Here is a 114,431-nt window from a genome sequence, read left to right as displayed (position 1 = left end):
GCAAGAAGTACCGTGATGGTCAATACACGCCTGCCGTGCTTTTGGATCACGTTCGTAGGAGTTTACTGTAACTTGCTTTTTTGCACCTTCAGCGTAGTTTTCAGGTGAGGTAATTTCATCAGGAAACGGATTAGGTAAGAAGTCTGCATACCAGACAGAACCTTCTTTTCGAAGGTAACGCTTTTCAAGTTTAGGGGTAAAACGTTTGATAACAGCTACATCTCTATCCTCATCGTTTCGCCCCTGCTCCATATCAAACGTGAAAAGATCATAACCTTCAGCTATCAACTGGATGTGTTCAATAGCTTGAATGTATCCCAGATTTTTTCTTGTCCTACCATCAACTACTTTGGTTTTCCACCGCTCCCTTAGTATAACTGATCTTTCTTGCTCTTTCTGAACATCCCAAGCACCAAAGATCACCATTTTCTTGTCGTGATTAACAAATGACCAACTCCAATTCCAGTTACTACAAGTAGCACCATGCGACTGGATAAATTGTTTTCTGTTCATGTTATCCCTCTCTTAAGTACCTATTTGTACACAAAAATTGCACACTTGATCCAGTACTTTATGTAGTTATCAAATGGCATCATAGTAAGGGGAAATGACCGGAGCGAGAGGTGTGAAACTGGCGGGGCATTTCGTACTTACCAATTCATTTTAGGTACTTCACTTGCTGTACTAACACCTATCGAGCAAAGCGAGAAGAAACGTCTTCCGCCTTTTCGAGTACAGCGAGAAAAAAGGAACGTTTCTAACCAATACTACGAGGAGTTCACGACGCGTAGGTAACGCTGTACCTTAGCATCTTTGAATTACACTTTTCATCTTTAGTACGTTGTCTATAGCAACGTAACCCCCCATTAGACATACTCTGAACGATCATAGGACTACCGCACTCATAGCATTTAGTTAGGCCGTTAAATAAATTCCGTTGTTTTGTTGTAGTGCTTCTTTGCTTTTTATTTGAAACATTCCTATCCATCAATGATTGGACTTTTAGAAAAAGATCATCATCAACAACTACCGGATAGATACGCTTAGCATTATCGTGTGCTTCTTTCTTGATCTTTAAATTCTCTAAAATTCGTTTTTCGGTTTCATTAGTACTTTCATTTATTTTTTTTGGTATGGTTTTGTACTTACCCACAAGAAAGCCATTAAGACGACGATCACGTAATTTGTTATATACAGTGACAGTGTTCCAACCTATGCCGTTGTACCTGTTACCTTCATCATTGAGTACCTTGACGATATGAGTCACCCCGTACCCATCACGATACATCTGAAAGATTCGTTTAATAGTTTCTACTCTGTGATAGTCAATCTCATATGACAGTTTATCAGTACTGAGTGACAACCAATCTGGTGTGTTGTTGTTTAAAGCTCCCCCATTTGCTAAAGATGCTTCTTTGCGATGCTTCCATGACTTCATACTAATACGGGCTTTTCGCTTCGATTCCTGGTGAGCACGTTCAATACTTGTGGATAATGCAGATAACTTGTGATCGAGCTTATAGCTGTAGATTTGCCCCGTTTCAACTTCAACAATATCAATGTTACGTTTGATCAGAAAAGTACACTCATCCATTGCATCATAGCCCTGCTTCCTGGAAAACCTGTCAACACTCTCGATCAGCAAACAACCTTCAGTAATTTCTCCTGATCTTACACGTTCCTTGAACCGCCCCAATGAGCCCTTCGTGAAGTTGTGTCCGGCGTAGCCTGACAAGCCTTTATCACTTTCCAGTACTTCATGATTGCTTGGATCAAGCTGATACCCTAATTCAGCGGGTAATTTAGCGTTTTCGAGGAAGTCTAATACTGTACTAATCTGGCGCTCTAAGCCAAAAGCATCAACCTGCTGCAAACTCGATACCCTACTATAGATGTAGGCTTTGACAGTTCGCATTCATGCACCTATACATTTGATAAACATAATCATTGAGGAACTCATTATGTCCGATAAAGAATATGTATTCTATAGTACGCTGGAAGAAGCAATTGATGCCGCTCGCGAAGAGTTCCTCGCCGATAATCCCGGCATTGAGGAAGAAGATGCTGACGTGCAACAACTCAATATCCAAAAATACGTCCTACAGGACGGCGATATTATGTGGCAGGCCGAATTCTTTGCTGATGAAGGTGAAGATGGTGAATGTCTGCCGATACTGAGTGGTGAAGGTGCGCAGGCGGTATTCGACGGCGACTATGACGAAATTGAGTTACGTCAGGAGTGGCTGGAAGAAAATACGCTGCACGAATGGGACGAAGGTGAGTTTCAGCTCGAACCGCCGCTGGATACCGAAGAGGGTCAGGCCGCAGCGGACGAATGGGACGAGCGATAAGTCACCGCTACTCGTAGGGGCCGTGGCTGGCATCGATGGGCAGCAGTAGCGTGTCGAAAATCAGCGAAAACGGCAGATCGAGCACGGTGAGATAGCGCCATGCGGAATCACGGACATCCCACTGTACGCCGGGGTAGTACTGATTCCCGTGGCCCTGCCCGGGGATGGTGCGGCTGATAATGCTGCCGCAACCGCTGAGCAGGCATGCCATCATGACGACAATGATTACTTTCATGTCTGACCTCTAAAAAAATACCGGCGATTAAGCCGGTATTTTATTTGGCGGGTGGCGCTTCGCTTACCCGCCCTACTTAACAACTTACTTCGCCTTCAGTGCGAGTGGATTCAGCTGCACGTCCTTATAGTAGTTCACCCACGAAGAGTATCTCTCCGGAGAGGACCACACGCGGTAGTGAAGCCGTGCCATCGTCACCGGATCGCTCAACAACACCAGACGACGGTCGCGGTTAAGCTTTTCTGGCGTCTCGTTCAGCGCCTGCTCAACGTGGCGATCGCGGGCGATCTCCAGCACCTGGCTGGCGCGGTGACGCGCCGTCGCCATCGCGGTTGCCAGCGCGTTGAATGACGGATTAAACACGGCGTGCATAAAGCCATCATCCAGCGTGCGTTTGCGGTTCTGCTCCAGATAGGTATCGGTATCCACCAGCACCTGCGGCGGAGAATACTCTTCCGGGATCAGGAACAGCTTCCAGCGTTTGGTACGCAGGCCCACCGTGGAGCGGCTGGAGATCACCGACACAAACGGCGACAGGATCAGCGAGAAGACGATTGGCGCCAGCCAGAACAGGAAACGCAGATCCAGCCAGGCCATACCAACGGCCCACACCAGGCCCAGCAGCAGCTGAGAGCCGTGGCGCATAAAGGCTTCACTCCACGGCGTAGAGTCATCGTCACGCTGCGGTGAATTCCACACCACTTCCCATCCCAGGAACGCGCTCACCACAAACACCGTATGGAACAGCATACGCACCGGCGCCAGCAGGACCGAGAACAGCACTTCCAGCAGCAGTGAAAGGGTCACGCGACAGAAACCACCGTACTCCTTCGAACCTTTACACCAGATCAGAATGATACTGAGCAGCTTAGGCAGGAACAGCAGCACCATGGTCGACGCGAACAGCGCAATCGCCAGCTCCGGACGCCACTGCGGCCACACCGGGAACAGCTGGCGCGGTTGCAGGAAGTACTGCGGCTCCGTCAGAGCATGCACAACCTGCAACGCGGTCGAGAGCGCCAGGAACATAAACCACAGCGGCGCAGACAGATAGGACATAACGCCCGTCAGGAACACCGCACGGTGAACAGGGTGCATCCCCTTCACCAGGAACAGGCGGAAGTTCATCAGGTTACCGTGACACCAGCGGCGGTCGCGTTTGAGCTCATCCAGCAGGTTCGGCGGTAGCTCTTCATACGAGCCAGGCAGATCGTAGGCAATCCAGACGCCCCACCCTGCGCGACGCATCAGCGCGGCTTCCACAAAGTCATGCGACAGAATGGACCCGGCAAACGACCCTTCACCCGGCAGCGGCGCCAGGGCGCAGTGCTCGATGAATGGCTTCACGCGGATAATGGCGTTGTGGCCCCAGTAGTGAGATTCACCCAGCTGCCAGAAGTGCAGACCGGCAGTAAACAGCGGGCCGTAGACGCGGGTCGCAAACTGCTGACAGCGCGCATACAGCGTGTCCATACCGGACGCTTTTGGCGAGGACTGAATAATACCCGCGTTCGGGTTGGCTTCCATCAGACGGACCAGCCCGCTCAGGCAGTCGCCGCTCATCACGGAGTCTGCATCCAGTACCACCATGTAGCTGTACTGGTTACCCCAGCGACGACAGAAGTCATCGATGTTCCCGCTCTTACGCTTAACACGACGACGACGACGGCGGTAGAAGATCTGCCCTTCGCCCTGCACCTCGGCAATCAGCTCCATCCAGGCTTTTTGCTCCGCCACGCAGATATCCGGATTGTAGCTGTCGCTCAGAATATAGACGTCGAAATGCGCTGCGTTACCGGTCGCCTTCACGGACTCCCAGGTAGCACGCAGCCCGGCGAATACGCGGTCAACGTCTTCGTTACAGATAGGCATGATCAGCGCGGTACGGTGCTCAGGATTGAGGGGTTCATCCCCGACCGTCGACGCGGAAATGCTGTATTTGTCACGCCCCATCAACAGTTGCAGGAAGCCCATCAGCGCCGTCCAGAACCCGGCGGAGACCCAACAGAACAGCACGGCGAACAGCAGAAGAATGCCGCTCTGTAAAATATACGGCAGCAGCTGCATGAAGGAGACCCAGATATCCTGGCCAATCATGTCAGCAGGGTTAATCAACGCCCAGCCCTGGTACGGCAGAATGGTTTTCATGTACCAGGTGGCGACAACCGTCTGCGCCAGCGTCAGCAGCAGCAGAATGTAACGACGAATCGTTCCCACGGTACGCCATTTCTGCTCGGATGCCTGCTGTTCTTTGGTCAGACGTGACAGATAGCGCGGCGTCACGTCACGCCCACGCAGGCGATCCCAGAAGCGGCCCACCGGGTTGGTGCGCCACGGATCGGGGAACATGGAGGAACGCGTGGCCTTCGGCATCGCCTGTAGCTGGTCACGCCCTTCGTCATCCTTGATTAGCTGCCCTTCTGCCAGCGAGTCCGGCCATGCCTGCTCCAGACGTGCCTTCACTGACCCCAGCGGCGTATCATCATCACGGGAAAAGTGACGATGTTCACCATCCAGCGCGGTGTGAACCGCGCGGATGTCGCTCGCAGGGAGTGCCGCTTTTTCAATGTCCGTCAGCGGCATGGCATCAATATATTCAGATGTATTATTCATTGGCAGGTAGCTGATAGCTCCAGGTTTCACTCAGCGGCTTATCGTTACTGACCAGCGCGGCGCGCATTTCAGTGGTCTGTTTCGGATCTTTCACCTTCACGCGCAGGGTCAAACGCCACCCTTTGGTGACCGGGTTGTAACGCACGGCGTTCTCAACGATTTCACCGTTATCGCCAATGCTGGCCTGTGCCGTCACGGCAGTATCCGGGGCCAGTTTTTTCATATCCTGCCCGGTGAAGTCCACGATAAATGCCAGCGTGCCATCCGGCTGACGAATCAGGTTGGACTGCTTCACGTCACCCGTCGAACGACGCGTCTGCATAACATACGCGTTATCCGGTGCGTGCAGTTTGTCTTCGTCACGGCTGAAGGTGATCGCATACTTGAAGTTCATCTCTTTACCGGCTTCCGGCAGCTGATCCGGTGTCCAGTACGCCACAATGTTATCGTTGGTTTCATCGTTAGTTGGAATTTCAACCAGCTCAACCTTGCCTTTACCCCAGTCGCCTTTCGGCGTAACCCAGGCGCTTGGACGCAGATCGTAGCGGTCATCCAGATCTTCAAAGCGGGAGAACTGACGGCCACGTTGCAGCAGACCAAAGCCCTGCGGGTTTTCCATCGCAAAGCTGCTGACGGCGAGGTGTTTCGGGTTGTTCAGCGGACGCCAGATCCACTCGCCGTTACCCGCATGAATGGAGAGGCCATTGGAATCATGCAGTTCAGGACGGAAGTTGGTCGCCGGAGACGGCTGGTTCGGCCCGAACAGGAACATGCTGGTCAGCGGCGCGACGCCCAGTTTGCCCACTTTATCGCGCAGGTAAACTTTAGACTGTACGTCAACCATCGTGTCACGCCCTGGCATGATCACGAAGCGATAAGCGCCTGTCGCACGAGGGGAGTCCAGCAGCGCATAAATTGTCAGACGTTTGTCGGTTGGTTTTGGACGTTCGATCCAGAACTCGCGAAAACGTGGAAATTCTTCACCTGATGGCAGCGCGGTATCAATTGCCAGACCGCGCGCAGAAAGCCCGTACACCTGCCCCGCGCCAATCACGCGGAAGTAGCTGGCGCCAAGCATGCTGACGATTTCGTCGTTTTTATCTTTGCTGTTAATCGGATAAAGCACCTTGAAGCCTGCGAAGCCGAGGTCTTTTACCGTGTCTTTATCGTGTTGCACATCGCCAAAATTGAAATAATCCGGGCTGTACTTGATTTTGCGTACCGCGGTCGCCGTCACTTCGTTGATGGCAACCGGCGTGTCGAAGTACATACCCTGGTGGTAAAATTCAAGCTTGAACGGGGTTTTAATATTGTTCCAGTACGCTTTATCGTGATTGAACTGGATCTGCTGATAGTCCGCGTATTTCATGTCGCGGAAAACGGAGGGCAGGTTACTTTTTGGCGCTTCGTAGCTCTTGCCCGCCATCGATTTAGCCTGTTTTGCGACATCATCGATGTTAAAGGCCAGTGCAGATGAGGTATACAGTGACAACAGCACTGCTACACCCAACCAACGCATTTTCATCATTTGTGGTTTATGTTTCATAATAAGTAAGCACTTCCCCCTTTGTGTGCTTATATCGATCCGATCCATTTTAATGGAAACTCAGGCAATCCGACAACATTATCACTGCTTTGTTCAGCTCGCTGGCTCATGGATTAAGCAAATGAAAGAACCCGCTTTTCACTTTGCGTGCTTATCCTGGAGACAGGGTGTCGGTCTTGGTGTAGGGTTGGCTCCGAATGTAACCATTATGAGCCTTAGGGATAAGGCGAAAAGTCTGAGAATGCGCAAAGTTATATGAGCACAACCCCTGTACAACGTGAATATTTCCTCGACTCGATCCGCGCATGGCTCATGCTATTGGGGATCCCTTTTCATATTTCACTGATCTATTCCAGCCACACCTGGCACGTGAACAGCCAGATGCCCTCCTGGTGGCTGACGCTGTTTAATGATTTTATCCATGCCTTCCGCATGCAGGTGTTTTTTGTCATTTCCGGTTATTTCTCTTACATGCTCTTCTTGCGCTATCCCCTCAAACGATGGTGGAAAGTGCGCGTGGAGCGCGTGGGCATACCGATGTTGACGGCCATTCCGCTGCTGACGCTGCCGCAGTTCATCATGTTGCAGCATGTTAAAGGCAAGGCGGAAAACTGGCCGAATCTCTCCTTCTATGAGAAATACAATACCCTGGTCTGGGAGCTGATTTCCCACCTCTGGTTCCTGCTGGTACTGGTGGTGCTAACCACGGTGAGTTTGTTGATCTTCAGCCAGCTGCGCCAGCGCGCGAGCACCGCATCCTCGACCTTCTTCGCCAACATCACCCTGGGCAAGCTGTCTCTGCTGTTTCTTGCGCTGGGGGTCGCGTATGCCGCCGTCAGGCGTACCCTGCTCATTGTCTACCCTCCCATTCTGAGCGATGGGCTGTTTAATTTCGTGGTGATGCAGACCCTGTTCTACATTCCCTTCTTCCTGATTGGGGCGCTGGCATTTATTCATCCCCGGCTTAAAGCGCTGTTTACCACCCCCTCCCCCTGGTGTGCGGTGGGTGCTGCGCTGGCCTTTGCCGCCTATCTTCTCAATCAGCGCTATGGCAGCGGGGACGCGTGGATGTATGAGACAGAGAGCGTGATAACGATGCTGATGGGCCTGTGGATGGTTAACGTGGTGTTCGCCCTTGGCCATCGTCTGCTGAATTTTAAATCCAGTCGCGTCACCTATTTCGTTAATGCTTCGCTGTTTATCTACCTGGTTCACCATCCGCTGACGCTGTTTTTCGGGGCGTACATAACGCCGCATATCGCCTCGAATGCGCTGGGCTTCTTCACCGGCCTGGTCTTTGTGGTTGGCATTGCCATCGTGTTGTATGAAATCCATCTGCGGATCCCGCTTTTGCGTTTCCTGTTCTCAGGCAAACCTCAGGTTAAAGCGGGATAACAAAACGGCGCCTCCAGGGCGCCGTTTTTGCACTTCAGACATCAAAATGCCTGGCTGCGCGCGGTCAAAATCCGCTGATACAGGTCGGCGGTGTGCTCATCGAAACAGACAAAAATGACTTTTTCCGGCATGGGTTTGAGGGAAAGGTAGTGATAAACGGTATTCACGGCGATTGTAGCTGCCGCTTCCTTTGGATAACCGTACACGCCGGTGCTAATGGCGGGGAACGCCATGGTCTTATACCCGTTATCCGCCGCAAGCCGCAGGCAGTTCCGATACGCCTGCTCCAGAATCTCAGCCTCATGGCGGTCGCCACCGTGCCAGACGGGTCCAACGGTATGGATCACCGCTTTGGCCGGGAGATCGCCTGCAAGCGTAATAACAGCATGCCCCGGCGGGCACTCTCCCTGCTGCTGACGCACGGTTTTGCATGCTTCAAGGAGTTGAGGGCCTGCGGCCCGGTGAATTGCACCGTCCACCCCGCCCCCACCCATCAGGGAGGAATTGGCTGCGTTGACGATCACGTCAACGTGTACCGTCGTGATATCGCCATGAATAACGTCGATTTGCGGTCTCATAAACACCCTCTGCAACCCGCCTTTTTCATCAGTGTATCGCAGAGGGAGAAGGAGAAAAACTGCCGTGAAAAAAACGTCGGTTAGCGGTAATCCACCTGAACGACCGCAAGCGTTTTCTGTTCATTCAGGTATTTCATGCTGACAGCGGCCAGAGCTGAATGAGGATGATGGCCCCGGAGCGCCTCGTCATAACTGATGGTATGCGTTTTCATACGGTTATTTTCCGGACAGGAGATCGCAAACTGCTGATGCCGGGGCGTGACTTCGCACGGGTCAGCGACCACCGCGCCACGAAAATGAATCACCCCACCATTTTCTATAGTTGCTGAATAAGCCGGAGATAAAAAAGAGGACAGGATCAGTCCCAGACCAGAAATAATACACGCTGCGGATTTGAACATTATTTGTACTCCTCAATGAAATTCGTCCTTGAGGGGTAAAAACGCTCCGTTATGACGTATCAATTTAAGCAACCCGATGACTAGGTTCTTGATATCAGCATAGCTTACCTGTGCAGCGCCGCTGCTTTATTAAATCATTGATTTCATGAATTATTAAAGCGTACTTGCCGGTGCGTTCCACTGCTGTGATAAATGAAGCGATTTTCCATCGGAAACGGTGACGATTATTTTTACCGCATCCCCTGAACGAATATTTAAACTGATTCGCGTTAAATCAATCGGCTGATTAGCGGGTATAAAAAGAGTATTTTTCTGCCGCGATGTACTTTGTCCCGCTTGCCCCTGTCGGACAGATAACACCTCAACCTGACATTCGCAGGCGTCTGCCAGCGTGACCTGAGGAATAATGGTTGTCATATTTGCCTGCTGTGAGGTGCTGAACGTTATCTGGCTGGCAAGCGCGGCAAGGAGAATGAAGGTGCTCATGAGATCCTCCCGAAAAAAAACAGGGCACATGCCCTGTTTTTTGGTACAGAAATGAATCAGTACTGATGTGCGGTCGCGTTGTTGCCAAAGCCAACCTGGTGCACAGTCACCGTTGAGCCGGACGCTGTCTGGTCTACCGCCGCGCCGTTGCCGCCGCCGAACTGTTTCACGTTGATAACAGAGTCTTTGCTATTCCACTGGTCGATGGTGGCGCTGTTACCAAAGCCTTTTTGCAGCAGATCGATAGAACTGTCATCAGAGCCCTGACCAACATCTGCGCCGTTACCGCCACCGTGCTGGGTAATGGTCAATTCAGAATCTCGGGCGTCCGTCTGCAAAGCAAGCGCGGAGTTACCGCCGCCGTACTGGTAAATGCTCAGGGTTGAGTCAGGGCCGTTATTGCCGCCACCCCAGCCACCTCCGTGGCCGCCGCCAAATTGTGGTACCGCACCTGCGAAAGCACTGCCAGAAACTACGATTGCTGCAATAACTGCCACTTTGAAAAGTTTCATGGTAAACCCCCATCGGATTGATTAAGGCGTCACACATCGCTAGCGTTGAATAACGCGAATAGCCATTTGCGACTGTCTCTGTACTACAACTGCTGTTTTCTGCGTACCATACTGCGTTATATTCGCCCTGTTACCCGAGCCTTTCTGGATAATCATGGCGGTGTTGCCAAAAGCGCCCTGCTTAATACTCGCATCGTTGCCGTTACCGGTCTGATCGATATAAGCAAGGTTATACGTCCCTGACTGATCAACATGCGCGCGGTTATTCCCGCCCTCCTGGGAAATAATGGACAGCAATTTAGAACCGCCCTGGCGTACATCAGCATTATTACCTGAGCCCTGTTGACCAATAATGGCTGCCTGATTGTATGAAGCTTTACTTAATTCATTTATCGCAAAATTATATTCAGAACTGGCTAAATCTGAATCACCTGCGATTACAAACCCAGGCGCACCCAGTAATGTAAACATCATAAACAACATTTTGTTTTTCATGCTGTCACCCTGGACCTGGCTATAAAATAGGTATGTCTTTACCCGTTAACGCGATTCGTTTTGTTAACGCCGCGTTACGGAAAAGAGTATGTCTGCCGAAACATATTTAATATCTCACCCGTGTGCCTTATTTTTATATGCTCATTCACCTCAAAGTCGTAAATCTCGCCTGAAACGACGCGACACACCACTAATGCAGAAATAAATTCTTGTCTGAGCGTCTGGACAACAGCGAGACAGGCTGTCCAACCTGTACCGGCTTCTACAGACAAACATGGCAATGTCTTTTGCCCGGTGCGTGACACGAAGCAAGTTTTCTTAAGAAAAATTTCCAGCTTAGAGAAGTCTTAACTTTTTAGCTGAGTTCATACTTTTTACCGGCTGGCTTACAATAATTAAAAGCTCAATAATTCAATTCGTTATAATATATTGTATGACTTTCAAAATCTGTGCACGTTTATACACCTGTACAACTTTCCCCTTACCTTAAAATCTATTAGCCCTGCAAAATACACAACTTAATATCGAATTTTACATTCTGTTACAGGATTAACACTTGCTTTAAAGTTTGCAATAGCTAGATTGAAAACAGCAGTATGTTATTTGTTTTTAATTTTACCGCCTCCTTTGGAGGAAGGTTTTTTAACTACACACAGCAGTGCCACACCTGTCAGTACTTCTGGTGCCCTTTTCAATAATACGAGGGCAGCTGCCGGGTGTCATAAATAACGTGGGGTTTCATCATGTTTAATGAAGTCCATAGCTTACCCGGTCATACATTATTGTTGATCACAAAACCTTCCTTACAAGCGACAGCGTTATTGCAGCATTTAAAACAATGCCTCTCGCTTAACGGGAAACTGCATAATATTCAACGTTCTTTTGATGATATCGCTCCTGGCAGCATCATTCTTCTCGATATGATGGAAGCGGATAAAAAACTGGTCCATTACTGGCAGGATAATTTAAGCAGGAAAAACAATAATATCCGCGTATTGTTATTAAATACGCCTGATGAGTATCCTTTCCGCGATATTGAGAGCTGGCCGCATATTAACGGCGTGTTTTACGTCACTGAAGAAGAAAACCGTGTCGTGGAGGGTTTGCAGGGCATATTGCGGGGGGAGTGTTATTTCTCGCAAAAACTGGCCAGCTACCTCATTACCCACTCCGGAAATTATCGCTATAACAGTTCAGAATCTGCACTTCTGACGCACCGTGAGAAAGAGATCCTGAACAAACTGCGTATTGGTGCTTCAAATATTGAAATCGCCCGTTCGTTATTTATCAGCGAAAATACGGTTAAGACGCATCTTTATAATCTTTTCAAAAAGATAGCTGTTAAAAATCGCACGCAGGCGGTGTCGTGGGCAAACGATAACCTCAGGCGTTAATAGCATGAAACGCACCCTAAGTTGGATTGCCGCCGCAGGCATTATGCTTGCTGCCGGAAACCTTCAGGCTGTTGAGGTGGAAGTTCCCGGACTGTTGACCGACCACACCGTCACCTCTGTCGGACACGATTTTTATCGTGCCTTCAGCGATAAGTGGGAAAGCGATTATCCGGGTAACTTAACCATCAACGAACGGCCCAGTGCGCGGTGGGGAAGCTGGATCACAATAACCGCTAATCAGGACGTTATTTACCAGACTTTTTTATTCCCAACGAAAAGAGACTTCGATCAGAACGTCGCTTTCGCGCTGGCACAAACAGAAGAAGCTATTAACCGCCTACAGTTAGACAAAGCCCTTTTGAGCACAGGCGATTTAGCAAAAGATGAGTTCTAGCAACGACACCTATTTCGGAGGCTGTAATGCGTCTCGCACACACAGTGATTTCGTTAATGCTCATTGCGCCGTTGAGCTGGGCCGGAAATATGACATTCCAGTTCCGCAACCCTAATTTTGGCGGCAACCCGAATAACGGAGCCTTTATGCTTAACCAGGCTCAGGCTCAAAACTCCTATAAAGACCCCAGCTATGACGATGATTTCGGTATCGAGACCCCGTCGGCCCTGGATAATTTCACTCAGGCCATCCAGTCGCAAATATTAGGTGGCTTATTAACCAACATTAATACCGGAAAACCCGGCCGGATGGTCACTAACGACTTTATCGTCGATATTGCCAATAAAGACGGGCAGCTTCAGTTAAATGTGACAGACCGAAAAACCGGTAAAACGTCGACAATCCAGGTTTCCGGTTTGCAGACCAGTTCAACTGATTTCTAAACAACCCCGAAATAAGGACAATTATTATGCAGCGCTTTTTTATTTTAGTTGCAGTGTGCTTATTAAGCGGTTGTTTAACTGCCCCGCCAAAAGAAGCCGCTAAACCCACCCTGATGCCTCGTGCCCAGAGCTACCGGGATCTGACGCATCTGCCGGTCCCTACCGGGAAGATATTCGTCTCGGTCTATAACATTCAGGATGAGACGGGCCAGTTCAAACCGTATCCGGCCAGTAACTTCTCGACGGCCGTACCGCAGAGCGCCACCGCGATGCTGGTCACCGCCCTGAAAGATTCTCGCTGGTTTATTCCGCTGGAACGTCAGGGGCTGCAAAACCTGCTTAACGAACGAAAAATCATTCGTGCCGCGCAGGAGAATGGTACCGTTGGCGTCAATAACCGCATGCCGCTACAGTCTCTCACCGCAGCCAATATCATGGTGGAAGGCTCGATTATCGGCTACGAAAGTAACGTGAAATCGGGCGGCGCGGGTGCGCGTTACTTTGGCATCGGGGCCGACACGCAGTATCAGCTGGATCAGATTGCCGTCAACCTGCGCGTGGTTAACGTGAGCACGGGTGAGATATTATCCTCCGTGACCACCAGCAAAACGATTCTCTCTTATGAAGTGCAGGCCGGGGTGTTCCGCTTTATCGATTACCAGCGTCTGCTGGAGGGTGAAATTGGCTATACCTCTAACGAGCCGGTCATGCTGTGTCTGATGTCGGCCATCGAAACCGGCGTGATTTTCCTGATTAATGACGGTATCGATCGCGGCTTGTGGGATCTTCAGAATAAAAGTGACGTGAGTAATGCGGTGCTGGTGAAATACCGTGAGATGTCGGTGCCGCCGGAGTCATAATCGGCGGCGCATAAAAAAGGCGAGATTTCCGTCTCGCCTTTTTTTATTTACTTACCGCAGGAACGCTCTGGCTCTTCTCGCGTCGGGCCGCAAGCCAGAGGCCGCTGTTCTTCATGGCGTAGCCAACCAGTAACCCCAGCATGAGCGAAGGGACCACCAGCTTCCAGTCCCCCTGCCCCGCAAAGGTCGCGCAGGCACCCATGAACGTGCCGGGCACAAAGGACAACAGCAGATGTTTTGCCTGAACGCACATCAGGAAGGCCACAATGCCGGTGATGGCGTACCCCAGGATTTCCACATGCGGCGCCAGCGCGCTGCCTTTCATAATGACCAGCGCCCAAATCACACCGCTCATCAGAGTACAGCCGGAGATGAAGAGCCCTTTGAGACCACCCTGCGGGCAGGCGAAATAGGCCGTGCAGCCAAGAAAACCAGCCCAGCTCAACAAGCCGAGAGAGACAGCCACCCAACCCCAGAGGCCGGAGAGGATGCCAGTCGTGATTGCAATACAAAGTAGTATGTTCATGGTGCGCATCTTAGCAGATGCGCACCTTAGAAATGAGATCAGAAGCACATTACGTGCAAGTTGAAATGTATCGTTGCAGGATTTTTGTGATTCAAATCACTCTTCGTTATCTTCTTCCAGCTCGTCCCACATGGCAGCGATGGCGTCACGCGTCAGCGGAGCCAGCGTTCTCCAGAACGGCGAGGTGGCGTGGGCTTCAAGTTTACCCAGGAAGGTGCCAACCCACGGAAGCAAATACGTTTCGAACAGGGTTTCAATCGCCTCGTTCTCATCATCACCTGCATTATCTTCAATCCAGGAGGCCGCCAGCAGCAGGGTACCGATATGATCGGCAGGCATATCCGTCAGGGGCATGCCGCGTTCTGAAAGAAACGCCCGAACTTCCGCTTCGGTCGTACCTTCCTGCCAGGCAGAACGATACGGCGACACGCGACACTCTTCCCCCACAAACAGCGCGTTGTAATCCGTTGAAATCTGCTGCATATCGCAGCTTTTTTGCAAGCGTTCCAGCAACTCATCCTGTTCCAGCGGCCAGCTCTGCGCCAGTTTACCTTCACGAATCAGGGTAAACAGCGGAACCAGCAGCGGATCCTGCGGCTGGCGGTAATATAAGGTGCCCAGCACGCGGCAAAGGATGGAAAACTCATTCATGTTTTTATTCCGTTATTAATTAAAGATCGGCAAATTCATCAATCGGCGCCATGCCGCGCGACTCAAGGAAGTCGAGCATACGACGCGGCGTGACGTTCAGGATCTGTTCTTCCGGGAAATTCACGTCCCGCAATATTTTCAGGCACTCGCTAAAATCACCCAGCGTGAAGGCCGTGTGTGAATCAGAGCCCAGCGCCACCATGCCGCCCGCGTCACGCACGGCCGCCGCCACTTCGCGGCAGTTGGCTTCACTGCCCTTACGCGAGTGAACAAAGGAGGAGTTGTTAATCTCCAGCGCCACACGGTGCTTCGCTGCCGCCTGCGCCACGGCCTGAATATCAATCGGGTATTTCGGATTTCCCGGGTGGCTGATAATGTGCACGTTGCCGCTGGCAATAGTGGCAATCATCGCTGCGGTGTTGGTCTCTTTATCCTGGGGCGCAAAGACCGGCTCGTGGAAGCCGGCGAGGATCAGATCTAACGAGGTCAGCATCGGGCCGGTGCAGTCAATCTCACCGTCAGTATTTTTGATGTTCGCTTCGATGCCGCGCAGTATCCCGATACCGTCCACCAGGCGTGGCCAGATACGCATATTCACAAAATGCCAGTAGTGCGGCGCATCCGCCATATCCGGACCGTGATCGGTTATCGCAAACAGTTTAATGCCTTTCAGCTTCGCCTGAGCGATATAATCATGGAGGTTACTGTAAGCGTGGGTACTGGCGACGGTGTGCATATGCAGGTCAACGGGATACATCTTTCTCTCCTCTGCGGTTTTTCCAAAGGATAGCAGTTATCAGCGGCGAATATTAGCAAAAACCCGGCGAACGCCGGGTTTCTCTCAGTAGCCTCGCTGTCTGTCGACCTGTCCGGTCACCGCGTTGCCCTTCTCTATTTCGCTGATGGTATGCGAGATGTACGCCACGGCCTCCGCCGGTCGCGTCACGGCCGCAATATGAGGCGTCATCGCCACGCGCGGATGTGCCCAGAGCGGGCTGTCTGTCGGCAGCGGTTCGCGGCTATAGACATCCAGCATTGCGCCTTTCAGTTTACCGCTATCCAGCGCTTTCAGCAGATCGTCTTCCACAACGTGTACCCCGCGCGCCAGGTTCATTAAGTAGCTGTCTTCTGCCAACTGGTTGAGGAGCGTGCCATTGATAATGCCGACCGTTTCCGCCGTATTCGGCAGCAGGTTAATGAGGACGCGAGTCCCTTTCAGGAACGCCGGGAGTTCGTCCGTTCCGGCAAAGCTCTCGACGCCTGGATAATCCTTACGGCTCCGGCTCCAGCAGCGCAGTGGGAAGCCCCACGGCGCGAGCGCTTCGGCGACTTTCGAACCCAGTACACCCGCGCCGAGGATGCCGATGGTGAAATCTTCATGCTGATAATCCGGAAGCGGTTCCCAGTGGGATTGCTGTTTAAACGCCTGATAATCGTCGAAACGTCGGAACCAGTGCAGCACCTGGCTCACGGCATATTCCTGCATCTGCTGCCCCATACCGGTATCTTCCAGACGAAACAGGGGAATATCCTCCGGCAGCATTTCAGGGTGTGCCTTCAGCTTACTGAGAATGGAATCCACACCCGCACCAAGAGCAAACACCGCCTTCAAACGGCGTCCCTGAAGCATTTCGACCGGGGGATGCCAGACCAGCGCGTAGTCGGCATGTTCATTATCGCCCTGTTTCCATTCGCGAACGCGTGCGCCAGGCAGTGCCGCCGTGAGCGCGTTAATCCAGTTAGCCGTATCAAAAGTGGGGTGATAGAAGATAATATCCATAGTCATTGCCTTTTATTGCGCTGTTTTATTTTCATTTTCAACTGGCTTGCCAGCATAACAAATTTATCGCTAAACCGCGTTGCTGATAAAAGAGGCGCATTTCGCACATTTCGGAATCAGGTTGCCTGAAGTTTGTCTAAACACGCTAAATTACTGAAAAAGTGGGTTGACGGCAGTACGGCTTTTCCTTACATTAGCGCCCGTCCCGACAACAACGGGAAGACAATATGGTGAGGTGTCCGAGTGGCTGAAGGAGCACGCCTGGAAAGTGTGTATACGGCAACGTATCGGGGGTTCGAATCCCCCCCTCACCGCCATATTCAAGACAAGAGCTCGTACGAAAGTACGGGCTTTTTTCTTTTATATTCTCTGCAAGGGGGGGATGAGAACCCCCGACCGGGGTTCGACAACTGGCGCAGCCAGTTGGACAGACTGAGAGCGTAGCGAACAGGCTGCCCGAAGGGCGAGCGAAGCGAATCAATCCCCCCCTCACCGCCATATTCAAGACAAGAGCTCGTACGAAAGTACGGGCTTTTTTCTTTTATATTCTCCGCAAGGAGATTCGCTCCCTGCGTTCTTTATGTCGGGTGGCGCTACGCTTACCCGACCTACAAAAAGCTAGTCTTCAACCATCTTTGCATACTCTTCGGTGAGAAAATCCACCAGCGTCCTGACCGATGGCAGCAGGCCGCGCCGGGATGGATACACCGCGTGGATCACTTCCCGTCTGGGTTCCCAGGCATTCAGCACCCGAACAAGTTCACCTGAAGCCAGCTGATCCTTCACCATCAAAATGGGCAGCTGTACCACGCCCACGCCCGCCATCGCCGCCTCCCGCAGCGCCAGCATGTCGGTAGTCACCAGGCGCGGCGTGAAGTGAATTTCTGCCTTTGCGCCCTCCGGCCCGCTCAATTCCCACTTATGCAGGTGCTTGCCCGCCCCCATACTTAACCCCGGCCACTCGCTGAGTTCAGAGGGCATCGCCGGGTTGCCCATCCGTTCAATCAGTGCCGGCCCGGCAACCAGACAGTGCCCCCTGTCCGCCAGCACCCTTAATACCAGATCGCTGTCATCAAACGGGCGCGGACGAACGCGGATCGCCACATCCACCCCCTCCGCCACCAGATCGACCCGGCGGTTGGTGGCTTCGAGCTGGAGGTTGATCCCTGGATAGCGCGCCATAAACCGCGCCAGCATGGGCCCCACGTGAACGTGCAGCAATGTGACAGGACAGGTGATCCGGACCATACCGCGCGGCTCAGCCTGTAAAGCAGCCACCGCCTCCTCCGCAGCTTCAGCTTCCACCAGCATGGCTTTACAGTGCTGATAGAATGTCTGCCCCACCTCCGTCACCGCAAACTGCCGCGTGGTACGTTGTATCAACCGAACGCCCAGGCGTTCTTCCAGCTGCGCAATCCGACGGCTCAGTTTCGACTTAGGCTGATCGAGCGCCCGCCCCGCCGCCGCAAAGCCGCCATGCTCCACCACCTTCACAAACCATACGAAATCATTGAGATCCTGCATACGCCTCCATTGTTCCATTTAAGGAACAGTTAATGTCATTTTTGCTATCTACCGGGATATTAGCCCTGAATATAAGCTAATTCCATCAACAGGACATCAGGAGTTAATCATGAAAAACGTAACAGGCGTGTATACCGCACCTCGTCCGCACTGGGTCGGTGACGGTTTTCCGGTTCGTTCGATGTTTTCTTACCAGACGCACGGCGAGCCCCTGAGCCCGTTCCTGCTGCTGGACTACGCCGGACCGCATACCTTCCCGGCGGACGGCGCGAAACGCGGCGTGGGCGAGCATCCTCATCGCGGTTTTGAAACGGTGACCATCGTCTACTCAGGCGAAGTGGAGCACCGTGATTCCACTGGCAGAGGCGGCGTTATTGGCCCAGGCGATGTGCAGTGGATGACGGCAGGCGCAGGCATTTTGCACGAGGAGTTCCACTCCAGCGCGTTTTCGCAGAAAGGCGGTGAACTGAAAATGATGCAGCTGTGGGTCAACCTGCCCGCTAAAGACAAAATGGCGACGCCTGGCTACCAGAGCATCACTCAGTCGGATATCCCGGTGGTCACCCTGCCGGATAACAGCGGAACATTGCGCGTGATTGCTGGCCGTTTTGGAGAGGTAACCGGCCCGGCGCATACCTTCTCACCGCTGAACGTGTGGGATCTCGCGCTGCGCCAGGGTAGCCATCTGACGCTCAATCAGCCCGAAGGCTGGAGCACGGCGCTGGTTGTCGTTGAAGGCAGCGTGACGGTGAACGGCACCACGCCTGCCGGTGAGGCGCAACTGGTCGTGCTGAGTCAGAGCGGTGACAAACTGCATCTCGAAGCCAGCAGCGATGCCAAAGTGCTGCTGATGGCCGGGGAGCCGCTGAATGAACCCATCGTGGGCTATGGCCCGTTTGTGATGAACAGTAAAACCGAAATTGCCGAGGCTATTCGCGATTTCAACTCCGGCCGCTTTGGCCAAATCTAAACGTAATAAGGAGCGCATTATGTCTACCCCTGCAAACTTCAACGGTGCACGTCCCGTTATTGACGTAAACGATGCCGTTATGCTGCTTATCGATCACCAGAGCGGGCTGTTCCAGACCGTAGGAGACATGCCAATGCCTGAGCTGCGCGCCCGTGCAGCAGCGCTGGCAAAAATCGCCTCGCTGGCGAAGATCCCGGTGATCACCACGGCGTCGGTTCCACAGGGACCGAACGGCCCGCTTATCCCGGAGATCCACGCCAACGCGCCGCACGCACAGTATGTGGCACGCAAGGGTGAGATCAACGCCTGGGATAACCCGGAGTTCGTGGCGGCGGTGAAAGCCACCGGGCGCAAAACGCTGATTATCGCGGGGACGATCACCAGCGTCTGCATGGCCTTCCCGTCCATCAGCGCGGTGGCGGACGGATATAAAGTGTTTGCGGTGATTGATGCCTCCGGCACCTACAGCAAAATGGCGCAGGAGATCACCCTGGCGCGCGTGGTGCAGGCAGGCGTGGTGCCGATGGACACGGCTGCTGTTGCTTCCGAAATTCAGCGCACGTGGAACCGTGAAGATGCGGGTGAATGGGCTGAGGTGTACACACACATCTTCCCGGCCTACCAGCTGCTGATCGAAAGCTACAGCAAAGCGCAGGACGTGGTGAAAAATAGCGAAGTGCTCGATTCGCAGCGTTAATCCTGCGCGCTGCGACATAAGCTGATTAAGGCTTAACCGAACAAGCACGAATGCTGAAAATCTGCTTGACCGTTTTAGCGCAACTCCCTATAGTAGCGCCCCGTTGCCCCCCAAGCGGTCAGGCAGCAAAACAATATGGTGAGGTGTCCGAGTGGCTGAAGGAGCACGCCTGGAAAGTGTGTATACGGCAACGTATCGGGGGTTCGAATCCCCCCCTCACCGCCATATTTAAGATGAGAGCTCGTACGAAAGTACGGGCTTTTTTCTTTTATATTCTCCGAAAAGGGGGGATGAGAACCCCCGACTGGGGTTCGACAACTGGCGGCAGCCAGTTGGACAGACTGAGAGCATAGCGAACAGGCTGCCCGCAGGGCGAGCGAAGCGAGTCAATCCCCCCCGGTGCGACACGAGCTGCCTCACCTACAAAAAAAAGCCCGTACAAAAGCACGGGCCTGTCTCAACCATTCCTCAGCTATTCAGCTTTCCAGCCGGTTGCTTTCCCTCGGGAGCAAGTCTCTGGCCAATATTCAAACCCGCTTCATCCTTACGCTCCTCCAGCCAGTAATCCGCATTTTTAATCCCCAGCCGAACCGGGTCAAAGTGTGGATCCAACCCCTGTGCATTCTGGATTTCATAATCCTTCAGGCTGGCAAACGCTTTTTTATGCAACAGAACGATGGCAATAATGTTGAGCCATGCCATCAGCCCTACGCCGATATCCCCTAATCCCCAGGCCAGATCCGCGGTGCGTACCGTGCCATATACCGTCGAAGCCATCAGACACAGCTTGAGCAGGAACGTCAGCCACGGGCGATGAATCTTACGGTTGATGTAGGCGATATTCGTTTCAGCGATGTAGTAGTAAGCAATGATCGTGGTGAAGGCAAAGAAGAACAGCGCGATGGCAACAAAGTAATTACCGAAGCCCGGCATCATACTTTCCATTGCCGTCTGGACATATCCCGGTCCTGCGGCCACGCCCGCTATTCCGGTATAGAGCGCTGCGCCGTCGACGCCCTGCACGTTATACAGCCCGGTGATCAACAGCATAAACCCGGTCGCGGAGCAGACAAACAGCGTGTCGATGTACACGGAGAACGCCTGAACCAGCCCCTGTTTCACCGGATGGCTTACGGCCGCCGCCGAGGAGGCATGTGGCCCGGTACCCTGCGCCGCCTCGTTGGAATAGACGCCACGCTTCACGCCCCACATGATGGCCTGGCCCAGAATAGCGCCAAACCCAGCTTCAAGGCCAAAAGCACTTTTCCAGATCAGCAATATAACTGAAGGAAGCTGATCAATATTGATAGCGATAATCACGCACGCGACAATAATATAGCCGAGCGCCATAAACGGAACCACCATACTGCTAAAGCTGGCAATCCTTTTTACGCCACCAAAAATAATAAAACTCAACAGCACAGCAAGTAACGCCGCCGTGACATTTGGGCTCAGACCAAAGGCAATATCCAGGCTCGCACCAATAGAGTTTGCCTGCACACCTGGCAGTAATAATCCGCAGGAGAAAATCGTTACGATGGCAAATAACCATGCGTACCACTTCACGCCTAACCCTTTCTCAATATAAAAGGCAGGACCACCACGATATTCGCCGTTAATTTTCTCTTTATAAACCTGACCTAACGTGGATTCGACAAAAGCAGAGCTTGCCCCCAAAAATGCCACGATCCACATCCAGAAAAGCGCACCGGGTCCACCAAAGGTAATGGCGGTCGCTACACCGGCAATATTCCCTGTCCCCACGCGGCCCGCCAGCGTCATCGTCAGCGCCTGAAACGACGACACGCCTGCCTCGGTAGGACGCCCCTGAAACATCAGGGTAATCATAAGTTTTATATGCCGTAATTGCAGAAAGCGACTACGCAGCGAGAAATAGAGGCCGACACCCAGACATAAAAATATTAACGCCGGGCTCCAGATAACACCATTAATTGCACTAACCAGTTCGTTCATGTATGACCCTTAGCGTGATGTTCCAGAGGAAACGATCCCCTGGCGAGTTTCTTTTTAGAATTTTGTCTGAACAAGTACGAAACATAGATAATTACCCAAAAGACACCAACTTAATTTTTACTGCTTAGTCATGTTCTGTGACAACATTCACGTTTAATTTTAAACCAACAATTAGCATGATCATTATATTCATAGATATTTTGTGGGTATTATAAATACATATCACATTTCCGTGACCTGTATAAAAAGCGTTCGCAGCAAATTAACAGTAATATTATTATTACCGCAAAACGGGGCGTAAATCCCGTTGAATGCTATAGGAAATAAATATGATTTAAAAAAGCCACGCGTGCAGAGGGAATAAAGGAAGCTTCCCGGCATAACGCCGGGAAGAAATGACTTAAAATGTGAAATGATCTTAGTCGGAGTACACTTCCAGCGTTCGTTGGCACAGCGCTGAGCGGACGCAGTCCTCTTTTGTGAAGCGGACCACCCCTATCATCTCATCTTCATCAAAACGTGACATGGCATCGCTCAGGCCGGACTTCACGCCCGACGGCAGGTCACACTGGGTAATATCGCCGTTGACGATAACCGTCACGTTCTCCCCGAGGCGCGTTAAAAACATCTTCATTTGCGCAGCGGTCACGTTCTGAGCCTCGTCAAGAATAACGACCGCATTTTCAAATGTACGTCCGCGCATATAGGCGAACGGCGCGATTTCCACCTTGCCAATCTCTGGTCGCAGGCAGTACTGCATAAAGGAAGCGCCCAACCGCTTCACCAGCACGTCATAGACGGGCCTGAAGTACGGGGCAAACTTCTCGGAAATATCGCCGGGCAGGAAGCCCAGATCTTCATCCGCTTGCAGTACCGGACGGGTAACGATGATCCTTTCCACGTCCTTATGAATCAGCGCCTCCGCCGCTTTGGCGGCGCTGATCCAGGTTTTCCCGCATCCGGCTTCCCCGGTTGCAAAGATGAGCTGTTTACTCTCGATAGCATTCAGGTAGTGCGCCTGAGCTTCATTCCGCGCCACAATTGGCGATGCATCGCGGCTGTCCCGCGCCATGCCAATGGTTTCTACGCCGCTCATCTGCACAAGCGAGGTGACCGATTCTTCTTCACGCTGCTTATGGCTACGTGAATCCCGTCTCAGCACACGTTTTGCTTCACGACGAGCTTTGATCACTGCTTTCTGTCTTCCCATGGATAGCACCTTGAGTTGTTGGTATTCATCACACGCGCCAGCATCGGCACGATTATGCGCACGAACATCAGAGGGTTGGCTTCCTTGTAAGCCATTGCTTGCATTACCGGATGACGATATACAACGGCTACGCGCACCGTTATGCACGTCGGTAGAAAAAGGTTCTTGAGGTGAAGGAGAGAATTTGGTGGTGAAGAAATCGCTGCCGGAGTCTGAGCCTCCGCGCCGGGTACTGCGGTTGATGTGTTTACCTTGTCCAGTACAGGACGCAACCATTCGCGATCTCCATAGTGAGTTAGCATCACTGCCGGGAACTACCGCTGTCTTCTCTTAAGTACATCAGGAATTATCATAAATGCAACATTTATTTTACCTGAATGCAACTTTAGGACTACCCCTACATGGAAAATCAGTCTTATATAGAAATATTACAGAAATATAACATTAAGATAGTCCTTCGAAAAAATAATGTCCCCGCGAACTGTCGCAGGGACGATTATCAGGCTTCTATCAGACCCTGAGCGAGCCAGGCGTTCGCGTCACGCGCGCCGGGCAGGGCAAAGAAATAGCCGCCGCCGATGGGCTTAATATATTCCTCCAGCGCTTCGCCGTTGAGCCGCTTCTGCACGGTGAGGAATCCCTTCTCCAGATCGTGCTGATAGCAGACAAACAGCAGTCCCATATCAAGCTGACCGGAGTTGGTCACCCCCAGCGAGTAGCTGTAGCCCCTGCGCATCATCAGGCTGGATTGCGTCTCTTTGGTGCGAGGATTGGCGAGGCGAATATGGCTGTCCAGCGCGATGACATCCCCGTTCGGATCGCGGGCGTAGTCGGGTTCATCGTGCTCGTGCTTCATGCCGAGCGGTGCGCCGGTTTGCTTATCGCGACCGAAGATAGTTTGCTGCTCTTTCAGCGGCGTGCGGTCCCAGAACTCCACGTGGAACTGAATGATACGCACCGCCTGATAGGTGCCTCCGACCGCCCAGGCCGGTTCGCCCTGATCCGCCGTCACCCATACCACGTTCTTCATCAACGCGGTATTGCTGCTGTCCGGGTTGGCGGTGCCGTCTTTGAAGCCCAGCAGGTTGACCGGCGTCTCTTTCCCTTTACTGCGCGCGGCGTGGTCAGAGATAAAACCTTCCCGCTTCCAGCGCACGCTCAGCAGATCCGGGGTGTGCTTGATAATATCGCGCAGGGCATGGATCACCGTATCCTGGGTATTAGCGCAGATCTGCAACAGCAGATCGCCGTGGCACAGCGCCGCGTCAAGAGAATCATTCGGGAATCGCGTCATTTTTTGCAGCGCTTTCGGCTTCTGCTTCGCCAGTCCGTAGCGATCATCAAACAGCGATTCCCCCACCGACACGGTAATGGTCAGATTATCGGGAGCGATAAACGCGCCGAGGATGCCGGAATCCATCGGCGGCAGGCGCGGATTCGGTGTTTCCGGTGCGGGACCGCCGGCGGTGAGAAAGGCAATACGCGTGGTCAACAGCCTGAACAGACGCTCAAGGTCGGCTTTATCACTCGCCAGCGAATCGAAAGCCACCAGCATCATCGAGGCCTGCTGCGGCGTCAGGATCCCCGCCTGGTGCTCACCATAAAACGGCTGCGTTTCCATACGCGCATCCGGGGAGAGCGTGCCAGGGGCGCTTTGCGGTTTTGCCGCATGCGCCACCGGACAGCCTCCCGCCAGGGCAAACGCGCCGCCCAGCGCCCCTACCCCTTTTAACAACCGACGTCGGGAAGGTTCCGCCACGTCGTATTCGTCATGCTTGTTCATCGCTTAATCCAGACCCAGTACGCCACGCAGCAGGGAGAGATCTTCCGCCAGGGTGGTTATCGGGCCTTTCAGCGCGTTACGGTCAGCATCGGTCAGCTTGTCGTAGGTTTCGAACCCGTCTTTGGTGCGGTATTTCGCCAGGATAGCGTCAACTTTCTTAAAGTTGGCATCCACTTTCGCCAGCAGCTCGCCGTTCTCTTTTTGCAGCTGAGGCCGCAGCAGATCGACAATTTTCTGTGCGCCGTCGACGTTCGCCTGGAAGTCCCACAGGTCGGTGTGGCTGTAACGATCTTCTTCACCGCTGATTTTGCTGGCGGCCACTTCTTCAATCAGGCCCGCTGCGCCACCCACCACTTTCGACGGTGGGAATGCCAGCTCGCTGATGCGTTTTTGCAGCTCCAGCACGTCGCTGTTGAGCTGCTCGGCGTATTTCTCCATCCCACTGGTGGAGTTATCGCCAAACAGGGCTTTTTCCAGACGGTGGAAGCCGGTGAATTTCGGATCGGCGGCCTTCTGCTCGTAGTCGTCTTCACGGGCGTCAATGCTGCCATCGAGGTCAGAGAACAGTTCGGCAATCGGCTCAATGCGCTCGTAGTGCTGACGGGTAGGCGCATACAGGGATTTCGCTTTTTCGATGTCGCCCGCTTTCACCGCGTCGGTAAAGGCTTTGGTGCCTGCCACCAGGTCCGCTGTCTCTTTGGTGACGTAGGCTTTATAGGCGGTAATGGCGTCGCCGAGGCTCAGCAGCGCCGTGCCTTTGGCCGCATCCGCCGTCGCTGCGCCTTTGACGATCAGCTTACCTTTCGGGTTAGTCAGCAGGCCGCAGGTCATGTCATATTCCCCGGGCTGAAGATTTGCGGTCATCTTCTGGCTGAAGCCCGGCGCGATATTCTCGCGCTCTTCCACCACCATCACGCCTTTCAGAATTTCCCACTCCAGCGCCTTCTGGCTGTGGTTCTGAATAATAAACTGCGTTTTACCGCTGTTAACCGTGATGGTCATCGGCTCGCACTGTTTATCGTTGACGGTGACTTTTACCTGCGGAATATCTGCCGCCTGAGCGGTGAAGGCAGACACGAACAGCGCGGCAATGCCTGCGCATAACGCACTACGACGGAACTGAATGGCCATGACTCTTCCCTTTAAAAGTATGTTGTAACTAAAACAGCACTTACGGCGCTACGCGCGACGTCTGCGAGCCGGTACGCGGCGGCATAGCGAACAGGATCAGCGCCGGAACCAGATAGATAAAGTACATCGCCACTTCGCTGACGCTCGGCGTTTCCTGGTAGCCGAAGATCCCTTCGAGCAGGGTACCGGTCAGTGAATGGGTCGACAGGACGTTGCTGAGATCGAACGCCACGTCCTGGAAGTGGTTCCACAGACCCGCTTCGTGGAAGGCGCGGATCGCCCCTGCCGCCAGCCCTGCGGCCACCAGCAGAATAAACAGGCTGGTCCACTTGAAGAACACCCCCAGGTTAAGACGAATGCCGCCCCAGTAGAGCAGGAAGCCAAGCACAACCGCCGTGGCCAGCCCGAGCACCGCGCCCAGTGGGGGCCAGATGCCCACGTCCTGCTGAAAAGCCGCGAGCAGGAAGAACACAGACTCCAGGCCTTCACGCGCCACGGCGAAAAAGACCATCATGATCAGCGCCCAGCCGTGGTGGTTGCCTTTTTGCAGGGCGTTATCCACCGCCTGCTCAAGCTGTACCTTCACGTTACGGGAGACCTTGCGCATCCAGAACACCATCCAGGTGAGGATCACCACCGCAATCACGGCGACGATCCCTTCAAACAGCTCCTGCTCTTTCTGCGGGAACTCCCCGGTGGTTTCGTTGATGAGGATACCGAGGCCCAGGCAGAGCGCCGCAGCAAGGAAAACCCCAACCCACATCACGCCAATCCAGCGTCCGCGCTGGGTACGCTTCAGATAACTGGCGATAAGGCTAACAATCAGGGCCGCTTCAAGGCCTTCACGTAACATAATGAGAAAAGGAACAAACATGCCGACACCTTAAATGTTTATCGCGGTCAACTGATGCAAAGAAAAGTAAATTCTTGTGATAGTGATTATCATTACGGCAACAAGAAAAACAAGCGAAATGTGTTGCGTTTTGATGACCAGATGTAAACGCATTGCGGAGTAATAATTGCCTGAGTAACCGTTACGTTTATAAGGTATAACGAAAATGCCCATTTACGGTTAACCGGGGCTGTGGCTAAATGTCCGCCTCGAAAACCAACTGAAAATAAGCCATGTTTAAAATTGTCCATTTCCTGCTGGCGCTGGTGATTATTCTTGCGCTCGCCTGGCTGGTGAGTTTCGACCGCCGAAAAATTCGTATTCGTTTCGTTTTACAGCTGATCGTGATCGAAATCGCGCTGGCGTTCTTTTTCCTCCACGCAGAAAGCGGCCTGTTTATTATTAAATACGTTTCCGGTTTCTTTGAGTCGCTGCTTAAATTCGCTGCCGAAGGGACGAATTTTGTCTTTGGCGGGATGGGTGAAAAAGGGCTGGCGTTCATTTTCCTTGGCGTGCTCTGCCCCATTATTTTTATCTCGGCGCTGATTGGTATTCTTCAGCACTGGCGTATTCTGCCGATCTTTATTCGGGTGATCGGGACGCTGCTGTCAAAACTGAACGGCATGGGCAAGCTGGAATCCTTTAACGCGGTGAGTTCGCTGATCCTCGGTCAGTCGGAAAACTTCATTGCCTACAAAGGCGTGCTGGGCGATCTCTCCTCGCGTCGTCTGTTTACGATGGCTGCCACGGCCATGTCGACGGTTTCGCTGTCGATTGTCGGGGCCTATATGACTATGCTCGACGCCAGGTTTGTCGTCGCGGCGCTGATCCTGAACATGTTCAGCACCTTTATTATTCTTTCGGTCATTAACCCGGCCCGCCCGGAAGCGGAGCCGGATATCAGGCTGGAAAAACTGCACGAATCCCAGAGCTTCTTTGAAATGCTGGGCGAGTATATTCTGGCCGGTTTTAAGGTGGCGATGATTATTCTGGCGATGCTGATTGGCTTTATCGCCCTTATTAGCGCCATTAACGCCCTCTTCTCCGGCATATTTGGCATGAGCTTCCAGCAGATTCTGGGTTATGTGTTTTATCCGCTGGCGTGGCTTATTGGTATTCCGCTGAGCGATGCCTTAAGCGCGGGGAGCATTATGGCAACTAAACTGGTGGCGAATGAATTTGTGGCGATGATCGAGCTGCAAAAAATAGCCCATCAAATGTCACCGCGCGGGCTGGGGATTTTGTCCGTGTTCCTGGTATCGTTCGCTAACTTCGCTTCCATTGGCATTGTGGCGGGGGCAATAAAAGGTCTGAATGAGCAACAGGGTAACGTGGTGTCGCGGTTTGGTTTACGCCTTGTATACGGGGCAACGCTGGTAAGCCTGCTGTCGGCGAGCTTTGCGGGGTTGGTGCTGTAAGTTTTGTGCCCGGCGGCGCTTCGCTTGCACGGGCCTACGATACAACAACGGCGGGTTATCCCGCCGTTTTCATTAAAACTGCACGCACACCGGCTGGTCGACCCGCATCACCGACTCCTGCGCGAAGCTTGACTTATAGATCCCGCGCAACGCTTCGATATTCTTCTCACTCTGCGCGTCTTTAGCGTGGATCAGCATCAATGCCTTGCTCGGCTCGCGCGCCACTTTTCCATCATTCCCCAGCCACTGACCGCGCGCATCAAATACCGTTAAACCATCGCGAAAGCGTGGCGTCACGTCCTGGTCGACAAACTGCTGCCATTCGTTGCCTGTAATTTGCGCCCCGGCAGGACGGTTTAAGCCGAAATAGAGCGTGGTCTGCTGCATCTGATTTTCTGCTTTGCAGGTTTCTACCGCTGCGTGCTGTGCGGGTGCGGTACAGCCCGCCAGCATCACGAATGCCGCCGCCATCAACCCTGTTTTAATCATCATTTATTATTACTCACACTGGTGAACGGTCTGTTCCCTCTCCCCACCGGGGAGAGGGTTAGGGTGAGGGGAAATTACTCAGCCTGGAGCTTAGACGGCGGCGCTGAGTGATAGTGCGCGTCCGCCTCCGCAAAGCGTTTCTGCATAGACGCAGACGGCGCTTTACCCAGCAGGCTAAACACCACGATACCGAGGCTGCCGAAGAAGAAGCCCGGAATGATTTCGTACAGCCCCAGCCACGCGAACTGTTTCCAGACGATAACGGTAACCGCACCGATAATCATCCCTGCCAGCGCGCCGTTACGGGTCATGCGTGACCACAGTACAGAGAACAGCACCACCGGGCCAAACGCGGCGCCGAAGCCCGCCCAGGCGTAGCTCACCAGCCCCAGGACGCGGTTTTCCGGGTTTGCCGCCAGCGCAATGGCAATCAAGGCGACCACCAGCACCATAAAGCGCCCTACCCACACCAGCTCTTTCTGGCTCGCGCCCTTACGCAGGAACGCTTTGTAGAGGTCTTCGGTGATGGCGCTGGAGCACACCAGCAGCTGACAGCTCAGGGTGGACATCACCGCCGCCAGGATCGCGGAGAGCAGAATACCGGCAATCCACGGGTTGAACAGGATCTGCGCCAGCTCGATGAATACGCGCTCGGCGTTCTGGTTCACCGCGCCCGCCTGCGCCGGGTTGTTGTTGAAGTACGCGATACCGAAGAAGCCGACCGCACACGCCCCCGCCAGACACAGGATCATCCACGTCATGCTGATGCGACGCGCGTGAACGATGGTGTGGTGAGAATCCGCCGCCATGAAGCGCGCCAGAATGTGCGGCTGGCCGAAGTAGCCCAGGCCCCAGCCCATCAGAGAGACAATGGCGACGAAGTTCAGCCCTTTCAGCATATCGACGTTTTCGATGCTCTTCTGCTTGATCACTTCCAGCGATTCGCCAAAGCCGCCGACGGTGAAAATGACAATCACCGGAGTCAGGATCAGGGCGAAGATCATCAGGCTCGCCTGCACGGTATCGGTCCAGCTTACCGCCAGGAATCCGCCCACGAAGGTATAGAGGATGGTTGCTGCGGCGCCGGCCCACAGGGCGGTTTCATAGCTCATGCCGAAGGTGCTTTCGAACAGGCGCGCGCCCGCCACGATGCCGGAGGCACAGTAGATGGTGAAGAACAGCAGGATCACCACCGCGGAGATAATGCGCAGGATACGGCTGTTATCTTCAAAGCGTCCGGTGAAGTAGTCCGGCAGCGTCAGGGCGTTGTTGTTGGCTTCGGTGTGCACGCGCAGACGGCCTGCCACCAGCTTCCAGTTGATCCACGCGCCGACGGTCAGACCGATGGCGATCCAGCTTTCGGAGATACCGGAGATGAAAATCGCGCCCGGCAGCCCCATCAGCAGCCAGCCGCTCATGTCGGAAGCGCCCGCAGAGAGTGCGGTGACCATCGGGCCTAAGCTGCGCCCGCCGAGGATATAGTCGTCAAAGTTTTTCGTTGAACGCCATGCCAAAAACCCTATCAGGATCATGCCAAAAATATAAACGAGAAATGTCACCAGCATCGGTGTGCTAATAGCCATTCAAATTCTCCAAAATGTCGAGCGACAACCGTCCGGGTTGCCTTGTTATGTCATCACCGGAACGTAGTGATGTGTGTATGTGTTTCCGTTGGGCGCGCTATCCTGCCGTATACGCATCCCACTGACAAACGATTTAACACTGCATTTACATGAATTTCATCCCTGGTTTTATACGTCTTTCCTATAGGTTGCACTCGCTCACGCTTTTACGGGTTGCACCTTTAAAAAGTGTTAAGCACCGCATAAAAACTGGGCTCAGAAACGGCCGCACGTTCTTTTTCACAGCTAACTAATCGTTAACAATCCATTCATTTTCCAGCTTGCAGACCAGGTCACATTTAACACGGTTGCACAAAGTTGCAACATGGTGGATATTTCACGCTATCAACAGAACGCTACTACAGAACAACAGGAGTTTTGGCATGGGGATGACCACCATGGGGGTTAAGCTGGATGACGCTACCCGCGAACGGATTAAAACCGCTGCGACCCGCATCGACCGCACACCGCACTGGTTAATCAAGCAGGCGATTTTTAACTATCTGGAAAGACTGGAGAGTGAAGAAGGTCTGCCGGAGCTGCCTGCTCTGCTGGCGGGCGCAGCGAACGAAAGCGAAGAGGCCGCGACGGCCGTTGAAGAGAACCACCAGCCGTTCCTCGAATTTGCCGAGCAGATCCTGCCGCAGTCCGTCAGCCGCGCCGCCATTACCGGCGCCTACCGCCGTGCCGAAACCGACGCCGTGCCGATGCTGCTGGAGCAGGCGCGCCTGCCGGAAGCCGTTGCCGCCCAGGCGCACAGCCTCGCGTATCAGCTCGCCGACAAGCTGCGTAACCAGAAAACCGCCAGCGGACGCGCCGGTATGGTGCAGGGTCTGTTGCAGGAGTTCTCCCTCTCCTCGCAGGAAGGCGTGGCGCTGATGTGTCTGGCGGAAGCGCTGCTGCGTATTCCGGATAAAGCCACCCGCGATGCCCTGATCCGCGACAAAATCAGCAACGGCAACTGGCACTCCCACATTGGCCGCAGTCCGTCCCTGTTCGTTAACGCCGCCACCTGGGGCCTGCTGTTTACCGGCAAGCTGGTCTCCACCCATAACGAAGCCAACCTGTCGCGCTCTCTGAACCGCATCATCGGCAAGAGCGGCGAGCCGCTGATCCGCAAGGGCGTGGACATGGCGATGCGCCTGATGGGCGAGCAGTTCGTCACCGGGGAAACCATTGCCGAAGCGCTGGCGAACGCCCGCAAGCTGGAAGACAAAGGCTTCCGCTACTCCTACGACATGCTGGGTGAAGCGGCGCTGACCGCCGCCGACGCGCAGGCCTACATGGTCTCTTACCAGCAGGCGATCCACGCCATCGGTAAAGCGTCCAACGGTCGCGGTATTTATGAAGGTCCGGGCATCTCTATCAAGCTTTCCGCCCTGCACCCGCGCTACAGCCGTGCGCAGTACGACCGGGTGATGGAAGAACTCTACCCGCGCCTGAAGTCCCTGACCCTGCTGGCGCGCCAGTATGACATCGGCATCAACATCGACGCCGAAGAGGCGGACCGTCTGGAGATCTCCCTCGACCTGCTGGAAAAACTGTGCTTCGAGCCGGAGCTGGCGGGCTGGAACGGGATTGGTTTCGTTATCCAGGCCTACCAGAAACGCTGTCCGTTCGTCATTGACTACCTGATTGACCTGGCCAGCCGCAGCCGTCGCCGCCTGATGATCCGTCTGGTGAAGGGCGCCTACTGGGACAGCGAAATCAAACGCGCCCAGATGGAAGGTCTGGAAGGTTATCCGGTCTATACCCGCAAGGTCTATACCGACGTCTCTTACCTCGCCTGCGCGAAAAAACTGCTCGGCGTGCCGAACCTGATTTATCCTCAGTTCGCCACCCACAACGCCCACACCCTGGCGGCGATCTACAGCCTGGCCGGGCAAAACTACTATCCGGGCCAGTACGAGTTCCAGTGCCTGCACGGCATGGGTGAACCGCTGTACGAGCAAGTGACCGGTAAAGTGGCCGACGGCAAGCTGAACCGTCCGTGCCGAATCTATGCCCCGGTAGGTACCCACGAAACCCTGCTGGCCTACCTGGTGCGTCGTCTGCTGGAGAACGGGGCGAACACCTCCTTCGTTAACCGCATCGCCGATACCACCCTGCAGCTGGACGAACTGGTGGCCGATCCGGTGCAGGCCGTTGAGAAGCTGGCAGCGCAGGAAGGCCAGATTGGTCTGCCGCATCCGAAAATTGCCCTGCCGCGCGAGCTGTACGGCGCGGGCCGCGTCAACTCGGCGGGTCTGGATCTGGCGAACGAACACCGTCTGGCGTCGCTCTCTTCTGCCCTGCTAAACAGCGCATTGCAGAAGTGGCAGGCCAGGCCGATCCTTGAGCAGTCCGTTGAGGACGGTGAAATGCAGCCGGTGATCAACCCGGCAGAGCCGAAGGACATCGTCGGCTACGTGCGCGAGGCCACGGAAGCGGAAGTGGAGCAGGCCCTGGAGAGCGCGGTGAACAACGCGCCAATCTGGTTTGCCACCCCGCCGCAGGAGCGTGCCGCCATTCTGGAACGCGCGGCGGTGCTGATGGAAGGTCAGATGCAGCAGCTTATCGGCATTCTGGTGCGTGAAGCGGGTAAAACCTTCAGCAACGCCATCGCCGAAGTGCGCGAGGCGGTCGACTTCCTGCACTACTACGCCGGTCAGGTGCGCGATGATTTCGACAACGAAACCCACCGTCCGCTTGGCCCGGTGGTGTGTATCAGCCCGTGGAACTTCCCGCTGGCGATCTTCACCGGCCAGATTGCCGCGGCGCTGGCCGCAGGCAACAGCGTGCTGGCAAAACCGGCAGAGCAGACCCCGCTGATTGCCGCCCAGGGCATTAGCATTCTGCTGGAAGCGGGCGTACCGGCGGGCGTGGTGCAGCTGCTGCCAGGGCGCGGTGAAACGGTCGGGGCCAAACTGACCTCCGATAACCGCGTACGCGGCGTGATGTTTACCGGTTCGACCGAAGTGGCCTCCCTGCTGCAACGCAACATCGCCACCCGTCTGGATGCGCAGGGCCGTCCTACCCCGCTGATCGCTGAAACCGGCGGCATGAACGCCATGATCGTGGACTCCTCCGCGCTCACCGAGCAGGTCGTCGTTGACGTGCTGGCCTCTGCCTTCGACAGCGCGGGCCAACGCTGTTCCGCCCTGCGCGTACTGTGCTTACAGGATGACGTGGCTGACCACACGCTGAAGATGCTGCGCGGTGCGATGGCGGAATGCCGCATGGGCAACCCGGGCCGTCTCACCACCGACATCGGGCCGGTCATCGACGCGGAAGCCAAAGCCAACATTGAAAACCACATTCAGACCATGCGTGCCAAAGGCCGTCCGGTGTTCCAGGCGGTGCGCGAGAACAGCGAAGATGCCCGCGAGTGGCAGACCGGCACCTTCGTGCCGCCAACGCTGATTGAGCTGGCAAGCTTCGACGAGCTGAAAAAAGAGGTCTTCGGTCCGGTACTGCACGTGGTGCGCTACAACCGTAACAACCTCAACGAGCTGATCGATCAGATCAACGCTTCGGGTTACGGCCTGACGCTTGGCGTGCATACCCGTATCGACGAAACCATTGCCCAGGTGACCGGCAATGCTAAAGTCGGCAACCTGTACGTCAACCGCAACATGGTTGGCGCGGTCGTGGGCGTGCAGCCGTTCGGCGGTGAAGGTCTCTCCGGCACCGGCCCGAAAGCGGGCGGTCCGCTCTATCTGTACCGCCTGCTAGCAAACCGTCCGGAAAATGCGCTGGGCGTGACGCTGGCGCGTCAGGACGCGGAATATCCGGTGGATGCGCAGGTGAAAGCCGTGCTGATCCAGCCGCTGGACGCGCTGATTAAGTGGGCTGAAAATCGTCCCGAGCTGCATGCGATTGCACAGCAGTACGGCGAGCTGGCGCAGGCGGGAACACAGCGTCTGCTGCCGGGTCCAACCGGTGAGCGCAACACCTGGACGCTGATGCCGCGCGAGCGTGTGCTGTGCGTGGCGGATAACGAGGAGGATGCACTGGTGCAGCTGGCAGCCGCAACGGCAACGGGCTGTGAGGTGCTGTGGCCGGAAGATGCCCTGCATCGCGACCTCGCCAAACAGTTGCCAAAAGCGGTCTCGGCCCGCATTCGCTTTGCGAAGGCCGATGCCCTGCTGACCCAGCCGTTTGACGCGGTGATCTACCACGGTGATTCCGACCAGCTACGCGAACTGTGCGAGCAGGTGGCGGCCCGCAGCGGCGCGATTGTCTCGGTGCAGGGCTTCGCCCGCGGGGAGACCAACCTGCTGCTGGAGCGCCTGTACGTTGAGCGCTCGCTCAGCGTTAACACCGCGGCGGCGGGCGGTAACGCCAGCCTGATGACAATCGGTTAATCGTGTAAACTCTCCCCGGTGACGCTACGCTTACCGGGGCTACAAAATAGCCCAGGCCGGATAAGCACAGCGTATCCGGCTTTTTTACATGGAGGGGATGATGAAAAGAGTATTTCTCGCAGGTGCAGCCCTGCTCATGAGCGCCAGCGCGCTGGCCGACGAGTGCGATAACGCGACCACCCAGCTTGAACTGAACACCTGTAGCGCGCAGCAGTACCAGGCCGCCGATAAAAAGCTCAACGAGACGTATCAGGCCGCCATCAAACGTGCGGCAGCGCCTCAGCGCGATCTCCTGAAAAAGGCGCAGCAGGCGTGGATTAGCCTGCGCGACGCGGACTGTGCGTTTATCGGTTCGGGTACGGAAGGCGGGAGCGTTCAGCCAATGATTGTGAACCAGTGTCTGGCGGAGAAAACCGCGGAGCGCGAAGCGTTTCTGGCCACGCTGATGCAGTGTGAAGAGGGCGACTTAAGCTGTCCTCTTCCGCCGGGAAACTAGCGCACGCGGATCCCTTCGATAATCATCCGTTGTACGTTTTCCAGGGTGCTCTGGAAAAACGCCTCGTCCTGGAGCGTTTTACCGGTCACCGCCTCGACCTGGGCCGCGAAGTCAGCGTAGTGCTGGGTTGAGGCCCAAATCATGAAGATCAGATGATGCGGATCGACGGGCGCCAGTTTTCCGCTGGCGACCCATCCGGCAATAATGGCTGATTTATCGTCCACCAGCTGCTTTAAATCGCCGGTCAGCTCCGCCTGCAACAGCGGCGCGCCCTGCAACATCTCCAGGCAGAACAGCCTTGATGCCTGCGGGTAATCACGCGATACCTCCAGCTTCAGGCGTATGTACTCCTCTATCGCCACCAGCGGGGCCAGCTCTTCGCGAAACGCCTTGAGAGGTCCCAGCCAGATATCGAGGATCTGCTGCATCACCGCGATATAGAGCGCCTCTTTTGACGGGTAGTAGTAGAGCAGATTGGTTTTGGACACCCCGGCCTGCTCGGCCACCTGCTCAAGGCGCGTGCCGTGAATACCAAACTGCGAAAATGTCTCCAGCGCAGCGCTGAGGATCGCCTGTTTCTTGGCGCTCACCGCCTGCGAACGTTTACCGGGTGTTTTCACTGCGCCTTGTGTCATTTTCGCTCTCCATTTTCTGTCCTGCGCTCAGCATAGCAAAACCCCCGTCTCGCCACGACCTTCTGCACCCTCAGCGCGCATGAGTGCCTGTTTTCTGTGCAATGATTTTGACCATCCAGTCCACATTTTCGCTGTTAATTTTAACAACCATCATTTAACACATTAATAACAAAGTGATTTTCAAAACTGGCACTGCCTTTGCAAAAACATCGTGACACCTGCGACGTAATGAAGAGAGGTTCGTGATGAAAATTGGCGTATTTGTACCGATCGGCAACAACGGCTGGCTTATCTCAACCACTGCCCCGCAATACATGCCGACCTTTGAGCTGAATAAAGCCATCGTGCAGAAAGCGGAGCACTACCACTTCGACTTTGCGCTCTCGATGATCAAGCTGCGCGGTTTCGGCGGTAAGACCGAATTCTGGGACCACAACCTGGAGTCCTTCACCCTGATGGCGGGCCTGGCGGCGGTAACCTCGCGCATCCAGATTTACGCCACCGCCGCCACCCTTACCCTTCCCCCGGCAATCGTGGCGCGGATGGCCTCCACCATCGACTCCATCTCCGGGGGGCGCTTTGGCGTTAACCTGGTCACCGGTTGGCAAAAGCCGGAGTACGAGCAGATGGGGATCTGGCCGGGGGACGATTACTTCTCCCGTCGCTACGACTACCTGACCGAATATGTGCAGGTGCTGCGCGATCTGTGGGGCACCGGCAAAAGCGATTTCAAAGGCGACTTCTTCACCATGAACGACTGCCGCGTCAGCCCACAGCCGTCGGTGCCGATGAAGGTTATCTGCGCCGGGCAGAGCGACGCGGGAATGGAATTCTCGGCGAAATACGCCGACTTTAACTTCTGCTTCGGCAAAGGCGTTAACACCCCTGCCGCCTTCGCGCCCACCGCGGCACGCATGAAAGCGGCGGCCGACAAAACCGGGCGCGACGTGGGTTCCTACGTGCTGTTTATGGTGATTGCCGACGAAACCGATGACGCCGCGCGCGCCAAATGGGAACGATACAAGGACGGCGCGGATGACGAAGCGCTGAGCTGGCTTACCGAGCAGAGCCAGAAGGATACCCGCTCCGGCGCGGACACCAACGTTCGCCAGATGGCCGACCCGACGTCTGCCGTCAATATCAACATGGGCACCCTGGTTGGCTCGTATGCCAGCGTCGCCAGAATGCTCGACGAAGTGGCTGCCGTGCCCGGCGCCGAAGGCGTGCTGCTGACCTTCGATGATTTTCTCACCGGCGTGGAAACTTTCGGCGAGCGCATTCAGCCGCTGATGCAGTGCCGCGCCCACATCCCTGCCGTGACGAAGGAGGTGGCGTAATGACGACCCTCAACGCTCGCCCGGAAGCCATTACCTTTAACGCGCAGCGCAGCGCGCTGATCGTGGTGGATATGCAAAACGCCTATGCCAGTAAAGGCGGGTATCTGGATCTGGCCGGGTTTGACGTCTCCACCACGCAGCCGGTGATTGAGAACATCAAAACCGCCGTGAGCGCCGCACGTGCTGCGGGCATGCTGATCGTCTGGTTCCAGAACGGCTGGGACGACCAGTACGTCGAGGCTGGCGGTCCCGGCTCACCCAACTTTCACAAATCCAACGCCCTGAAAACCATGCGCCAACGGCCCGAACTCCAGGGCACGCTGCTGGCGAAAGGCGGCTGGGATTATCAGCTGGTGGATGAGCTGGTACCGGAATCCGGCGATATCGTGCTGCCGAAACCGCGCTACAGCGGCTTTTTCAATACCCCGCTCGACAGCCTGCTGCGCAGCCGGGGCATTCGCCATCTGGTCTTTACGGGCATTGCCACCAACGTGTGCGTGGAGTCGACCCTGCGCGACGGCTTTTTCCTCGAGTATTTTGGGGTGGTGCTGGAGGATGCCACCCATCAGGCCGGGCCGGATTTTGCCCAGAAAGCCGCCCTGTTCAATATCGAAACCTTTTTTGGCTGGGTCAGTAACGTCAATGATTTCTGCGACGCGCTGGATCCCCCGCTCGCCCGCATCGCCTGAGGAGAACCGCTATGCCGAAATCCGTGATTATTCCGCCGGGCACCAGCACCCCGATTGCCCCGTTTGTCCCCGGCACCCTCGCCGACGGCGTGGTGTATGTCTCGGGCACGCTGCCGTTTGATAAAGACAACAACGTGGTGTTTATCGATGACCCAAAGGCGCAAACCCGCCACGTGCTGGAGACAATCAAAACCGTGATCGAAACGGCGGGTGGGACGATGGAGGACGTGACCTTCAACAGCATCTTTATCACCGACTGGAAAAACTACGCCGCGATTAACGAGATTTACGCGGAGTTTTTCCCCGGCGATAAACCGGCGCGGTTTTGCATCCAGTGCGGGCTGGTAAAGCCCGAAGCGCTGGTTGAAATTGCCACCGTTGCGCACATCGCGAAGTGAGGCGGCCATGATACTGTCCATTTCACCGCCCCCCTTTGCGGGCGCGCCCGTGGTGGTACTGATTGCCGGGCTCGGCGGCAGCGGCAGCTACTGGCTGCCCCAGCTCGCCGTGCTGGGGCAGGAGTATCAGGTGGTGTGCTACGACCAGCGGGGCACGGGGAACAACCCGGATACCCTGCCGGAAGACTACACCCTCGCACACATGGCCGACGAGCTTGCGCTGGCGTTAGCCGGGGCCGGGATCGCCCGTTACTGCGTGGTCGGCCACGCGCTGGGGGCGCTGGTCGGTCTGCGGCTGGCTATCGATAAGCCCGACGCCCTCACCGCGCTGGTCTGCGTCAACGGCTGGCTGACCCTCAATGCCCATACCCGCCGCTGTTTTGACATTCGCGAACGTCTGCTGCATGCGGGCGGGGCGCAGGCGTGGGTAGAGGCACAGCCGTTGTTCCTCTACCCGGCAGACTGGATGGCCGCCCGCGCCCCGCGGCTGGAGGCCGAGGACGCGCTGGCGCTGGCCCATTTTCAGGGCAAAGCCAATCTGCTGCGCAGGCTGGATGCCCTGAAACAGGCCGATTTCAGCCGCCACGCTGCACGCGTTCGCTGCCCCGTGCAGATTATCTGTTCCACCGACGATCTGCTGGTGCCGTCCGTCTGCTCCGCTGAACTGCACGCCGCTCTCCCGCACGCCCGCAAAACGGTCATACGCCAGGGCGGGCATGCCTGCAATGTGACCGTGCCGGACATCTTTAACACTCTGCTGCTGAACGGGCTTGCCAGCCTGCTGCACAGCCCAGAACCCGCTTTGTAAGGAGCTTGAATGAGCGAAGCCATCACGCCCGCCGCGCTGGAAACGCTGTTTACCGGCGCACGTACCCATAACGGCTGGCTGGATATACCGGTCAGTGACGAGACGCTGCGCGAGATTTATGACCTGATGAAATGGGGGCCGACGTCCGCCAACTGCTCCCCGGCGCGCATTGTGTTTGTGCGAAGCCCGGAAGGAAAAGAGAAGCTGCGCCCGGCGCTCTCCAGCGGCAACCTTGAGAAAACGCTCACTGCCCCGGTCACGGCGATTGTCGCCTGGGACAGCGAGTTTTATGAGCGCCTGCCTGAACTGTTCCCACACGGCGATGCCAGAAGCTGGTTTACCGCAAGCCCCGCGCTGGCGGAAGAGACCGCCTTTCGCAACAGCTCAATGCAGGCCGCGTACCTGATTTTCGCCTGCCGCGCGCTCGGGCTGGACACCGGGCCGATGTCGGGTTTTGACCGGGAAAAAGTGGACGCGGCCTTTTTCACGGGCACGCTACTCAAAAGCAATCTGCTGATTAACATCGGCTATGGCGATACGACCAAACTGTACGGACGCCTGCCGCGTCTGGCCTTTGACGATGCCTGCGGGCTGGCGTAAGGAGCGAACGTGATGACACCGGATAAACAAACCTTTCGCGACGCCATGGCCTGCGTCGGCGCAGCGGTCAATATCATCACCACCGACGGCCCCGCGGGAATGGCGGGCTTCACCGCCAGCGCGGTATGCAGCGTCACGGATTCCCCGCCTACCCTGCTGGTGTGCCTGAACCGCGGCGCGTCGGTCTGGCCGATTTTCAGCGAGAACCGCACCCTGTGCGTTAACACGCTGAGTGCCGGACAGGAGCCTTTATCCAACCTGTTTGGCGGGAAAACGCCGATGGCGGACCGCTTTGCCGCTGCCCGCTGGCAGACAGGCGACACGGGCTGCCCGCGTCTGGAAAATGCGCTGGCCTCGTTCGACTGCCGTATCAGCCAGGTGGTGAGCGTTGGCACTCACGACATTCTGTTTTGCGACATTGTATCCATCGTACGCCACCCGGCGCCGCAAGGGCTGGTGTGGTTCGACCGCGGCTATCACGCGCTTATGCGACCCGCCTGTTAATCCGCATTCAGGAGACAGATCATGTTCGGACTTCCCCACTGGCAGTTGAAATCGACCTCCACAGAAGAAGGCGTGGTCGCGCCGGATGAAAGGCTCCCGCTCGGGCAGACCATGGTGATGGGCGTGCAGCATGCGGTCGCGATGTTTGGTGCGACGGTGCTGATGCCCATGCTGATGGGGCTGGATCCTAACCTCGCCATTTTGATGTCGGGTATGGGTACCCTGCTGTTCTTTTTTGTCACCGGCGGGCGTGTGCCCAGCTATCTGGGCTCCAGCGCCGCCTTCGTGGGGGTGGTCATTGCAGCGACCGGGTTTAACGGTCAGGGTATTAACCCCAACCTGAGCGTGGCTCTCGGCGGCATTATCGCCTGTGGGCTGGTCTACACCCTGACCGGTCTGGTGGTGATGAAAGTCGGCACGCGCTGGATCGAGCGGATGATGCCCCCCGTCGTCACCGGGGCGGTGGTGATGGCGATAGGCCTGAACCTCGCGCCGATTGCGGTGAAGAGCGTTTCCGGCTCACCATTTGAAAGCTGGATGGCGGTGATAACGGTGCTGTGCATCGGCGTGGTGGCGGTCTTTACGCGCGGCATGATCCAACGGCTGCTGATCCTGGTCGGGCTGATTGCGGCCTGTCTGGTCTACGCGCTGCTGGCGAACGTGTTCGGTCTCGGCAAACCGGTTGATTTCACACTGATTCACCAGGCCGCCTGGTTCGGCCTGCCGCAGATAACCTCACCCACCTTTAACGCTCAGGCGATGATGCTCATCGCGCCTGTCGCGGTGATTCTGGTGGCTGAAAACCTGGGCCACCTGAAAGCCGTAGCGGGAATGACCGGGCGCAATATGGATCCGTATATGGGGCGGGCGTTTGTGGGAGACGGTCTGGCGACCATGCTCTCCGGCTCGGTCGGCGGCAGCGGCGTGACCACCTACGCGGAAAACATCGGCGTGATGGCAGTGACCAAAGTCTATTCGACGCTGGTCTTCGTGGCGGCGGCGGTGATGGCGATGCTGCTCGGTTTTTCCCCAAAATTCGGCGCATTGATCCACACCATCCCGGCCCCCGTGATTGGCGGCGCCTCGATTGTGGTATTTGGTCTGATTGCCGTCGCGGGGGCACGCATCTGGGTGCAGAACCATGTTGATCTGAGCCAGAACGGTAACCTGATCATGGTGGCGGTAACGCTGGTGCTGGGGGCGGGTGATTTCGCCCTGACGCTGGGCGGGTTTACGGTGGGCGGGATTGGCACGGCGACCTTCGGCGCGATCCTGCTCAACGCCCTGCTGAGCCGCCGGAAAAGGGATGTACCGCAAGGAAAAGCCATCACCCGCTCCACCTGAAATACGTGCCGCTTTCTTGCCGGGTGACGCTACGCTTACCCGGCCTACAATTGGCAAGTAGGCCCGCGCAAGCGAAGCGCCGCCGGGCTAAACGAGCAGGCTGCGCGTTATTAGCTATCTGCCCCTTGTTCAGCGCTCAATCCGGCAGTCGCCTTACGTCGTTTTTTTAACTTCAACTCGCTCACCAGCACCCCGGCGATAATAAACGCCGCGCCCACCAGCGCCAGCAGGGGCAGACGCTCCCCGGCGAGTCGCCCGAAAATACCCGCCCACACCGGTTCACCGGTATAAATGACCGTCGCCCGTGTCGGGGATACGCTGCGCTGCGCCCAGTTCATGGTGACCTGGATAATGGCGCTGAAAATGCCCAGCCCCAGCGCCACGACGATAAGCCCGGTAGACATCGGCGGGACGGACTCCCCTGCCGGCACCATCGTCGCGAACGCCACCAGCGACGCGGTGGTAAGCTGCACCACCGTCACCCGCTTGACGTCCACTTTTCCTGCCCAGGCGCTAATCAGGATAATTTCTGCCGCAATGGCGACGGCCCCCACCAGAGTGATGATCTCCCCCGGCCCCAGCGCCAGCAGATTATTTTCCGGCCCGGCTAATAAAATAAGGCCGATGAACGCCAGCACGATGCCAATGCACGACATCAAGCCCGGCATTCTGCCGAGGCACAACCACTGCAACAGCGGCACCAGCGGTACGTACATGGCGGTGATGAAGGCGGATTTACTGCTGGAGATAGACTGGAGCCCCCACGTTTGCAGGCTGTAGCCCATGGCAATCGCCACGCCAATGGCGACACCCGCTTTAAGCTCTCTCAGGGTCAACCCGCGCAGGGTTTTCAGCGAAATAAGCGCCACGGCAATCGCCGCGGTTGCAAAGCGCAGCCCCACGAAGAAAAACGGATCGCTCATCGTGACCGCGTACTGAACGGCAAGAAAGGTTCCGCCCCAGAACATGGTGATCAAAATCAGGATGGCTTCCTGAGGCTTAATGGAGAAGGTAAAACGGGAAACGGACATGGGACACCAGCACGAAGAATCAATCCTGTAGTGTGCGATGCCTTTGATGACAGTTCAATGTAGCAGACATAAAAAAACCGCCGGGAAACCCGGCGGCAGGGAGTTAACCCGGCGTACTACTTGTTGCTGCCGTGGCTATTTTTACCCCCTTTTTTACCAGCCTCTGATGCGCGCTGAGGGTCGTTTTTAAAGTTGCCCCCGCTAGACTGGCCACCTTTACGACCTGCTTCTGATGCTCTTTCACGGTCTTCAGCGAAATTACCTGAACCACCACGATGGTTTGCCATCTCTAACCTCCAGAGTGTGAAACATTAGACATCATATTGCATTCAGTAAAAGAGGATTCTTTCACCTCGCGGCTCAAGGACAGTGCCTTTATCTGTGCCGCGTGAAACTAAGCTTAGTGTAATGCGGCTATCCGGCAAGCGAGAGGTAATATTCTGCAACATGATCTCAGCCTTTCGTATGAAATGTCGGGGAAGTCATTCATAAGCCGTTCTTATATTTTGAAAAATCCGCGCCGCGAAAGTTGTTTCATTTTGCTACAAGGCGCATAACCAAAAGATATTGTTATATATCAAAGAAATGCCGTTCATTTTTGCAGTCTGGCTGTGATGTCATATCTTTAAAGGAACGCAGCGATCCGCTGTAAGAAAAACCAACGAGGAGTGATGCAAAATGGCAAAAGTTCTGGTGCTCTATTATTCCATGTATGGACACATTGAAACCATGGCTCACGCAGTAGCAGAAGGCGCAAACAGAGTAGACGGCGTTGAGGTCGTGGTTAAACGCGTACCGGAAACCATGCAGGCGGAAGCCTTCGCCAAAGCCGGGGGGAAAACACAAAACGCCCCGGTCGCCACCCCGCAGGAGCTCGCGGACTATGATGCCATTATCTTCGGCACCCCGACCCGCTTCGGCAATATGTCCGGCCAGATGCGCACCTTCCTCGACCAGACGGGCGGGCTCTGGGCCTCCGGCGCGTTATACGGCAAGCTGGCCAGCGTGTTCAGCTCTACCGGCACGGGCGGCGGCCAGGAGCAGACGATCACCTCCACCTGGACTACCCTTGCCCATCATGGGATGGTGATTGTGCCGATTGGCTACGGCGCGCAGGAACTGTTCGATGTTTCCCAGGTTCGTGGCGGGACACCGTATGGCGCGACAACCATTGCCGGTGGGGATGGGTCACGTCAGCCAAGCAATGAAGAACTTTCAATCGCCCGCTATCAGGGTGAATACGTCGCGGGTCTTGCAAAAAAACTGAACGGCTAACCCAACAGGAGGACAAGTATGCCAACTCAAGAATCCAAAGCTCACCACGTGGGCGAATGGGCAAGTTTACGCAATACCTCTCCGGAGATTGCCGAAGCCATCTTTGAAGTCGCCAATTATGACGAAAAGCTGGCTGAGCAGATTTGGGAAGAAGGCAACGATGAAGTGCTGGTTCGCGCCTTCGAAAAAACCGACAAAGACTCGCTGTTCTGGGGCGAGCAAACCATCGAACGTAAAAACGTCTGAACGTTCCCCCCGCCCACGCGGGGGGTTATCTTCTATTTCGCCGCGTTGTTCATCACCGCATTGAATTTATCGACAGGACAGAAGCCGTTGCCATCCACCGGACAGCCCTTCAGCTCCAGCGTCACGCGCTGCGCAGGGGATTGCAGCGACAGTACGCTGGCGTTACGCAGTTGCTCTGAACTCTGGTAGACATACTCAATTTTCATCAGCTCCTGATTAGTGTTTTTGTCATGCCAGCGCTGGAAGACAATTTTACCGCCAATCGGGGTTCTTTCCTGCTGGTCGTGCAGCTGATAAGGCCTGAAGTCCAGCGCGGTCAGCAGCGAGGCGATGTTAGAGTCGTGCCCCACCAGCAGGGTGATTTTTGGCGCTTTTGCCTGGTCGGTCACCAGCGCTTTATCAATGTACTTCACCAGCGGTTTAGCCACGTTCTGCGCCACCTCCGTCGACGTAAACAGCGAGTCCTGATAGCCGTTTTTCAGCTTCGACAGCACGCGCCACTGCTGATCGGTTTTGATTTCCCCCCAGGCCACCTGGTCTGTCGGGAAGCCTTCGTAATACTGTAGCGTGAACGCATCCACCAGCGAGTTACCCACCTTCAGCGGCCCGGAGACGCCCGGTTCTTTTTCATAATCGGCGCTGAACGTATCTTTCGCCTCCGTCAGGGAGCAGACTTTTTTCTCCTTGCAGGACGGCGAGTCGCTGTAGTTTGTCAGCTGTTCCAGCAGTTTGTAGCTTTCATCCAGCTGCATTTTCTGCCGTTCCGTCTCCATCGCTTTCAGCGCTTTCTCGCGAAACTCAGGGGAGTTATCGGTAATGACCGGATTGAAGGTGGGGTCCATGGTGCCCATTTTTTCCTGGTGATGCACAGGAACATCGCACCCGGGGAACGCGCCGGTGATAAAGAACTGTGCGGTCGCCACGGTGCGCTGGAGGCTGTTGGCGTAGGCATAGACGGTATCCGCTGGCGGGCATTCACCCGTCTTCACCATCCCCTGCTCTGCCAGCCACTCGCGCATATAGTGACCCATATACACTTCCAGTACGCCACCTTTGGTGGTGAGCTGTCCACCCGGGACGTCCCACTCCGGCCACTGCTTCGGCGTGGACTGCTCCAGCACGCTGCCGTTATTGGCAAGCGGCGCGCGCAGGTTGTGGCGGCTCATGATGAGCACCTGTTCCAGCTGATAGCCGTCCGGCGTGTCCTGCGCCTGTGCGCCAAAGGTCACGGAAAGGGTACATGCCACGGCAACTGCGAGTAGTGCTTTTCTCATCCCTAATTCCTCACACGTTTTTAATGTCGCCCTGAGTGTGACAGATCCGTGACAGGTTTTTCGGGAAGCATTTCTCAAACTGATGATTAACGTGCTTACGGCGTGTGCCGATGAGTTTTATAAAAAAACCATACCCCACCGGAGAATTCGCTGTGAAACGTACCCGCCTTGAAGAGAGCACCTGCCCCGTCGCCCGTTCGCTGGATATTATCGGCGACTGGTGGTCGCTGCTGATTGTTCGCGACGCGCGCTACGGGGTCGCAGTCGATATTCTGGTGGCCTATCTCACCGATGAAGCGGGGATCCGCGCTACGTAAAACAGTAGCCTAACGCTGAAGCTGGTCACCGTATTCGCTCATCCAGGCGGCCAGCGGCGAGAGTGCGTCCTGAAGGGTTAGCCCCAGCTCGGTGATCTGATACTCCACGCGCGGCGGGATCTCCGGGTAGACCGTTCGCGTCACCAGACCGCGCTGCTCAAACAGGCGCAGCTGCTTCGTCAGCTCTTTCTGGGTGATGGGGGCAGCGGCACGCAGCAGATCGCCAAAGCGAACGGGCGTATTGAACACAATCAGGCGATAGAGAATGGGGATCGCCCACTTACCGGAAATCAGATTCACAAACTGCGTCATCGGGCAGGTATACGCCTCAGATTTTTTTTCGCAGCACGCTTCCAGCAGCTCTGCCATTTCACACCTCTTGCCTCGTTAGTATCCAGTTGGTACCTGGTTTCCTTTCGATACTAACGTTTCTATAGTGCTTTCTCCAGAGACATTTCAGGAGAAGAACATGGGTCGTTTAACCGATAAGTATACGTTGATTACCGGCGGCACCAGCGGTATCGGTCTCGCCACCGCGCAGGCGTTTATCGCTGAAGGGGCGCGCGTCGCCGTGACCGGACGCAACCCGGATACCCTCGCCGAAGCAGAGCGCATTCTGGGCGATAAGGCCTGGGTGATCCCAACCGACGCAGGCGATATTTCGTCGCAAAAAGCGCTGGCGGAGACCCTCACCGCCCGCTGGCCACGCCTGGATGCGGTCTTTCTCAACGCCGGTGACGTAACGCACGCGCCGCTGGAAGTCTGGCAGGAAGAGGCCTGGGACCGTCTGATGAACATCAACCTGAAGGGACCGTTCTTTTTAATTCAGGCGCTGCTGCCGCTGCTGAATAACCCATCCTCGGTGATCCTCTGCGGCTCCGTGAGCGCGCGCATCGGCCTGCCCACCAGCAGCGCGTATGCCGCGAGCAAGGCCGCCCTGCTGTCGCTGGCGCGTACACTCTCGGCGGAGCTGCTGCCGCGCGGGATCCGCGTCAACGGTCTGAGTCCCGGTCCGGTGGAAACCCCGGCGTTTACGAAAACGGGCTTAAGCGACGAGGCGCTTAACGCGATGATGGCAGAGGTCATTAAGCTGGTGCCGCTGGGCAGAATGGGCTCGACGACCGAGCTGGCAAAAGCCGCACTCTATCTGGCCTCCGACGAGTCGAGCTACACGGTGGGAACGGAACTGCTGGTGGACGGCGGAATGGGGAGCCTGTAATTCAAAAGGCGCTGATGCCGGTGACCGCGCCGACATACAGCGCCGCCCACGCACAGGCGGAAAGCAGGCTGACGGCGTAGACCTTGACGGCATTCAGCCTGAGCATCCCGGCCGCCAGCGGGACGATGTAACGCAACACCGCCAGGAAGCGCGACGTAAAAAGCACGATGACCCCGTTCTTTTGCAGCTGATGCTGGACCCGCAGGAACTTATTGGCATGCTTTGAGGTGAAGCGCGTGACCATCCGGGTATGCCCCATCAGTTGGCCGATATGGTAATTCAGCACCGAACCCGCCGTTGCCCCCATCACCACGGCGAGCCACATCAGCGCAGGATGCATGCTCCCCTGGCTGACGGTAATGCCCGCCAGCAGCATCACCGACGCGGGCGGCAGCACGGAGGAGATCAGCACCGTCGATTTGCTCAGCGCCATCACGAATAACAGCACAAACAGATGTGCCGGATACAGCGCAAAATGATTCAGCAGGTTATCAAACCATGTCATTTTCCCCTCCCCCGTTAATAATTTAATTGTCCATTTAAAATGAATAACCTTAAATAAACCCTCAACATTTTATTAATAAGATTTACCTAAACCGTTCTTAAACATTATTTAATTTTCTGAGCACTAAATTTAAACAGGCGTATTATCCCTCTCGTTTTACAACGATCTCGTTATGGCGAGGCTCCTGTACAAATACACGTTATCGCTCTGGTGGGTTCGAGAGAACCGGCACAGGGTAAAACAGGCACTGTCGAATCAAGGCTTTGTCAGTATAACTTCCCTTGTGGGATACGGTGTACAGTGCTGAACCCAGGACGTGGGGATCTCCTTTCCGACATGCCCTGTCTTGCTCGCCCCTGAGAGATTTTATTATTCAAAGGGAATTTACTATGTCTTACGCTATTCACAACCAAAACCTGGCTTTTAATGACAGCGCCATCGCGCAATATATGAATACCGATTTTATCGTTATCGATATTTCATTATGCGTAGCTCTGGCACGCGAGCAGTTCTTTGAAAAATTAAAAGATGATGATATTCCGTCGCATATTTTTATCGAAGATAACGGTCGCCTCGCGGGTTTAATCGCCGTACGCAAATTATTGCAGGCCACGGACACCGTGCAGCCTGTTAAGGGGTTGATGATATCGGATTTTATTCAGCTCAAACCGGAAGATGAGCGGGCGGATGTCGCCGGGCTGCTGGCGCACGCGGGTGCGGATGTGGTGCCGGTGGTGACCCACGGCAAGCTGGTGGGCTGCCTTACCGAGCGTGAAATCGCCCATCTGCTGGAAGATGACGTTACTGAAGATGCCCAGCTTCAGGGGGCGACGCTGCCGCTGGAGAAGCCCTATCTGGAAACCAGCGCCTTCAGCCTGTGGAAGAAACGCTCCGTCTGGCTGCTGCTGCTGTTTGTTGCGGAAGCGTATACCAGTTCGGTGATCCAGCATTTTGAAGAGGCGCTGGAATCTGCCATCGCGCTGGCGTTCTTTATTCCGCTGCTGATTGGCACCGGCGGAAACAGCGGGACGCAGATCACCTCGACGCTGGTGCGCGCCATGGCGCTGGGTGAAGTCCACCTTCGCGATGTGGGTCGCGTGCTGCGCAAAGAGATCAGCACCTCGTTAATGATTGCCGCCACGCTGGGTCTGGCGGGCTGCGTTCGCGCCTGGATGATGGGTATTGGGATGGAAATCACGCTCATCGTCAGCCTGACGCTGGTCTGCATTACGCTGTGGAGCGCCATCGTCTCGTCGGTGATCCCGATGGTACTGAAAAGCTGCAAAATCGATCCGGCGGTGGTCTCCGCACCGTTTATCGCCACACTCATCGACGGGACCGGGCTGATTATCTACTTCAAAATCGCGCAGTATACGCTGGGGCTGGAATAACGAAAAAACCCTGCGATATTGCTATCGCAGGGTTTTCGAATTTGGCGGAAGCGTAGAGATTCGAACTCTAGAACCCTTTCGGGTCGCCGGTTTTCAAGACCGGTGCCTTCAACCGCTCGGCCACGCTTCCAAAGTGAGGCGCACTATAAACATCTCTGAGCATGATGTAAAGCACGAAATTGCATAACATTACACGTCTTCCGTCCTCCCCTTCCGCCCCGCTGATTTCTTCGTCATCGGCTGGCTAAAATGTAAACATTTATTTTTACATTCATAACGTTTATTAGATTCGCAGGTGGTCATTTAGACTCTTTTTCGTACAACACCCATTAACCGTGGATCACTGCGATAAGAGATTAGCCATGACTTTATTTAACGACGATTATGAATTTTTTATTTATCAGTGATAACTACTACCTTTGCCAGGGTGTATCAAGCTCCCTGACATCAACCCATTTGATTCGCGATGACGCGGATATTCACGATCTTGATGGGGTCGATCAGGCGATGGATTTTATCATTGCGATTGAACAGGATAAGTTACGCAATAAAACCATTCGGCAGGTCAAAAAAGTTAAGCGTGATTACATTGTCCTGATGCATGAGATAGAAGCCAACCGCGCAGTGAGAATCGATAATATTATCTATTCGTCGATGCATTTTACTGCTCACCCTTTTCAGCAGCTGATGCGCTTTTACCGGGCGCTCAGAACACACTCCTTTACGCGACGCGAATATGACGTGCTGAAGCTGTTTCATTTGGAAAACCATGAGATCGCGAAAAAGCTGCAATTGTCACAAAAAACGACCAGCACCTACCGCGTGAGGATCCTCGAGAAATTAAATATGCGCTCAAAAAACATTCTGGCGATGACCCGTGTAAAATCGGCGATCGTCGATTAAAAGCTGTAACATTTTGCCTTGCCACGGAAAAACCGGGCCGTCACGTTTCGCCCTGAGGGGGTTTGGCTGGCGCGGTATACCAGTTCTCTTTGGCAACCATTACGCTGCCCTCTGGCTGCATAACAAAATTCGGGGACATGATCTGCACGTTAAATTCGTTAAACACATCCTGTATCTGGCTATGCAGTTCATTGCGGGCAACCGCGAGGGACTGTTCGGGCAGCAGACGGACCTGCAATTCGTAAGCGATATACCAGTCCATTAACCCCAACTGGCGTACCAGCGGCGGCTCGGAAAGGTCAATCCCTTTTGCCCGTTTCGCGGCCAGCTCCAGCATGGCATGCACCTGACGCCATGGGGTGTCATAACCGATCGTGACGCTGACCGTCAGATTGAGGCTGCCATCGGGCTGTAGCGCGCTCAGATTGGTGATCTTACCGCTCACCACCACCGCGTTGGGCACGGTAACGACATAATTTTCCCGGGTAATAATTTTGGTCGCCAGCATGCCAATTTCACTGACCTTGCCTTCGTTATCCGCCACCCGAATGACATCGCCTTTGCGCAGTGCGCGGGAGTAAATCAGGACCAGACCGCTCATGGCATGGTTCATCACCCCTGCCGAGCCCAGCGTTAACATCAGGCCAAAGAAGACGCTAATACCTTTAAACGCCAGCGAGTTTGCACCGGGAAGAAACGGCCAGGCGGCGGAGAGAGCAAATAGCCAGACGGCAACGGAAATGAGCTTACGGGTAGCCCCCACGGTTTCCGGATGTACGCCGGGAAGTTGCAGACGACCAGCCTCCACCTGATTGAGCACCATCCTGAGAAGCTTCAGAATAAATGCGGTAATGAGGAAAATGATCAGCACAATCGTCAGCCCCGGCAAGGCCGAGACAATCGCCAGGGCGATTTGCTGCACCACGCGAAGCGTCCAGTCTCCCAGCGACGTGCCCCACACCCGCGTCCACGGAAACAGACTGAATGCCCAGCTCAGCCAGACGTAAAAGCCGATCAACCCCAGCAGGAACATCAGCAAGGCGTAAAGCCGAATCTCAATTGCGCCAATGTACCGCCGCCAGCTTTGCGGCACCCGGCTGCGATTCTCCACAATACGCCGACGGTAGACGCGCCGGAACCAGCGCCAGGATCGCCACGCGCCGTAGCAGAGCAGCAACAGCGCCAGCAGGCCAGCGGCTGTTTTTACCGTCGACAGCGCCAGCCAGCCGGTATCGTATTGATCGCGCAGCGCCATCCTTTGCGCTTCCATGCGCGCCAGCACGCGCTGTGCGGCCTGATTGAGGGTAAGATCGTCCCCTTCGTCCAAATCCCCTTCCGTCAGCAGCATCACAGGTTTCCCGTTCATCACTATTAGCCGTCCCTGCTGGTTATAGCGGGTCACGGGGACGATGCTGAGCGGCTCACGCACATCCGCCTCGGTAAAATTGCGCAGGGTGTTGCGGATGCGTAAAACGCGTTCTTCCGGCGTGGTCAGGCCAAATTTCGCCTGGAGCATGACGATGGGCTGATGGAAGATGTAGACCGTTCGGGCGCGCTCCTGCTCCGTAGGCGCCTGGCGGGGCTCTGCGGCATACGATGAGAAGGCGCTCAGGGCGGCAAAACAGAACGCAAACGCGAGCAGGATCTTTTTCATCCTTACTACCCCAGGTCAGAAATCTTGTTATTTTTCAGGCAACCCGCGAATGCCAGGTGGGTATGTTGAGAATAGTCCAGCCTTTCGTTTCTGCAACAAGCGACGGTGAGCGTGTTGCTCTCAGTCACAATATATGTATTATGTTATAACATAACAATTTTGGATTGCGTTCTATGTTACTTAAAAATGGGTTATTTCTGGCTTCACTGCTCTTCATGGCGCCTGCCACTTTCGCCGCAACCACCTGGCCCCTCACGATTGAAAATTGCGGCGTTAAGCAGACCTTTACGCAGGCTCCTCAGCGCGTCGTGACCGTGGGTCAGCATGAAACAGAATTACTGCTCGCACTGGGGCTGGAGAAAACGATCGCCGCGACGTCAGTCTGGTTCGGCAAGCTCCCGGCCCCGCTGGAGGATGCCGGAAAAAACCTCCCCCGGCTTGCAGATAATTCCCCCTCCTTTGAAGCCGTGGCAGGGCAGAAACCTGAACTCGTTCTCGCACAGTATCACTGGCATATTGGTCCGCAGGGAGAAGTGGGAACCCGTGAGCAGTTTGCGTCGCTGGGGATTAATACGTGGATCTCCCCTGCCGACTGCACGGATAAAACGGTAACGGAAACCTCAAACGCAGACGGAGCACGTAGCGCGCCGTTTTCACTGGCGGAAATTACACGGGAAGTGACAGATCTGGCGACGATTTTTGATGTTTCCGCGCGAGGTGAGCAGCTCAATCGTGCGCTGGCGGAGCGTATTAAAAAGGCCCAGGCGCGCGCCTCCGCGAAACCGCTTAGCGTTGTATTCTGGTTCTCCAGCAGCCGTCTGAATGGCGATCCCTGGGTGGCCGGGAATTACGGCGCGCCTGGCTGGATCAGCCGCACGCTGGGGTTGAAGAACATTATTGACTCTCACGACGAATGGCCCGCTGTAACATGGGAACATATAGCCCGATCGCAGCCGGACGTGATTGTTATCGCCGGGATGTCCCGCAGGCTCTACCCTGCCGATGACGTTGAGGTAAAAAAAGCGTTCTTGCGCAGTGACCCGGTGACAAAGAACATGCCTGCGGTCAGGAACAACCACATCATCGTGGTGCCAGCGATGTCGTTAAACCCTTCATTGCGTAACGTCGATGCGGTTGAGCTTATCAGCGATCGGCTGGCTTCTTTCCAGGATGAACAATGAGTCATTTCGCTTTTGACCGCCGCCAGCAGGGTTTACTGGCAGCAGGTGCCATGGCGCTGCCGCTGATGCTGGTCTTTGCCGCCAGTATCGGTGATATGCCGGTGTCGTATGCCAGTACCGGGAAAGCGATCCTCAACGGACTGGGTTTGACCTCTTATGCGTTGCCGCAAACGGAGGAAGGTATCGTCTGGCAATATCGCATGAGCCGGGCAGTAATGGCCGCGTGCAACGGCGGCGGCCTGGCGTTGTGCGGGCTGGTGTTACAGTCGATCCTGCGTAACCCTCTGGCTGAGCCTTATCTGCTGGGGATTTCCGCGGGCGCATCGCTGGGGGCCGTCTGCGTGATGCTTCTCGGCATCGGGGGGAGCGTGATTGGCGTAAGCAGCGGTGCGTTTGTCGGCTCGTGCGCCGCCTTTGCGCTCATCATGGTGATTACGAACGGGATGAGTGAAAGCCCGTCGCGCATTTTGCTGGCTGGCATTGCGGGCACCCAGCTCTTCAACGCCATGACCGCGTACGTCGTCAGTACGTCCGCCAATGCCGAGCAGTCCCGTAGCGTCATGTTCTGGCTGCTGGGAAGTCTGAGCGGCGTGCGCTGGCCTGACGCGCTGCTGGCGCTGGCCGTTACGCTTGCGGGTTTACTGGTGGTATTGCTCTTTTCACGGGCGCTGGACACCTTCACCTTCGGGGATGAGGTCTCCACCACGCTGGGGATCCCGGTTACCGCCGTGCGTATTGTCTTATTGCTGACCTGTGCCATTGTTACCGCAACGCTGGTGAGCGCCACGGGCGCAGTGGGGTTTGTCGGGCTGGTCATTCCCCATGTAACGCGCATGCTATGTGGGCCGGGCCATCGTCTATCTATCCCGCTGACGTTTCTTATCGGCGCCCACTTTATGATCCTCGCCGATATCGTCTCACGCACGCTGATTGTGCACCAGGTTCTGCCCATCGGGGTGGTGACTGCGCTGGTGGGCGCCCCCGTCTTTGTGGCGTTGCTTTATCAAAACCGAAAGGAGCATCCATGAATATTACCGTGGCCGGGTTGACCGTAACCCGACAAGCGCAGACGGTGCTTAAGGATATCGATCTCGACCTGCCATCCGGGCAGATTATCGGCCTGTTAGGGCCAAACGGCTCGGGCAAGTCGACGCTGCTGCGCTGTCTCGCCGGGCTGTTTCCACGACTCAGCGAACGCGTGGCGCTTAATGGCACAACGCTCGGCATGATGCCGCTGAAAAAACGCGCGCAGCACATGGCGTTTGTCCCGCAACATGCTGAGGTCGACGGAGAACTGACCGTTGAGGACATTGTCAGACTGGGGCGTACGCCCTACCGGAAAACATTCCAGAAAACCTCGCGCGACGATGAGGCTGCGGTTGAGCAGGCGATTGGCCTGATGCAGTTATGCCGCTTACGCCAGCGGCGATGGCACTCTTTGTCTGGCGGAGAGCGCCAGCGAAGCCAGATAGCCCGCGCGCTGGCCCAGCAGCCGCAGGTGCTGTTGCTCGATGAACCGACAAACCACCTGGACATTCAGCACCAGCTGGAGCTGATGCGGCTCGTTTCACAGCTGCCGCTTACGGTGGTGGTTGCACTGCACGATCTCAATCTTGCGGCCAATTATTGCCAGCGTCTGATCCTCCTGAAGGCCGGGCAGATCGCCGCCACGGGCGCGCCAGAAACGGTTCTGACGCCGGCAAACATCGAGGACACCTGGTGCGTAAAAGCTCAGGTCTGCAAGGCCGACGCCGGGATCACGATAAGCTATAACATGGTGGCATGACGGAAGCCTGGCGCAAAAGCAAAAACCCCTGCGATATTGCTATCGCAGGGGTTTCGAATTTGGCGGAAGCGTAGAGATTCGAACTCTAGAACCCTTTCGGGTCGCCGGTTTTCAAGACCGGTGCCTTCAACCGCTCGGCCACGCTTCCTAAGTGAGGCGAACTATAAACACCTCACCGCGCGCTGTAAAGAGTGCGCGCATTCGTTCGCTTTAAAAATAGCCAAAATGCGTTTAATCGGTTGAATAGACGACAGATTGGCCGTTTTGGCAGCATAATATCCACTGCGGATCGTTAGTGCTTTTTGATGTACATATCTTTGGTGTAGTAGTACCCGAGCTTGTCTGGCGTGAAGCCCCCTACCCACGGTTTCACCAGGTGCGTGCGCACGTAATGATAGACCGGGATCGCCGGTACATCCCGTCCCAGCAGATCTTCTGCCTGCTGGTAGAATTTACCGCGCTCCTCCGCCGTTTTCGATTTCGCCGCGTTCACCAGTGCCCGATCGTAGTCCGGATTGCTGTACTGAGTGGTGTTTTGGCTGTCCCCGGTACGGAAGTTGTTCAGGAAGGTTGCCGCATCGTCGTAATCGGCAATCCAGGCGTAGCGTACCGCGTCAAAGTTATGGGTGTGCATGGTATCAAGCATGGTTTTCCACTCCTGATTTTGCAGCTTCGCCTCCACGCCGAGGTTCTTCTTCCACATTGAGCTGGCGGCAATGGCAATACGCTGGTGCGATTCCGAGGTGTTATAGAGGAGATTAAAGCTGAGCGGATGGCTGTCGTTAAATCCGGCTTCGGCCAGCAGCTTTTTCGCCTCGGCAATGCGTTTATCCATCGGCCAGCTGGCGTAATCCGGGTTCTGGAGCTTGACGCCGCCAATATCCGGCTGGCTGATCAGCCATGCCGGGCGCTGGCCCTGCCCTAATACTTTCCCGGCGATGATGTCTTTATCCAGCGCCAGGTTCAGCGCCTTGCGCACGCGGGCGTCGTTGAACGGCGGCCGGGTGGTGTTGAACTGATAATAATAGGTGGCAAGCTGCGGTGAAACGTCCAGCTCGCTCCCCAGCGTTTTCTTCAGCTGAGCAAACTGGTTGATCGGCACCGTGTAAACAATGTCGATTTCGCCCGCTTTGTAGCGGTTGACGTCAGCAGCTTCAGAGGAAATGGGCAGATAGGTCACCTTGTTGATGACGGTATGTTCGTTATCCCAATATTTCGGGTTACGCACCGCCACAATGCGTTCGTTAACCACCCACTGTGACAGTTTATAGGCCCCGCTGCTGACGAAGTGCTCCGGTTTGGTCCACTTATCACCGAAACGGCCTACCAGGACTTTATCAATTGGCACCAGAGACGGGTGAGCCAGCATCGCCAGGAAAGCGGCGTTAGGTTGCGTGAGCGTAACTTCCAGCGTGGTGTCATTGATGGCTTTCACCCCCAGCGACTCGGGCGCTTTTTTGCCTTCTGCGATATCAGTGCCGTTGACGATACGCATACTACCGGGATAGCTGGCATACGGAGAGGCGGTTTTCGGGTCGACCAGCCGCTGCCAGCTCCAGACAATATCTTCCGCGGTGATGGGGGTTCCATCGCTCCAGGTAATGCCCGGACGCAGATGGAACGTCCAGACGGTGTTGTCTTTATTTTCCCATTTCTCCGCCAGGCGCGGCTGGATTTCACCTGCCGGAGAGACGCTGACCAGCCCGTCGAATAAATCGCTGATAATATTGAATTCGACATCGCTTTCGACTTTATGCGGGTCGAGCGAGGCGGGTTCACTGCCGTTGTTCCTGACCAGTTCCTGCTTATCTGCCAGCTGGGTTCCTGCCGGCACGTTAGCCGCCCAGGTTGCCGTGCTGGCGCACAGGATCCCTGCGGTTAACAAAGAGAGTGTAAAGTGCGTGCGTGTTTGTGGTTTCATTTCCTTCGCCTTATTGTCTGTTTTTATGACGATCCGGAAATAACTCTTAGCGGCCTTAGGGAAATAACGCAATATTTTTCAGTGACCTATAAGAGGTTGATCTGAATACGCCCTACAAACCGCACTTCATTCTGAGTACAAAGGCTTTGCCAGAATAAAAAACCAGTATAATCCCTAAGGGGCTGAGTAAAGATGGGTAAAACCACTTTGCGTCTGCCGCGCCGTTTCCTATTCTTTGCGCTAATTACATCTGTCATAAGAGAGTGACTCATGGATCGTATAATTACTTCTTCACGCGACCGCACATCGCTACTCAGCACCCATAAGGTGCTGCGCAATACCTATTTCATGCTCAGCCTGACGCTGGCGTTTTCGGCGATCACCGCGACGGCCAGCACCGTACTGATGCTGCCTTCTCCGGGCCTGATCCTCACGCTGGTAGGTATGTACGGTCTGATGTTCCTGACCTACAAAACCGCGGATAAACCGGTGGGGATTCTCTCCGCGTTCGCCTTTACCGGCTTCCTGGGCTACATTCTGGGGCCAATCCTGAATGCCTATCTGTCTGCCGGAATGGGCGACGTAATTGGTATGGCGCTGGGCGGTACCGCGCTGGTGTTCTTCTGCTGCTCGGCCTACGTGCTGACCACCCGTAAGGACATGTCCTTCCTTGGCGGTATGCTGATGGCAGGTATCGTGATTGTGCTGGTCGGTATGCTGGCGAACATCTTCCTGCAATTGCCTGCGCTGCATCTGGCAATCAGCGCGGTGTTTATCCTGATTTCATCCGGCGCAATCCTGTATGAAACCAGCAACATCATTCACGGCGGTGAGACGAACTATATCCGCGCCACCGTGAGCCTGTATGTGTCGCTGTACAACATTTTTGTCAGCCTGCTGAGCATCCTGGGCTTCGCCAGCCGCGATTAACTCACCGTGCTGTGAACAGGGCCCCGCTTATGCGGGGCTTTGTTTTTTTGGTAGACTGAGGCGGTTTTTGACTAACGCGTGAATGAATATGTTGAGTTTTGAAGGCAAAGAGATCGAAACCGATAACGACGGTTATCTGAAAGAGAGCAGCCAGTGGAGCGAAGCGCTGGCGGAGAAAATTGCGGAAAACGAAGGAATTACCCTCTCCCCGGAACACTGGGAAGTGGTGCGCTTCGTGCGAGAATTTTACCTTGAATTCAACACCTCGCCGGCTATCCGCATGCTGGTCAAAGCCATGGCGAATAAATTTGGCGAAGAGAAAGGCAACAGCCGTTATCTGTATCGCCTGTTTCCGAAAGGCCCGGCTAAACAGGCGACAAAAATCGCCGGCCTGCCAAAGCCGGTAAAATGCATTTAATAGCGAATACTGAAGTCAGCGTATTCCCGGCCGGGTTGATGCGGTTCCGTTAGCACCTTATCAACCCGCGCGCTGCGCGGTCCGCCCGCTTTCAGCCACGCCACCAGCTTCTCTACCCGATCCGCCTCACCGCAGGCCACAACCTCCACGCTGCCATCATCCATGTTACGCGCATACCCCGTCAGCCCGAGCTGAAGGGCTTCGCGCTGGGTGCTGTAGCGGAATCCGACGCCCTGTACAAGGCCATGGACCCAGGCAATGGTGCAAACATTTGACATCATCCTTCTCCTTATCCGACTGGCGCGTTGCATTTCCTCACTGAAGTCGGGAAAATGGCGGCCATTTCATTGGAATCGACAGAATAGCAAATTATGAGTGTACGTTTAGTGTTAGCCAAAGGGCGCGAGAAGTCATTACTGCGCCGTCATCCCTGGGTCTTTTCCGGCGCGGTTGCCCGCATGGAAGGTAAAGCCAGCCTCGGTGAAACCATCGATATTGTTGACCATCAGGGGAAATGGTTAGCACGCGGCGCATACTCGCCAGCATCTCAGATCCGCGCGCGCGTCTGGACGTTCGATAAAGACGAAACCATCGATATCGACTTCTTTGTCCGTCGTCTGCAACAGGCGCAGCAGTGGCGCGAGTGGCTGGCAAAGCGTGACGGGCTGGACAGCTATCGTCTGATTGCCGGAGAGTCCGACGGGCTGCCGGGCGTGACCATTGACCGCTTCGGCAATTTCCTGGTGTTGCAGCTGCTGAGCGCCGGGGCGGAATACCAGCGTGCCGCGCTGATTAGCGCCTTGCAAACCCTGTTCCCGGAATGTGCCATTTACGACCGCAGCGACGTGGCGGTACGTAAAAAAGAGGGCATGGAGCTGACGCAAGGCCCGGTCACCGGCGAACTGCCGCCTGCCCTGCTGCCTATCGAAGAACATGGCATGAAGCTGCTGGTGGATATCCAGGGCGGCCATAAGACCGGTTATTACCTCGACCAGCGTGACAGCCGTCTGGCAACGCGCCAGTACGTTGCCGATAAACGCGTGCTGAACTGCTTCTCTTATACCGGCGGCTTTGCGGTCTCTGCCCTGATGGGCGGCTGTGCTCAGGTAGTGAGCGTCGACACCTCACAGGAAGCGCTGGACGTGGCGAAGCAGAACGTTGAGCTGAATAAGCTGGATCTGAGCAAAGCGGAGTTTGTGCGCGACGACGTATTCAAACTGCTGCGTAAATACCGCGACCAGGGCGAGAAATTTGACGTCATCGTGATGGACCCGCCGAAGTTTGTGGAAAACAAAAGCCAGCTGATGGGCGCCTGCCGTGGCTATAAAGACATCAACATGCTGGCGATCCAGCTGCTGAACCCGGGCGGCGTGCTGCTGACGTTCTCCTGCTCTGGCCTGATGACGACAGATTTATTCCAAAAAATCATCGCCGATGCCGCAATAGATGCGGGTCGTGATGTACAATTTATAGAGCAGTTCCGTCAGGCCGCCGATCACCCGGTGATCGCTACCTACCCGGAAGGGCTGTATCTGAAAGGGTTTGCCTGTCGCGTCATGTAACTTGAAAAGAGAAATATTGCCCGCACATAGTGTGTATGTAATGTTTCCCGGGAGGTGACTATGATTGCCAGCAAATTCGGTATCGGCCAGCAGGTCCGCCACACCTTGCTTGGATATTTGGGTGTGGTCGTGGATATCGACCCGGAGTATTCCCTTGATGAACCGTCAGCAGACGATCTGGCCGTTGACGCAGAGCTTCGCGCCGCGCCCTGGTATCATGTGGTTATGGAGGGCGACGATGGTCAGCCTGTCCATACCTATCTTGCCGAAGCGCAGCTGAGTGGTGAACTACAGGATGAGCATCCGGAACAACCCACTATGGACGAGCTTGCTCAGACCATCCGCAAACAGTTACAGGCACCAAGACTGCGCAACTGAAGGTGTAAAAAAGCCCGTCAAACGGGCTTTTTTTATTTTGCCAGCCCCAGACGGGGAATATCGATTGCCGGACAGCGATCCATCACCACCTTCAGCCCGGCATCGCGCGCCAGCACGGCCGCCTGCTCATTAATCACGCCCAGCTGCATCCACAGCGTTTTCGCGCCGATGGCAATCGCCTCCTGCGCCACGCCCCAGGCCGCCTCTGAATTGCGAAAAACGTCCACCATATCCACCTTTTCCGGCACGTCCGCGAGCGTCGCATAGCCCTGCTGGCCCAGCAGCGTTTTCCCCGCCACCTTCGGCGAGACCGGGATCACGTGATAACCCTGATCCAGAAGGTATTTCATGACCCGATAGCTTGGGCGATCCGGTTTATCGCTCGCGCCGACCAGCGCAATAGTGCGCGTGGACGTCAGAATCTCGACAATGTCGTTCTCTTTCATGCTCTTCCTCCTGGCTTTTTTCAAAGTGTACGTCAAAGCGGACATCTCAACCACGCATCCCATACAGAAGTATGAGGGCAAAACGGCAGAATATGTCTATATGTTAGTAAACGTGTTTGTCGAAAACTTTTGATACATTCTTACCGGGTAGTTTGTCTACAGGAGTCTGCTATGAAAACCGGCATTGCCTGGGCTGTGGTTGCGTTAATCATGCCGGTTTGTGTTTTCGCAACCACCCTCAGACTCTCAACCGACATTGACCTGCTGGTGCTGGACGGGAAAAAAGTCTCCAGCTCCCTGCTGCGGGGTGCAGACAGTATCGAGCTGGATAACGGCCCTCATCAGGTGGTTTTTCGGGTGGAAAAAACCATTCGCCTCGCCGACAACGAACAGCAGGTGTACATTTCGCCTCCGCTGGTGGTCAGCTTTAATACCCAGCGTATCAGCCAGGTCAATTTTCGTCTCCCGCGCCTTGAGACAGAAAAGGAGTCACTGGCATTTGATGCCTCGCCGCGCATTGAACTGGTGGACGGGGACTCCATGCCCATCCCGGTAAAACTGGATATTCTGGCGCTGACAAAAAGGCCAAAGGGAACAGACTATGAAGCGGACACCGAGACCTACAACAGGGCCAGCAGGCGCGCCTCGCTGCCCCAGTTCGCCACCATGATGGCGGATGACAGTACCCTGCTTTCGGGCGTATCGGAGCTGGATGTACTCCCCCCTCAGTCGCAGACCCTTACTGAGCAACGCCTCAAGTTCTGGTTCCAGAATGCCGATCCGGACACGCGCGCCCGTTTTCTGCAATGGGCGAAGCAACAACCTTCGTCGTAAGCCACATTTTTTCGTCCTTTCTCTTGCAGCATCAGCCAGTTCCCGTCATCGTGTAGCGAGGTAACCTCACGGATAAGATTATGGAACTGACAACACGCACACTTCCGGCGCGCAAGCACATTGCTCTGGTTGCGCACGATCACTGTAAACAAATGCTGCTTAACTGGGTTCGTCGCCATCAGCCTCTTTTACAGCATCATGCCCTTTCTGCCACGGGAACAACCGGCAACCTGATCCACCGCGAAACCGGTCTGGAAGTGAATGCCATGCTGAGCGGCCCGATGGGGGGTGACCAGCAGGTAGGTGCTCAGATTTCAGAAGGTAAAATTGACGTTCTGATTTTCTTCTGGGATCCGCTGAACGCGGTTCCGCATGATCCGGACGTTAAAGCGCTGCTGCGTCTGGCGACGGTGTGGAACATTCCGGTAGCCACCAATCTTTCAACGGCAGATTTCATCATTGAATCGCCGCAGTTTAACGATCCGGTGGAGATTTTGATCCCGGATTATCAGCGTTATCTTGCGGAGAGACTGAAGTAGTTTTTTGCCCGGTGGCGCTGCGCTTACCGGGCCTACAGAATTTGCCCGGCGCGTTACGGCTTTCTCGCCACCGGCACGTCAATACTTTTCAAAATATCGACAAACACCGACGGCTCCTCTTTGTTGAACAAGAGCCACACGCGATGGCGCGCGCGGGTTATCGCCACGTACAGTAAACGCCGCTCCTCTGCATCCGGGAAATCTTCCGGAACAGGTAATAACGCCTCTTCCATCACGGATTCCCGCGCCGGTGCAGGGAAACCGTCGCTCCCCTCTTTTAGCCCCACCACAATCACGTAGTCGGCCTGCTGCCCTTTACTGGCGTGAATGGTCATAAAATCGAGCTGAAGTTTTGGCCAGCGCGTCGCCGCTTTTTCCAGCGCCGTCGGCTTGAGGTGGTGATAACGCGCCAGCACCAGAATCCGTTCATCCGGTTTCGCATAGCCACTCAGTTTATCCAGCAGCGGTTCCAGCTGATCGTCCGCCAGCAGCGTGACGGCCTTTTTATCCCCCGACGTCAGGCTGTTAAGCGGTTTCGACAGCTGATGCGGGTTCTGCTGAATAAAACGGTTGGCTATTTCGCCAATCCGCGCGTTGAAGCGGTAGGTGGTGTCCAGATCGCTGCGATCGCCTTCCCCAAAATAGTGGTGGAAGGCCGTCGTGAGGGATAGTTGCGCCCCGCTGAAACGGTAGATAGCCTGCCAGTCATCGCCCACGGCAAACAGCGACGTGTGTTTATTCTGCGCCCGCAGCGCCGAAAGCAGCGCAGCGCGCTGCGGCGAGATATCCTGAAACTCATCCACCAGAATGTGTTTCCACGGGCTGACGAAGCGCCCTTTCTCCAGAATGATGATGGCCTGATGGATCAGCCCCGAAAAATCGACCGCGTTTTCGTCTTTCAGCGCGGTTTTCCACGCTTTCAGCATCGGCGCCATCAGCTTAACCCGTTTAGAAAACACAGCGCGGATCGACTCCGGTGCGCTTTCTATCATCTCCGCCTGAGAGCCGCCGTGCATGCGCATCAGGCTTACCCACCGGTCGAGACGAGAGCCCAGCCGGCGCGCCAGCTTTTCATCCTGCCAGAAGCTGCCCTCCGGCACCTCCCAGCTGAGTTCCTCTTCAAGCCACTGACGCCAGCCTTTCGCCTGCGCCTTTTTTTCACTGCACTGCTGACGCCATGCCTTGATAAACAGCGCCTGGCGAGCCTGAGCGTCGTTCTCCAGCTTGCTGACAACAGGAACTTTTTTGCTGCCCTGTTGAATGATGTGTAAAGCGAGGGAGTGGAACGTGCGCGCCGAGATATCCTGGGTATGCAAACGCGCCTGAATGCGCTCATCCATCTCCTGCGCAGCCTTGCGACCAAAGGCCAGCAGCAAAATCTGGTCTGCAACCGCCTCGCCCGTTGTCAGAAGCCAACCCGCGCGCGCCACCAGCACCGACGTTTTGCCGCTCCCGGCACCTGCCAGCACCAATAAAGACTGTTCGCCATTCACCACGGCGCGCGCCTGGGCAGGATTGAGGGGCGATGACTCCACTGTACTGAAGAAGTCGGCATATTGCGTAAGCATCGCCTCAGTCCAGGCCTGGTTATGCGCCAGACGGCTTTTCTCGATATCGCTCAGCCAGGCCTGGCACTTCCGCCACGCGTCGCGGCAGTTCTCAAATTCCTCAAGCCGCGCCACCGGTAAAGGCAATGCCGTCAGCGCCTGGGCGATTTTTTGCTGAAGCCCGGCGGTTTGCTGGCGCGTCAGCCACTTCTGCTGCGTATTGCTTAGCGCGATATCGTCCAGCACCTGTTGCAGAACCTGTGCGGCAATCACGCTCATCTCCTGGCTCCACTGCTGCCAGCGCGTGTTCAGATGATGGTGGAAGCGTTGGGTTTCCGCCCACTCGGTCCCGTGGAGTCGCACCACTTTGTCTGCCGGCAGGACGAACTCCAGCTCCCCCCATACCAGCCCTCGTTTACAATGAATGGCCAGTAGCTGATTAAACGGAATAAGGTATTCGTGGCGTTCACCGGAGACTTTCACTCCTGCATTGAGCAGGACAATCTTGTCGTAAGGGTGCTGCGCCAGGCGTTTGCCCATTGAAGTTGCTTTCAGTTCCATATCCTGCCGGATCCACGAGGTCATAATTTGTCAGACAGTTTAACTGCCAGTTTTAAGGTGCTCCAGCCCAAAAAAACGTTACAATCACCGGGCGTTAATCATATCGAAGGAAATGAGGGTTTATGCGTACCGTTCTGAATGTGTTGAATTTTGTCCTTGGCGGTTTTGCCACCACCCTTTCCTGGCTTTTTGCCACCCTGGTGAGCATCGTGCTCATCTTCACCCTTCCGCTGACGCGCTCCTGCTGGGAAATCACCAAACTGTCCCTCGTTCCTTATGGAAATGAAGCCGTACACGTGGATGAGCTGGAGCCGGAAAGAAAAAATGCCCTGATGAATACCGGCGGCACGCTGCTGAATATTTTATGGCTGATCTTCTTTGGCTGGTGGTTGTGTCTGATGCATATCTTCGCCGGTATCGCCCAGTGCATCACGATTATAGGCATTCCGGTTGGCATCGCTAATTTCAAAATTGCTACCATCGCCCTGTGGCCGGTAGGACGCCGTGTTGTCCCGGTCGAAGTCGCGCAAGCCGCGCGTGAAGCCAACGCCCGTCGCCGTTTTCAGTAATAAGGACTGGCCGCACTCATGCTAAGCCCCCTGCTTCGTCGCTATACGTGGAACAGTAACTGGCTGTATAACGTCAGGATCTTTATCGCCCTCTGCGGCACCGTCGCTCTGCCGTGGTGGCTAAATGACGTGAAGCTCACCATCCCCCTCACGCTTGGGGTGGTGGCCGGTGCGCTGGCGGATCTCGACGACCGCCTGGCCGGTCGTTTGCGTAATCTGGTCATCACGCTGGTCTGCTTCTTTATTGCTTCCGCCTCCGTTGAGCTGCTTTTCCCCTGGCCCTGGCTGTTTGCCTTAGGGCTGACGGTGTCTACCAGCGGCTTCATTTTGCTCGGCGGCCTCGGGCAACGCTACGCCACTATCGCGTTTGGCGCCCTGCTGATTGCCATTTACACCATGCTGGGCGTCTCTCTTTACGATCAGTGGTATCAGCAGCCGGTCCTGCTGCTGTTGGGCGCTATCTGGTATAACCTGCTGACCTTAACCGGACATCTTATTTTTCCGGTTCGTGCCTTACAGGACAACATTGCCCGCAGTTACGAACAGCTGGCCCACTATCTGGAGCTGAAATCCCGGCTGTTTGATCCGGATATTGAAGAGGACAGCCAGGCGCCCCTGTACGATCTGGCGCTGGCAAATGGCCAGCTGGTCGCCACGCTAAATCAGACCAAAGCGTCTCTGCTCACCCGTCTGCGCGGCGATCGCGGTCAGCGCGGTACCCGGCGCACACTGCACTACTACTTTGTCGCCCAGGATATTCACGAGCGCGCCAGCTCCTCGCATGTGCAGTACGCTGACCTGCGCGAGAAATTCCGCTACAGCGACGTGATGTTCCGTTTCCAGCGCCTGCTGTCAATGCAGTCTCAGGCCTGCCAGCAACTTGCGCGCTCAATACTGCTGCGCACGCCCTATCAGCACGATCCTCGCTTTGAACGCGCATTCAGTCATCTGGATGCGGCCCTCGATCGCGTTCAGGCCAGTGGGACATCGCCGGAACAGTTCAAAGCCCTGGGATTCTTGCTCAACAACCTGAGAGCCATCGATGCTCAGCTCGCCACCATTGAGTCTGAACAGGCGATGGCAATGCCGGGCAATGACGCCGACAACCAGCTTGCCGACGACAGTCTCAACGGTTTCAGCGATATGTGGCTGCGCCTGAGCCGTCATTTTACGCCGGAATCCGCCCTCTTTCGCCATGCGGTAAGGATGTCGCTGGTTCTGTGCGTCGGCTATGCATTTATCCAGATAACAGGGTTGCACCACGGTTACTGGATCCTGCTGACCAGCCTGTTTGTCTGCCAGCCGAACTATAACGCTACCCGCCATCGGCTCGCGCTGCGTATTGTCGGGACATTAGTCGGGGTCGCCATCGGGCTGCCGGTGCTCTACTTTGTGCCATCCGTAGAAGGGCAACTGATCCTGATCGTGATTACCGGTGTACTGTTTTTCGCCTTCCGCAATGTGCAGTACGCCCACGCCACGATGTTCATCACGCTGCTGGTGCTGCTCTGCTTCAATCTGCTGGGTGAAGGCTTTGAAGTGGCCCTCCCCCGCGTGATCGACACGCTAATCGGCTGCGCCATTGCCTGGGCGGCGGTGAGCTTTATCTGGCCGGACTGGCGTTTTCGTAACTTACCGCGCGTGTCCGACAGAGCAATGAACGCCAACTGCCGCTATCTGGATGCTATTCTTGAGCAATACCATCAGGGTCGCGATAACCGTCTGGCCTATCGGATTGCCCGTCGCGATGCGCATAACACGGACGCAGAGCTGGCTTCCGTTGTCTCGAATATGTCAACTGAGCCGCGCGCCACGGCAGAAATCCGGGAGACAGCCTTCCGCCTGCTGTGTCTGAACCACACGTTCACCAGCTATATCTCTACCCTTGGCGCCCACCGTGAGAAACTGACAAATCCGGGCATCCTGGCGCTGCTGGACGACGCCGTTTGCTACGTTGATGATGCGCTTCATCATCAACCTGCGGATGAGCCACGGGTTCACCAGGCACTGGATGAACTGGTGCAACGTATCGCACACCTTGATCCTGGCACCGACAACAAAGCTCCGCTGGTCCTACAGCAAATTGGCCTGCTTATCGCTTTGCTGCCGGAAATTTGTCGGCTGCGACAGAAGATCGCTACCTGGCGGAATGATGGCCCTGCGACTCAGGCAGCGCATTAAACCACTCCATAAGCTCCCGGCGAATATCCGCCGGGAGTGCCGCTTCATGTAACCCTTCGATGGCGCCTTCAAGCGCGAACAATACCCGGATACTCAGCGCTTTATTCTTAGAGCGCATTTTCAGCCAGCTCGTCTTCGCCCCCAACTGTCGTAGCGTCTCTTCATTGGTAATGCCCGCCTCCATAAGCAGGACCTCAATCTGAAAGGTCAGGTTCGGCAGATCCTTAAGCCGATTACGCTGATGGCGCTGGTAGCGCTCTTTCCTGGCGGCATCGAGCGCAAACGAGGAGAGCTGAAGCAGCTTTTCCCTGTTTTGCCACAGACCTTCATCCACACGGTAGTAATTAAGCAGCACTGGCCGTCCTCGTTTCATCAGTGTCAGAAAAGAGGAGGCGTTTTTTACACAGTATTTTGCACTTTGCTCACAGGCGCGAAGGTACAGCTCGCCGTCAGACACCATCGCGAACACCGCTTCATCCACGGCCAGGGTATAACCGCCAAACAGGGCGCGATGATGAATTTCGCCCAGCGGAGAGAGGTATTCTTGAGATTGATAAATCCGATCATAAGATATCTTTTTCATGATAATTCCATTAAAAATCATACAGTAAACACGATATTTCTTACTAACGGATCCGTTAGCAGGAAAATAGGCAACTTATTGCCGTTGGGCAAGATGATTTTTTCAGGTTCACCAGGAATGGATGAAATTTGCGAGTCGCTTTCCGAAAATGAGGTTGATCTTTATGCACACAGGGGTTACTGTATATCCATACAGTAACTACAGGGCTGGAATGAATATGTACACTTCAGGCTATGCAAATCACTTAACACCTTCCACTTCTGCCGCAGGCAATGCTGCGCAGAATTCTATCGGGCGTGTATCGACAGGGCTTATCAGTGAAGTGGTTTACCGTGAAGACCAGCCGCTGTTAACACAACTCTTACTCCTGCCGCTTTTGCAGCAGCTCGGGCAACAGTCTCGCTGGCAGCTCTGGCTGACGCCACAGCAAAAATTAAGTCGTGAATGGGTTCAGTCGGCTGGCCTGCCGTTAGCGAAGGTGATGCAGATTAATCAACTCTCCCCTTGCGATACGGTCGAGTCGATGGTCCGGGCATTACGTACCGGGAACTATAGCGTCGTGATTGGGTGGTTGCCTGAGGATCTGTCGCAAGAGGAACATTTGCGTCTGTCTGAAGCGGCTGAAGAAGGTAATGCGATGGGTTTCATCATGCGGCCGGTTCGTGGAGATTCCTATCGCAGAGGACAACATCCCGGGCTAAAAATTCACTCAAATGTGTACCATTGAGTCATTTTAAGAGTTTTCCTGGAATTTTTTTCGACCACGGTATGCAAAAAAAGTTCAACGCGTCAAAACTGCGGCAAGGCTTGTCTGACGCGGTTCTCGTTAATTTTACTGCACAAAATTCGTTCAAAAATTGTTAAATATTAGGTATACGGAACTTTTTTTTTCATATGCCTGACGGACTTCACACTTGTAAGTTTTCAGCTACGTTGTAGACTTTACATCGCCAGGGGTGCTCGGCCTAAGCCGAAGATATCGGTAGGTTTATATTTGACCACGCCCCCCGGTGAAGGATTTAACCGTGATTCCTCCGATGGAGATATTCATGGCAAATTTTGGATGATAACGAGGCGCAAAAAATGAAAAAGACAGCTATCGCGATTGCAGTGGCACTGGCTGGCTTCGCTACCGTAGCGCAGGCCGCTCCGAAAGATAATACCTGGTATGCAGGTGGTAAACTGGGCTGGTCTCAGTTCCATGACACCGGTTGGTACAACAGCAGCCTGAACAACGATGGCCCTACTCACGAGAGCCAGCTGGGTGCAGGTGCGTTCGGTGGCTATCAGGTTAACCCGTATGTTGGCTTTGAAATGGGCTACGACTGGTTAGGTCGTATGCCTTACAAAGGCGACAACGTAAATGGCGCTTTCAAAGCTCAAGGCGTACAGCTGACCGCTAAACTGGGTTACCCAGTGACTGACGATCTGGACGTGTACACCCGTCTGGGCGGCATGGTATGGCGTGCAGACTCCAGCAACAGCATCGCTGGTGACGACCACGACACTGGTGTTTCCCCAGTATTCGCTGGTGGCGTTGAGTGGGCAATGACCCGTGACATCGCTACCCGTCTGGAATACCAGTGGGTTAACAACATCGGTGACGGTGCTACCGTTGGCGTTCGTCCAGACAACGGCATGCTGAGCGTTGGTGTTTCTTACCGTTTCGGTCAGCAGGAAGATGCGCCAGTCGTAGCTCCAGCTCCGGCTCCAGCTCCAGAAGTACAGACCAAGCACTTCACTCTGAAGTCTGACGTTCTGTTCAACTTCAACAAAGCTACCCTGAAACCAGAAGGTCAGCAGGCACTGGATCAGCTGTACACCCAGCTGAGCAACCTGGATCCTAAAGACGGTTCTGTAGTGGTTCTGGGCTTCACCGACCGTATCGGTTCTGACGCTTACAACCAGGGTCTGTCTGAGAAACGTGCTCAGTCTGTAGTTGATTACCTGGTATCTAAAGGTATCCCAGCTAACAAGATCTCCCCACGTGGTATGGGCGAATCTAACCCAGTTACCGGTTCTACCTGTGACAACGTGAAACCACGCGCTGCACTGATCGACTGCCTGGCACCAGATCGTCGCGTAGAGATCGAAGTTAAAGGTATCAAAGACGTTGTAACTCAGCCTGCGGCATAAGTTATCGTCTTATAAAAAAACCCCGCGATGCGGGGTTTTTTATTATCTGAAGAAAAGTAAAAAGCTTATTTTTTACCTAACAGTGCCTGTAGATCGTTCTTCAGCGTCGACATCTGGCTGGCATACTTCTCTTTGTGCTCGGCATCTTCAATCAGCTGCACCACCGTTTCCGACAGGGTTTTTCCGCGCCGCTGCGCAAGCCCGGCCAGACGCTGCCAGACCATGAACTCCAGGTCGATCGATTTCTTACGGGTGTGCTGATGCTCGGCATTGAAATGCCGTTTACGACGAGCACGGATAGTTTGCTTCATCCGGTTTAACAAGGCCGGATTAATGTGTTTCTCAATCCAGCCGTTGACCTGTACCGGTTCGTTTTCGAGGGTCAGCAACATATCCACAGCTTCTTGTGCCGCGCTGGCTTCGATGTAGCAGGTGATCAGCTCCCCTTCACGGTGCTTTTTGACCAGGTACTTCCATTTCCAGCCGCTTTCGAGGTTTTCCAGTTGTTGATATTTCATTGCGATCTCAGTGTTACCGTGTAACTCTGTTCAGAATATCAGTTTTTTGGCAATCTGCTGAAAAGAAATCATATCCTGTGAAACGCCGCAGGCGATCCGCATGACGAAAACCCGAATCCTGATTGGGCAGAGTGCGCCGCTTACGGTATACTCCACGGTTTTACTTCTGACTAAAAAACATCAACTTTGACCATTACGAAACTTGCATGGCGTGACCTGGTTCCGGATACCGAGAGCTATCAGGAGCTGTTTGCACAGCCAGACCTCACAAAAGAACACGAATTCATACTTAGCGATACACAACCGCGTTTGCATTACGCGCTGGAGCAGATGTCATCCCCATGGGCTACATCTCCTTTTATGCTGCTCAAAGCCCCGGAAGAAGCCGAGTATCTGACGCTTCTCGGTGATGCCATGCGCCAGTTGCATCCAAAAACGAATGCCGTTTTTGGTGGTCAGTACCATATTGCCGGACGTGACGTGACCTTCGAACCTGCCACGCAGGCAGACGGACAATTCGCTGCAAAAGGCGAAGTGATCACCGCCAACTGGGTGGAAGCAGAACAGCTGTTCGGCTGCCTTCGTCAGTTCAATGGCGATGTGTCACTGCAACCCGGTCTGGTACACCGCGCGAACGGTGGTGTGTTGCTCATCTCCCTTCGCACCCTGCTCGCACAGCCTCTGCTGTGGATGCGCCTGAAAACGGTGGTGATGCAGCAACGTTTTGACTGGATAGGCTACGACGATTCACGTCCGCTGCCTGTTTCCATTCCGTCTATGCCGCTGTCGCTGACCGTCGTGCTGACGGGTGACCGTGAATCTCTGGCTGATTTCCAGGAAATGGAGCCAGAACTCGCGGAGCAGGCGGTTTACAGTGAATTTGAAGACAATATTCAGATCGCCGATGCCGATGACATGGCGCAGTGGTGTCAGTGGGTTATGGCCGTGGCGGAACGTTTCGCGCTGCCCTCGCCTGCCGAGGATGCGTGGCCGGGCTTAATCCGCGAGGCCGTACGCTACACTGGCGATCAGGAAACCCTGCCGCTCTGCCCGCTCTGGATCGGTAAACAGCTGCGTGAAGTGGGCGTTATCAGCGGCAACGGTCCGTTTACTGGTGAGCAGCTTAGCCAGATGCTGGCCCAGCGTGAATGGCGTGAAGGTTATCTTGCTGACCGTATGCAGGATGAAATTCTGCTGGAACAGATTCTGGTGGAGACCGAAGGCGAACGTATCGGGCAAATCAACGCCTTGTCCGTCATCGAGTTCCCCGGACACCCGCGCGCCTTTGGCGAGCCTTCCCGTATCAGCTGTGTCGTGCACATTGGTGACGGCGAATTTACCGATATCGAACGCAAGGCCGAACTGGGCGGAAACATTCATGCCAAAGGCATGATGATCATGCAGGCATTCCTGATGTCTGAACTTCAGCTGGAGCAGCAGATCCCCTTCTCTGCCTCGTTGACCTTTGAGCAGTCCTACAGTGAAGTCGACGGCGACAGCGCCTCGATGGCAGAGCTGTGCGCCGTGATCAGCGCGCTTGCAGACGTACCGATTAATCAGAATATTGCGATTACCGGTTCCGTAGATCAGTTTGGTCGTGCTCAACCGGTGGGTGGACTGAATGAGAAAATCGAAGGCTTCTTTGCTATCTGCCAGCAGCGCGGTTTAAACGGCAAACAGGGCGTGATTATTCCGGCGCCTAACGCTCGCCATTTGAGCCTGAGCCAGGCGATTCTGGATGCGGTAGAGCAGGAACAATTCGCCGTCTGGGCCATCGAAGGGGTTGAGGATGCTCTACCCTTACTGACAAACCTGGTCTGGGACGGCGAAGGCCAGACAACCCTGATGCAGACCATTCAGGAACGTATAGCTCAGGCGACACAGCAGGATGCTCGTCATCGTTATCCGTGGCCGTTACGCTGGTTAAGTTGGTTTAGTGCTAACTGATCGGACTTGTTCAGCGTACACGTGTTAGCTATCCTGCGTCCTTCACTAAAATAAGGCTTACTGAGAACATGGTAGATAAACGCGAATCCTATACTAAAGAAGACCTTCTTGCCTCTGGTCGCGGTGAACTGTTTGGTGCGAAAGGCCCGCAGTTACCGGCCCCAAATATGCTGATGATGGACCGTGTCGTGAAAATGACCGAAACCGGCGGCAACTTTGATAAGGGTTACGTAGAAGCAGAACTCGATATCAACTCGGACCTGTGGTTCTTCGGTTGCCACTTTATTGGCGATCCGGTAATGCCTGGCTGCCTGGGCCTCGATGCCATGTGGCAGCTGGTTGGCTTCTATCTGGGCTGGCTTGGCGGTGAAGGTAAAGGCCGTGCGCTGGGCGTAGGCGAAGTGAAATTCACCGGTCAGGTTCTGCCTACCGCGAAGAAAGTCACCTACCGTATCCATTTCAAACGCATCGTTAACCGCCGCCTGATTATGGGCCTGGCGGACGGTGAAGTGCTGGTAGATGGTCGTCTTATCTATACTGCGAACGACCTGAAAGTGGGTCTGTTCCAGGATACCTCCGCTTTCTGATAACGGCATTTAGCCCCTTCCAGAAAGGCGAAACCTCCGCATTGCGGAGGTTTCTTTTTAAAGAGACGGTATCAAGCAAGTACTGCCCTGTCTCCGATGGCTTCTCGCCAGCCCCCTAGCCATTGGGACCTTTGATTCAGGGCCTGATAGGGACACATTTCTTTTGAACGTCCGGCGATGCCAGCCTGATAACCACGTTGATGAGCCCTTTCCAGGCGATCTCGTTTCTGTCTCTTCATGCCTCGTTTCCCTCATTCTTTTGTCTGGTGGAAAGAAAATAGTGATTGCAATATGTGCAAGCACAGTTAACGAATACCCCGAATCGGCGTCAGCGTCAACGTTCAAAATTCATACGGGTGTCATATTTGTGAGCTACATGGAAGATCGTTTGTACAAAAAATGTGACGCGGGACAAGTAACAAACTGAACATAAAACGAAAAAAAAGCCGCAATCAGCAAGAAGCTGAGTGCGGCTTTCGTCGATGAATTTTACTTATGGCAGCCGGGAAATCTCTCTTGCGATAGCAGCCGACTCCTGTGCCCACCCCTGCGCAAGCACTTTCACCATTTCGTCATAGCCATCTTTCTGCTGCTTCAGTTCCAGATGGAAAGGACGCTTAATCAGCTGGCCCTGATGATTCAAGAGCCACTCCCCGCTGATAACAACCGCACCATCATAGCGGCCATGGAATCCCGTCACGTTAACATTTAGAGTGTCCTGATCGCTTCCCAGAGGCTGCGAGGCGACTACCCAACCAGGAAGCTGGCTGCTCAGATTCGCCACCAGCGTATTGCGTAGCTGCTGATCCAGAGGGCTGGCCCACAGGTTATTGTTGGCGATAACGTACTGCACATCGCTGGTCTGGTAGACCACCCCGTTGCCCGCAAGATAATCTGGCACGGCAACCTGTTCAACCCACAGCAGACGGCTGCCCTGCGAGGTGCTACTCTGCGCACCGGATTGCGCGCTTAACGGCAGCTGGTAGTAGCTTTTGTTATCGCTTCCAGAGCTACAGGCCGTTAATACCAGTGCGCCTGCGATGATTAGCCATTTTTTCATTGTTTCGCCCTCTTAGGCTCAGGATCCTTTTTGTCTTTCGCTTCAAACACCAGCGCGTTGCTCTTTTCATTGAGCGTTTTCAGAACGGGCTGTAGCTCGCGTAAAACCTGATCAAGACGTTGCATATCCGCCACCATCTTGTTGTAAGCCGCTGAGCCCGGCTGGAAGCCCTGCATACTGCGATTCAGTTCGCGCAACGTTTTCTGCATATCCTGCGGCAGTTGCTGCATGGACTGGTTGGCGGTGATCTTGTTGATATTATCCAGCGTGGTTTGCAGACGTTGCATCGTCGCCTGGCTCTGATGCAGTGATCCCGTCGCGGCCTCAAGCATTGGATTCAGCGGCAGATTGTTGATCTTATCCAGTGTTTCCATCAGGCGCTGTTGGATCTGCGCCAGGCCACTGCTGACCGTAGGAATGATTTTGTAGCCGCCAAATTCACGGATCCCCGTCATTGGTGGCGCTTTTGGATAGAAGTCCATATCGACATATAACGCCCCTGTGACCAGGTTGCCAGTTTTCAGCGAGCCACGCAGACCGCGATTCATCAGATCGCTGATATGCTCCCCAATATCCTGGTCCTCGCCTATCTGGTTAATCAAACGCTCAGGCTCAATGCGGATCAGCACCGGAATACGATAATCATCATCAAGCATCTGCTTGAGTCCCGGAACAAAGTAAGGCACTTGTCCCACGGTCCCCAGACGGATACCGCGGAACTCAACTGGCGCCCCAGGCTGCAAGCCGCGTACAGAGTCCTTAAAGAACATCAGGTAGTCGATGTGATCGGTATAGAGCGCATCCTGAATGCTTTTTTGATCGTCAAACAGCCTGAAGGCGGTTTTCTCCGCCACCGGTTGTCCCAGATCTATACCTTCCGGCACATCAAAACTGACGCCCCCACCAAACAGCGTGGTGAGTGAACCCATCTCAACGCGCATCCCCGCAGAGGTCAGATCCACCGCGATCCCGCTGTCTTTCCAGAAGCGAACGTTGCTGGTCACCAGGCGATCATTAGGCGCATTGATAAAAAGCTGATAGCTGATGGTCCGTTTTTGCGGATCGAAGGTGCTTGTTTCAACCGAACCGACGCGATATCCACGGAACAGTACCGGATCGCCCGGCGAGAGCTGGCCCGCTTTTTTGCTGTCCAGAATAACGCGGATCCCTTTTGCATCCGGTGGCGCAAGCGGCGGTGAATCCAGCAGCTGATAGTTTGCTGGCTGGGCGCCTTTGTTGCCGGGCTGGAGTTCGATGTAGGCCCCTGACAATAGCGTTCCTAAGCCGCTGATCCCTTCTCTCCCGACCTGCGGTTTCACTACCCAAAAAACAGAATCTTCATGGAGCAGTTTTTCCATGCCGGCATTCAGGCGGGCCTTGATTTCAACATGGGTTAAATCATCCGTCAGGGTCGCGCTTTCCACGACACCCACATCCACGCTGCGGCTCTTGATGGTGGTTTTTCCGCCCTCAATCCCCTCTGCATTGGTGGTAATTAGCGTGACTTCCGGTCCCTGATGGCTGTAATGATAAAACAGGATCCATGCACCGATCAGCGCGGTCACGATAGGGAAAATCCACACCGGCGACCAGTTTCTGACCTTCTGCACTTTAGCCTCTCCACTCTTATTTTCCATGCTCTTACTCTTCCTCATGGCTTGAATCGGGCTCACGATCCCACGATAAACGAGGGTCGAAGGTCATGGCCGCAAACATGGTCATAATGACGACCAACGCAAACATCAGCGCTCCCATAGCGGGATAAATACTCATCAGCCCCCCCATACGCACCAGCGCTGAGAGAACCGCAATCACGAACACGTCAATCATCGACCAGCGGCCAACAAATTCCACGACCTCATAAATCAGATGCATACGCTCGCTGTCTCGCTTACCGTGCCCTTTTGCATCCCAGCAAAGCCAGGCAATGGCAATCATCTTTAAGGTCGGAACCATAATACTGGCGAGGAATATGACGCCTGCAACAGGGTATGACCCCTCGCTCCACAGCAAAATCACCCCGGCCAGTATGGTCGAGGGCATTCTGTCGCCGAGCAGATCGGTGATCATGATCGGCAAGATATTGGCGGGCAGATAGAGCATGACAGAGGTCACCAGCAGCGCCATGGTCCATTGCAGGCTATTTTTACGCCGAACGTGACCTTTTGTTTCACAGCGCGGACACACCTCGACATCCGCAGGCAGCACGGCGGTGCAGCACGAGCAGGAGCGAAGCCCCTGACGGATACCCGGTACGCCCACCTTTACCGTCTGCGAGAGCGTCGGCGCCGGGGCAATATCGTCCCAGGCCCAGCGTCGGTCCACGCACTGGAACGCGCGCAGTTGTAGCACGCAGTACAGACACCACGGAATAAAGCTGCTGCCAATCCCCACATCGCCGTAGGCCATCAGCTTCACGAAACTGACCAGGATACCCGCGAGAAAAATTTCCGCCATCCCCCAGCTTTTCAACTGGAACAGGATCCGCGCGAGTTTGATTTTAAGGACAGTGGGCATCCTGACGCGGTTGACCAGCAGCAGAATGACGACCAGGCAAAAAGCCGGGACGATCTGCACGAAAAGAAGAAAGAAGGTGCCAAGGCTGGCGTAATCTTCCGAGAACATCACGCCTGGTATTTCCAGTAAATCCACCTGGCTGGTCATCCCGCCCACTTTCATATAGATGAAAGGGAAGAGATTGGAGAGCAGTAACATGAATAAGGCTGCCAGCGCATAAGCCGTAGGACGCTGCCTTGGCGCGTCCCACTCGGTCGTCAGCGTAGCGCCGCAGCGCGGGCAGGCAGCCTTATGTCCGTGACCAAGCTCTGGCAACGCCACGAGCATATCGCATTGCGAGCATAATATATGCCGATCGGCATGGTGCTGGTCACACATAGATTATCCCTGTTTATGCGCCGTTTTTCAGAGACTCAAGGTACTCCCAGCGCTCAAATGCCTCTTCCAGCGTCTGTTCAGCCTGGGAGAGTTCAGCCAATACTTTCTGAGTATAGTCGTGAGGCTGCGTAAAGAATGACGCATCAGCGACCTGGATTTGCAGTGCTTCCAGTGCAGCTTCCAGCTCTTCCAGACGCTGCGGCAGCCCTTCCAGCTCGCGCTGCAAGTTATAACTCATTTTAGCAGGAGACTTTTTGACAGTTTCTGCCTTTGCAACAACAGGTTCAGCGACATTTTTGGTCTTCGCCTGTTTTTGCGCCAGCGACTGCGATTGCTGTCCACGCGCGTCATGATAGCCGCCCACATATTGCCCGATGCGCCCTTTGCCTTCGAAGATCCAGCACTCGGTCACGGTGTTATCGACAAACTGACGATCGTGGCTGACCAGCATTACGGTTCCCTGATAACCATCAATCAACTCTTCCAGCAGTTCCAGCGTTTCGACATCCAGATCGTTAGTCGGTTCATCGAGAATCAATAAGTTACTGGGTTTCAGGAACAGACGCGCCAGCAAAAGACGGTTACGTTCTCCCCCGGACAGCGCGCGCACCGGCGTCATAGCGCGTTTCGGGTGGAACAGGAAGTCCTGAAGGTAGCCCAGCACGTGACGCGGCTTGCCATTAACCATGACCTCCTGTTTACCCTCGGCGAGGTTATCCATCACCGTACGGTCTGGATCCAGCTCGGCGCGGTGCTGGTCGAAGTACGCCACTTCCAGTTTGGTACCGCAGTGGATACGACCGCTGTCGGCCTGGAGCTGACCGAGCATCAGTTTCAGCAGTGTGGTTTTACCGCACCCGTTCGGGCCGATCAGCGCAATTTTGTCGCCGCGCTGAACCTGAGCGGAGAAATCGCTCACCAGCACTTTGCCGTCAACCGAATAATTCACGTTCTCCATTTCGAAGACAATCTTGCCCGAGCGGGACGCCTCTTCCACCTGCATTTTGGCGCTACCCATGACTTCGCGGCGTTCGTTACGTTCGCGGCGCATCGCCTTCAGGGCGCGAACGCGGCCTTCGTTACGGGTACGACGCGCTTTAATGCCCTGACGGATCCATACCTCTTCCTGGGCCAGCTTGCGGTCGAACTCGGCGTTTTGCAGCTCTTCCACGCGCAGGTTTTCTTCTTTCTCCAGCAGATAGGTATCGTAATCGCCCGGATAGGTCACCAGCTTGCCGCGATCGAGATCGACAATGCGCGTGGCCATGTTGCGGATGAACGAACGGTCGTGGGAGATGAAGATAATGGTACCGTTAAAGGTTTTCAGGAACCCTTCCAGCCAGTCAATCGCTTCGATATCCAGGTGGTTCGTCGGTTCGTCCAGCAGCAGCACCTTAGGCCCGCTCACCAGGGCACGACCCAGCGCCGCTTTACGCAGCCAGCCGCCGGAGAGCGCCGACAGCTCCATATCCGCTTCCAGGCCAAGCTGGGCCAGCACTTCGTTAATGCGGTTTTCCAGCTGCCACAGACCGTGGTGATCGAGCATCTCCTGCACTTTTGCCAGCTCGTTGAGATTCTTCTCGCTCGGGTCCGTCATCACCAGATGCGAAATCTCGTGGTAACGCTTGAGGTATTCCGCCTGCTCTGAAATCCCTTCGGCCACAAAATCGTACACGCTGCCGGTGACGTTACGCGGCGGATCCTGTTGCAGACGAGAGACGATCAGATCCTGCTCGTAAACAATACGGCCGTCATCCAGCCCCTGCTCACGGTTGAGGATTTTCATCAGCGTCGATTTACCTGCGCCGTTACGGCCCACCAGACAGACGCGCTCGTTATCTTCGATATGCAGCTCTGCATTATCGAGAAGCGGTGAGTCGCTGAAAGAGAGCCACGCGCCGTGCATACTAATTAAAGACATTTATTTTTCCTTTCAGACCGCGGAGATCAGCCAGCAGTTGTGGATTTGACGGTTACGGGCAAAGTCCTGAGACAGCGTTTTTTGGCTGATTTCTTGTGCTTTCAGTCCCAGTTCGGCCAGGCCGTCGTGATCCATGCGGAATCCGCGCTTGTTATTCGAGAACATAATGGTGCCGCCTTTACGCAGCAGACGCTTCAGGTCAGTCATCAGGCGCAGGTGATCGCGTTGAACATCAAAGCTATCCTCCATACGCTTGGAGTTAGAGAAGGTCGGCGGATCGATAAAGATCAGGTCAAACTGCTCGTCGGTATCGCGCAGCCAGCCCAGCACGTCGGCCTGTAACAGGCGATGCTGACGGCCGGTTAAGCCGTTAAGACGCAGGTTGCGCTCTGCCCACTCCAGATAAGTCCGGGACATATCTACCGTGGTGGTGCTACGCGCGCCGCCAAGCCCCGCATGAACGCTGGCGCTGCCGGTATAGGAGAACAGGTTCAGGAAGTCTTTCCCCTTGCTCATCTGGCCCAGCATGCGGCGGGCGATACGGTGATCGAGGAACAGGCCGGTATCAAGGTAGTCGGTCAGGTTAACCCACAGGCGCGCGTTATATTCGCCCACTTCGATGAAGTCACCCTTCTCGCCCATCTTCTGATACTGATTTTTACCTTTCTGACGCTCACGGGTTTTCAGCACCAGCTTGTTTGGCGAAATGCCAAGTACGGCGATGGTGGCCGCAATCACATCCAGCATACGCTGACGCGCTTTTTGCGCATCGATAGTTTTCGGCGGGGCGTATTCCTGAACCACCACCCAGTCCGCATAGCGGTCAACCGCCACGTTGTACTCGGGCAGGTCAGCGTCGTACAGGCGATAACATTCGATGCCTTCTTGCTTCGCCCACTTCTCAAATTTCTTCAGGTTTTTGCGCAGGCGGTTGGCGTAATCTTCCGCCACGCCTGACGGTTTGCTATCCGCCGCTACCTCTGCCAGATGGTAGTTTTTCTGCACGCAGTCCAGCGGGCCGTTTTTCGCTTTGAACTGGCGATCGGCACGCAATTGCAGGCAGCTCAGCAGCTCCGGCGAGGCGCTAAACAGGGAGAGGTTCCAGCCGCCGAAATGCGCTTTCATGTTGCGGCCCAGCAGGCTGTGCAGTGCAATCAGCGCCGGCTCGCTGTCCAGACGCTCACCATACGGCGGGTTGCTGATCACCGTACCGTACGGGCCTTTTGGCAGAGGATTGGTCAGGTTCGCCACGTCCTTCACCTCGAAGGTCACCAGCTCGCCGATACCGGCACGACGGGCGTTGCTGCGCGCGCGTTCAATCACCCGTGCGTCGCTGTCCGAACCGTAAAAGTGAGAGGTGTACTCCGCCAGCCCTTTACGGGCGCGGGTCTGCGCATCGTCTTTGACCTCTTTCCAGATGGCTTCATCGTGCTGCGCCCAGCCTTTGAAGCCCCAGTGGCCGCGGTGCAGCCCTGGCGCACGGTCGGTGGCCAGCATCGCGGCTTCAATCAGCAGCGTACCGGAACCGCACATCGGATCGAGCAGCGGCGTACCTGGCTGCCATCCGGAGCGCATCACGATAGCGGCAGCCAGCGTTTCTTTGATCGGCGCCATCCCGGTGCGATCGCGATAGCCGCGCAGATGCAGGCCTGCGCCACTCAGATCCAGGGAAATACTGGCCGTATCGCCGTTCAGCCAGACGTTGATACGCAGATCCGGGTTTTCACGGTCAACGTTCGGACGTTCTTTATTGCGACGCGTGAAGCAGTCCACAATGGCATCCTTAACGCGCAGGGCACCGTACTGGCTGTTGCGGATCTCATCGTTGACGCCGTTGAAATGCACCGCAAAGGTAGCGTCCGGGGTGAAGATCTCTGTCCAGTCGATCATCTGTACACCGGTGTAGAGATCAAGATCGCTGTAGACCTTGCACTCTTTCATCGGCAGCATGATGCGCGACGCCAGACGGCTCCACATCAGGCTCTGGTAAATAAGCCGCGTGTCGCCCTCAAAATGGACACCACCCTGAACCACCCGGCACTCTTTCGCGCCCAGGGCTTCCAGTTCAGTTTTTAACAGCTCTTCCAGCCCACGGGCCGTACTGGCAAACAGAGAATTCATATCGTCACTTTTACTCATAGAAAATTGTCGCGCATTATAGCTAATATGGCGTGTATGTCATAAAGTTGAAGGCTTATTTTCTTTAGCGGGAGTGTGCAGTGGCGACGTTATCCAGGCTTTTTATTCATCCGGTGAAATCCATGCGCGGCATCGGCGTCTCTCACGCGCTGGCCGATATGAGCGGATTCGCCTTCGATCGTATTTTTATGGTCACCGAGCCTGACGGTACGTTTATCACCGCACGTCAGTTCCCGCAGATGGTTCGCTTTACCCCTTCCCCGCTTCATGACGGGCTGCATTTGACCGCGCCGGACGGTTCAAGCGTCGTGATCCGCTTTGCTGATTTTGCGCCGCTTGATGCGCCAACGGAAGTGTGGGGCAATCATTTTACCGCGCGTATCGCGCCGGATAACATTAACCAGTGGCTGAGCGGCTTTTTCTCCCGTGACGTTCAGCTGCGCTGGGTTGGGCCTGCGCTGACCCGTCGCGTGAAGCGCCACGATGCGGTTCCTCTCTCCTTCGCGGATGGTTTTCCCTTCCTGCTGACCAGCGAGGCCTCGCTGCGTGATTTACAAAATCGTTGCAAAGCCAGCGTGCAGATGGAGCAGTTTCGCCCGAATCTGGTGGTGACCGGAGCGAATGCCTGGGATGAAGATACCTGGAAAGTGATCCGCATCGGCAGCGTTATTTTTGATGTCGTGAAGCCGTGCAGCCGCTGTATTTTTACCACCGTCAGCCCGGAGAAAGGCCAGAAACACCCTTCCGGCGAACCGCTGAAAACCTTGCAGTCATTTCGTACCGCGCAGGATAACGGTGATGTCGACTTCGGCCAGAACCTGATCCCCCGCTCCAGCGGCGTGATCCGCGTGGGCGACGAGGTCGAAATTCTCACCCGCGGGCCTGCCAGGGTGTACGGCGCAGGTCAGGAAGAAGAGATGGTTGACGTTGTCACCAACGTCGCTTCCGCGGTGGATATTCACTGGGAAGGCAAAGTTATCCGTGGTAACAATCAGCAGGTGCTACTGGAACAGCTGGAACAGGCAGGTATCCGCGTACCGTATTCCTGTCGCGCGGGGGTTTGCGGATGCTGTCGCATTAAACTGGTCGATGGTGAAGTAAGTGCCCTGAAGAAATCTGCGATTGGCAGTGACGGCACGATCCTGTGCTGTAGCTGTGTCCCGAAAACATCCGTACAGCTGGAAGCTTAAACTGCCTGTTCAAGGCTGAAGGAATCAACGCGCAGCTGTGGCTTCAGCCTGTCATTCATCACTTTGATGGCATCACCTAACTGCATAACTCGCCCGGCAATGGTCACGCCGGGTTGGGCCAGCAAACAGAGCGCAGCGTTTTCACCGGGTTCAACCACCAGCAAATTCACCTCTTCTTCGGTATCGCTCAGATTGACGCTCGCCGCATCGCCGATAGCCGGGGTCCAGCACATGCCGTGGGCGAGAAAATGCCAGCTTTTCGGCATTTGCGGTTTCAGGAAACGGATCGCCACCAGCGCATTTAGTACCAGTTCAGCGCGCTGTTCTTTGGAGAGATCGAACTCGCGGCATTTTTCTTCAAAAGAGAAATAGAGTGCAGCGTCGTCAACGCAAAAGCCTGAGGGAGCAAACGCGTCTGGCGTTAACATTCGGCGCGCAAAACGAGAGCGAAACAACATGCCATTGGCTAAGTCGAGCATCATACGGTCATGCTCGTCACAAAAATACCAGCGCCAGTTATCGTCAGGTTTAATTCGCATGTTTCTCTCCCGTCCCCTAAACGTCCTGTACTAAAAATGTCCTGTTTGCCGCTTCGCTTATAACACTAGTAATAAAAGACTATAATGTTTAAATAAGCAACAATGACGGAATATAAAACAACCAGGGCTGGAAATAAAGCCCTGGTTGTCTGATTAAGAGAAAAGATTAGATATGCGTGACGATTTCTTTAATCAGCGGCGGCCCTTTAAAAATAAAGCCGGAATAAATTTGCACCAGCGATGCACCTGCCGCCATCTTCTCACGTGCAGCGATGACAGAGTCAATGCCACCCACGCCAATAATCGGCAGCTGACCTTTTAATTCTGCGGAGAGTGCGCGAATAATTTCGGTGCTTTTTAATTGTACCGGACGGCCACTTAATCCACCCGCTTCGTCACAGTTTTTCATTCCCTGAACGAGAGAGCGATCGAGTGTTGTATTGGTTGCAATCACACCATCAATATTATGGCGAACTAAACTGTCGGCAACCTGGATCAATTCTTCTGCCGAAAGATCCGGGGCGATCTTAACCGCGACCGGAACATATTTATGGTGGATCGCCTGTAGCGCCGTTTGTTTATTTTTAATGGCGCTAAGAAGATCGTCGAGCGCTTCGCCATATTGTAATGAACGCAGCCCTGGGGTGTTAGGCGAAGATATATTCACCGCAATATAACCGGCATAGGCATAGACTTTTTCCATACAAATCAGATAGTCATCTTTACCCTGCTCGACCGGCGTGTCTTTATTTTTGCCAATATTAATACCCAGCACGCCATCAAAATGGGCTTTCTTAACGTTCTCAACCAGATGATCGACGCCAAGGTTATTAAAGCCCATGCGGTTGATCAGCCCCTCGGCTTCAACCAGGCGAAACAGACGTGGCTTGTCATTTCCCGGCTGCGGACGCGGCGTCACCGTCCCGATTTCGATCGAGCCAAAGCCCATCGCACCGAGTGCATCAATGCATTCGCCATTTTTGTCCAGACCGGCCGCCAGGCCCAGTGGATTTTTGAAAGTCAGGCCCATGCACTGAACTGGTTTTTCCGGCACGTTTTGACGCACCAGCGCGGCCAGAGGCGTTCCTGTAATACGGCGTAACTGCTGAAATGTAAATTCATGAGCGCGCTCAGGATCGAGCTGGAAAAGGGCTTTACGAACGAAGGGGTAGTACATGAACTCTCCTGGATTCCCGGTGTGCAAACCGGGAGGGGATTATGTGCGATTCCGCCCGGAAAGGGAATTGACCTGTGGCAAAAAAAGCCACGTAAAACGCAATCGTTTACTTATCGGTTCGCTTCTTATGCATTTTTCTGCATTCATCCTGAGGATAAATCATTTAGTGGAATAACCACGCAATGTCACACTCCTGAAAATTGTTATGAATGTTAGATAAAAGCAAACAATTAGTTATAAGGAGCAACCATGCGCGTCATTACCCTGGCCGGAAGCCCCCGCTTCCCCTCTCGCTCCAGCGCACTGCTGGAATACGCTCGCGAAAAGCTTAATGCTCTGGATGTCGAAGTGTGTCACTGGAATTTGCACAATTTCGCGCCTGAAGATCTGCTCTACGCCCGTTTCGACAGCCCGGCGCTGAAAACCCTGATCGAACAACTTAAGAGTGCTGACGGGCTGGTCGTCGCGACACCGATTTATAAAGCCTCTTTTTCCGGCGCACTGAAAACGCTGCTCGATCTGCTGCCCGAACGCGCGCTGGACGGTAAGGTCGTCCTGCCGCTGGCCACAGGCGGTACGGTAGCTCATTTACTGGCGGTGGATTATGCCCTCAAGCCGGTTCTGAACGCGCTGAAAGCGCAGGAGATCCTGCATGGCGTCTTCGCTGACGACTCACAGGTAATCGACTACCAGCATAAACCCCATTTCACGCCGAATCTGCAAACCCGCCTCGACAGTGCGCTCGACACCTTCTGGCACGCCCTAAACCGTCGGGATCGCCACGCGGCAGCATTTCATCAATCACAAGGAGTGGCGCATGTTTAAAACAGTTACCCGTATCGGGCTGGCAGGTCTGCTGGCAGTGGCGTCGCTGGCTCAGGCGGCGGAGAAAGCGCCGGAGAGCCTGCGTATCGGTTATCAGAAAGGCAGCGTCAGCATGGTGTTGGCGAAAAGCCATGCGTTGCTTGAGAAGCGTTTCCCGGAGACCAAATTCTCATGGGTCGAGTTCCCTGCCGGACCACAGATGCTGGAGGCGCTGAACGTCGGGAGTATTGATTTAGGCAGCACCGGCGATATCCCGCCGATCTTTGCGCAGGCTGCCGGGGCGGATCTGGTTTACGTTGGCGTTGAGCCCGCCAAGCCGAAGGCAGAGGTTATTTTGGTGCCCGAAAACAGCGAGATCAAAAGCGTCGCCGGCCTCAAAGGCCATAAGGTTGCTTTCCAGAAAGGTTCAAGCTCGCACAACCTGCTGCTGCGCGCGTTGCAGGAGGCCGGCCTAAAATTCACCGATATCCAGCCCGTTTACCTGACGCCTGCCGATGCGCGCGCGGCGTTTCAGCAAAAAAATGTTGATGCCTGGGCTATCTGGGATCCGTACTACTCCGCCGCACTGTTGCATGGCGGTGTGCGGGTGCTGAAAGACGGCACCACCCTGAAGCAGACCGGTTCGTTCTACCTGGCGGCACGTCCTTACGCTGAGAAAAATGGCGCATTTATTCAGCAGGTGCTGGATACCTTCTCTCAGGCCGATGCGCTGACCCAAAGCCAGCGTCAGCAGAGCATCACGCTGCTGGCAAAAACCATGGGCCTGCCTGAACCGGTGATCGCCACCTATCTTGACCACCGTCCTCCCACCACCATAGCACCGATTGACGCCCACGTTGCCGCTCTCCAGCAGCAAACGGCAGACCTCTTTTATCAAAACCGCCTGGTTCCAAAGCAGGTGAATATTCGCGAACGCATCTGGCAACCCGCTGGCATTGAAGGAAAAAAATCATGAGTCTGAATCTTTTCTGGTTTTTACCCACCCACGGTGATGGACACTATCTTGGCACAGAAGAAGGCGCCCGCCCGGTCGATCACGGCTATCTACAGCAGATCGCCCAGGCGGCAGACCGCATCGGTTTTACCGGGGTACTGATCCCGACGGGCCGCTCGTGTGAGGATGCGTGGCTGGTTGCCGCGTCAATGATCCCCGTCACCCAGCGCCTGAAATTCCTGGTAGCCTTGCGCCCGAGCGTGGTGTCGCCAACCGTCGCGGCGCGTCAGGCGGCAACGCTGGACAGGCTTTCCAACGGCCGTGCGCTGTTCAACCTGGTGACGGGCAGCGATCCGCAGGAGCTGGCGGGCGATGGCGTCTTTCTCGATCATACCGAGCGCTATGAAGCCTCCGCAGAGTTCACCCGCGTCTGGCGACGTCTGCTGGAAGGGGAAACCGTCACCTTCGAAGGGAAACATATCCACGTTCGCGATGCGCAGCTCTACTTCCCGCCGGTACAGCAGCCGCGCCCTCCCCTCTATTTCGGCGGATCGTCGGACGTGGCGCAGGAGCTGGCGGCTGAGCAGGTCGATCTCTATCTGACCTGGGGCGAGCCACCGGAGCTGGTGAAAGAGAAAATTGCTCAGGTACGCGCTAAAGCCGCAGAACATGGCCGTACGGTACGCTTTGGTATTCGCCTGCACGTGATCGTACGTGAAACCAACGACGAGGCCTGGCAAGCCGCCGACCGTCTGATCGCTCATCTGGACGACGACACTATCGCTAAAGCACAGGCGGCGTTTGCCAAAACCGACTCCGTGGGCCAGCATCGGATGGCTTCCCTGCACAACGGCAAGCGTGAAAATCTTGAGATCAGCCCGAACCTGTGGGCCGGGGTAGGTCTGGTGCGCGGCGGTGCCGGCACGGCACTGGTCGGCGACGGTCCAACCGTAGCGGCACGCATTAATGAATACGCGGCGCTGGGGATCGACAGCTTTATCCTGTCTGGCTACCCACATCTGGAGGAGGCGTACAAGGTGGGTGAACTGCTGTTCCCGCATCTGGATGTCGCTATCCCGGAAATTCCGCAGCCACGTCAGCTTCAGTTGCAGGGCGAAGCCGTGGCGAACGCGTTTATCCCGAGAAAAGTCGCGCAAAGCTAAGGAGCCACCATGTCTGCAACCGCACAAAAATGGCTGCTGCGCGCCGCGCCGTGGTTTCTGCCCGTCGGCATTGTCCTCGTCTGGCAACTGGCGTCTTCAACTGGCTGGCTGTCGAGCCGCATTTTGCCCTCTCCGGAGGGCGTTGTGGAAGCGTTCTGGTCGCTAAGCGCCAGCGGTGAGCTGTGGCAACATCTTGCCATCAGCTCCTGGCGCGCGGTAATTGGCTTTTCGATTGGCGGAAGCATCGGCCTGACGCTGGGGCTGATCAGCGGCCTGTCACGCTGGGGTGAGCGGCTACTGGATACCTCCGTTCAGATGCTGCGCAACGTGCCGCATCTGGCGCTTATTCCGCTGGTTATCCTGTGGTTTGGCATTGATGAGAGCGCCAAAATTTTCCTCGTGGCGCTGGGAACGTTATTCCCGATTTATATCAATACCTGGCATGGGATCCGTAATATCGATCGCGGTCTGGTGGAGATGGCCCGCAGCTATGGCCTGTCAGGTTTTGCCCTGTTTACCCATGTGATCCTGCCGGGCGCCCTGCCCTCCATTATGGTTGGGGTGCGTTTTGCGCTCGGCCTGATGTGGCTAACCCTGATCGTGGCGGAAACCATTTCGGCTAACTCCGGCATTGGTTATCTGGCGATGAACGCCCGCGAGTTCCTGCAAACGGACGTGGTGGTGGTTGCCATTATCCTTTATGCCCTGCTCGGCAAACTTGCGGACGTCAGCGCCCAGTGGCTGGAACGTAGCTGGCTGCGCTGGAACCCGGCCTACACCGCTCAGGAGGCGAAAGCATGAATACTGCACGACTGAACCAGGGAACACCGTTACTGCTGAACGGCGTGACCAAACGCTACGGCGACAACACCATTCTGAATGCACTGGATCTGCATATTCCTGCCGGACAGTTTGTGGCCGTTGTCGGCCGCAGCGGTGGCGGCAAGAGTACCCTGCTGCGTCTTTTAGCCGGGCTGGAAGCGCCAAACAGCGGTGACATTCTGGCAGGCACTACGCCGCTGGCCACGATTCAGGATGATACGCGCATGATGTTTCAGGACGCGCGTCTGCTGCCGTGGAAAACGGTGATGGATAACGTCGGGCTGGGCCTGAAGGGCAGCTGGCGGGAGGACGCCCGGCAGGCACTCGCTGCGGTAGGGCTGGAGAATCGCGCGGGAGAGTGGCCTGCGGCCCTGTCGGGTGGACAAAAGCAGCGCGTAGCGCTGGCACGCGCGCTGATTCACCGTCCCGGCCTGTTGCTGCTCGATGAACCGCTCGGCGCGCTTGATGCCCTGACGCGGATCGAGATGCAGGATCTGATTGAAACCCTCTGGCAGACGCACGGCTTTACGGTACTGCTGGTGACGCATGATGTCAGTGAAGCCGTGGCAATGGCAGACAGGGTGCTGTTAATAGAAGAGGGCAAAATTGGTCTGGATCTGACGGTAGATATTCCACGTCCTCGCCGCGTGGGATCGGCCAGACTGGCGGAGCTGGAAGCCGAAGTACTGGATCGGGTGATGAAACGTGGGGAAGCGGAGATTCAGCGGATAAAGGCTAATGCCTGATGCCCTCACCCCGGCCCTCTCCCACAGGGAGAGGGAGAAAACCGATGCCCCGCGACCCCACGTAGGCCCGGTAAGCGTAGCGCCACCGGGCTTTTTTACATCAGGCCAGCGCCTTAGCAATCTTCTCGTACAGATCGCCAGACAGATTTTCCAGCCCTTTCAGCTGCTCAAGCGCGGCGCGCATTTTCGCCTGACGCTGCGCATCGTAACGTTTCAGGCGGATCAGCGGCTCAATCAGACGAGACGCCACCTGCGGGTTACGGCTGTTCAGCTCGGTCAGCATTTCAACCATGAACTGATAACCGCTGCCGTCTTCGGCATGGAACGCGGCCGGGTTGCTGCTGGCGAAGGCACCAATCAGAGAGCGGACGCGGTTCGGGTTGCTCATGGTGAACGAACGGTGCTTCAGCAGGCTGCGTACTTTGCTGAGTACATCGGCTGCCGGGCTGGTGGCCTGAAGGATGAACCACTTGTCCATCACCAGACCATCCTGATGCCACTTGTCGTCGTACTCCTGCATCAGCGCATCGCGGCACGGTAGCTCGGCGGCAACGCTTGCGGCCAGCGCGGCCAGGGCATCCGTCATGTTATCGGCTTCGTGGTACTGCTTGCTGACCAGCGTGTTCGCCAGCTCTGCCTCACCAAACGCCAGATAGCGCAGGCAGGTATTGCGCAGGGAACGTTTACCGATATCCGCATGTTCCACCCGATACGCGTCCAGCTTGTTGGCGTTGTAAATGGCGAGGAACTCATCTGCCAGTTCGGTCGCCAGCGTGCGGGTCAGCGCTTCACGCACGGCGACGATGGCAATCGGGTCGATGATGTCAAACAGCTCGGCGATTTCAGTCGCAGAAGGCAGCGTTAAAATTTCAGCCGCCAGCGCCGGATCAATGTTCTCATCCAGCAGGATGGCACGGAACGCGTCTGCCACATGAACCGGCAGCGTCAGCGGCTGGCCCTGCTGGTAACGGTTGACGTTCAGCTTGATGTAGGTCGCCAGCAGACTTTGTGCGGCATCCCAGCGCGAGAAATCGTTGCGCGCGTGACGCATCAGGAACGTCAGCTGCTGATCGCTCCACTTGTATTCGAGTTTCACCGGCGCGGAGAACTCGCACAGCAGGGCAGGAACGGGCTGGAAATAGACGTTATCGAAGATAAAGGTCTGCTCTGTCTGGGTCACGTTCAGCACGTTATGCACCGGGTGGCCGCCCTTCTGTAACGGGATCACGTTGCCTTCGTTGTCGTATAGCTCAACGCTGAACGGAATGTGCAGCGGATGTTTCTCTTCCTGCTCGGCCGTTGGCGGCGTGCGCTGGCTGATGGTCAGCGTGTACTGCTCGGTTTCCGGGTTGTAGTCGTCTTTGACCGTCACGATCGGCGTACCGGCCTGGCTGTACCAGCGGCGGAAATGAGACAAATCGACGTTAGAGGCGTCCTCCATCGCCTGGACGAAATCGTCGCAGGTGGCCGCACTGCCGTCGTGACGCTCAAAGTAAAGCTGCATCCCTTTCTGGAAATTCTCTTCGCCCAGCAGGGTGTGGATCATACGGATAATTTCAGCGCCTTTTTCATACACCGTCAGGGTGTAGAAGTTATTCATCTCAATGACTTTATCCGGGCGGATCGGGTGCGCCATTGGGCTGGCATCTTCTGCAAATTGCAGACCACGCATGGTGCGCACGTTGTTGATGCGGTTCACCGCCCGCGATCCCAGATCGGAGCTGAACTCCTGATCGCGGAAGACGGTTAAGCCCTCTTTCAGGCTCAGCTGGAACCAGTCGCGACAGGTGACGCGGTTCCCGGTCCAGTTATGGAAATATTCGTGGCCGATAACGCGTTCGATATCGAGGTAATCTTTATCCGTGGCGGTATCGGTACGCGCCAGCACGTATTTAGAGTTAAAGATGTTAAGACCTTTATTCTCCATCGCGCCCATGTTGAAGAAATCGACCGCAACGATCATATAGATGTCGAGGTCATATTCGAGGCCAAAGCGCGTTTCATCCCACTTCATGGAGTTGATGAGGGAGGTCATTGCCCACGGTGCGCGGTCAAGGTTGCCACGGTCCACGAACAGCTCCAGCGCGACTTCACGGCCAGAGCGCGTTTTAAAGGTGTCGCGCAGGACATCGAAATCTCCCGCCACCAGCGCAAACAGATAGCAGGGTTTCGGGAACGGATCCTGCCACTGTACCCAGTGACGGCCATTCTCCAGTTCCCCTTCACCAATCCGGTTGCCGTTGGAAAGCAGGTACGGGTACAGCGTTTTGTCGGCAATAATTTTGGTGGTAAAGCGCGCCAGGACGTCCGGGCGATCCAGATACCAGGTAATGTGGCGGAAACCTTCGGCTTCACACTGGGTACACAGGGCTACGCCTGACTGGTAAAGTCCTTCCAGCGCGGTATTGGCGGCAGGGCTAATTTCATTCACGATGCGCAGGGTAAAGCGTTCCGGCAGGTTGTCGATGACCAGCTGGTTGCCTTCTTCTTTATAGTCTGACCAGGCTTCATCGTTAATATGCAGGGAAACCAGCGTCAGGTCTTCACCATCCAGACGCAGCGGCACGGCTGTCGCGCTCTGGCGCGTCACCTGGCTTACCGCCGTCACCACGGTTTTTGTGGCATCCAGGTCGAAAGTCAGATCGATATCGCTTATCAGGTATTCCGGCGCACGATAGTCGTGGCGGTATTTAGCTTGTGGCTGTTGTGTCATAGAAAACCTTATGCATCGTTTGTCGAGTAACGATTCAATATATTCCTGTTGTGTAAAACGCGCTATGCAGAATGTTCATCTTTTCAGGCACAACGCCCTTTTTAGCTACATTTTTATAACACGGGGCACGAAATGCTCTCGACCATAAAGTGTGCTTATGTTGTGATCGGGGTTCAATAAATCACTAAACAGGGTATACTCCGGAGTTGTTTATTGTACTAAACGCTCCCGTGAGAGGATGCTACAGCGCACCTATGACTCAATTCGCTTCTCCGGTTCTGCATACGTTGCTGGATACCGACGCGTACAAGCTGCATATGCAGCAAGCCGTGTTTCACCACTATCATGATGTCCATGTTGCGGCGGAATTTCGCTGCCGGGGTGACGACTTGCTGGGTATCTACGCAGATTCCATTCGTGAACAGGTCGAGGCCATGCAGCATCTGGCGCTCACCGATGACGAATATCAGTGGCTTTCAGGCCTGCCTTTCTTTAAAGCGGATTATCTGAACTGGCTGCGTGAGTTCCGCTATAACCCGGAACAGGTCACCGTCACCAATGATAACGGCAAGCTGGACATTCGTCTGACCGGCCCGTGGCGTGAGGTGATCATGTGGGAAGTGCCGCTTCTGGCCGTGATCAGCGAGCTGGCCCACCGCTATCGCTCCCCTGAAACCGGTGTGACGCAGGCGGTTGCCGCTCTGGAGAATAAACTCGTTGAGTTTTCCAGACTGACCGAAGGGCTGGATATGTCCCGATTCCGTCTGATGGACTTTGGCACGCGCCGCCGCTTCTCTCGCGAGGTTCAGGAAGCCATTGTCAGACGTCTGCAACAGGAGCCGTGGTTCGTTGGCACCAGTAACTACGATCTGGCACGTCGCCTTGATTTAACGCCTATGGGCACCCAGGCGCACGAATGGTTCCAGGCGCACCAGCAGATCAGCCCTGACCTTGCCAACAGCCAGCGCGCCGCCCTCGCCGCGTGGCTAGAGGAATACCCGGATCGGCTGGGTATTGCCCTTACCGACTGCATTACCATGGACGCGTTCCTGCGCGACTTTGGCCCTGAGTTTGCCGAACGCTACCAGGGTTTGCGCCATGATTCCGGGGACCCGGTTGAATGGGGTGAGAAAGCCATCGCCCATTACGAAAAACTGGGCATCGACCCCATGAGTAAGGTGCTGGTCTTCTCCGATAACCTTGACCTGGCGAAAGCCGTCGACCTTTATCGCCATTTCTCATCGCGGGTGAACCTGAGTTTCGGGATTGGTACGCGGTTAACCTGTGATATTCCTCAGGTGAAACCGCTGAACATCGTCATAAAACTGGTGGAATGTAACGGTAAGCCGGTCGCGAAGCTCTCCGACAGTCCGGGCAAAACCATCTGCCATGACAAAGCGTTTGTCCGCGCATTACGTAAAGCCTTCGATCTGCCTCAGGTTAAAAAAGCCAGCTAACGGCTTCGGGGGAGCCTTCATGGCTCCCCTTCTCTTATTAATTTCTTATTTCTTCTCTTAAGACGGTGAAATTTACTTGTCTGATAGCGGATGGCAGGTAACATAGATATTCCCCCTATAAGGGCGGACAAGTGTTTATTTTTTCCGACTATTAACAGAGAGAATATTATGAGCGTTGTGCCTGTAGCCGACGTACTCCAGGGCCGTGTCGCCGTTGACCAGGAGGTCACCGTGCGCGGATGGGTGCGTACTCGCCGAGATTCTAAAGCTGGCATCTCCTTCCTCGCCGTCTATGACGGTTCCTGCTTTGATCCTGTACAGGCCGTCATTAATAATTCTCTGCCCAATTACAATGATGACGTTCTGCACCTGACAACCGGCTGTTCCGTGATCGTCACCGGTGTTGTGGTGGCCTCTCCGGGCCAGGGTCAGAGCTACGAAATTCAGGCGACCTCGGTGGAAGTGACCGGCTGGGTTGAAGATCCGGACACCTACCCGATGGCTGCGAAGCGTCACAGCATCGAATATCTGCGTGAAGTCGCGCACCTGCGTCCGCGCACCAACCTGATTGGTGCGGTTGCCCGCGTGCGTCATACGCTGGCGCAGGCGCTGCATCGTTTCTTTGACGAGCAGGGTTACTTCTGGGTTTCTACTCCGCTGATCACGGCTTCCGATACCGAAGGCGCAGGTGAAATGTTCCGCGTTTCAACGCTGGATATGGAAAACCTGCCGCGTACGCCGGAAGGTAAAGTCGATTACGACAAAGACTTCTTTGGTAAAGAAGCCTTCCTGACGGTTTCCGGCCAGCTCAACGGTGAAACCTACGCCTGTGCGCTGTCTAAGATCTACACCTTCGGCCCAACCTTCCGTGCGGAAAACTCCAACACCAGCCGTCACCTGGCGGAATTCTGGATGCTGGAGCCGGAAGTGGCCTTTGCCGATCTAAATGACGCGGCAGCCCTGGCAGAAGCGATGCTGAAATACGTGTTTAAAGCCGTTCTCGAAGAGCGTGCAGACGACATGAAATTCTTCGCTGAGCGTGTCGATAACGACGCCATCGCCCGTCTTGAGCGCTTCGTCTCCGCAGACTTCGCGCAGGTGGATTACACCGACGCGGTCGCTATCCTGGAAAAATGCGGCGAGAAATTCGAAAACCCGGTTTACTGGGGCGTGGATCTCTCCTCCGAGCACGAACGTTATCTGGCAGAGAAGCACTTTAAAGCACCGGTTGTGGTAAAAAACTATCCGAAAGACATTAAGGCGTTCTATATGCGCCTTAACGAAGACGGTAAAACCGTTGCCGCGATGGATGTCCTCGCGCCGGGCATCGGTGAGATCATCGGTGGCTCCCAGCGTGAAGAGCGCCTGGATGTGCTGGACGCGCGTATGCAGGAGATGGGCCTTAACCCGGCGGACTACAGCTGGTATCGCGATCTCCGTCGCTACGGCACCGTTCCACACTCCGGCTTTGGCCTGGGCTTCGAACGTCTGATTGCTTACGTAACAGGTGTTCAGAACGTACGTGATGTGATTCCGTTCCCACGCACACCGCGTAACGCAAGTTTCTAACCGACCAAATCATTAATGGCCAGCAAATGCTGGCCATTATTTTATCCTGCAATGTCAGTTTTCGTCAGTCAGAAGTAAGCGTCTTTAAACCACAACCCCGCTATTACCTCTACCTGTTACGTTTTGTTTCCACGAAATATCCTGAGACAAAAAAATATCCCCATTCTTATTGCGCTTAAAACAATTCTTACGCATTAGCATAAAAAACAATCAATTTCACAGCCATCTGGATGGCTTTTGTCGATCATAAGAAAAAATGAGCCGTTTAACTTCTGTTTATACGAAAGGCCTTTAGCTAAATTAAACATAAGGAAATCATATATATAAGAATAAAGCGGATGTTTAATTCGCCAGGCGGCACTGAAATTTGAGGTGCTTCACAAAGTTCCCAAAAATACATATTTAGTTACACATATTTTCTTTTGGTAACTTAATCTTGAAGATTGTAGCACTTTCAGTGTAGCGAAACGGTTCTATGAATGGAAAGATGCCTGTCAGACACATAAAGACACCTAACTCTCATCAATAGTTCCGGAAATATTTATTGACAGAATTTATTGGCGGCAGTGGCGAGTGTCATAAAAAAACCAATGAGGGTAATAAATAATGATGAAGCGCAATATCCTGGCAGTGGTAGTCCCTGCCCTGCTGGTAGCCGGTGCAGCAAACGCTGCTGAAATCTATAACAAAGACGGCAACAAATTAGATCTTTACGGGAAAGCAGTTGGCCTGCATTACTTCTCTGATTACGCGGGCAACGATGGCGACAACACTTACGCGCGTCTGGGCTTCAAAGGTGAAACTCAGATCAACGATCAGCTGACTGGCTACGGTCAGTGGGAATACAACTTCCAGGGTAACAACTCTGAAGGTGGCGATGCACAGAACGGCAACAAAACCCGTCTGGCATTCGCAGGTCTGAAATTTGGTGACGCAGGCTCCTTCGACTACGGTCGTAACTACGGTCTGGTCTATGACGCAATCGGCATCACCGATATGCTGCCTGAGTTCGGCGGCGACACCGGCGCGAGCGATAACTTCTTCGCAGGCCGTACGGGTGGTCTGGCGACTTACCGTAACAGCAACTTCTTCGGCCTGGTTGACGGTCTGAACTTTGGTGTTCAGTACCTGGGCAAAAATGAACGTGATGATGCAGTACGTTCCAACGGTGACGGCTGGGCAACCTCTCTGAGCTATGATTTCGACGGTTTCGGCATTGTGGGTGCTTATGGTGCAGCTGACCGTACCAACAACCAGCAGACGCTGGAATGGGGTAAAGGTGACAAAGCTGAACAGTGGGCAACCGGCCTGAAATATGACGCGAACAACATCTACCTGGCAGCTATTTATGGCGAGATGCGTAACGCAGCGCGTCTGGGCAGCCGTGGTTTCGCTAACAAGTCTCAGGACTTCTCTGTCGTCGCTCAGTACCAGTTCGACTTCGGTCTGCGTCCATCCATCGCTTACTACAAATCTAAAGCGAAAGACGTAGAAGGTATCGGTGACGAAGACTACATCAACTACATCGACGTTGGTGCGACATACTACTTCAACAAAAACATGTCTACCTATGTTGACTATCAGATCAACCAGCTGAAAGACGACAACAAGCTGGGCATCAACAACGACGATATCGTGGCTCTGGGTCTGGTTTACCAGTTCTAATCAGCACACCTCGTTGTTATATGCTTAATGAACAGGGCTTCGGCCCTGTTTTTTTATTCCTGAGAGAAAATAATAGCGACTTTTGAAAAGCCGCACGCTTTTCGTCGCAAACGGTTGGCATTTTGTAAATCTACCGTTAACCTGATAGCGGATTTCACTTCTGTAATCACAATGGAACTTCGTCATGTTTGAGAACATTACTGCCGCTCCTGCCGACCCAATTCTGGGCCTGGCCGATCTGTTTCGTGCCGACGACCGCCCTGGCAAAATCAACCTGGGTATTGGTGTATATAAAGATGAAACCGGCAAAACTCCGGTACTGACCAGCGTCAAAAAAGCTGAGCAGTATCTGCTGGAAAACGAAACCACCAAAAACTACCTCGGTATTGATGGTATCCCTGAATTTGGTCGCTGCACCCAGGAGCTGCTGTTCGGCAAAGGCAGCACCATTGTGAGCGAAAAACGCGCCCGCACGGCGCAGACCCCAGGCGGTACCGGCGCACTGCGCGTGGCGGCAGATTTCCTGGCGAAAAACACCTCTGTGAAGCGTGTGTGGGTAAGCAATCCAAGCTGGCCGAACCACAAGAGCGTTTTTAATTCTGCGGGTCTGGAAGTGCGTGAATACGCCTACTACGACGCGGCAAACCACGCGCTGGATTTCGACGGTCTACTGGCCAGCCTGAGCGAAGCCCAGGCGGGCGATGTGGTGCTGTTCCACGGCTGCTGCCATAACCCAACCGGTATCGATCCTACGCTTGAGCAGTGGGAACAGCTGGCTAAGCTGTCCGTTGAAAAAGGCTGGCTGCCGCTGTTCGACTTCGCTTACCAGGGCTTTGCCCGTGGTCTGGAAGAAGATGCAGAAGGTCTGCGCGCATTCGCCGCCGTGCATCAGGAGCTGATTGTCGCAAGCTCCTATTCCAAGAACTTTGGTCTGTATAACGAGCGTGTCGGCGCCTGTACGCTGGTGGCTGCTGACGAAGCAACCGTCGATCGCGCATTCAGCCAGATGAAGTCCGTGATCCGCGCTAACTACTCTAACCCACCGGCACACGGTGCGTCTGTGGTCGCGACGATCCTGAGCAACGATGCGCTGCGCGCAATCTGGGAACAAGAGCTGAACGATATGCGTCAGCGCATTCAGCGCATGCGTCTGCTGTTTGTGAACACGCTGGCTGAGAAAGGCGCTGACCGTGACTTCAGCTTCATCATCAAGCAGAACGGCATGTTCTCCTTCAGCGGCCTGACCAAAGAGCAGGTGCTGCGCCTGCGTGAAGAGTTTGGCGTGTATGCCGTTGCCTCTGGCCGCGTGAACGTTGCAGGTATGACGCCTGACAACATGGCGCCGCTGTGCGAAGCCATTGTCGCGGTGCTGTAACCTGCACCCATAAAAAAAGCCTGCATCGCGCAGGCTTTTTTATTTTACCGGGTTTACCAGACAGGCATTTCATCCTGAAGGAACGGGTTATGCAACCGCTCATCGCCCAGCGTCGACATCGGTCCGTGTCCAGGGATAAACGTCACATCATCACCTAACGGCAATAACTTCTGCTTAATCGACTGAATCAGCTGACCGTGATCGCCGCGTGGGAAATCACTGCGTCCTACGCCCCCTTTGAAAATCACGTCACCGGAAATCAGCAGGCGCGACACGTCATCAAAGAAGACAATATGGCCGGGCGTATGCCCGGGGCAATGCAACACCTGTAAAGTTACATTCCCTACGTTAACGCGATCGCCTTCGTTCAGCCAGCGGTCCGGTGTCAGTGGCTGACACTCATCCAGACCAAACATACGGCTTTGGGCAGGTAGCCCCTGAAGCCAGAACTCATCTTCTTTTTCCGGGCCGATAATCGGCACACCGTAGTGTTCAGCCAGTTCTGCCGCTGCACCCACATGGTCGAGATGGCCATGGGTGAGTAAAATCTGCATCAGCGTTACACCGCTGGCAGCGACTTCCTGCTTGATTGTCTCAGCGTCGCCACCGGGATCAACAAGCGCGGCCAGTTTAGTTTGTTCACACCAGATCAATGAACAGTTCTGTGAGAACGCGGTAACCGGAATAATACGATAGTTCATACTGCTCCTGTGTTTCGTTATTACCAGTGCCGAACCGGCCCGGTATCAATATGCACAAAGTTGCTACGTGGGTAGTATCCTACACCACCTGCGCGCATAGATAACGCCGCTTTGCGAATATTGGCTAACGAAACGCCTTCAATATGGAAATCCATCGCCTGCCCTTTGGTGTGATAGCTTTTTTTCGCTACCCCACGGCTGTGGGCGCGCAGTTCATTGTTGGTATCCAGAGAGCGATAGCCAGAAATGAGTTGCACCGGCCTTTTGGTTCCCAGCAGTCCCTGCAAGCGGTAAAGCTGATCGAATAATCCAGGGTCGATGGCTTTGATTTTATTCGCGCGGAAATCACGGAAAAAATGGTTGAGTCTTGCTAATTCATCCTGAATATAGCCTCTGCCATCGAAAAATTCCGCTTTAAGCGTCTCACCAGTATGCAGATTGTTGAGCGTTAAAATACGCGGACGAGGTGTCGAGAGGGTGGCAAATGCTGGCGTCGGAAGGATGGCTGCTGCGCCCAGCGCAACGCCACCTAACGCCAGCAATTTGCGGCGATTAGCGTCAAATTTGTCCATGATAATCAGGTCTACAGGTAAAAGAAATTGTCAATATGCTTAGCGCACGAAGGGCACCATAACTGGCAAAGCCTGCTACGTCAAGGCGCCCAACCCCAGTGAATACGCGGCTTGCAGCCAGATCGCCTCATATTCACCATAACTTACGACAATCATTTTTACCGAACTACTTCATTTACCTGATTAATTGTTCCGCTTTTGGCAAAATTTGTGCGCCGGATCGCGCTGTCAGATCATAATTGTAAATATCTGTACGATACTGGGTGCGTCCGTCCGCGCCTACAAACGCCGTCAGATAGTAAAGATTGACCGGGATATTGTGACGGATATTGACGTAACGCGTATCCCCCTGCTTCAGGGCATCTGATATCCGCGTATCGTTCCAGCCTGCATCCTGCAACAGCATATTCGCCAGCTCCGAGGCCTTATTCACGCGAACGCAGCCCGAGCTGAGCGCGCGAGCGTCTTTCTGGAACAGATTATGGTTCGGGGTATCATGCAGGTAGATAGCGTCCGAACTTGGCATATTGAATTTGTAACGTCCCAGCGAGTTATGTGCGCCCGGTGCCTGCTGGAAACGGAACGGCAGGTTCGAAGGCGTAATCGTTGACCAGTCGACCATCCAGGGATCAATCGCTTCTTTGCTGTTCCAGCCCCGCATCACCGTATAGTTGTGTCGCTCCAGATAACCCGGGTCATTCCAGACCTTAGGCAGGATATCTTTGCGCGCCAGCGTCGGCGGCACGTTCCACGGCGGGTTAACCACCACGTTATTCAGCGCGCTGCTCATCATTGGCGTTTTACGGTCAGGTCGGCCGACAATCACGCGGGACGCCAGCACTTCGCTACCGTCCTGATAGTAGACCAGGGAGTACGCCGGAATGTTGACCATAATGCCGGTGGATAACGTGCCCGGCAGCAAGCGCAAGCGCTGGATATTCAACGCCAGCACCCCTGCCCGCTGGGCCGGAGAGACGTTCAGCCAGTCGCGAGTAGATGGACCAATCACGCCGTCAGCGCCAAGCCCCTGCGCGGCCTGGAACTGCTTCACTGCGGCGACCAGCTCGCGATCGTAAGCGGCGGGCTTATTGCTCAACGCAACGGCCGTTTTCTCTTTTACCGGCGCCGACGGGCTGACGACCGCATTTTGCGTCTCGTCACCGGGCAGAGCAATTTTAGGGCCGCTGTCAAGAATGCCGGAGCGTTTCATAATTTCGCGGATCGCAGGCACATCGCTGCTCCACTGCCCCGGACGCAGCGTTGTGGTGCCACGCAGCTGAGGCCACGGGCGGGAATCCGCAACCAGCTCAAGAAGCGACTGATGCATCGTGGCATATTGCGGATGGGCAGGCGCAAGGCTTGCGATAAAGCGCGGCAGTTCGCCGTTATCCAGCGACAGCTGCCACTGATTAATGACGGACAGCGCAGGCGTCGCCAGCTTGTACGGTTTACTGCTGTATAACCAGCGGTTGCCGTTCACCGAAATCCCCGCCACAAACTGTAAGTAGCCCATCATGGCATCAGACAGCACCACGTCACGCGCCTGTCCGGAAACGGCAGGGTCGGTCAGGAGCTCAACCCAGGTCGTGAACTGCGGCTGAAAGCCTGCAATCGCCACTTCAGCCAGCTGCTGCTGGAAGGCTCGTACCGCCTCGCGATTTTCCCACATCGGTTTCATATCGCGCGCAGCGTAAAGCAGCGTGAGCTGGTTAATATAAGCGGGAGTATAGCCCGAGGGCAGGCCGGTCATAAGCTGCTGGCGTAATGATTCAGTATCGATGCCTTCCGGCAGCGGTTTAATGCCGGCCATGATGGCCGTCGCCGGAGACTGATCCAGCGGTTGTGACAGCGACGTCGGCTGCGCGCCCATCGTCGCGGAGCTGTCAGTCGGTACAATTTCAGGCTCATCGGCCTGAGCGGTAAACAGTGGAGCAAACATCACTGTCAGGCACAAACTCAGCGCAGACAGCTGACGACCACGATTTTTCTTAAGCAACATCCCTTGCCCCCTGTTTTTCACGACATGCCCATTATTCTGGAGCTTTCCTTCAGTATAGAAAGGCATACTCGCTGCTGCCTTACCTTATGTAAAGAAGTTTAAAGATAACGCAGCCCTGAACACAAGTTAAGTGAATAAAAAAAGCGGCGCATGAGCGCCGCTATTTGTCGCACCCCGGGTTAAGAGGCGTCAGCCGTGCCCGGTAATGACTCCGGTGGCTGCGGGGCGAAACCACGCAGGCCCACGACGTGTACGTGTTCACTGTTCTGGAACACCTTACGCACCAGCTTATAGGTTGTCCCTTTTTCCGGACTGATGTTTTCCGGCGCCGCGATGATGAGCTGCATATCGAGTCGCTCGCAAAGCTCAAACAGCGTGGCGATGGAGCGGGCGTCGAGACGCGCGGCTTCATCGAGGAACAGCAGACGGCATGGCGAGATGTCTTTGCCGCGCAGACGACGCGCTTCATCTTCCCAGCTCTGAACCACCATCACCAGAATCGACATACCGGTACCGATGGCTTCACCGGTAGAGAGCGCACCGGATTCCGCGCGCAGCCAGCCGTCTGAGCCACGGTTAACCTCAACTTCCATTTCCAGATAGTTGCGGTAGTCCAGCAGCTCCTCGCCGATGGTTTGCGGCGTACGCTGGCCCATGTCAATCTGCGGATTCAGACGCTGATATAGCTTCGCCAGCGCTTCGGAGAAGGTCAGGCGGTTACTGTTGAACAGATCCTGATGCTGTTCGTGCTGTTCAGACAACACGTCCAGCAGCGTGGAGTGCGCCTCACGCACGTTCACGTTCAGCCGCACGCTGTTGACCTGGCCAAACGACACGCTTTGCAGGCCCTGGTTCAGCTGACGGATACGGTTCTGCTCGCGCTGAATGGTTTTACGAATAATATTCGCCACGCTGCGGGAGCTGATTGCCAGCTTCTGCTCGCGGGAGGTCAGCTCCTCCGTCAGACGGCCCAGCTCGATCTCCATCTGTTCGATCGCTTCCACCGGATCGTCGGTACGGATGATGTCCTGACGAATACGCTCGCGTAAGTGCTGATAAACCGCCACGAAGAACTGAATTTTGCGCTCAGGACGCTTCGGATCTTCGGACATACGCAGCACGTCGCGCAGGTGTTCGTTATCCGCCACCGCCAGACGCAGCGCGCCCAGCGCCTTATCCGACATAGAGCGCAGTTCATCGGCAGACAGGTACGCCAGCTCGCGACGATGCAGACGACGCTCCACGTTGTTATCTTTCACCATGCGCATCACCGCGCACCACCCCGCCTTCGCGGTCACAACCTGTTCACGCATCTCATGATAGTCACGCTCCAGCTTGCGCAGGCGTCGCGTCAGGTTGTCCATCTCTGCTTCACAGAAGGTCAGCGCTTTTTCCAGCTGATTACGACGCGCGCGGTTGTTACTGAGCTGAGCATGCAGTTCATCGCGGCGAATACGCGCCCGCTCTTCTGCACCGCTGTCGGCGCGAACGCCGATGTCCTGCAACTCTTTATGCAGATCGTTTAACAGCTCTTTCTTGGTGTCGAAGGAGCTTTTCAGCGAGGCCATGACCTGGCTGTACTGGCTCAGCTGTGCGGCGTGAGTACGCATCGCTTCACGGGCGCGCGTACGCTCTGCTTCGGCCTGCTCAAGACGCTGGCGCAGCTTTTCATTAAGATCGCTGTTCCCGCTCAGCATTTCTGCTGAATCGGAGTAGCCGAAGTGTGCGCGACGTTGCACCACTTCCGTCAGGGCAAACGCCTGCTGACGCGCTTCGCGCTGCACCTGCTGTGACCAGGCATAATCCTCTTTTAACTGCTCAAACTGTTCCGGGTCGCTCTGGAGAACGGAAACCATCGGCTCCAGTTTTGCCAGCTGATTGCCGTGCTGCTGCACAAAGCGCGCCGCTTCCTGCGCTTCGTCCAGACGTTCCTGAATTTCGTCTACGCGGTCGGCGAGCGTATCGTCCGCCAGCAGGTTCAGGCGCGGCAGGATGCGGTTAAGGGCCGCAACGCCCTCTTTCGCCTGCTCGAACTGCACGCGGCTTTGCTGGTTGTCATTTTCATGGCTGGCAAGCGCACGCTCCAGCTCTCCACGACGGGTGTTGAGCTTGCGAATTTCAGCTTCCGGATCGGGCTCAAAGGCAACGCCCAGGTGGCTGCCGATAAAGCGGCTGAACGCCTGATGCAGACGCTGCGTTTTTTGAACATCAAACGACAGGGTTGCAAAACGTTCAGAAAGCGTTTCGCGCTCAGCGTGCAGGCTTTCAATACGGTTTTCACGCGCGGCGCGGCCAAACAGCGGCAGTTCCGGGAAGCGCGAATAGCGCCACTGGCGATCGGCGATTTTCACCACCACCGCTTTTTCCAGCTCGTCGACGCTGAATACGCTGTCATCAAACGACTGCGGATCCCCTTCGATGAGGTAGAGATCTTCCGGGCAGTCTTCCAGCCCTGCAAGCTGGTCAGAAATCAGCGACAGATCCGGCACCACAATCGCGTTACGGGATGGACCGTACAGCGCGGAGAAGTACGGCGCATCGTCCAGGCCGACATCGTCGTAAATTTCAGACAGCAGCACGCCGCCGAAACGCTCGGCTAAGGCATTCAGGCGCGGATCTTCTGAGCCGCCAGGCTGGCTTAAACGCTCAATCTCTTCATCGACGTCACGCTTGCGCGCACCCACTTCGTCACGCTCAACAATCGCTTCACGCTCGCGCTCCAGCAGCTGTTGCATGTATTCGGTGACGTCCTGGCTGGAGGAAAACTCCTGGCCACACTGTTCGCTGAGCTGGTTCAGGCTGCTTTGTGCGGCCAGCCAGATCGGCGCACGCTGTAAGAGCGTCTTCGAACGGGACTGAAGCTGTTCCAGCTCCTGACGCAGCGTCATGCGCTGTTCGCTGGCGTTCGATACGGTATCCGACAGGGCCGCAATACGCGCTTCCAGCTCCTGGTGCAGGGCCTCAAGCTCGTCGAAATCGTAATTTTTACCCTGACGCTTGCAGAATTCCGCCAGCAGACGCTCGGCTTCCTGCTGTTCACGCAGACGCTGTTCCAGCTCGTTCAGGCGCATGCGCAGCGGCTGCACCTGTTCGGCCAGATGGCGTTGATTGACGCCGTCGCGCAGCAGCTCACGGGCAACGTCCCACGCTTCGTTACGCGCCAGCGGACCGTTAATCGCCACCACCAGCTGGTACGCCTGCTCAAACTGGCTATGCGCCGTTTGCGCCACGCTCATTTTCTGATCGAGAGAAAGCAGTTTCTCAGTGGCTTCCTGCTCTTTGGCCTGGAAGGTATCCAGCCATTCGTCAGCGCTTTCCGGGGTCAGGTCCGGCAGATGGCACAGCTCTTTGGCACGCTGCAACGCCTGCAACGCCTGGTTGTACTGAATCCCACGCGTCTGCTGCACGTCCAGCGCCTGCTGGTAATCAGCAAGCTGGCTTTTCAGCTCATCCACTTCCAGCTCGGCGGCTTCCGCGCGGGCTTCGTTCTCTTCCTGCAATTCGGCAGCTTCGGCCACCACTTCATTTTGCTCTTCAAGACGAATTTGCAGCTCATCCAGATCGGCTTCATAGCGCTCGATTTTTTCCTGCTGACGCAGCGCGGTCTGCACCAGGTTCAGGTGATCGCTGGCCGCCTGGTAATCGGCTTCCAGATCCCCTTCCGCACCGTTGTGCTCGCCCAGTTCGCGCGCCATTTCGACATGCTTATACTGCTCAGCCACCAGCTGTTTGCGGGAGGTAAACAGCTCGCGGCGATACTCCAGCGCCTGGTCGAGATGAATACGGCGCTCGTTGGCGTGGCGCATATAGTCCGCCGCCACGTAGTTGGTGGCTTCGCTGATCAGGTGCTTAAACAGGTCGCGGTCAGACTGTGTGACGCGAATCGCTTCCAGCGTCATGCGGTTTTCACGCAGCGCGGCTTCCATATCCTGGAAGGCCTTACGCACGCCGCTGTTTTCCGGCAGCAGGTAGTCGCGCAGGGAGCGAGTAATGGCGCTGGAGATACCGCCGTACAGGGAGGCTTCAATCAGACGGTAGTATTTACTACGATCTGACGCGCTGCGCAGACGACGGGCTACCACGCCGAGATCGAACATCAGAGAGTGATAGTCGGTAATGGAGTTAAACTGCTTAAACTGCACGCCTTCGATAGCTTCCAGCTTGTCTTTCAGCTCCTGGAGCGTGAGGACTCGCGCCTGACGTTCATTCAGGGTTTCCGTCAGCAGCGCGGTCGGCTGTACAGAGGTTGGTAGTCCCTGGATCGCAAACGGTTTGATATCTACTTTACGGTCGCGGCCAGCAACCTGTTGCAGACGCACGCCTACAACCACGCGCTGATGACGGGAGTTGATCACGTCCAGTACGGAATAACAGACGCCCGCTTTCAGCTTACCGTGCAGACCTTTATCACGAGAGCCGCTCGTGGCGCCCGCTTCAGTGGTGTTACGGAAGTGCAGCAGGGTCAGGTCAGGGATCAGCGCCGTCACGAAGGCCGCCATGGTGGTGGATTTACCCGCCCCGTTACCGCCGGAGAGCGTTGTCACCAGCTCATCCAGATCGAAGGTTCGGGCAAAGAAGCCGTTCCAGTTAATCAGCGTTAGTGAGCGAAATTTACCGCGTTCAATCATTACTCTTCCTCCCCGCTATCCGGCTGATTCTCTTCGTGCTCGTCATTGAGCTGCAAATGGTTTTCCACCGGCATCGCTTCACCGTCACGGATCATGCGCAGCTGCGCTTCACGCGCATCGTCACCCGCACGCACGTCGGCGCCAAAACGGAAGACCGATTCGGTAATACGGAACTTGCTGCTGTCGTGACCCATGAACCAGACCATTCCCAGACGGCGCAGACGGTTCAGGGAAGAGCGAACTTTTTCCTGTAATTTCTGACGGTCCAGATCGGACCCCGTTGAGCGGTTATTGACCAGCTTGAGCAGCTTGCTTTCATCCGCCAGCGACAGCAGCTCATCGTAAAGCTCCTGCTGGGTGAAGATCCCTTCATTCGCCAGACGTTCCGGGCTGAGATAGAGGTAGCAGAGAATTTTGCCGACCATCATATCCAGTTCGGAAAGCACCGAGCGCGGAATAAGCGTGGTAGAGCGCGGACGCAGGTAGAAAAACCCTTCCGGCGCGCGGATCAGCTCAACGTTATAGCGAGCGTAAAACTCTTCCAGGTACTCCTGAAAGTCCATCAAAAAGGCGTGATTATCCAGCTCGTCAAGGCCAATGTGACGACCGGCACGCAGCTGGCTATCCAGCGCCGGAAACAACGGATTCGCCAGCGCCTGTGCCAGCTTAACTGGCATCACGTGTTCAATATTTGTCAATGACATGCGCCTGTACCTTGGCTCCGTAATCGTTAATCGGCTGCCACTTCGGCGGCAGTCCGGTGAAATCGGCTTGTGCGATGCCCAGGCGCACCGCCTGGTCTACAACAATGCGAGCAACATCGAAGTGGCGCGCGCGCGGATACTGCGCCAGATAGTCGCGTACCACGAGGCCAAGATCCAGCGGTGCTTGTCTGGTTTTGTAGACAGCGAGCTGTTCTTCGATCATCGCCGCAAGCTGCTCGCGAATTTCGTTAAATTCTTCGTATTCCAGATCCGGCGGCAGTTCACCGGTGACCTCTTCATCACGCAGCGCCATCTCTTCGTCGCGCATATCCAGCAGACGATCGGCGTTGGCGTAGGTCAGCGCCCACGGCGCATCGAAGTAGGTCTGTACCGACTGGCGCAGACGTTGAGCAAAGACGCGATTCTTATCCATATCGATGGCGGTACGGATAAATTTATGCACGTGGCGGTCGTAACCGATCCACAGGTCGATCGACTGCTGGCCCCAGCTGATAATGCGGTCAAGCTTGCTCTGCAAATCAAACACCAGACGGTCGATAAAATGCAGATCGTCGTGCGCCATTGTCGCGTCCTGGATGCGCAGCAGATTGGCCTGTAGCTTATCCCCCGCCGCCTCCAGCGTATCCTGCAACTCACGCAGCGTACCGGACGTTTCTGACAGCAAGAGTTCACAGCTGGAGATGGCCGCACGCCAGTCTTTATTAAGCAGTTGAGCGATATCGTCTTTCACCTGCTGCTGCTGTTCGTCCATCAGACGTTGAGTCAGATCGATACTGTCGAAAATCTCGGCGACCGAATATTTCAGCGGCGCGTAAACGTTGCGATGCCAGTGGAATTCGTCACCGTTTTCATCAGCCGCGTCGGCGGCACGCTTCAGCTCACCTGCAACAATAGAGAGCTGCATGGAGAGACGCAGCGTGGAAAATTCGCGCTGGCGGATGTAATAGTCGGTAATGCCAATGCCCAGTGGCGTAAGACGATAGATGGCGTTTCCTTCCGCCTGCTCGCTGGTAAAGCGGTTCAGCAGACGTTGACGCACCATATCATTGATTGCGTTGTTGGCACGCACGCTAATGGTTTCGCTGGTTTGCTCAAACGCATCACTGACGTGGCGGAACGCATCCACCAGTTCGCCTTCACTCATTTCGCCATCCAGGCGTTCGCCGTTTAGCGTCGCAACCGCCAGCAGGAATGAGAGTCTGTCTACCGGCAGCGAGATGGAGAAATCGTTTTTCCTGGCCCAGGCAACCAGTTCGGGGACTGTCTGGGAAAATTCACTCATAGATTATCCTTGCATCTGCGGCTTGCGCGCGGTGACGTGTATATAGCGGCCAAGGCTCAGATAAGGCTCCTGGCGGCAGTACCGCGTCTCTATTTCTGTTAAGGCGTCTAAACAGTCATCCTGTTTTTGTTTATCACGCAGATAATCATGAAACACCCTCACGCCGGTTTTGCCGGTAATTTCCCAACCGATCTCCTCCAGCCAGCCATAGACCTGCTGCGGTTCACGGGGGAAATCCGGTGAAAGCGTGCGTCGTTTCTTTTTATACATGCCCTGCTGTACATAGCCAAAATTGCCGACCAGCACGTTTCGCATTAGCAGGCCGTTGGCATTGTAAAACATCAGCGATAACGCACCGCCCGGGCGCAACATCGACCACAGCGTTTTTAACATCGCTTGTGGTTCGGCGATCCATTCGAGCACAGCATGAAACAATATCAGATCAACCTGCGTTTCCAAATGCTGCGGAATGTCCTGAGCGGCGCAATGTATAAAATGCATGTTGTCGCTCACACCTTTCTCTTCTGCCGCTCGCCCTGCGCGCGCAACCATCTCGGCAGAAAGATCGCAAAGCGTGACGTGATGTCCCCGCTGCGCCATCAGAATTGCAGTCTGACCTTCCCCACCGCCAGCATCCAGCACGCGCAACGGTCGGTCACCGAATTCAGCCAGCAGCTTGTCCAGATCCTGCCAGAGGATCGTCTGACGAAGCTGACCTTTGGTGGTGCCATAAATGTTGCGCGAAAACTTTTCCGCGATGTCATCAAAATTGCGATCCCGCATTGGGAGGGTTCCACTCACTACAAAACCGCTATTTTGTCACACCCGCGCGGAGAATGAACCACTCTGGTGTAATATCACCGACAATCGCCTGCTGTATGGTTAAAAAAGGAACCAAAAAGGATGCTTTTTACCCTAAAAAAATATATCGGAGGCATGATGCTTCCCCTTCCCCTGCTGTTGCTTCTCATCGCGCTGGGGCTGGCATTAATATGGTTTAGCCGCTTTCAGAAAAGCGGTAAATCCCTCGTTACCGTGGGCTGGCTGGCGCTGCTGTTACTCAGCCTGCAACCGGTCGCTGACGGTTTATTACGTCCGATTGAAAACACCTACCCGACATGGCAGGGAAATCAGAAGGTGGGCTATATCGTGGTGCTGGGCGGCGGGTATACCTGGGATCCGAACTGGGCGCCCAGCTCGAACCTGATCAACAACAGCCTGCCGCGCCTGAACGAGGGGATCCGCCTGTGGCTGGCCAATCCGGGATCGAAGATGATCTTCACGGGCGCTGCGGCAAAAACCAACCCGGTCAGTACCGCTGAAGCAGGAGCAAGAGTGGCTGAATCGCTTGGCGTACCACGTTCCGCCATCATCACGCTGGATAGCCCAAAAGATACCGAAGAAGAGGCGGCGGCGGTGAAACAGGCCATCGGTGATGTACCGTTCCTGCTGGTGACCTCTGCTTCACACCTGCCGCGCGCAATGATTTTCTTTGAGAAGCAGGGCCTGCATCCGCTTCCTGCTCCGGCAAACCAGATGGCTATTGACGCCCCGCTCAATCCGTGGGAACGGATAATCCCGTCCCCGGTATGGCTGATGCACAGCGATCGCGTCGGCTACGAGACGCTTGGCCGCCTCTGGCAGTGGCTCAAAGGTTCGTCAGGCAAGCCAGGGCAGGAGTGATTTTGCGGCCAGATCGAAACTGGCGCGATTAAAGCGCCCGGTGTTGACCAGCTGCGCCACCTCATCCCAGAGAAGATAGAGCCAGCGTCGCCAGAGAAAGGCCTCCGCAACAGGGGCGCGCTGAAGATAGTGCCAGAGCAAATCTTCCGCCGCCCCGCCCTCGCTCAGCCTGAACAGTTCGTACTCGCGCGGCGCCCAGAGCATGATCCCCGGCCCGACCATCGCCAGCAGCTGGTCGCTGCGCGAGTCTTTAAGCATACTGCGCAGCGTGAAATTGCCGTGAACCAGCACGCAGTTGTCGTTAAAGCCCTCAAACAGCGTCGGCAGACACTCCCGGGTGCGGAATAAAATACGTTTGTCCTGCATCGTTAAACCGGTGTTGTTGAACTGGTTCAGCGTGCCCCACAGCACTTCAACACGCTGGCGATACCACAGCGGCCACAGGTTTTCCTGCGTGCTGTCCACCGCGCCAACAAGTCCCCGGCTGTCCTGCCGATGCCAGGCAAGCAGAGCCTCGACAATCTGATCTTTCAGCTGTTCCCAGCGCTCCGGTGTACGCGTCGGGGCTTCAACAGAAACCCCGCGTAAACGCTCGATAAGCAGAACATCCGGGCCGGGATGCTCCTCATGGGTCATCACGCCGTAGACCGTCGGCATGCGGACAGTCCCTTCCCGCGCCAGCATCGACATTTTCCAGGCCAGCTGTCTGGCGACGCCCGGCGAGGTAAAACTTCTGGCCATCAGCGGCATGGGGTTTCCCTGACTGTCGTACAACGACCAGAGTGCGGTGTCGGCCTTTTCATTCACGCATTCCACCCGGCTTAGCTTTTCGCCAAGGAGATGGCTGAGTTCAGCACGCAGCTGTTCCATATGAGATTACCCCCATTAAGACTACTGCTTTTATAATGAGCGCGCGAAACCCGGATGTCACCCGGTAGAGATCAATAATGAAAAAGAAAAGGAAAATAGCCTGGCGGGAGAGCATCCCCCCAGACGAGGGGATGCCAGCGAATTAACGCATTTCGACGCGTACGCGCTCGAGATCTTCAGGGGTATCCACGCCGGTGCCTGGGATTTCCTGGGCAACCGCAACGTGAATTTTCTCGCCGTACCACAGCACGCGAAGCTGTTCGAGCATTTCAATATGCTCCAGCGGGCTTGGTGCCCAGGCGACGTAGCGACGAATAAAGCCGGCGCGGTAGCCGTAAATACCGATGTGGCGCAGGAAGGTTTCGCCGATTGTCTCTTTCGATTGCGCGAAACGATCGCGATCCCACGGAATGGTGGCGCGGGAGAAATAGAGCGCGTAGCCCTCTGCGTCCATGACCACTTTCACCGCATTCGGATTGAACGCCTCTTCAGCGTGGTGAATCGGCACCGCGAGGGTCGCCATCCCGACCTGACGCTGAGCCAGGTTGTCGGCCACCTGACGGATAATCGCCGCCGGGATCATCGGCTCATCGCCCTGCACGTTCACAATCACCGTCTCGTCGCTGAAACCGCATTTTTCGACGACTTCCGCAAGGCGCTCGGTGCCTGACTGATGATCGGCACGGGTCATGCACACTTCCCCACCCGCGGCCTCAACCGCGCGCGCAACATCCGGGTGATCGGTGGCGACGATGACGCGTCCGGCGCCCGATTCGCGTGCCCGTTCAAGGACATGCACAATCATCGGTTTGCCATTGATATCCACCAGCGGTTTACCTGGCAGGCGCGTTGAAGCATAACGCGCAGGGATAATGACAACAAAACTCATGGTTTGATCTCTTCTGCCACCAGGGAACGGGCTTCATTTTCCAGCAGGACCGGAATACCGTCACGCAGCGGGAACGCCAGGCTGTCCAGTTTGCAAATCAGCTCTTGTTTATCCTGGCTGTAATACAGTTTGCCGTTGCACACCGGGCAGGCAATAATTTCAAGTAAACGGTGATCCATAGTTCCTCCGTATGGGTAATCGCTAAAGCTTATCACATTCCCTTTTCAGGGAGTGCCTGTTTCCCAGCCACCTCGACAGGTCGTAAACAGCCCCGCAGGCACGCGACCGAGTACAATTTCATGCGCCCCCTGCCAGCGGGCAAATTCACTGAGCGCAGTCGTTAACCCTTTCTCCAGGCCAGCCGTCACCTTTATGCCCTCTTCAAGCCAGAGCGCGATAATTTCAAGCATGCCGGTTTTACGGTGCATTTTAGCGTCCATGCGCCCGACTAGCTGGCCTTTGTGCAGCAGCGGCAAAACAAAATAACCATACTGCCGTCTGGGCGCCGGAGTGTAGCATTCCAGACGGTAGCTGAAATTAAACAACTGCCCGGCCCGCTTTCTGTCCCAGACAACGGGGTCGAACGGCGACAGCACGGCACTGTGGGTCGCCTGGAGTTTGCCCTCCTGCGCCTGCGCCAGCAGAGGGAACAAATCCGCATGCAACCACATTTCACCTAACGACTCTACCGAGACCGGCATGACGCGCTGTTCGCGCTGCCACGATTCCAGCAGTGGTTTTAGCTGCGGCTGACGCAGACGATAATAATCCGCCAGCCACTGTGGACGGAAGATGCCAAGGCTGCGGGCGCTATTCCCGAGCATGATGGCTTCGGCAGCGTCCTGAGACAGCAGGTCACGCGTATCGTCCCAGTGAGGCATAACGCGGTGTGTGAGGTCATAGACGCGCTGAAAGTTGCGACGCTCGACCACCATCACTTTGCCCGACGTAAACAGCCCTTCAAGATGGCGTTTGTGCGGTTTCCACTCCCACCATCCGCTTGCGCCTTTTCGCGGGTGTTCAAAATCCGCGGAGCGTACCGGCCCGTTTTCCTGAATATGGGCAATCAGTTGCTCTATTTCATCCGCGTGTTCCACCATCCACTCCTGACGGTATTTCCAGCCCATTTTGTCCGGGGCGAGCATGCGGTGACGCACCAGGGCAAAATCGCTTCGTGGGAGAAAACAGGCTTCATGCGCCCAGTATTCCATCAGTTCGCCCTGACTTAGCGCATTATCCAGCCACTGCGGAGGATAGTTTCCCAGGCGGCTAAACAGGACCAGATACGGGCTACGCGCCACGATGTTAATGGTGTCGATTTGCAGCAACGACATGCGTTGCACGGTAGAGAGGATATCAGCTGGCTGCGCGCGGCGGCGGGGCTTTTTCAGAAGCCCCTGGGCGGCAAGATGCAGGTTTCGTGCGGCTGCAAGTGAGAATTGCGGTAGAGACATGCGTTTTCCTGTTAGTCAAAGCGCCACCGGAACCGCGTAGAAGTTACTGCACTAACGCGAGCAGTTCCTTGAGCAAATGTTCCGGCTGTTCGCCGCTGAGTTCAGCGTCAACCGGCAGATACCACCAGTTTTCTTTCGCAAAGGCCCGGCATTTTACCGCGTCTTTTTCCGTCATGATCAGCGTCTGTCCCGGCGCTGCCAGCCTTTCAACCTCTTCGGCAACTAACGCCTGGTGATCGGCGAGCGGCACCCGTTTATCAAGCTTTGCGCCGCACTGCTCCAGCGTTGCGAAGAAACGCGGCGGATGACCTATACCGGCCATCGCAACCAGATGTTCCAGTTGCGCGACGTCTTTACGCACGCCGGTCAACATATTCACGGCCTGTCCGGGACGAAGATGCATCGGGATTTCGCCCGCTCTGGCTTCACCACCGTTTACAATCACAGCATCGACGCTCTTCAGGCGCGACGCACGCTCACGCATTGGACCGGCTGGCAGCCACCAGCCGTTGCCAAAACGCCGCACGCCGTCAATGACCACGATCTCTTTGTCACGCGCCAGCGCGTAATGCTGCAAACCATCATCGGTAATAACGATTTGTACGTCATGCTCCGCAAGCAGTGCCTTCACGGCATCACTGCGCACCGGCGATACCGCAACCGGCGCGCCGGTACGCTGGTAAATCAGTACCGGCTCATCACCGGCTTCAGCGGTTGTCGTAGCTGGGCTCAGCACCAGTGGATACTGCGCCGCTTTACCACCGTAACCGCGTGAGACAACTCCCGGGCGGATACCGCGTTTATGGAGCTGTTCTACCAGCCAGATCACCACCGGGGTTTTGCCGTTTCCACCCGCCGTCAGGTTGCCGACCACCACCACCGGTACCGGTGCGCGCCAGGCGCGCTTGATCCCGAGGCGGTAAAGCAGACGAATAGCACCGCTCACCAGGCCATACAGCCAGGAGAGCGGGAGAAGCAGCACCCACAGAGGGGATTCCCCCGACCAGATGCGTGCAATCATTGACCGAACTGCATTTTATGAAGCTGCGCGTAAACACCACGCTGTTCCAGCAGGTCCGCATGGCTGCCGCGTTCAACGATCACGCCATCTTCCACCACCACGATTTCGTCAGCCTGTTCGATGGTCGACAGGCGGTGCGCGATAACCAGCGAGGTACGGTTTTTCTGTAATTCATCCAGAGCAGACTGAATAGCGCGTTCAGATTCCGTATCCAGTGCGGACGTTGCTTCATCGAGGATCAGAATCGGGCTGTTGCGCAGCAGCGCGCGGGCAATCGCGATACGCTGACGCTGACCACCTGAGAGCAGCACCCCGTTTTCGCCAATGATCGTATCCAGACCGTTATCCATTTTGTTAATGAAGTCCATCGCATAGGCCATACGCGCCGCATTCTCAATCTCTTCACGGCTGTACTCTTCGGTACGGGCATACGCAATGTTGTTCGCCACCGTATCGTTGAACAGATGCACGTTCTGCGAGACCAGCGCGACCTGGTTACGCAGCGACTGGAGGGTATATTCCCGCAGGTCGTGACCATCAAGCAGGATCTCGCCCTGGTCGATATCGTAGAAACGGGTAATCAGGCTGGCAATGGTCGACTTGCCCGAACCGGAACGACCGACCAGCGCAACGGTTTTACCCGCCGGGATGGACAGGCTGATATCACGCAGCGCCGGCACTTCACGGCCTGGATAGGTAAAGGTGACGTTACGGAATTCCAGGTCGCCTTTAGCGCGCTCGATCTCGCGTGTACCTTCATCTTTTTCCTGTTCGGAATCGAGGATGCTGAATAGCGTCTGACAGGCTGCCATCCCGCGCTGGAACTGGGCGTTGACGTTAGTCAGCGATTTCAGCGGACGCATTAGCGCAATCATGGATGAGAACACCACCGTAATGGTACCCGCAGTCAGGGTTTCCATGACGCTCGGGAAACTGGCGGCATACAAGACGAAGGCCAGGGCCAGAGAGGCAATCAGCTGAATGATCGGATCGGAAATCGACGAGGCCGATACCATTTTCATTCCTTGCAGGCGCATTCTGTTGCTGACCTTGTCAAAGCGTTTGGTTTCGACTTCCTGACCGCCGAAAATCAACACTTCCTTATGGCCTTTCAGCATCTGCTCGGCGCTGGTAGTCACCTGCCCCATCGTATTCTGCATATTTTTACTGATGTTGCGAAAACGCTTTGATACCACGCGGATCGCGATGGAGACAATCGGCGCCAGCACAATAAGGATCAGCGACAGTTGCCAGCTGTAATAGAACATCATCGCGAACAGGCCGATGATGGATGCGCCTTCACGCACAACGGTAATCAGTGCGCTGGAAGAGGACGAGGCCACTTGCTCCGAATCGTAGGTAATACGCGACAGCAGGGTACCGGTTGACTGTTTGTCAAAGAATGAGACTGGCATCCCCATCATATGGCTGAATAACCGACGGCGCATGGTCATCACCACTTTACCGGATACCCAGGAGATGCAGTAGCTGGATACATAGCTGGAGATTCCGCGTAAGATCATCAGCCCAATAACCACCAGCGGCATCCATAGCAGCACTGAACGATCCGTTTTACCAAAACCGTCATCCAGTAACGGTTTGAGAAGCGATAACATAAACGTATCGCTGGCTGCGTTGAGGATTAACGCTACGCCCGCCACGATCAAGCCTGTTTTGAAAGGAGCAATCATCGGCCAGAGCCGGCGGAACGTTTGCCACGTGGAGAGATCTTTGTCGTTATGCATTCAAAAAACCAGCATTTGTTGAAATAGCCGCATATTCTACCCGTTATCTACGGGCGCGCCAAACCACTGATGATACCAACGCGGTAAATAGTGTTCGCGTAAGCGACGAATTTGCCAACTATGGTGCGAAAAGGTCACAGATATCTGCCCGGACTGCGGGGTATCAAGCCAGAGATATCCCTCCGTTCGATAGCGCCGGACCACTTTAATAGAAGGGAAACGCCACGCGTTATAGCGGGCCATCGAGGCCAGCGAAACCTGCCCCTCTACGCGCTGTAGCAACAGTGTTGAAGATGACGTGTTACTTCCATGATGCGGCACCTGAATCAGTGTAGACGCAAGCTGACGCCAGCGGTGGCTCAGCATTGCCAGTTCTGCCTGCGCTTCAATGTCTCCGGTCAGTAAAACGCTCTGTTCGCCGTCATCGATTTTTACCACGCAGGAGCGGTTGTTACCTTTCGCCGAGGTGTTTTCGGGTGGCCAGTGCACGGAGAACGTTAAACCCTGCCACTGCCATCGCTGTCCTCGAAAGCACGGAAGATGTCCGGACCAGGATAAGGGGCTCCTGATCCACATTGCGGGCCAGGCAGCTTTTAGCGATGCCAGTCCCCCCGCGTGGTCGAGATGTTCATGGCTCAGGATCACCCCTTCCGGTCTCAGATGATGCCAGCGTAGCCAGGGGATAATCAGCTGTTGCGCACTGTCC

General features: G+C 55.3%; 107 protein-coding genes, 4 tRNA genes, 1 other RNA gene, 1 pseudogene and 1 riboswitch (2 of these 114 cut by a window edge). Of the genes and pseudogenes, 53 read left to right on the top strand and 60 right to left on the bottom strand.

The annotated features are described in order from the left end of the window. Window positions 1-513: the 5' portion of an HNH endonuclease gene (locus L463_RS10415; protein ID WP_032104440.1), read on the bottom strand. The gene continues 219 nt to the left of window position 1, outside the view; 513 of the gene's 732 nt are visible here — the first part of the coding sequence; its start codon is at window positions 511-513; the stop codon falls past the left edge of the window. A 265-nt stretch (window positions 514-778) separates the two neighbouring features. Beyond that, window positions 779-1,915, bottom strand: a complete 1,137-nt coding sequence (locus L463_RS10420; RefSeq protein ID WP_032104439.1) for a recombinase family protein — start codon at window positions 1,913-1,915, stop codon at window positions 779-781. 46 nt (window positions 1,916-1,961) lie between these two features. Here L463_RS10420 and L463_RS10425 point away from each other — a divergent pair, with 46 nt between their 5' ends. Continuing rightward, window positions 1,962-2,351, top strand: a complete 390-nt coding sequence (locus L463_RS10425) for a MysB family protein (RefSeq protein ID WP_032104437.1) — start codon at window positions 1,962-1,964, stop codon at window positions 2,349-2,351. A 7-nt stretch (window positions 2,352-2,358) separates the two neighbouring features. On the opposite strand, the gene L463_RS10430 is transcribed toward L463_RS10425, so the two are convergent. From L463_RS10430 to mdoG, 3 genes are all read right to left on the bottom strand, one after another. Further along, window positions 2,359-2,586 carry a YceK/YidQ family lipoprotein gene (locus L463_RS10430; protein ID WP_003858030.1) on the bottom strand — a complete coding sequence of 76 codons (228 nt, stop codon included), beginning with the start codon at window positions 2,584-2,586 and terminating at the stop codon, window positions 2,359-2,361. Between the two features lie 84 nt (window positions 2,587-2,670). Then, the gene (gene mdoH, locus L463_RS10435) at window positions 2,671-5,199 is read right to left on the bottom strand and encodes a glucans biosynthesis glucosyltransferase MdoH (RefSeq protein WP_032104435.1); all 2,529 of its coding nucleotides are present in this window, start codon (window positions 5,197-5,199) and stop codon (window positions 2,671-2,673) included. Then, on the bottom strand, window positions 5,192-6,745 hold the full coding sequence (gene mdoG / locus L463_RS10440; RefSeq protein WP_032673181.1) for a glucans biosynthesis protein MdoG: 1,554 nt from the start codon (window positions 6,743-6,745) through the stop codon (window positions 5,192-5,194). The genes mdoH and mdoG overlap by 8 nt, the downstream gene beginning before the upstream one ends. A 255-nt stretch (window positions 6,746-7,000) precedes the next feature. Here mdoG and mdoC point away from each other — a divergent pair, with 255 nt between their 5' ends. Then, window positions 7,001-8,140: a glucans biosynthesis protein MdoC gene (gene mdoC / locus L463_RS10445; protein ID WP_017384749.1), complete on the top strand. Its 1,140-nt coding sequence runs from the start codon at window positions 7,001-7,003 to the stop codon at window positions 8,138-8,140. 41 nt (window positions 8,141-8,181) lie between these two features. Here the strand turns inward: mdoC and ymdB are convergent, their stop codons facing one another. From ymdB to csgB, 5 genes are all read right to left on the bottom strand, one after another. Continuing rightward, on the bottom strand, window positions 8,182-8,718 hold the full coding sequence (gene ymdB / locus L463_RS10450; RefSeq protein WP_015570849.1) for an O-acetyl-ADP-ribose deacetylase: 537 nt from the start codon (window positions 8,716-8,718) through the stop codon (window positions 8,182-8,184). An 80-nt stretch (window positions 8,719-8,798) separates the two neighbouring features. Continuing rightward, window positions 8,799-9,119, bottom strand: coding sequence for a type 1 fimbrial protein (locus L463_RS10455; protein WP_017384751.1), 321 nt, complete (start codon window positions 9,117-9,119; stop codon window positions 8,799-8,801). Window positions 9,120-9,272: 153 nt separating this feature from the next. Beyond that, the gene (gene csgC / locus L463_RS10460; protein WP_023296298.1) at window positions 9,273-9,605 is read right to left on the bottom strand and encodes a curli assembly chaperone CsgC; all 333 of its coding nucleotides are present in this window, start codon (window positions 9,603-9,605) and stop codon (window positions 9,273-9,275) included. Window positions 9,606-9,661: 56 nt separating this feature from the next. Beyond that, the gene (gene csgA, locus L463_RS10465; protein ID WP_003858043.1) at window positions 9,662-10,117 is read right to left on the bottom strand and encodes a curli major subunit CsgA; all 456 of its coding nucleotides are present in this window, start codon (window positions 10,115-10,117) and stop codon (window positions 9,662-9,664) included. 39 nt (window positions 10,118-10,156) lie between these two features. Then, on the bottom strand, window positions 10,157-10,612 hold the full coding sequence (gene csgB / locus L463_RS10470) for a curli minor subunit CsgB (protein WP_017384753.1): 456 nt from the start codon (window positions 10,610-10,612) through the stop codon (window positions 10,157-10,159). Between the two features lie 743 nt (window positions 10,613-11,355). On the opposite strand from csgB, the gene csgD reads away from it, so the two are divergent. Genes csgD through csgG form a run of 4 tightly spaced genes read left to right on the top strand, consistent with a single transcriptional unit; the run spans window position 11,356 to window position 13,703 of the window. Then, window positions 11,356-12,006 carry a biofilm master transcriptional regulator CsgD gene (gene csgD / locus L463_RS10475; RefSeq protein WP_017384754.1) on the top strand — a complete coding sequence of 217 codons (651 nt, stop codon included), beginning with the start codon at window positions 11,356-11,358 and terminating at the stop codon, window positions 12,004-12,006. 4 nt (window positions 12,007-12,010) lie between these two features. Then, on the top strand, window positions 12,011-12,400 hold the full coding sequence (gene csgE, locus L463_RS10480) for a curli production assembly/transport protein CsgE (RefSeq protein ID WP_003858052.1): 390 nt from the start codon (window positions 12,011-12,013) through the stop codon (window positions 12,398-12,400). 26 nt (window positions 12,401-12,426) lie between these two features. Next, entirely contained in the window at window positions 12,427-12,843 is a 417-nt protein-coding gene (gene csgF / locus L463_RS10485; protein WP_003858054.1) for a curli production assembly/transport protein CsgF, read from the top strand. Between the two features lie 26 nt (window positions 12,844-12,869). Next, complete coding sequence (gene csgG, locus L463_RS10490; RefSeq protein ID WP_003858055.1) at window positions 12,870-13,703, top strand: curli production assembly/transport protein CsgG; 834 nt, start codon at window positions 12,870-12,872, stop codon at window positions 13,701-13,703. Between the two features lie 43 nt (window positions 13,704-13,746). On the opposite strand, the gene L463_RS10495 is transcribed toward csgG, so the two are convergent. The 4 genes from L463_RS10495 to ghrA form a co-directional block, all read right to left on the bottom strand. Further along, on the bottom strand, window positions 13,747-14,229 hold the full coding sequence (locus L463_RS10495; RefSeq protein ID WP_074130330.1) for a DUF1097 domain-containing protein: 483 nt from the start codon (window positions 14,227-14,229) through the stop codon (window positions 13,747-13,749). A gap of 96 nt (window positions 14,230-14,325) precedes the next feature. Then, window positions 14,326-14,880, bottom strand: a complete 555-nt coding sequence (locus L463_RS10500) for a TorD/DmsD family molecular chaperone (protein WP_032104431.1) — start codon at window positions 14,878-14,880, stop codon at window positions 14,326-14,328. Window positions 14,881-14,899: 19 nt separating this feature from the next. Next, window positions 14,900-15,637 (bottom strand): phosphatase, encoded by a 738-nt coding sequence (locus L463_RS10505; RefSeq protein WP_003858061.1) that lies wholly within the window; start codon window positions 15,635-15,637, stop codon window positions 14,900-14,902. An 84-nt stretch (window positions 15,638-15,721) separates the two neighbouring features. Next, window positions 15,722-16,660, bottom strand: coding sequence for a glyoxylate/hydroxypyruvate reductase GhrA (gene ghrA / locus L463_RS10510; RefSeq protein WP_032673180.1), 939 nt, complete (start codon window positions 16,658-16,660; stop codon window positions 15,722-15,724). A 229-nt stretch (window positions 16,661-16,889) separates the two neighbouring features. Between ghrA and L463_RS10515 the strand changes: the two genes are divergently transcribed. Together L463_RS10515 and L463_RS23560 are read left to right on the top strand one after the other, a co-directional pair. After that, window positions 16,890-16,977 (top strand) — tRNA-Ser (locus L463_RS10515). A gap of 44 nt (window positions 16,978-17,021) precedes the next feature. Then, a non-coding RNA gene (locus L463_RS23560) (RtT sRNA) lies at window positions 17,022-17,158 on the top strand. Window positions 17,159-17,278: 120 nt separating this feature from the next. Here the strand turns inward: L463_RS23560 and L463_RS10520 are convergent. Continuing rightward, entirely contained in the window at window positions 17,279-18,184 is a 906-nt protein-coding gene (locus L463_RS10520; protein WP_017384759.1) for a LysR family transcriptional regulator, read from the bottom strand. Between the two features lie 109 nt (window positions 18,185-18,293). Here L463_RS10520 and L463_RS10525 point away from each other — a divergent pair, with 109 nt between their 5' ends. The 3 genes from L463_RS10525 to L463_RS10535 all read left to right on the top strand — a co-directional run bounded on the left by L463_RS10525 (window position 18,294) and on the right by L463_RS10535 (window position 20,076). After that, on the top strand, window positions 18,294-19,154 hold the full coding sequence (locus tag L463_RS10525; RefSeq protein ID WP_015570855.1) for a pirin family protein: 861 nt from the start codon (window positions 18,294-18,296) through the stop codon (window positions 19,152-19,154). Window positions 19,155-19,173: 19 nt separating this feature from the next. After that, the gene (locus L463_RS10530) at window positions 19,174-19,851 is read left to right on the top strand and encodes an isochorismatase family protein (protein ID WP_003858068.1); all 678 of its coding nucleotides are present in this window, start codon (window positions 19,174-19,176) and stop codon (window positions 19,849-19,851) included. A gap of 137 nt (window positions 19,852-19,988) precedes the next feature. Then, window positions 19,989-20,076 (top strand) — tRNA-Ser (locus L463_RS10535). A gap of 243 nt (window positions 20,077-20,319) precedes the next feature. Here the strand turns inward: L463_RS10535 and L463_RS10540 are convergent. From L463_RS10540 to efeU, 5 genes are all read right to left on the bottom strand, one after another. Then, window positions 20,320-21,825, bottom strand: a complete 1,506-nt coding sequence (locus L463_RS10540) for an alanine/glycine:cation symporter family protein (protein ID WP_017384761.1) — start codon at window positions 21,823-21,825, stop codon at window positions 20,320-20,322. A 418-nt stretch (window positions 21,826-22,243) separates the two neighbouring features. Next, entirely contained in the window at window positions 22,244-23,035 is a 792-nt protein-coding gene (gene phoH, locus L463_RS10545) for a phosphate starvation-inducible protein PhoH (protein WP_032104881.1), read from the bottom strand. A 499-nt stretch (window positions 23,036-23,534) separates the two neighbouring features. Next, window positions 23,535-24,818, bottom strand: coding sequence for an iron uptake transporter deferrochelatase/peroxidase subunit (gene efeB, locus L463_RS10550; RefSeq protein WP_023296295.1), 1,284 nt, complete (start codon window positions 24,816-24,818; stop codon window positions 23,535-23,537). Between the two features lie 3 nt (window positions 24,819-24,821). Then, window positions 24,822-25,949 (bottom strand): iron uptake system protein EfeO, encoded by a 1,128-nt coding sequence (efeO, locus tag L463_RS10555; RefSeq protein WP_023303411.1) that lies wholly within the window; start codon window positions 25,947-25,949, stop codon window positions 24,822-24,824. A 40-nt stretch (window positions 25,950-25,989) separates the two neighbouring features. Beyond that, on the bottom strand, window positions 25,990-26,823 hold the full coding sequence (gene efeU / locus L463_RS10560; RefSeq protein ID WP_023303410.1) for an iron uptake transporter permease EfeU: 834 nt from the start codon (window positions 26,821-26,823) through the stop codon (window positions 25,990-25,992). A gap of 251 nt (window positions 26,824-27,074) precedes the next feature. Here efeU and L463_RS10565 point away from each other — a divergent pair, with 251 nt between their 5' ends. After that, on the top strand, window positions 27,075-28,259 hold the full coding sequence (locus L463_RS10565) for a NupC/NupG family nucleoside CNT transporter (RefSeq protein WP_017384766.1): 1,185 nt from the start codon (window positions 27,075-27,077) through the stop codon (window positions 28,257-28,259). A 72-nt stretch (window positions 28,260-28,331) separates the two neighbouring features. Here L463_RS10565 and L463_RS10570 read toward each other — a convergent pair whose 3' ends face one another. Together L463_RS10570 and putP are read right to left on the bottom strand one after the other, a co-directional pair. After that, window positions 28,332-28,751, bottom strand: coding sequence for a DUF3574 domain-containing protein (locus L463_RS10570; RefSeq protein ID WP_032104818.1), 420 nt, complete (start codon window positions 28,749-28,751; stop codon window positions 28,332-28,334). Window positions 28,752-28,822: 71 nt separating this feature from the next. Beyond that, window positions 28,823-30,331 carry a sodium/proline symporter PutP gene (gene putP, locus L463_RS10575; RefSeq protein WP_032104817.1) on the bottom strand — a complete coding sequence of 503 codons (1,509 nt, stop codon included), beginning with the start codon at window positions 30,329-30,331 and terminating at the stop codon, window positions 28,823-28,825. Between the two features lie 422 nt (window positions 30,332-30,753). Here putP and putA point away from each other — a divergent pair, with 422 nt between their 5' ends. Both putA and L463_RS10585 read left to right on the top strand, forming a co-directional pair. After that, window positions 30,754-34,716: a trifunctional transcriptional regulator/proline dehydrogenase/L-glutamate gamma-semialdehyde dehydrogenase gene (putA, locus tag L463_RS10580; RefSeq protein ID WP_032104815.1), complete on the top strand. Its 3,963-nt coding sequence runs from the start codon at window positions 30,754-30,756 to the stop codon at window positions 34,714-34,716. A 100-nt stretch (window positions 34,717-34,816) separates the two neighbouring features. Further along, window positions 34,817-35,212: a lysozyme inhibitor LprI family protein gene (locus tag L463_RS10585; protein WP_017384770.1), complete on the top strand. Its 396-nt coding sequence runs from the start codon at window positions 34,817-34,819 to the stop codon at window positions 35,210-35,212. On the opposite strand, the gene rutR is transcribed toward L463_RS10585, so the two are convergent. Further along, the gene (rutR, locus tag L463_RS10590) at window positions 35,209-35,847 is read right to left on the bottom strand and encodes an HTH-type transcriptional regulator RutR (RefSeq protein ID WP_032673179.1); all 639 of its coding nucleotides are present in this window, start codon (window positions 35,845-35,847) and stop codon (window positions 35,209-35,211) included. The genes L463_RS10585 and rutR overlap by 4 nt on opposite strands. Window positions 35,848-36,092: 245 nt before the next feature. On the opposite strand from rutR, the gene rutA reads away from it, so the two are divergent. From rutA to rutG, 7 genes are read left to right on the top strand one after another with little or no spacing between them, the layout of a single operon-like run. After that, the gene (gene rutA / locus L463_RS10595) at window positions 36,093-37,184 is read left to right on the top strand and encodes a pyrimidine utilization protein A (RefSeq protein ID WP_003858092.1); all 1,092 of its coding nucleotides are present in this window, start codon (window positions 36,093-36,095) and stop codon (window positions 37,182-37,184) included. Continuing rightward, complete coding sequence (gene rutB, locus L463_RS10600) at window positions 37,184-37,873, top strand: pyrimidine utilization protein B (protein WP_032104814.1); 690 nt, start codon at window positions 37,184-37,186, stop codon at window positions 37,871-37,873. Before rutA ends, rutB begins: the two co-directional genes overlap by 1 nt. Window positions 37,874-37,884: 11 nt before the next feature. Further along, window positions 37,885-38,271 carry a pyrimidine utilization protein C gene (rutC, locus tag L463_RS10605; RefSeq protein WP_015570870.1) on the top strand — a complete coding sequence of 129 codons (387 nt, stop codon included), beginning with the start codon at window positions 37,885-37,887 and terminating at the stop codon, window positions 38,269-38,271. Between the two features lie 7 nt (window positions 38,272-38,278). Then, complete coding sequence (gene rutD, locus L463_RS10610; protein WP_032104812.1) at window positions 38,279-39,079, top strand: pyrimidine utilization protein D; 801 nt, start codon at window positions 38,279-38,281, stop codon at window positions 39,077-39,079. Between the two features lie 9 nt (window positions 39,080-39,088). Further along, a complete protein-coding gene (locus tag L463_RS10615) occupies window positions 39,089-39,679 on the top strand; it encodes a malonic semialdehyde reductase (protein WP_032104810.1) in 591 nt (196 codons plus the stop codon). A 12-nt stretch (window positions 39,680-39,691) separates the two neighbouring features. Then, window positions 39,692-40,183, top strand: coding sequence for an NADH-dependent FMN reductase RutF (gene rutF / locus L463_RS10620; protein ID WP_032673178.1), 492 nt, complete (start codon window positions 39,692-39,694; stop codon window positions 40,181-40,183). Window positions 40,184-40,204: 21 nt separating this feature from the next. Then, a complete protein-coding gene (gene rutG, locus L463_RS10625; protein WP_032104866.1) occupies window positions 40,205-41,527 on the top strand; it encodes a pyrimidine utilization transport protein G in 1,323 nt (440 codons plus the stop codon). A gap of 110 nt (window positions 41,528-41,637) precedes the next feature. Here the strand turns inward: rutG and L463_RS10630 are convergent, their stop codons facing one another. Together L463_RS10630 and L463_RS10635 are read right to left on the bottom strand one after the other, a co-directional pair. After that, a complete protein-coding gene (locus L463_RS10630) occupies window positions 41,638-42,558 on the bottom strand; it encodes a DMT family transporter (protein ID WP_017384777.1) in 921 nt (306 codons plus the stop codon). Window positions 42,559-42,674: 116 nt separating this feature from the next. Then, entirely contained in the window at window positions 42,675-42,845 is a 171-nt protein-coding gene (locus tag L463_RS10635; protein ID WP_001273664.1) for a con-10 family general stress protein, read from the bottom strand. 391 nt (window positions 42,846-43,236) lie between these two features. On the opposite strand from L463_RS10635, the gene wrbA reads away from it, so the two are divergent. Together wrbA and L463_RS10645 are read left to right on the top strand one after the other, a co-directional pair. Continuing rightward, window positions 43,237-43,833: an NAD(P)H:quinone oxidoreductase gene (gene wrbA / locus L463_RS10640; RefSeq protein WP_006809323.1), complete on the top strand. Its 597-nt coding sequence runs from the start codon at window positions 43,237-43,239 to the stop codon at window positions 43,831-43,833. A gap of 18 nt (window positions 43,834-43,851) precedes the next feature. Next, window positions 43,852-44,079: a YccJ family protein gene (locus L463_RS10645; RefSeq protein WP_006809324.1), complete on the top strand. Its 228-nt coding sequence runs from the start codon at window positions 43,852-43,854 to the stop codon at window positions 44,077-44,079. Between the two features lie 32 nt (window positions 44,080-44,111). Here the strand turns inward: L463_RS10645 and agp are convergent, their stop codons facing one another. Continuing rightward, window positions 44,112-45,353 carry a bifunctional glucose-1-phosphatase/inositol phosphatase gene (gene agp, locus L463_RS10650; protein ID WP_017384778.1) on the bottom strand — a complete coding sequence of 414 codons (1,242 nt, stop codon included), beginning with the start codon at window positions 45,351-45,353 and terminating at the stop codon, window positions 44,112-44,114. A 152-nt stretch (window positions 45,354-45,505) separates the two neighbouring features. Between agp and L463_RS24570 the strand changes: the two are divergent. Beyond that, window positions 45,506-45,613, top strand: a pseudogene (locus L463_RS24570) (winged helix-turn-helix transcriptional regulator); the annotation flags it as partial. Between the two features lie 66 nt (window positions 45,614-45,679). Here the strand turns inward: L463_RS24570 and L463_RS10655 are convergent. Next, entirely contained in the window at window positions 45,680-46,039 is a 360-nt protein-coding gene (locus L463_RS10655; protein WP_017384779.1) for a winged helix-turn-helix transcriptional regulator, read from the bottom strand. A gap of 100 nt (window positions 46,040-46,139) precedes the next feature. Between L463_RS10655 and L463_RS10660 the strand changes: the two genes are divergently transcribed. Continuing rightward, a complete protein-coding gene (locus L463_RS10660; protein ID WP_015570880.1) occupies window positions 46,140-46,889 on the top strand; it encodes an SDR family oxidoreductase in 750 nt (249 codons plus the stop codon). 1 nt (window position 46,890) lies between these two features. Here L463_RS10660 and L463_RS10665 read toward each other — a convergent pair whose 3' ends face one another. Beyond that, window positions 46,891-47,394, bottom strand: coding sequence for a DedA family protein (locus L463_RS10665; RefSeq protein WP_032104864.1), 504 nt, complete (start codon window positions 47,392-47,394; stop codon window positions 46,891-46,893). 159 nt (window positions 47,395-47,553) lie between these two features. Next, a riboswitch (M-box (ykoK) riboswitch) is annotated at window positions 47,554-47,723 on the top strand. 60 nt (window positions 47,724-47,783) lie between these two features. On the opposite strand from L463_RS10665, the gene L463_RS10670 reads away from it, so the two are divergent. Then, window positions 47,784-48,785 (top strand): magnesium transporter, encoded by a 1,002-nt coding sequence (locus L463_RS10670; RefSeq protein ID WP_032104863.1) that lies wholly within the window; start codon window positions 47,784-47,786, stop codon window positions 48,783-48,785. Window positions 48,786-48,827: 42 nt separating this feature from the next. Here L463_RS10670 and L463_RS10675 read toward each other — a convergent pair. Continuing rightward, window positions 48,828-48,915 (bottom strand) — tRNA-Ser (locus L463_RS10675). A gap of 254 nt (window positions 48,916-49,169) precedes the next feature. On the opposite strand from L463_RS10675, the gene L463_RS10680 reads away from it, so the two are divergent. Beyond that, window positions 49,170-49,688, top strand: coding sequence for a LuxR C-terminal-related transcriptional regulator (locus L463_RS10680; RefSeq protein ID WP_023303404.1), 519 nt, complete (start codon window positions 49,170-49,172; stop codon window positions 49,686-49,688). A 40-nt stretch (window positions 49,689-49,728) separates the two neighbouring features. On the opposite strand, the gene L463_RS10685 is transcribed toward L463_RS10680, so the two are convergent. Next, on the bottom strand, window positions 49,729-51,342 hold the full coding sequence (locus L463_RS10685) for a mechanosensitive ion channel family protein (protein WP_032104945.1): 1,614 nt from the start codon (window positions 51,340-51,342) through the stop codon (window positions 49,729-49,731). A gap of 173 nt (window positions 51,343-51,515) precedes the next feature. Between L463_RS10685 and L463_RS10690 the strand changes: the two genes are divergently transcribed. From L463_RS10690 to L463_RS10700, 3 genes are read left to right on the top strand one after another with little or no spacing between them, the layout of a single operon-like run. After that, a complete protein-coding gene (locus L463_RS10690) occupies window positions 51,516-52,523 on the top strand; it encodes an ABC transporter substrate-binding protein (protein ID WP_032104944.1) in 1,008 nt (335 codons plus the stop codon). Next, window positions 52,520-53,551, top strand: coding sequence for a FecCD family ABC transporter permease (locus L463_RS10695; RefSeq protein ID WP_017384785.1), 1,032 nt, complete (start codon window positions 52,520-52,522; stop codon window positions 53,549-53,551). The genes L463_RS10690 and L463_RS10695 overlap by 4 nt, the downstream gene beginning before the upstream one ends. After that, window positions 53,548-54,309, top strand: coding sequence for an ABC transporter ATP-binding protein (locus L463_RS10700; RefSeq protein ID WP_017693675.1), 762 nt, complete (start codon window positions 53,548-53,550; stop codon window positions 54,307-54,309). Before L463_RS10695 ends, L463_RS10700 begins: the two co-directional genes overlap by 4 nt. Window positions 54,310-54,369: 60 nt before the next feature. Here L463_RS10700 and L463_RS10705 read toward each other — a convergent pair. Together L463_RS10705 and L463_RS10710 are read right to left on the bottom strand one after the other, a co-directional pair. Then, window positions 54,370-54,457: transfer RNA gene (locus L463_RS10705), tRNA-Ser, on the bottom strand. A 144-nt stretch (window positions 54,458-54,601) separates the two neighbouring features. After that, window positions 54,602-56,230: an ABC transporter substrate-binding protein gene (locus tag L463_RS10710; RefSeq protein ID WP_023296279.1), complete on the bottom strand. Its 1,629-nt coding sequence runs from the start codon at window positions 56,228-56,230 to the stop codon at window positions 54,602-54,604. Between the two features lie 270 nt (window positions 56,231-56,500). Here L463_RS10710 and yccA point away from each other — a divergent pair, with 270 nt between their 5' ends. Further along, window positions 56,501-57,160, top strand: a complete 660-nt coding sequence (gene yccA / locus L463_RS10715) for an FtsH protease modulator YccA (protein ID WP_003858127.1) — start codon at window positions 56,501-56,503, stop codon at window positions 57,158-57,160. An 88-nt stretch (window positions 57,161-57,248) separates the two neighbouring features. Continuing rightward, window positions 57,249-57,578 (top strand): sulfurtransferase TusE, encoded by a 330-nt coding sequence (tusE, locus tag L463_RS10720; protein WP_003858129.1) that lies wholly within the window; start codon window positions 57,249-57,251, stop codon window positions 57,576-57,578. Here the strand turns inward: tusE and yccX are convergent. After that, window positions 57,575-57,856 (bottom strand): acylphosphatase, encoded by a 282-nt coding sequence (gene yccX / locus L463_RS10725; RefSeq protein WP_003858131.1) that lies wholly within the window; start codon window positions 57,854-57,856, stop codon window positions 57,575-57,577. The genes tusE and yccX overlap by 4 nt on opposite strands. A gap of 93 nt (window positions 57,857-57,949) precedes the next feature. Here yccX and rlmI point away from each other — a divergent pair, with 93 nt between their 5' ends. Further along, window positions 57,950-59,140: a 23S rRNA (cytosine(1962)-C(5))-methyltransferase RlmI gene (gene rlmI, locus L463_RS10730; RefSeq protein WP_017693677.1), complete on the top strand. Its 1,191-nt coding sequence runs from the start codon at window positions 57,950-57,952 to the stop codon at window positions 59,138-59,140. A 60-nt stretch (window positions 59,141-59,200) separates the two neighbouring features. Then, the gene (gene hspQ, locus L463_RS10735; RefSeq protein ID WP_003858136.1) at window positions 59,201-59,518 is read left to right on the top strand and encodes a heat shock protein HspQ; all 318 of its coding nucleotides are present in this window, start codon (window positions 59,201-59,203) and stop codon (window positions 59,516-59,518) included. Window positions 59,519-59,550: 32 nt separating this feature from the next. Here the strand turns inward: hspQ and L463_RS10740 are convergent, their stop codons facing one another. Beyond that, a complete protein-coding gene (locus tag L463_RS10740) occupies window positions 59,551-59,964 on the bottom strand; it encodes a CoA-binding protein (protein WP_006809337.1) in 414 nt (137 codons plus the stop codon). Between the two features lie 171 nt (window positions 59,965-60,135). Between L463_RS10740 and L463_RS10745 the strand changes: the two genes are divergently transcribed. Both L463_RS10745 and mgsA read left to right on the top strand, forming a co-directional pair. Next, a complete protein-coding gene (locus L463_RS10745) occupies window positions 60,136-60,798 on the top strand; it encodes a curli synthesis inhibitor (protein WP_023296276.1) in 663 nt (220 codons plus the stop codon). An 80-nt stretch (window positions 60,799-60,878) separates the two neighbouring features. Then, on the top strand, window positions 60,879-61,337 hold the full coding sequence (gene mgsA / locus L463_RS10750) for a methylglyoxal synthase (protein WP_003858146.1): 459 nt from the start codon (window positions 60,879-60,881) through the stop codon (window positions 61,335-61,337). Between the two features lie 53 nt (window positions 61,338-61,390). Here the strand turns inward: mgsA and helD are convergent, their stop codons facing one another. Next, entirely contained in the window at window positions 61,391-63,445 is a 2,055-nt protein-coding gene (helD, locus tag L463_RS10755) for a DNA helicase IV (protein ID WP_023296275.1), read from the bottom strand. A 122-nt stretch (window positions 63,446-63,567) separates the two neighbouring features. Between helD and L463_RS10760 the strand changes: the two genes are divergently transcribed. Further along, on the top strand, window positions 63,568-64,014 hold the full coding sequence (locus L463_RS10760; protein ID WP_003858149.1) for a YccF domain-containing protein: 447 nt from the start codon (window positions 63,568-63,570) through the stop codon (window positions 64,012-64,014). A gap of 18 nt (window positions 64,015-64,032) precedes the next feature. After that, entirely contained in the window at window positions 64,033-66,195 is a 2,163-nt protein-coding gene (gene yccS / locus L463_RS10765) for a YccS family putative transporter (protein ID WP_015570895.1), read from the top strand. Here the strand turns inward: yccS and L463_RS10770 are convergent. Continuing rightward, a complete protein-coding gene (locus L463_RS10770; protein ID WP_017384804.1) occupies window positions 66,152-66,778 on the bottom strand; it encodes a TfoX/Sxy family DNA transformation protein in 627 nt (208 codons plus the stop codon). The genes yccS and L463_RS10770 overlap by 44 nt on opposite strands. A 217-nt stretch (window positions 66,779-66,995) precedes the next feature. Here L463_RS10770 and sulA point away from each other — a divergent pair, with 217 nt between their 5' ends. Continuing rightward, window positions 66,996-67,505 (top strand): SOS-induced cell division inhibitor SulA, encoded by a 510-nt coding sequence (gene sulA / locus L463_RS10775; RefSeq protein ID WP_032104231.1) that lies wholly within the window; start codon window positions 66,996-66,998, stop codon window positions 67,503-67,505. Window positions 67,506-67,861: 356 nt separating this feature from the next. Further along, the gene (gene ompA / locus L463_RS10780; protein WP_017694761.1) at window positions 67,862-68,914 is read left to right on the top strand and encodes a porin OmpA; all 1,053 of its coding nucleotides are present in this window, start codon (window positions 67,862-67,864) and stop codon (window positions 68,912-68,914) included. Between the two features lie 65 nt (window positions 68,915-68,979). On the opposite strand, the gene matP is transcribed toward ompA, so the two are convergent. Then, window positions 68,980-69,432 (bottom strand): macrodomain Ter protein MatP, encoded by a 453-nt coding sequence (gene matP, locus L463_RS10785; RefSeq protein WP_006809347.1) that lies wholly within the window; start codon window positions 69,430-69,432, stop codon window positions 68,980-68,982. A gap of 186 nt (window positions 69,433-69,618) precedes the next feature. Here matP and L463_RS10790 point away from each other — a divergent pair, with 186 nt between their 5' ends. Continuing rightward, on the top strand, window positions 69,619-71,379 hold the full coding sequence (locus tag L463_RS10790; protein ID WP_017384808.1) for an AAA family ATPase: 1,761 nt from the start codon (window positions 69,619-69,621) through the stop codon (window positions 71,377-71,379). Window positions 71,380-71,447: 68 nt separating this feature from the next. After that, complete coding sequence (fabA, locus tag L463_RS10795; RefSeq protein ID WP_023296272.1) at window positions 71,448-71,966, top strand: bifunctional 3-hydroxydecanoyl-ACP dehydratase/trans-2-decenoyl-ACP isomerase; 519 nt, start codon at window positions 71,448-71,450, stop codon at window positions 71,964-71,966. A gap of 71 nt (window positions 71,967-72,037) precedes the next feature. On the opposite strand, the gene rmf is transcribed toward fabA, so the two are convergent. From rmf to rlmKL, 6 genes are all read right to left on the bottom strand, one after another. Next, a complete protein-coding gene (gene rmf, locus L463_RS0122710; protein ID WP_003858162.1) occupies window positions 72,038-72,205 on the bottom strand; it encodes a ribosome modulation factor in 168 nt (55 codons plus the stop codon). Window positions 72,206-72,459: 254 nt separating this feature from the next. Continuing rightward, a complete protein-coding gene (pqiC, locus tag L463_RS10800; RefSeq protein ID WP_017384809.1) occupies window positions 72,460-73,026 on the bottom strand; it encodes a membrane integrity-associated transporter subunit PqiC in 567 nt (188 codons plus the stop codon). After that, window positions 73,023-74,663, bottom strand: a complete 1,641-nt coding sequence (pqiB, locus tag L463_RS10805; RefSeq protein ID WP_015570901.1) for an intermembrane transport protein PqiB — start codon at window positions 74,661-74,663, stop codon at window positions 73,023-73,025. Before pqiB ends, pqiC begins: the two co-directional genes overlap by 4 nt. Window positions 74,664-74,667: 4 nt before the next feature. Then, window positions 74,668-75,921 (bottom strand): membrane integrity-associated transporter subunit PqiA, encoded by a 1,254-nt coding sequence (pqiA, locus tag L463_RS10810; protein WP_017693685.1) that lies wholly within the window; start codon window positions 75,919-75,921, stop codon window positions 74,668-74,670. A gap of 13 nt (window positions 75,922-75,934) precedes the next feature. After that, window positions 75,935-77,842, bottom strand: coding sequence for an ABC transporter ATP-binding protein (locus L463_RS10815; RefSeq protein WP_032104225.1), 1,908 nt, complete (start codon window positions 77,840-77,842; stop codon window positions 75,935-75,937). Between the two features lie 12 nt (window positions 77,843-77,854). Next, window positions 77,855-79,963, bottom strand: a complete 2,109-nt coding sequence (rlmKL, locus tag L463_RS10820; protein WP_026080728.1) for a bifunctional 23S rRNA (guanine(2069)-N(7))-methyltransferase RlmK/23S rRNA (guanine(2445)-N(2))-methyltransferase RlmL — start codon at window positions 79,961-79,963, stop codon at window positions 77,855-77,857. 98 nt (window positions 79,964-80,061) lie between these two features. On the opposite strand from rlmKL, the gene L463_RS10825 reads away from it, so the two are divergent. After that, window positions 80,062-81,171 carry a YcbX family protein gene (locus L463_RS10825; RefSeq protein ID WP_023296268.1) on the top strand — a complete coding sequence of 370 codons (1,110 nt, stop codon included), beginning with the start codon at window positions 80,062-80,064 and terminating at the stop codon, window positions 81,169-81,171. Here the strand turns inward: L463_RS10825 and zapC are convergent. After that, window positions 81,168-81,710 (bottom strand): cell division protein ZapC, encoded by a 543-nt coding sequence (gene zapC / locus L463_RS10830; protein WP_015570906.1) that lies wholly within the window; start codon window positions 81,708-81,710, stop codon window positions 81,168-81,170. The genes L463_RS10825 and zapC overlap by 4 nt on opposite strands. A gap of 166 nt (window positions 81,711-81,876) precedes the next feature. Continuing rightward, window positions 81,877-82,887 (bottom strand): quinone-dependent dihydroorotate dehydrogenase, encoded by a 1,011-nt coding sequence (pyrD, locus tag L463_RS10835; protein WP_015570907.1) that lies wholly within the window; start codon window positions 82,885-82,887, stop codon window positions 81,877-81,879. Window positions 82,888-83,136: 249 nt separating this feature from the next. On the opposite strand from pyrD, the gene ssuE reads away from it, so the two are divergent. Genes ssuE through ssuB form a run of 5 tightly spaced genes read left to right on the top strand, consistent with a single transcriptional unit; the run spans window position 83,137 to window position 87,377 of the window. Beyond that, a complete protein-coding gene (gene ssuE, locus L463_RS10840; protein ID WP_023296267.1) occupies window positions 83,137-83,712 on the top strand; it encodes an NADPH-dependent FMN reductase in 576 nt (191 codons plus the stop codon). Continuing rightward, a complete protein-coding gene (locus L463_RS10845) occupies window positions 83,705-84,667 on the top strand; it encodes a sulfonate ABC transporter substrate-binding protein (protein ID WP_032104224.1) in 963 nt (320 codons plus the stop codon). Before ssuE ends, L463_RS10845 begins: the two co-directional genes overlap by 8 nt. Beyond that, window positions 84,664-85,809, top strand: a complete 1,146-nt coding sequence (ssuD, locus tag L463_RS10850; RefSeq protein ID WP_017384817.1) for an FMNH2-dependent alkanesulfonate monooxygenase — start codon at window positions 84,664-84,666, stop codon at window positions 85,807-85,809. Before L463_RS10845 ends, ssuD begins: the two co-directional genes overlap by 4 nt. A gap of 9 nt (window positions 85,810-85,818) precedes the next feature. Continuing rightward, window positions 85,819-86,610: an aliphatic sulfonate ABC transporter permease SsuC gene (gene ssuC, locus L463_RS10855; RefSeq protein WP_003858185.1), complete on the top strand. Its 792-nt coding sequence runs from the start codon at window positions 85,819-85,821 to the stop codon at window positions 86,608-86,610. After that, a complete protein-coding gene (gene ssuB, locus L463_RS10860; protein ID WP_015570909.1) occupies window positions 86,607-87,377 on the top strand; it encodes an aliphatic sulfonates ABC transporter ATP-binding protein in 771 nt (256 codons plus the stop codon). The genes ssuC and ssuB overlap by 4 nt, the downstream gene beginning before the upstream one ends. Before the next feature lie 100 nt (window positions 87,378-87,477). Here ssuB and pepN read toward each other — a convergent pair whose 3' ends face one another. Then, the gene (gene pepN, locus L463_RS10865; protein WP_032673176.1) at window positions 87,478-90,090 is read right to left on the bottom strand and encodes an aminopeptidase N; all 2,613 of its coding nucleotides are present in this window, start codon (window positions 90,088-90,090) and stop codon (window positions 87,478-87,480) included. Window positions 90,091-90,344: 254 nt separating this feature from the next. On the opposite strand from pepN, the gene pncB reads away from it, so the two are divergent. The 4 genes from pncB (at window position 90,345) to L463_RS10885 (ending at window position 96,156) form a co-directional block, all read left to right on the top strand. Further along, complete coding sequence (gene pncB, locus L463_RS10870; protein ID WP_015570954.1) at window positions 90,345-91,547, top strand: nicotinate phosphoribosyltransferase; 1,203 nt, start codon at window positions 90,345-90,347, stop codon at window positions 91,545-91,547. Between the two features lie 168 nt (window positions 91,548-91,715). After that, entirely contained in the window at window positions 91,716-93,116 is a 1,401-nt protein-coding gene (asnS, locus tag L463_RS10875; protein ID WP_015570955.1) for an asparagine--tRNA ligase, read from the top strand. 606 nt (window positions 93,117-93,722) lie between these two features. After that, on the top strand, window positions 93,723-94,781 hold the full coding sequence (ompF, locus tag L463_RS10880; RefSeq protein ID WP_017384819.1) for a porin OmpF: 1,059 nt from the start codon (window positions 93,723-93,725) through the stop codon (window positions 94,779-94,781). Between the two features lie 184 nt (window positions 94,782-94,965). Further along, a complete protein-coding gene (locus L463_RS10885; RefSeq protein ID WP_017384820.1) occupies window positions 94,966-96,156 on the top strand; it encodes an amino acid aminotransferase in 1,191 nt (396 codons plus the stop codon). A 53-nt stretch (window positions 96,157-96,209) separates the two neighbouring features. Here L463_RS10885 and L463_RS10890 read toward each other — a convergent pair whose 3' ends face one another. The 7 genes from L463_RS10890 to cmoM form a co-directional block, all read right to left on the bottom strand. Next, window positions 96,210-96,857 (bottom strand): MBL fold metallo-hydrolase, encoded by a 648-nt coding sequence (locus tag L463_RS10890; RefSeq protein ID WP_015570958.1) that lies wholly within the window; start codon window positions 96,855-96,857, stop codon window positions 96,210-96,212. A gap of 20 nt (window positions 96,858-96,877) precedes the next feature. Further along, window positions 96,878-97,429, bottom strand: a complete 552-nt coding sequence (locus L463_RS10895; RefSeq protein ID WP_003858202.1) for a peptidoglycan L,D-endopeptidase MepK — start codon at window positions 97,427-97,429, stop codon at window positions 96,878-96,880. 175 nt (window positions 97,430-97,604) lie between these two features. Continuing rightward, entirely contained in the window at window positions 97,605-99,428 is a 1,824-nt protein-coding gene (gene ldtD / locus L463_RS10900) for a L,D-transpeptidase (RefSeq protein WP_015570960.1), read from the bottom strand. Between the two features lie 179 nt (window positions 99,429-99,607). After that, on the bottom strand, window positions 99,608-104,056 hold the full coding sequence (gene mukB, locus L463_RS10905; protein ID WP_032673175.1) for a chromosome partition protein MukB: 4,449 nt from the start codon (window positions 104,054-104,056) through the stop codon (window positions 99,608-99,610). Then, window positions 104,056-104,760: a chromosome partition protein MukE gene (mukE, locus tag L463_RS10910; protein ID WP_017384823.1), complete on the bottom strand. Its 705-nt coding sequence runs from the start codon at window positions 104,758-104,760 to the stop codon at window positions 104,056-104,058. Before mukE ends, mukB begins: the two co-directional genes overlap by 1 nt. Further along, window positions 104,741-106,063, bottom strand: a complete 1,323-nt coding sequence (gene mukF / locus L463_RS10915; protein WP_015570962.1) for a chromosome partition protein MukF — start codon at window positions 106,061-106,063, stop codon at window positions 104,741-104,743. Before mukF ends, mukE begins: the two co-directional genes overlap by 20 nt. 3 nt (window positions 106,064-106,066) lie before the next feature. Next, window positions 106,067-106,846, bottom strand: coding sequence for a tRNA uridine 5-oxyacetic acid(34) methyltransferase CmoM (cmoM, locus tag L463_RS10920; RefSeq protein ID WP_003858212.1), 780 nt, complete (start codon window positions 106,844-106,846; stop codon window positions 106,067-106,069). 120 nt (window positions 106,847-106,966) lie between these two features. Between cmoM and elyC the strand changes: the two genes are divergently transcribed. Next, the gene (gene elyC, locus L463_RS10925) at window positions 106,967-107,746 is read left to right on the top strand and encodes an envelope biogenesis factor ElyC (protein WP_015570963.1); all 780 of its coding nucleotides are present in this window, start codon (window positions 106,967-106,969) and stop codon (window positions 107,744-107,746) included. Here the strand turns inward: elyC and L463_RS10930 are convergent. The 7 genes from L463_RS10930 to L463_RS10960 form a co-directional block, all read right to left on the bottom strand. Next, window positions 107,723-108,616 carry a YcbJ family phosphotransferase gene (locus L463_RS10930; protein WP_003858216.1) on the bottom strand — a complete coding sequence of 298 codons (894 nt, stop codon included), beginning with the start codon at window positions 108,614-108,616 and terminating at the stop codon, window positions 107,723-107,725. The genes elyC and L463_RS10930 overlap by 24 nt on opposite strands. 142 nt (window positions 108,617-108,758) lie before the next feature. Continuing rightward, window positions 108,759-109,505: a 3-deoxy-manno-octulosonate cytidylyltransferase gene (gene kdsB, locus L463_RS10935; RefSeq protein WP_015570964.1), complete on the bottom strand. Its 747-nt coding sequence runs from the start codon at window positions 109,503-109,505 to the stop codon at window positions 108,759-108,761. After that, a complete protein-coding gene (gene ycaR / locus L463_RS10940) occupies window positions 109,502-109,684 on the bottom strand; it encodes a protein YcaR (protein ID WP_003858220.1) in 183 nt (60 codons plus the stop codon). The genes kdsB and ycaR overlap by 4 nt, the downstream gene beginning before the upstream one ends. Window positions 109,685-109,729: 45 nt before the next feature. After that, window positions 109,730-110,959, bottom strand: coding sequence for a winged helix-turn-helix domain-containing protein (locus L463_RS10945; RefSeq protein WP_032103951.1), 1,230 nt, complete (start codon window positions 110,957-110,959; stop codon window positions 109,730-109,732). Between the two features lie 43 nt (window positions 110,960-111,002). Continuing rightward, window positions 111,003-111,980 (bottom strand): tetraacyldisaccharide 4'-kinase, encoded by a 978-nt coding sequence (gene lpxK / locus L463_RS10950; protein WP_015570966.1) that lies wholly within the window; start codon window positions 111,978-111,980, stop codon window positions 111,003-111,005. Continuing rightward, window positions 111,977-113,725, bottom strand: a complete 1,749-nt coding sequence (msbA, locus tag L463_RS10955) for a lipid A ABC transporter ATP-binding protein/permease MsbA (protein ID WP_032103950.1) — start codon at window positions 113,723-113,725, stop codon at window positions 111,977-111,979. The genes lpxK and msbA overlap by 4 nt, the downstream gene beginning before the upstream one ends. Window positions 113,726-113,761: 36 nt before the next feature. Further along, on the bottom strand, window positions 113,762-114,431 hold the 3' end of the coding sequence (locus L463_RS10960; RefSeq protein ID WP_032103949.1) for a ComEC family protein. The gene runs 1,595 nt beyond the window's last position; 670 of the gene's 2,265 nt are visible here — the last part of the coding sequence; its start codon lies beyond the right edge, outside the window; it ends in the stop codon at window positions 113,762-113,764.

It is taken from the genome of Enterobacter sp. BIDMC 27, assembly GCF_000534415.1.
Classification (GTDB): Bacteria; Pseudomonadota; Gammaproteobacteria; order Enterobacterales; family Enterobacteriaceae; genus Enterobacter; species Enterobacter hormaechei_C.
Note: the sequence above shows the minus strand (reverse complement) of the source record. Positions and strands in the feature narration are given on the sequence as shown.

Bases quoted from the DNA above. Each gene is read 5' to 3' on its own strand.
- matP (WP_006809347.1), bottom strand. From the start codon at position 69,432: ATGAAATATCAACAACTGGAAAACCTCGAAAGCGGCTGGAAATGGAAG.
- L463_RS10815 (WP_032104225.1), bottom strand. From the start codon at position 77,842: ATGTCTTTAATTAGTATGCACGGCGCGTGGCTCTCTTTCAGCGACTCA.
- pqiA (WP_017693685.1), bottom strand. From the start codon at position 75,921: ATGTGTGACCAGCACCATGCCGATCGGCATATATTATGCTCGCAATGC.
- L463_RS10570 (WP_032104818.1), bottom strand. From the start codon at position 28,751: ATGATGATTAAAACAGGGTTGATGGCGGCGGCATTCGTGATGCTGGCG.
- L463_RS10695 (WP_017384785.1), top strand. From the start codon at position 52,520: ATGAGTCATTTCGCTTTTGACCGCCGCCAGCAGGGTTTACTGGCAGCA.
- L463_RS10700 (WP_017693675.1), top strand. From the start codon at position 53,548: ATGAATATTACCGTGGCCGGGTTGACCGTAACCCGACAAGCGCAGACG.
- rutR (WP_032673179.1), bottom strand. From the start codon at position 35,847: ATGACACAAGGCGCAGTGAAAACACCCGGTAAACGTTCGCAGGCGGTG.
- asnS (WP_015570955.1), top strand. From the start codon at position 91,716: ATGAGCGTTGTGCCTGTAGCCGACGTACTCCAGGGCCGTGTCGCCGTT.
- L463_RS10665 (WP_032104864.1), bottom strand. From the start codon at position 47,394: ATGACATGGTTTGATAACCTGCTGAATCATTTTGCGCTGTATCCGGCA.
- putP (WP_032104817.1), bottom strand. From the start codon at position 30,331: ATGGCTATTAGCACACCGATGCTGGTGACATTTCTCGTTTATATTTTT.
- pepN (WP_032673176.1), bottom strand. From the start codon at position 90,090: ATGACACAACAGCCACAAGCTAAATACCGCCACGACTATCGTGCGCCG.
- ghrA (WP_032673180.1), bottom strand. From the start codon at position 16,660: ATGGATATTATCTTCTATCACCCCACTTTTGATACGGCTAACTGGATT.
- L463_RS10680 (WP_023303404.1), top strand. From the start codon at position 49,170: ATGAATTTTTTATTTATCAGTGATAACTACTACCTTTGCCAGGGTGTA.
- L463_RS10890 (WP_015570958.1), bottom strand. From the start codon at position 96,857: ATGAACTATCGTATTATTCCGGTTACCGCGTTCTCACAGAACTGTTCA.
- csgF (WP_003858054.1), top strand. From the start codon at position 12,427: ATGCGTCTCGCACACACAGTGATTTCGTTAATGCTCATTGCGCCGTTG.
- mdoC (WP_017384749.1), top strand. From the start codon at position 7,001: ATGAGCACAACCCCTGTACAACGTGAATATTTCCTCGACTCGATCCGC.
- L463_RS10745 (WP_023296276.1), top strand. From the start codon at position 60,136: ATGAAAACCGGCATTGCCTGGGCTGTGGTTGCGTTAATCATGCCGGTT.
- L463_RS10670 (WP_032104863.1), top strand. From the start codon at position 47,784: ATGTCTTACGCTATTCACAACCAAAACCTGGCTTTTAATGACAGCGCC.
- csgE (WP_003858052.1), top strand. From the start codon at position 12,011: ATGAAACGCACCCTAAGTTGGATTGCCGCCGCAGGCATTATGCTTGCT.
- pncB (WP_015570954.1), top strand. From the start codon at position 90,345: ATGACTCAATTCGCTTCTCCGGTTCTGCATACGTTGCTGGATACCGAC.
- rmf (WP_003858162.1), bottom strand. From the start codon at position 72,205: ATGAAGAGACAGAAACGAGATCGCCTGGAAAGGGCTCATCAACGTGGT.
- L463_RS10585 (WP_017384770.1), top strand. From the start codon at position 34,817: ATGAAAAGAGTATTTCTCGCAGGTGCAGCCCTGCTCATGAGCGCCAGC.
- pqiB (WP_015570901.1), bottom strand. From the start codon at position 74,663: ATGGAAAATAAGAGTGGAGAGGCTAAAGTGCAGAAGGTCAGAAACTGG.
- L463_RS10540 (WP_017384761.1), bottom strand. From the start codon at position 21,825: ATGAACGAACTGGTTAGTGCAATTAATGGTGTTATCTGGAGCCCGGCG.
- fabA (WP_023296272.1), top strand. From the start codon at position 71,448: ATGGTAGATAAACGCGAATCCTATACTAAAGAAGACCTTCTTGCCTCT.
- L463_RS10655 (WP_017384779.1), bottom strand. From the start codon at position 46,039: ATGGCAGAGCTGCTGGAAGCGTGCTGCGAAAAAAAATCTGAGGCGTAT.
- efeO (WP_023303411.1), bottom strand. From the start codon at position 25,949: ATGGCCATTCAGTTCCGTCGTAGTGCGTTATGCGCAGGCATTGCCGCG.
- rlmKL (WP_026080728.1), bottom strand. From the start codon at position 79,963: ATGAATTCTCTGTTTGCCAGTACGGCCCGTGGGCTGGAAGAGCTGTTA.
- mukE (WP_017384823.1), bottom strand. From the start codon at position 104,760: ATGTCATTGACAAATATTGAACACGTGATGCCAGTTAAGCTGGCACAG.
- L463_RS10710 (WP_023296279.1), bottom strand. From the start codon at position 56,230: ATGAAACCACAAACACGCACGCACTTTACACTCTCTTTGTTAACCGCA.
- L463_RS10635 (WP_001273664.1), bottom strand. From the start codon at position 42,845: ATGGCAAACCATCGTGGTGGTTCAGGTAATTTCGCTGAAGACCGTGAA.
- phoH (WP_032104881.1), bottom strand. From the start codon at position 23,035: ATGGGAAGACAGAAAGCAGTGATCAAAGCTCGTCGTGAAGCAAAACGT.
- yccA (WP_003858127.1), top strand. From the start codon at position 56,501: ATGGATCGTATAATTACTTCTTCACGCGACCGCACATCGCTACTCAGC.
- yccS (WP_015570895.1), top strand. From the start codon at position 64,033: ATGCTAAGCCCCCTGCTTCGTCGCTATACGTGGAACAGTAACTGGCTG.
- ssuD (WP_017384817.1), top strand. From the start codon at position 84,664: ATGAGTCTGAATCTTTTCTGGTTTTTACCCACCCACGGTGATGGACAC.
- L463_RS10500 (WP_032104431.1), bottom strand. From the start codon at position 14,880: ATGAATGAGTTTTCCATCCTTTGCCGCGTGCTGGGCACCTTATATTAC.
- ompF (WP_017384819.1), top strand. From the start codon at position 93,723: ATGATGAAGCGCAATATCCTGGCAGTGGTAGTCCCTGCCCTGCTGGTA.
- rutA (WP_003858092.1), top strand. From the start codon at position 36,093: ATGAAAATTGGCGTATTTGTACCGATCGGCAACAACGGCTGGCTTATC.
- tusE (WP_003858129.1), top strand. From the start codon at position 57,249: ATGTTGAGTTTTGAAGGCAAAGAGATCGAAACCGATAACGACGGTTAT.
- L463_RS10760 (WP_003858149.1), top strand. From the start codon at position 63,568: ATGCGTACCGTTCTGAATGTGTTGAATTTTGTCCTTGGCGGTTTTGCC.
- L463_RS10495 (WP_074130330.1), bottom strand. From the start codon at position 14,229: ATGAACATACTACTTTGTATTGCAATCACGACTGGCATCCTCTCCGGC.
- L463_RS10505 (WP_003858061.1), bottom strand. From the start codon at position 15,637: ATGTATCCCGTTGACCTGCATATGCACACCGTCGCCAGTACCCACGCT.
- L463_RS10430 (WP_003858030.1), bottom strand. From the start codon at position 2,586: ATGAAAGTAATCATTGTCGTCATGATGGCATGCCTGCTCAGCGGTTGC.
- L463_RS10645 (WP_006809324.1), top strand. From the start codon at position 43,852: ATGCCAACTCAAGAATCCAAAGCTCACCACGTGGGCGAATGGGCAAGT.
- ssuE (WP_023296267.1), top strand. From the start codon at position 83,137: ATGCGCGTCATTACCCTGGCCGGAAGCCCCCGCTTCCCCTCTCGCTCC.
- efeB (WP_023296295.1), bottom strand. From the start codon at position 24,818: ATGAACAAGCATGACGAATACGACGTGGCGGAACCTTCCCGACGTCGG.
- L463_RS10845 (WP_032104224.1), top strand. From the start codon at position 83,705: ATGTTTAAAACAGTTACCCGTATCGGGCTGGCAGGTCTGCTGGCAGTG.
- L463_RS10615 (WP_032104810.1), top strand. From the start codon at position 39,089: ATGAGCGAAGCCATCACGCCCGCCGCGCTGGAAACGCTGTTTACCGGC.
- ssuB (WP_015570909.1), top strand. From the start codon at position 86,607: ATGAATACTGCACGACTGAACCAGGGAACACCGTTACTGCTGAACGGC.
- L463_RS10525 (WP_015570855.1), top strand. From the start codon at position 18,294: ATGAAAAACGTAACAGGCGTGTATACCGCACCTCGTCCGCACTGGGTC.
- L463_RS10565 (WP_017384766.1), top strand. From the start codon at position 27,075: ATGTTTAAAATTGTCCATTTCCTGCTGGCGCTGGTGATTATTCTTGCG.
- rlmI (WP_017693677.1), top strand. From the start codon at position 57,950: ATGAGTGTACGTTTAGTGTTAGCCAAAGGGCGCGAGAAGTCATTACTG.
- ldtD (WP_015570960.1), bottom strand. From the start codon at position 99,428: ATGTTGCTTAAGAAAAATCGTGGTCGTCAGCTGTCTGCGCTGAGTTTG.
- L463_RS10770 (WP_017384804.1), bottom strand. From the start codon at position 66,778: ATGAAAAAGATATCTTATGATCGGATTTATCAATCTCAAGAATACCTC.
- zapC (WP_015570906.1), bottom strand. From the start codon at position 81,710: ATGCGAATTAAACCTGACGATAACTGGCGCTGGTATTTTTGTGACGAG.
- mukF (WP_015570962.1), bottom strand. From the start codon at position 106,063: ATGAGTGAATTTTCCCAGACAGTCCCCGAACTGGTTGCCTGGGCCAGG.
- csgC (WP_023296298.1), bottom strand. From the start codon at position 9,605: ATGAGCACCTTCATTCTCCTTGCCGCGCTTGCCAGCCAGATAACGTTC.
- ymdB (WP_015570849.1), bottom strand. From the start codon at position 8,718: ATGAGACCGCAAATCGACGTTATTCATGGCGATATCACGACGGTACAC.
- lpxK (WP_015570966.1), bottom strand. From the start codon at position 111,980: ATGATTGCACGCATCTGGTCGGGGGAATCCCCTCTGTGGGTGCTGCTT.
- rutD (WP_032104812.1), top strand. From the start codon at position 38,279: ATGATACTGTCCATTTCACCGCCCCCCTTTGCGGGCGCGCCCGTGGTG.
- L463_RS10630 (WP_017384777.1), bottom strand. From the start codon at position 42,558: ATGTCCGTTTCCCGTTTTACCTTCTCCATTAAGCCTCAGGAAGCCATC.
- msbA (WP_032103950.1), bottom strand. From the start codon at position 113,725: ATGCATAACGACAAAGATCTCTCCACGTGGCAAACGTTCCGCCGGCTC.
- cmoM (WP_003858212.1), bottom strand. From the start codon at position 106,846: ATGCGGGATCGCAATTTTGATGACATCGCGGAAAAGTTTTCGCGCAAC.
- agp (WP_017384778.1), bottom strand. From the start codon at position 45,353: ATGAGAAAAGCACTACTCGCAGTTGCCGTGGCATGTACCCTTTCCGTG.
- L463_RS10885 (WP_017384820.1), top strand. From the start codon at position 94,966: ATGTTTGAGAACATTACTGCCGCTCCTGCCGACCCAATTCTGGGCCTG.
- yccX (WP_003858131.1), bottom strand. From the start codon at position 57,856: ATGTCAAATGTTTGCACCATTGCCTGGGTCCATGGCCTTGTACAGGGC.
- csgA (WP_003858043.1), bottom strand. From the start codon at position 10,117: ATGAAACTTTTCAAAGTGGCAGTTATTGCAGCAATCGTAGTTTCTGGC.
- pqiC (WP_017384809.1), bottom strand. From the start codon at position 73,026: ATGAAAAAATGGCTAATCATCGCAGGCGCACTGGTATTAACGGCCTGT.
- L463_RS10945 (WP_032103951.1), bottom strand. From the start codon at position 110,959: ATGTCTCTACCGCAATTCTCACTTGCAGCCGCACGAAACCTGCATCTT.
- helD (WP_023296275.1), bottom strand. From the start codon at position 63,445: ATGGAACTGAAAGCAACTTCAATGGGCAAACGCCTGGCGCAGCACCCT.
- rutF (WP_032673178.1), top strand. From the start codon at position 39,692: ATGACACCGGATAAACAAACCTTTCGCGACGCCATGGCCTGCGTCGGC.
- csgG (WP_003858055.1), top strand. From the start codon at position 12,870: ATGCAGCGCTTTTTTATTTTAGTTGCAGTGTGCTTATTAAGCGGTTGT.
- L463_RS10455 (WP_017384751.1), bottom strand. From the start codon at position 9,119: ATGTTCAAATCCGCAGCGTGTATTATTTCTGGTCTGGGACTGATCCTG.
- L463_RS10930 (WP_003858216.1), bottom strand. From the start codon at position 108,616: ATGGAACAGCTGCGTGCTGAACTCAGCCATCTCCTTGGCGAAAAGCTA.
- pyrD (WP_015570907.1), bottom strand. From the start codon at position 82,887: ATGTACTACCCCTTCGTTCGTAAAGCCCTTTTCCAGCTCGATCCTGAG.
- kdsB (WP_015570964.1), bottom strand. From the start codon at position 109,505: ATGAGTTTTGTTGTCATTATCCCTGCGCGTTATGCTTCAACGCGCCTG.
- hspQ (WP_003858136.1), top strand. From the start codon at position 59,201: ATGATTGCCAGCAAATTCGGTATCGGCCAGCAGGTCCGCCACACCTTG.
- ssuC (WP_003858185.1), top strand. From the start codon at position 85,819: ATGTCTGCAACCGCACAAAAATGGCTGCTGCGCGCCGCGCCGTGGTTT.
- efeU (WP_023303410.1), bottom strand. From the start codon at position 26,823: ATGTTTGTTCCTTTTCTCATTATGTTACGTGAAGGCCTTGAAGCGGCC.
- L463_RS10660 (WP_015570880.1), top strand. From the start codon at position 46,140: ATGGGTCGTTTAACCGATAAGTATACGTTGATTACCGGCGGCACCAGC.
- mdoG (WP_032673181.1), bottom strand. From the start codon at position 6,745: ATGAAACATAAACCACAAATGATGAAAATGCGTTGGTTGGGTGTAGCA.
- csgD (WP_017384754.1), top strand. From the start codon at position 11,356: ATGTTTAATGAAGTCCATAGCTTACCCGGTCATACATTATTGTTGATC.
- mdoH (WP_032104435.1), bottom strand. From the start codon at position 5,199: ATGAATAATACATCTGAATATATTGATGCCATGCCGCTGACGGACATT.
- L463_RS10690 (WP_032104944.1), top strand. From the start codon at position 51,516: ATGTTACTTAAAAATGGGTTATTTCTGGCTTCACTGCTCTTCATGGCG.
- rutG (WP_032104866.1), top strand. From the start codon at position 40,205: ATGTTCGGACTTCCCCACTGGCAGTTGAAATCGACCTCCACAGAAGAA.
- sulA (WP_032104231.1), top strand. From the start codon at position 66,996: ATGTACACTTCAGGCTATGCAAATCACTTAACACCTTCCACTTCTGCC.
- csgB (WP_017384753.1), bottom strand. From the start codon at position 10,612: ATGAAAAACAAAATGTTGTTTATGATGTTTACATTACTGGGTGCGCCT.
- putA (WP_032104815.1), top strand. From the start codon at position 30,754: ATGGGGATGACCACCATGGGGGTTAAGCTGGATGACGCTACCCGCGAA.
- ompA (WP_017694761.1), top strand. From the start codon at position 67,862: ATGAAAAAGACAGCTATCGCGATTGCAGTGGCACTGGCTGGCTTCGCT.
- L463_RS10895 (WP_003858202.1), bottom strand. From the start codon at position 97,429: ATGGACAAATTTGACGCTAATCGCCGCAAATTGCTGGCGTTAGGTGGC.
- ycaR (WP_003858220.1), bottom strand. From the start codon at position 109,684: ATGGATCACCGTTTACTTGAAATTATTGCCTGCCCGGTGTGCAACGGC.
- L463_RS10685 (WP_032104945.1), bottom strand. From the start codon at position 51,342: ATGAAAAAGATCCTGCTCGCGTTTGCGTTCTGTTTTGCCGCCCTGAGC.
- rutC (WP_015570870.1), top strand. From the start codon at position 37,885: ATGCCGAAATCCGTGATTATTCCGCCGGGCACCAGCACCCCGATTGCC.
- mgsA (WP_003858146.1), top strand. From the start codon at position 60,879: ATGGAACTGACAACACGCACACTTCCGGCGCGCAAGCACATTGCTCTG.
- mukB (WP_032673175.1), bottom strand. From the start codon at position 104,056: ATGATTGAACGCGGTAAATTTCGCTCACTAACGCTGATTAACTGGAAC.
- L463_RS10530 (WP_003858068.1), top strand. From the start codon at position 19,174: ATGTCTACCCCTGCAAACTTCAACGGTGCACGTCCCGTTATTGACGTA.
- L463_RS10520 (WP_017384759.1), bottom strand. From the start codon at position 18,184: ATGCAGGATCTCAATGATTTCGTATGGTTTGTGAAGGTGGTGGAGCAT.
- L463_RS10420 (WP_032104439.1), bottom strand. From the start codon at position 1,915: ATGCGAACTGTCAAAGCCTACATCTATAGTAGGGTATCGAGTTTGCAG.
- wrbA (WP_006809323.1), top strand. From the start codon at position 43,237: ATGGCAAAAGTTCTGGTGCTCTATTATTCCATGTATGGACACATTGAA.
- elyC (WP_015570963.1), top strand. From the start codon at position 106,967: ATGCTTTTTACCCTAAAAAAATATATCGGAGGCATGATGCTTCCCCTT.
- rutB (WP_032104814.1), top strand. From the start codon at position 37,184: ATGACGACCCTCAACGCTCGCCCGGAAGCCATTACCTTTAACGCGCAG.
- L463_RS10740 (WP_006809337.1), bottom strand. From the start codon at position 59,964: ATGAAAGAGAACGACATTGTCGAGATTCTGACGTCCACGCGCACTATT.
- L463_RS10425 (WP_032104437.1), top strand. From the start codon at position 1,962: ATGTCCGATAAAGAATATGTATTCTATAGTACGCTGGAAGAAGCAATT.